Origin of the sequence: Veillonella parvula (assembly GCF_018366295.1) — a bacterium.
Classification (GTDB): domain Bacteria; phylum Bacillota; class Negativicutes; order Veillonellales; family Veillonellaceae; genus Veillonella; species Veillonella parvula_P.
Genome location: NZ_JAGZIJ010000010.1, coordinates 1 through 81,771 on the forward strand (window position 1 = coordinate 1; position 81,771 = coordinate 81,771).

The window sequence follows — 81,771 nt, forward strand, 5'->3', positions numbered from 1 at the left end:
AGTCATAACGCGGGAATCATCCATGATGCGCTTGCCCTTTTGGTCCAATTGGAATTGTGTGAAAGCATTCACTACGTCGCGAACTTCTTCGCTAGGCACGGAAAGGGCCACTTCTGTTTCAAGCACATTCAATGGTTCAGCCGGTTGTTCTGGCATCATCAATCGATCTTGAGCCGCATCCGCTTGACCTACCGCGCATACACAAGCAAGTGCCAATACAGGCATAAATGTTTTGAATTTCATACTTCCTCCTTATGATGAGCCGCCCCGGAAAGGGCGGCTTTCACAATCCTTACATGAGTGGTTAAAAACTCGAATATTCAGATTCGATTATTTTGTAAGACCTGCTTGTTGCATCAACAATGCGATTTGAGCTTTCATTTCTTCATTATCGCGTTGTACTTGATCGTATTTAGCAGTTAACTCTAGGTCATGTTGTTTCATACGTTCATTTTCAGCTTTTAAAGCAGTCACTTCATCCTGCAATACATATGCAGAGCTGATAGGGCCGGCTTTGTAACGTGCAGGAACCGCTTTCTTAGCGTCGGATGTACCAAATTTGTAGGATACGCCCGCATTAATCATGTTGTCATGACCGCCAAGAGATACGCCCATATGGAACATTGTAGATTCATTAGTATAGTGCGCCACGCCTACAGCTGCAGCTGTGCTGCCTTTATAGTGACCTACAGCAGCCAATACTTGAGTTGGTTCCAATGGATCATATTGTAAAGGTTTGAGGCCGGAAATAGCTGCACTAGTCGCACCTACATCAGCGATTTTACCATCCACACTACGCATAGCACTGCTCAATTGATTTACATTAACCGCATCAGTGCCATCTACACCAGGGCCAACATTAGTAATTCTATTACCACCGTTGTTAAGGCCGTCTTTAGTAAGGCTTACAGCATTACCTTGAGCAGGTGTAATTGTCACGCCGCCACCGTTCATAACAGTTGTATTACCAGCAGCATCTGTAGTAGTTACGGACTCAAGACCTTTCAAGTCTTTCGCCAACTTGATATTGTAACCATCACCAGCAGCGTTTTTCACAACACCGATATTGTTGTCTGCCAAACGGTTCACATCCGCACCGCCTTTAAGGTTCATAGTATCTCCCAATCCACGAACCACTTTACCGCTATCACCAGGTTGGTCACCTTGGAATACACGACCTGTTCTTGCTTTGTTATTGAAGTCGTCATTAACAGCTTTCAATTGATCTTCTGTTGCGGCACGACCAGGAACTGCTACAGGATTTTCAGGATCCCAAGTTTTGTTATCCAAACCTGTTACGAAGTTACCTTCTTTACCGTTGGAAGTTTGTTTCCCTACGACTACATCGCCAGCTTTCACAGTATTTGCCGTTACGGAACCGTCATTGCCGTCAATCTTAACTTGATTTCCGCCATTGCCAGCTGTAATTGTACCTGCAAAACCGTCGATGTTAACTTGTTTTGCTGGGTCTTGACCAAGAGTGATCTTATCGTTCAAGGCCATTTTGATAGCGCCGTTGTCCACGGAAGTTTTGATATTGCCATCACCTTTTACGTCGATTGTTTCGCCAAGAGGTTTCTTCACGGATTGACCATCTTCCGCTTTAAGACCAAAGCCTGTAGTTTTGATGTCTTCAATAGCTGTATGCAATTGACCACCGTTTACAGCGTCCTTGCTACCTTTAGCAACATTACCGTCAGCTACGTTCGTAACCTTCTTGCCTGCCGCATCAATGCCGTCTTTTGTTACCTTAGGACCGTTTTCGATAATCAAACCATCTTTATTAACAGTAACAGCTTTGTTGCCACCATCATTGATTTGCAAGCCGTCTTTCGTCAACTTAGTCGCTTCATTAGCGCCGTCTTTAATCGTAACGCCATTTGTATCCATCTTAGTGTCGCCTGTTGTTACAGTCTTAGCTGTTACAGTATCTACAGTGATGTCTTTTTTCAATTCTACCTTAACAGCACCGCCGTCTACGGATGTTTTGATATTCGTGTCATCACCTTTAACTTTAACAGTTTCACCAAGAGGTTTCTTCACGGATTGACCGTCTTCCGCTTCAAGACCGAAACCATTGGTTTTAAGGCTTTCAACAGCACTATGCAATTGACCGCCGTTAACAGCGTCTTTGCTATCTTTGGCAACCGTACCGTCTTGAACATTAGTAACCTTCTTGCCTGCTGCATCGATGCCGTCCTTCGTCATAGATGGACCATCGGTAATCTTCACGCCGTCTTTTGTAACAGCTGTCAACGGATTACCGGCTGCATCTTTAATAGTCATGCCTTCACCGTTCACAACGGTTTTACCGTTTGCACCGTTAGCTCCGTTGTTGAAAGTAATGGAGTTCAAGTCTTTAAGGTCTTTTGCCAAACGAACATTGAGAATATTATCTTTGCTGATAACACCAATATTGTTTTCAGTCAAATCATCTTCGTTTGTTAGGCCGCCCTTAATGTCCAATTGTTCATTAAGTTTTTTCTTGATAACATTACCGGAATCACCACCGTATGCCATACCATCATCTTTGGTTGCCACTTGATGTGTATTACCGTCTTCATCAGTGTATTTAATACGAGTGATTTCCTTACCGTTGAGGTCCGGATCACCTTTTTCAACAGAAATGTCAGCGCTACGGCCATCTTTACCGTTAAGACCGATGTGACCTACGCCGTCTTTACCGGAGATGGATACAGCTTCTTTGCCGTCCTTACCAGTAACAGCCACCTTGCCGTCTGTACCGTTCGCAGTGTCAGGACCTATAATGGACACACCGTCCTTACCGTCTTTGCCAACTTTCACGGATTCAGCTTTAAGGTTTTTATTCATCTTCACGTCAATAGTAGTATCACCGGTTTGTGCATCTTGCTTGATGAAAGTCTTGATGTTTTCGCCGCTGTAATCTCCGTCAGCTGCAGTACCTTCACCTTTAATAGTCACTTTGGAGCCAAGCTTGTTAGTTTTTTCGCCGCCTTGGTTAGCATCGAATTTCAAACCTTTATTAGTTAATGCGTCCGCACTATCTTTAATTTTGTCATTCAAGTAGTCCACATTAACCGCTTCGCTGCCATCATTGCCTGTAGCATATGCCACATTCGTTACATGAGTACCGCCTTGTTTATTGTTATATGCAGGACCTTCGTAAGTTACCTTGGATTTATCAGGATTACCAGTAGGGTCCAAATCATACTTAACAGCACGGTCATTCAATTTATCAAGTTTGGATTTAGAAGCAACATCTTTAATTGTAACAGTTTCTGTTTGATCCGGATGGTTCTTATCCTGTACAGTCAACGCTACATCGCCGTTCGCATCCACTGTGTAGTCTCCATTGGAGCCTGCCGCCTGATTTTTGATCAAACGATAATCAGTGGAGTTAGCACTTTGAGCATCCAACGCTTTTTTCAATTGATCTTCTGTTGCCGCACGACCGGATACAATCTTACTTGCATCCCAATCTTTATTATCAAGGCCTGTTACATAGTTGCCTGTTTCGCTGTCGCCAGCTGCGTTGTTAACAGTTTGACCACCCATAATAGCGTCGCCTGCTTTCACAGTCTTAGCAGCCGTTACGGAATCAAGATTTTTAAGGTCTTTCGCCAATTGAAGTTCCAATTTGTTAGTGCCATCAGCTTTTACGTTGATATTGCCGGCTGCGCTCTTGAACGCTGCAGATTCAGCTTCAGTTACGCCTTCACCTTGTACTTTCACCAAGGAATTCAATTTTTGTTTATTCACAGTACCAGAATTGTTACCAGTGAATTGTAAACCGTCCTCCATAGTCGCAACTTGATGCTCGCCGTTGCCGTCTTTGTAAACGATACGAGTAAGACCGTTTGTACCGTCTACACCTTTTTCACCTTTAACGCCTGTAGCAGAATCATCGTAACCAGGTTTTACGGACAAGTCGATACCATTTGTACCATTAACGCCGTTCGTTCCTGCAGGGCCTGTCAAGCCGATGTGGCCTACGCCGTCCTTTCCGGAAATAGAAACTGCTTCTTTACCGTTTTTGTCAGTAACAGCTACCTTGCCATCTGTACCGTTCGCTGTGTCAGGACCTGTAATAGATACGCCGTCCTTACCATTTTTGCCAACCTTCACAGATTCAGCCTTAAGGTTTTTATTCATCTTCACGTCGATAGTCGTATTGCCTGTCGCCGCATCCTGTTTGATGAAAGTTTTGAGGTTTTCACCACTGTAATCAGCGTCTGCTGCAGTGCCTTCACCTTGAATTGTAACAATAGATCCTAATTTGTTAGTTTTTACACCGCCTACATTGGCATCGAATTTTAGACCTGTGTTAATCAAATCATTCTTGGTATTCGTAATTTGATCGCCAAGGTCTTGTTTTACTTGATGTAATTGACCGCCGTTTACAGCATCTTTAGAGCCGGCCGCTACATTACCATCTTTCAAGTTAGTAATTTTTGTACCGTTAGGCCTTCCAATGTTACTGTGTCATGGCCTGTATTACCGTCATATTTTACGGAGCGGTCTTTTACCTTATCCAGTTCAGTTTTAGACGCAATATCCTTAATCGTTACAGTTTTAACATCACTGGATTTTTCGTCTTTTACCTTCAAGTCAACTTGATTGTTATCAACTTTGTAAGAGCCGTCTGCAGCGTTGTTCGGATTAGCAATTAAGCGATAATCTGTAGCACTTGCATTAGACGCTTTCAAAGCATCGCTAACCTTCTTAAGTTGGTCTTCTGTCGCTGCGCGTCCTTCTACATACGTAGGATCTGAAATGTCCCAAGCTCTATTATCTAAGCCTGTTACAAAATTACCAGTTTGGTTGCCACCTTTTTTATCCGCTACCGTATGATTACCTACAGTGGCAGTGCCTGCTTTCACAGTGTCGGATGCCGTTACGGATTGCAAGCCAGTCAAGTTTTTCGCCAATTGCAATTGTAATTTTGCATTGCCATCAGCGCCAACAGCCGCAGAAGTAACACCGATATTATTGCCTGTCGCAAGATCAGAAGCGCTTGTTACACCACCGTTGATGTCCACTTGTTTGTTAAGCTTAACATTGGATGTAGCACCCATGTCACCTTTGAATTTAAGGCCGTCGTTCAAGGTTGCCACTTCTTCGTTGGAGCCATCAGGTTTTTGGTACGTAATACGTGTTGTAGTCGTGCCAGGAGCGCCGTCTACACCAGGTTGACCGTCACGAGTAACGGAAATGTTAGTTGTTACACCATCTTTACCGTTGATGCCGATTTTACCGTCTTTGCCGTTTGCACCGGTTGCAGTAATTGTCTCTACATTAAGGTTTTTACCAAGTTTCACATCAATTGTGCTGTCGCCGTTAGCGTCTTGAGAGATTTCCGTAATGATATTGGAGTTATCCCCTTTAACTGCTACTTTAGAGCCCAATTTATTTGTTTTTTCACCGCCGTTATTAGCGTCGAATTTCAAACCTTTGTCGATAAGATCTTGTTTAGTTGTATCAATCTTATTGTTTAACTCATTCTTGGTATTCGTAATTTGATCGCCAAGATCCTGCTTAACTTGATGTAATTGACCACCGTTTACAGCATCTTTAGAACCTGCTGCTACATTACCGTCTTTCAAGTTGGTAATCTTTGTACCGTTAGCGCCTTCCAAAGTTACTGTATCTTTGTCAGTTTCACCATCATATTTCACGGAACGATCTTTTACTTTATCAAGTTCTGTTTTGGACGCAATATCCTTAATTGTCACAGTATTAACTGTACCGGATTTATCGTCCTTCACTTGTAAATCAACTTTATTGTTATCAACCTTATAAGAACCATCTGCCGCATTGTTCGGATTAGCAATTAAACGATAATCAGAAGCACTTGCGTTAGCCGCTTTCACAGCATCACTAACAATCTTAAGTTGATCTTCTGTTGCCGCACGGCCAGATACATAGGCAGGATCAGTTAATGTCCAATTTTTATTGTCCAAACCGGATACAAAGTTACCGTTCTGAGTAGCACTTTTGTTATCTGTTACAGATTGGTTACCCATAGTAGCAGTGCCAGCTTTTACAGTCTTAGTAGCTGTCACCGTATTAACATTGATGTCTTTACCTAATGCAACCTTAATTGTTGTATCGTCGCCACTTTGTGTAATTGTAGTGTTGATGTTAGTGCCATCACCAGCTACTGTTACCTTGGAGCCTAATTTATTTGTTTTTTCGCCGCCATTATCAGCATCGAATTTCAAACCTTTATTAATAAGCTCCGTTTTTGTATTATCAAGTTCTGTTTTGGATGCAATATCCTTGATAGTTACAGTTTTCTTATTCGCAGGGTTTTTAGCATCTTGTACAGTTAAGTCAACTTTATTGCCAGATACAGTGTATGCTTTATCAGCAGCACTGCTGTTTTCAGTCAATTGGTAATCTGGAGCGTCTACGTCAACTTTATATGTTTTATATGTACCGTCAGTACCTTCTGTAATCGTTGTATTTTTACCAGCAACAACTTTTACTGCTTTTTGCGCTTCATCACGGATAACGGATTTACCGCCGTCTGTAATATTGGACAAGTCTTTATTTGCCGCATTGTCAATCTTGTTCTTAGTAGCATCAGTCAACGCTACATCGATTGTTTGGTTGTTAACAGATGTTGTAACATAAGAACCATCGCCTTTTACAGTCAATGTTTGGTTGTCCAATAAAACGTCATTGTTACCGCTGTTGCCGGCTACTTTCAAGTTAACATTGCGCAATTGTGCCACGTTAACAGCATCAGTATCCGCAGTACCTGCAGCCACATTTGTGATTTGACGAGTTTTTGTACCGCCGTCACCTACGGACACCGCACCCATAGTGGAAGTCAACGCAGCGCCTGTCAATCCGCTATATCCGTTTGTACGGCTGTCTGCAGTTTTCACATTATAGCCTGCTTTGCCTGCTGCAACGGAAGCAATGGAGTTTGCACCCAATGCAACGCCGTCATCTACACTGGATTTAGCTTTATAACCGATTGCAGTGCTATTCGCATTCGCTGCAGTTGCATCAGCACCGACAGCTGTCGCAAAGTTACCTGCTGCGGAAGTACGTACGCCGGCTGCTGTCGCATTATTGCCTGTAGCACCTGTGTTATCGTAGTTCGCATCGGCAGATGTGCCTTTAGCACTGAAGAAATTCGTTTGCGCCGCTTCAACAGCTTCTTTTACCGTATGATACGTGCTGTTCTTGATATTGAAATCAGGCGCTTTATATGTAGAACCATTCGCTTCATAGCCCGTATAAGTAGGACCTGCGATGGATTTTGCCAAGTTACTGTTTACAAATTTTAATTGTTTTACATTTGTTGCGTCAGTATCGTTTTCACCGCCCGCCACATTGATGATACGGCGTTCAGAACCTACGTTACCTACCGCAACTACACCGTTTGCAATATTGTTATTTTGTTGGTTAGTGAAAGCAGAGAAACCATTAACCAAGGCACCTCTTACTTCCGTACCAGTACCCAATGCCAAGGAATTATTGGATTCTGCAACGGCATTTGTACCGATAGCCATGGAGTTAGTACCTGTAACAGTAGCACCAAGACCGATAGCTGTCGTATTAGTATTGTTTGCTTTCGCTTCTTTACCGATTGCAATGGCACCATCTTTAGAGGCATTCGCCGAACCACCAAGTGCAAGCGCATCAGCACCCAAGGATTTAGCATTACCACCTAATGCGATGGAGTTGGATAATTTTGCTTGGGAAGAACTACCCATAGCAATAGCATCGGCACCAGCAGCATTAGAACTACTACCCATAGCAAAACTGCTTACACCACTTGCATTTGCACTTTTACCCATTGCCACCGCATTTTGTGCGGATGATTGCGCAGTATTACCGATGGCAAAGGCATTCTCTGCACTAGCATTAGCACTATAACCCATAGCTACCGCATTGGCGCCACCAGTGCTGGATGAAGAACCGAATGCCATAGAATCAGCTGCAGCAGTAGATGTTCTCGCCTTTGTACCAAATGCAAGAGAACGAACACCTTCTGTTACGGTATTACCATTGGCATTATATTGTGCACTAGGAGTACCATGTTGTTGACCAGGTAATTTTATAGTTTCTGCTGCACCGATTGCAATGGATTGATCCGCTTTTGCTGTAGCAGAATAACCCATGGCGAAACTACCATTACCCTTTGCCCAAGATGCAGTACCTAATGCTGCTGAGAATTCACCTTCTGCAGCGGATTGACGCATCATAGCCAAGGAGTTAAATCCGCTCGCCTTTGTAGCTGTACCAAGAGCCATAGCAGATGGTGATAAAGCCTGAGCATAATGACCTAAAGCAAAAGAAATACCACCTGTGGCCTGAGCATAGTTACCAATAGCTAAACCGGAATAATAAGTTGGATTACCAGCTTCCTGAATATTTGTATTTTTACCGATAGCAATGCCAGCAAAACTATTTTCTGTATAGTTACCTCTATCTGTACCATTGTACAAATGACTGTTATCAAATGGTGTCAGGTTCCCAGGGTTTTGATAATTGTATAAATAACTACCTTCACTATAAACTACATTACCAGTAGCATAACCAGCGCCATTTACATCATTAATCGTCATAGCAGTATATGTAGCAGCATTAACTGTAGTAATATTACCACCCATTAATAATGCAGCCACCGCCATAATCGCACTCATGCGTGCCCAGGTTGTACCGTTTTGTACGGATTTCACCTTACCGCCACCTGTTTTTACAATTTCAGATACTACAACGTAGCATTTTTTTGTCTTACTCCAAATAACATTATAAATTCGATTCATGATTATCCTTTCTTACCGAAAACTCAGTAAAACACACCACTTGTGTTGCATAATATTGCAAAGATAATAAAAAGAAGAAGTATAAAGATTAATTATCATCTACACTTCTTACACCAAATATTAGTATTCCAAATTACGATCTGAATACTATAATTATTCATGATTCTTCATCATATACTCATCCACGGCAATACAATATCAAAAAATTTCTATCTTGTAAACAACTTTTTCATCTTTTCTTCATTTTTGTCATTTATTTATTTCTATTTTAATACTTTTTAATTTTAAGAAATAAAATCTTCATCTTTCCTATCAAAATTTACGATAAATCCACATATCGGAATATAACGATTATTGTAATTACGTAATCAATTTCATATTTTTAGACTTTTCAGTTTAGTACTTTCATAGATAAGATAATTTTATATACAGAAAAATTATCATCTACAGGTACACGAAAAAGCCGAGGCTCTAAAGCCTCGGCTTTCACAATATAAATCATATATATAAGTATTCTATTTTTTATTGACCCTTACACGTTCAATAGTCGGTTGTCCCTCATGGTTCTTGGCAATAGTATCCACACGGAATAACGCCATTTCAGGACTAAATTCAGATACGAGTCGATCATCGACAACAACACCGTTTTGAATAGCTCGGTACACAATTTGAGCAAATTCATAACGGGTCAACATACGGTCTCCTCCGAATGTACCATCAGGATAGCCTTCCACAAGACCCCGTCGAGATAAATCGCTAACCGCTACATATGCCCAGTGATTATTCGGCACATCAGGGAATAATGTGCTGCGGTCTGCTTTCATATTCGTTCCGGCCAATCCATTCAAAAGAGCCGTCAACTTTTGAATCTGTGCATTTTGTACCGCTACAGTTTTCTTAAGTTCCAAAACTTCCTTACCGATGGCCACACGAGAACGAGATACATTACTGTGAGCACCAACTTTCACAGACATACCGGCATTCACAACGGTTTCGCCATTACCGACAGTAGATCCTACACTAAATTGCAAGTCCTCATTCGGTCTGTAGAAAGCCCCCAATGCAGCGGCGTTGCCATCATGATAGTGGCCATAACCAGCAGCAAAGTCCCATTTTGCATCAGGATCGAAATCCAATGGATGCAAGGCGGCAAGTGCAGCCGCTCCGGCCACAGATTTGTTAACCTTTTTATCGAGACGAGCTACATTCCGTCCCATATTGGTTACGTCCTGCTTGATATTAGTAATGTCACCTTGAATATTGGTTACATTCTTTTTAATATTGGTCACATCACCTTGTATATTGTTAATATTTGTTGTGTTATTTGTAATCTGATTCGTTATATCGTCAGATAGACTTACCTTATAATCCTTAGTAGTTCCGTTCGTCGTAGTTGTCACATTAATATGCTTGCCTGCACTGACGGTAGTAGAGCCGTTCGCATTCACTTGATTTTGCAACTTTTTGAGCTGTGCCACATTCACCGCATCCGTATCCTTTGTGCCGGCTGCTACGGATGTAATCTGACGCGTAATATTGTTATTTGCATCACCGACAGATACGGCCGATTTAGTCGCCTTCCACGTAGAATCCGTATTCGTAGACTGTGCCTTTGTGCTCGGATCATACCCAACGGCTCCAGCCGCCACAGTAGCCTTCGATTCGCTGCCCAATGCAACACCACCCTCTACGGTTACATTCGTATTATGTCCGATAGCAACCGCATTATTAACAGATGTCGTAGTCTTGCTGTCTGTGGAACCGATGAGAACTGCATGGTTGGCATCTTTCACCTCACGATTATCCCCCATCACAAGACTGTTCTTAGAATTAGTCACCGTATTTTCAGACCCTATTACGGTCGTATTGGACACATTATCCGCCGTATTGTGAAAGCCCGTCAACATGGTATTCGTACTTTCTTTGCCTTGAGAGCCGGTCAATGTATTATTGACACCCATAAGTGCGGAGCGAAGTGTATAATCCGCCTTATTACCGCTACCAAATGCCATAGTAGATCCGCCACCGTTAGAATTTTTCACAGCGGAACGTAATTTCTCAGCTAATTCCTTAGCGGAATTACCACCATCAGTTGGTGTATCGCTTATAGATTTTACTGAATTTGTTATTTCATTGCCTGCACCAAATACGAGAGACCCATTGGAGTTAAAGGTTCGATTGGCAGTGCCTACGATACTATTTCCAACACCCGAATAATAGCTACCCGTTTTCGATTCAATACTATTCAATGTACCATTAATGGTGGCACCGAAATTCTTTGTAGAATTTGCAAACCGTCCACCATTATAATCACTGGAGATAATATTATATACGCCTGTACTTGTAGTGAAAGCTCCATTGCTAAAGCTATTGGCACCAATTGTTGTAGCATATACATTTAATGCATCTTTTCTTGTGGACGCACTATCTACCGTAGTATCACCAAGTTCCCCTTTATAATTATGAGATCCAATCATGGTGCTGCCAGTACGAGCAAATGTATTGTCACCGATAGCGACACTGCCTACCACCTTTGTAGGATCTTTAGGAATCCTCGCCGATGATAACCAAGTACCACTGTAGGTCGTCTGCCCCAACGCAAAACTAGCCTCTCCACCACCGGCCATATTTTCGACCTTTGCATTTTTACCGATAGCTATACTACCGCCTTGGCTAGCATAGTTATTAATACCTGCACCATTGCCGATAGCTACATCGCCCGTAGCCACACTAGCACCATTCGAGTAAGAAATACCGGCACCTTTGCCAATGGCTACGTTTTCCGTCTTTGGTGCATTGCTACCCGTACCGATGGCTACACCGTTACCGCTGCCCGGTGCCACATCCACCGCTCCGGCCACATATAGGCTCGATAACAACACACCATTAATCAACACAGATAATATAAGTTTACGCTTGCTCATTTTATCCTCTCCATTCCCTAATGAATTCCACGTGTAACTTATTCTTCATTATAGATTCATGAATATTGTGCCACTCTTTTTCTATTTTGTAAACAAAATAAATTTTTATGAATTAATGTATAAAAAAAGGAACTGTCTTTTCATATCAGATGACAATCATCTAATACGATAAAACAGTTCTCTATGTTGCTTTTATCTAAAAAATAAATATGGATTCTTATGCTACTTTTATCAAAATAATAAATATATATATCTCAATCTATCAATCAACATGCACCGTATGTTGGCGACGCACATTTTCCAGCATATTCGCACGAACCGATGCTTTTGTATCCGATCGATGGTTACCACCAAACCATGCCGTATCAACACCGGCTAGACGGAACATAATTTTTCCGTACGGACTGCCGTGCTTATGCTCCGGCTTGTTATAGCCCATGTCCACGGAAATCCTCGGCGTGAGCTGCAACTCCGTACCGATGCGCAAGCCATGCTTATCCTCACTATGCCGCAACTGCCAACGATAGGCTTCCATGTACACGCGCGCCCAACGAGCATTCTTAAAGCTAGTCCCATATTCCGCAGTATATCCGTTAGACACATTTTCCAAGCGTGACGCACCATCAAGGGAACGCTCGCTAGACACACCGCGATACCAGTTCATGCGAAACGCACCGATCCCCGACACGTACTCCAACCCGACACTCATGCGACCGTGATTGCCTCTGAACCGATGGTCATAAAACAGATTGCCACCGTAATAGTGTTCATCGTTTGCTGCGATTCGGCGATAGCCGATACCTATATTCGCCGTCGTTCCTGTATCCGCTGCATTCGCCAAACGCTCCTGTGTAAACCACACATGGCGAGATGTCTCATCATAATGACCTAGTGGTTGCAAGGTTTCCACGCCATACAAGGGCTTCCAATTTTTCTGAAAGCGCAATGATACGACGGTTCTCTGCATCCACGGTTTCGCCTTTGATCCGTGCATTGCAGAATGAAGACCCGTCATGACCACCGCCTGCAACGCAGAGTTGACTGCATCCGTATCGGAATAACGAGTCGTCTTTTTATCTGTGGAGTCCGGCATCTCCAATCCGCCCTGACCGATAACATGATCTGGAGTATGAGACGAATTAACATGGAATGTATCTAAATCGTCAGATAATACGGTCTTACTTTCACTATGAACTTGTTTTACCGTAGTCCCCTGTATAGGCTGCGCTGTTCTGTCCACCTGTTTTCCCAACACGGGCATAACGGACATACACAGGGCCACTACTAACACAACTATATATTTCATTACACACTCTTACGTACAAACACACTTTTCATTACGCACATAATTATTTATTTAATTATGTACTTAATACGTCATTACACACGATTACACTCGCCGATGACTCATGATTTTATCATGAACAAAACATGAAATTATTTCTATTTTATATAAATATATAGAGGCTTGTCAATGCATATAGAATGCAATGTATACATATAAAATGCTAGAATACAATTTATAGAATAAATAAATATTTAAATTTTATAAATATGTGTCAAAGGTTTCTTATTAACTATAAATACCTATAGAATATATTGTATATTTATTGAAATTATGTGAATATTCTATTTACAATATACCTTTTTGGTATTATAGTAGCCATGTAAGTCTTTTTATGAAAGTTTTGTGAAAGTTTGTTTGTACACAAAGGAGTGTATACGATGAGTAAGAAACGTTTTGTATTAGCAAGTGTTGTAATGGTAGCTTTATCCGCCTCAGTTTATGCGGCGCCGGTCAATATCGTTGATAACAACGGTAACATCGGCAAGGAAGGTCAAACTTTCACCGCAGGAACAAGCGGCAATATCACCCTCGGTGAGAATGCCGGTGCGGCGAACGGCAAGGGTAAGAATGTTAATGCGCAAGGTAATAACATAGCCTTAGGTGCAGCTGCTGGGGCCGGCTCATCAGGCGGCGGCAATATCAACCTTGGGGCGAAGTCCTTCCGAGGCAGTACTGGCGATTTTAACGTAACCGTCGGTTTCGCCGCAGGTAATGCAAGCCAGTTGACGAACTCCATTGTCATGGGGACTCAATCAGGGGAAAACTCCGCAGGTGATAAAAACGTGTGGATTGGTAATTTTCAAGGTGCTAACAGTAAGGCCAGCAATTCTGTAGCCATCGGCTCGAATTCAACAGTAAACGGTCAGTTCGACCTTGCCGTAGGGCATTATGTGAATGTAAAAGCCGCCAAAGGTTTGGCTGTAGGCTCTTATAATACACTATCAGAGAAAGCGACCGCATCCGGTGTATTCGGCCAGGGCGAATACGGTAAAACAGCCATTGATGCGGCCAATTCTTACAGTATAGGTAATTACAACCACATTTCTGGAGAAAACACCTTTGTTCTCGGCAATAATGTGACTACCTCTCTAAAAAATGGGGTTGTCCTTGGCAATGATTCCGCTGACGGCGATATAGTCGGTACAGCAAGTCATACCTTTGAAAATGGTACTACCGTCAATTATGCAGGTACCGCCCCTGTATCAACAGTATCCGTAGGGGCTAAGGGCAAGGAACGGACGATTACCAATCTCGCAGCAGGTCGCGTGAGTGCTACCTCTACAGATGCGGTCAACGGATCCCAACTCTACGGCGTTCATCAAATGATTGATACCCTTGGTAAAAGTACAAGTCAACAGCTTAATAATTCTATTAGCACTATTGAAAAATCTGTACAACATGTATCTCAAGAGGTACAACGTGTTGAATCTGAATCCAATAAAGGTGATGCTCGTGCCGCTGCATTAGCTGCATTACATCCATTACCATATGATCCGGATAATCGCGTTCAATACATGGCGGGCTACGGTCATTATAAAAATGCAAATGCAGTAGCTCTAGGTGTAAGCTATTATCACAAAGATAATCTTTTACTCACCACAGGGTTTACAATGAACAATCACGTTATGGCCAATATAGGTATCACCTATAGACCAGGAAAGTCTTTGTCTACTGCTATGTCCCCTGCCTCTTATAACGCACTAGAACAACGCGTACAAGCATTAGAAACTCAAAATAAAGATCTACAAGAAACAGTAAAACGCTTGGTAGACAAACTTGAAAAATAATAAGATCACTTTATGGTAGTCCTATGACTACTTTTACACAAACACACTAAAACCAAAACACAAAAAGCTGTACACACATAATCGATTTTTGAACCACCTTTGATGTTACATTCGTTTTGACATCAAAGCCATTTAGTCTAATCTATGTATGTACAGCTTTTATGATTATTTATATGGAGTTATTATAATAATGTATTTCATCTCAATTTGACGATATATATTTTTATCCCTATAATATAAGTAGATAGCCAGACGAGTGGTTCCGTTAGGCTCATCTCAGAACTATAAATAATTGATGAAATGGCCTTTCAGTTATCCAATTACTGGTAACGAAGGGCTATTTTCTTTTTCCAAAGCAAAAGAAAAGGCAGAGATTATATAACATGTCCTCCATTACTAGATGTTCAGTAATGGAGGACATATCAATAATTCCTGCCTTTTTTGTTTATCTACGGGCCACGCGCATGGCTGCCATCATGCCTGGAGACTTCCATACAGATTGGCCATTATCCGATACGAGTTTATTATTATCGTAAAACACGTCTGCATTGTAATAGTTGTCATCACTAGATGTCACTTTATAGCTAAGACCTGCTGTTGTGTACACCGTAAAGTTGAGTATATCCCCCACTCGCTTTACAGAGTCTTGATCTACATACCAGCTATTACCGAGATATGTCGTAGCATACACATCTTGACGAGCTTCTACATCGTTTGTGCTAATGCCAATTAATACAAGCAACGCCGCTAACATATATAAGAATTTACGCATTATAATTACCTCCCGTTTTATGGTAAGAATACTTATATATTATACCAAAAAACACCGATAATCGCATTATAATGGCAGCACTTTCTCAACCCTTGACTGAATCCGCTCGAGGCTCGGCGTGATTGCTTTCATCACAGGTTTTTCTATGAAAGCTAACCGCACATAGTCTACAATCATACCGATAACAAAAATAAGCACCACTACAAGAACTGCATACAGAGGTAATAGTATTGAATCATAGTACTGATACGTTGCCAATACATTGTCCCACATGTAATGAAGGAATAGCTTATTATCATGTAATAGGTATATGCCAAAGGTAGTAGATGCTACCACATTGATCCAAGGGTGATAAGTGATCTTTGCTTTCAAAAAAATAATAAATAAGCCAATGCCTAATAGCAATTGAAAAAAGCCATAATCATTTTGCGTAAAGTAGAAAATCTGTTTCATATACGCTGGATCCATCATGGCTAGTACATCGACAAGGATGTCCCCTAGAAAGGCCCCTACAAAGCCTATGGCGGTAAAAATAATACCTATTTTCTTTGTTATATGTGAGCCGTACAGCTTGATGTACGCCCCCAGCGAATAGAACACAACAAAGGAAAAGATATGTTTAAATCCAAAAGTGGTATGCGGTACATTAGGCCATAAATTCAGCGCCGTCGGTATTAAGAACCAGATTACCATGGAAACCACTAGGAGCATAACGTAGTATGTATGCTGTAGCCAATAAAGTACTCGATTAATAATAGGCGTTAGTAGATAGAGTACTAAAAAGTTCTGGGCGAACCAACTCATGGCACCAATGGGCAATAAAGCGAGCATCATATTCCTTGACGTCACCGTATCGAGTCCTAAACCCATAGCTACGCCCAGCATGGCAATGCTGTAAATCCAAATCTGCCCTACTAATTTGGCAAACTTGTGGAGCTTAAAACTACTAGAAACCATAAAATAGCCTGTTATCATAACAAAGGCAACTACACCAGCCTTGCCTCCAAGTCCAAATACTTGGAGAAACACCTTATTAAACGTTAAATCTGGCGTAAAGGGGAAACAACCATGCACGCTGAAATGGTGCATAATAATTAGTATCATCGAAATGATACGCAACAATTCAATATTGCTCGCTCTCATTCTCTATACCTCATATTCTTCCTCTCAAACTATATGAATACTACGCCAACTAGTAACTACCTAGATGACTTGTATACATCATAAAATACATGAAATATATGAGAATGTTGTGACAAATTTTACACATAAAAAAGGCAGCTAATTATACACCAGCTGCCTTTTTATTAAGCTATACTTATTACGATAATAATTAATGTACAAAAAATTAGCATTTTGTACATCAATCTACTATTTAGAAAAGTGATGTTCAAAAATCCTTCTTTCTGAACATTAATTACTAAAATTTGTTAGTTATTAATTCAATAAACATTCTCTTTGAACAAGTGAATCCCTATTTAGATTATACTCATACTAAATACATATTAGAAAAGTAATCTAATCAACTAATAGTTTTTGGCAATCGTATTTTCATTTTCCTACTACTTATAAGCTCCTCTATTATTAATTTCTTGATAACAGCACATTTCTTTATCGTATCAAAAACTGTAGCAAACATAATGCCTGTACATATACAACTTAAAATGAGAAAAAATAAGTCCATAAGAATAGAGTGTTCAAAATGACTCCAATAACCTATTCCTATTATTCCAACAAATAAAATACCATAAAATCCAATAGATTTGAACTTAGAAATACTCAAAAGCATAGTTAAAACAAAACCTACTATACTACAACCTAACAATACTATTATAGTAATTATTATAAATTGGCTATAAGCAAAAATAATACTTTCACTAGCACCTTCCTTCAAGACTTCTATTGCCAAATTTGATCCTATACTTACTATAAGAGCCAAAATAGCACCTAAAGAAATAGTTCCCCATATAAACATATATCGGCTCTCAAAATCACTTACTAATAATTCATGTATAATTCGTAACTCTGAATTAGATTTATTAATTAATTCTTCTTTTATATATAAGCGATACTGTGTATATAAATCGGTTATCATAGAATACCAAATAAATGTTAATAGTTTGATTATGCTATTCCTAATTCTACCATTTATATAATAATTATTTAACTTCATTAATTTATCCAATCATTTACAAGCTTCATAGCTTCTTCTTCACTAACATTATGGTGATTTGAGCTCTCATAATTTAAAGAAAAAGAAGCCAGTTTAATCTGATCTTCTAATGTAAATTTATCCAATAGTCGTTTATCAAACGCTTGAATTTTCTCATATATTGTATCTTTAGAAACATATGTTAAATACTTATCTGATGGAAAATCCCATTCCCTGTCACCATTACTACTCGTCCACCTACTTGCAATAGCACATATGAATTTAAGTATATTAATATCCTCTTTCAATATATTGTCTAAATAATTTTGTGCTTTGTCTTTATCAATACACTCCCATAAATAAAAAGCTATATGGAACCCATTTATATCAATAATTGATTCAGATTGAGTAATCTCATTAATTTTTGAAACATAAACTGACTCTATATCATTTAAATGCTGTAAAGTAATAAGTTGTTTCTCTATAGATTCCTCTTTTCCTGCGAACCTTCCATGAGATAATTCTATTCTTTTGATAAAAGAAGCCAATGTTCCTAGTTGTTCTTTATTTATATTTTCTAGTACACTTTTAATCAAATTATATCGTTCATTTTCATCATTGATTTTACTCATAATATCATAAACAAGGAATTCTGCTTTAGTATATGCTGATAACATAAGAAATTGACTATTTTGAGAGAATTTATATAATACATTTAAAATGACAGATGATAGTAAACCTAAACGCTCTTTAGGAATGGTACCAACTAATGACCTTAATTCATCTATAAAATATTCAATATTGCCAGTATCATTAATTTTACTAACTACAACATTCAAATCATTTAACTCTAATTCATTTATACACTTGTTAATAATATATCTTGAAATCGGAATCTCTTTCAAATCAAACATAAAATATGAATCAAATCGTTCTTCTTGTGCTACTCTCATCGTCTCCCTAATATTTGATGATGTATAGCTAACACTACGTTCATTAATATCATTTGCAAACACAGGAAATAATGTTGTGAGAAACTTTATCCCTATATCCGTATTTATACCTATTTTTTTAAGTTCCTCATATATTGATGTACGATAATCACTTTTATCCCTAGATAAAGCTGAAAAACTATGAGAATATGTACTACAAAGCAAATCTTTATTTCTACCAATCCACTGATATAATTGAGGTTCTAAAACCTCAATAGTAGTAAGAGCCACCATATCTTCAAAAGCAGTTTCTTCATATAATATTTTATATCTAAATTGAAATGTATTTATAACTCGATTTACATCTCTTAATGTTTCAATATAAGGTTCTATACAATTTGTAACCACTTCACTCCAATAAGATTGATCAATTTTTGGATTATCAGAAATAGCTTTAACTGCCTTCTCAAGCTTTATTAAAAATAGCTCGCGTAATCTTGGCTTCAGAAGTGCTGGTATTTCAAATGGAATCTGTACAATTTTTTCTAAATAGTCTGCACCATCAATATTATGTACGCTTTCTAAAGCTCTGCATACAACATCTCTATCCATGGATAAAATATATATTATATTAGGAAAATTACCAACTTGCTTAACTAGTTGAAAAATATCTCTAATCTGTGTATCGGTTAAACGATCAATATCATCTATAATCACAATAATTTTTTGATTACTTTTAACAAGTACTTTCTCTAGATTTGTCTTTGCTTTAGCTAGATTAGTATCTTCTAATATCTTGCCTCTAATATATTGATAAAAATATTTTAAAGGATACTTTAACATCATAATCCAATTCTGATTTATTACAACTGATGTATATGATAACAAATTTAAGACTCCAGAATACTGATCTATAGCTTTAACTATTTGTTTCATTTTTTCATTATTACTATTAAATTTTATCTTTTTTCTCAAGTCATCAAAGAATATACTGATAAGATTATCTTTATCGGTATAATTCCAAGGAGAAAAATTTACAATAATAGGCCTCTCATCATCACTTTCAGACAAATAATTTATTTCATTTACAACCATATTCAAAATAGATGTCTTACCAGTTCCCCATTTACCAAATACTCCTATAACTAATCCATCTTTTCCATCATATTTGTATATTGCTTCCCCTAACTGTTTGGAGAATGTTATTCTCCCAAGTAAATCCTGTTCTGAAGATTTAATTGGTTTATCTGAGTTATAGTTCATAATCTTTTTCCCCTATTTAATACTACAATTTCTACACCTTATAAATATACTAATCTATACTATTTACATTATCATAAAAAACAAAAATAAATTACTTATTTTATATCAAATGATCAATTTCTTTTAATAACCAAGTGTATAATAAAGATAAATACATCATTACATTACTATATATATCACGCTTAATACTCATATATTAAAAAGAATGAGTCCGATAAAATATCGAACTCATTCCTATCAAATAATAAATATTATACGAGAAGCTAGATACAAGATATAAATACCACTTGCTCTACACTTATTCTATTTTGTTTTACATTAAAATTGGTATGTAAGATCTACACGATAGTAGTTTGGAAGTTTATCGTTTCACCAATGCTTTTATTTATTTTACTATTAAAGCCATAGTGGCCTGTTACGTCTACATTATCTTGCAATGCATAATAATACGCTGTTGCCAACCAACCTCTGTAGCCACGGTACACGGTAACATAAGCAGGACCACCAACAAAGTTAAGATCATAGCAGCGGTTTATCGCATCAAATGAAACTTCCCATCTGGAGGACTCCATAGCAATATTGTCACCGAATAAGAAGTATTGAGCATTCACATCCCAAGAACCTCGTTTAGCGATAGCATAGTTACCATAGCCAAGGTCTGCCGACCATGCAGTGCTATTAGATACACTAGTAACTTTCACCCATTCGCCGCCAACCCAAACTTTATCAAAATTCAAATCCATGCTAAAACCATACATGTTTTTAGACATACCATCAAAATGTTTATTAACTCGTGTATAGAAACCACCAAGGTTTATATGTTCATTAGGTTAACCCTTTAAGCCAACATACACCATGGTAAAGTTATCATGTTTATCAATTGTATTTTGACCATAAATATCGGTAGCAAAACCGCCTTCAATACCATAACCATAAGCAACTTGGAATTGAAGCTTACGATTGCCTGCATTGAATTGAACACCGTCAAAACCATCGTCATAAATCAAACCATTGCCAATCATTTGGTTGAAATGACCAGCTTTCATGGAAACATATTGACCAAATTTATGATTTACATAAAGTTAACATCCGCATGACCCACAGAAGTGGAATCAACTAAGTAGACAAAAAACAAAGGCCTAAATTACTATATCGTTCTAGTGAATTTTTGCCTTGCTTAATAAACATCCAAGAGTCCTCATAAGAATCACAACAAGAGAACTCTGATTTACATAAAAATAATATAAAATCCTCAATATTATCTATATATTTTTCTGAAAAATTAAATGCATTTTCTTCTTTCTCCGTATCAGTAGCATTTTGAAGATTATATAGTACATGATCTAAATTACAGGACATATAATATACCTTATAGGGTATGCCATTATAAATACCACTTGTATTAGTACTCAGTGTATTTAGATTTTCTTTTTTCTGCGCATTTCTAAGACGAATTCCCTCTACATTTGAAGTTTTTATGCCTAAAAGTGAATAATATGGCTCTTCATATTCTTCATCTAGTTGAATGAGATTATCATCTATATAAGCACCATCCATATCAACAATATGAATAATCCGATCTATATCTGACTTTCTAAATTTATCATTTATAATCCACGATTTAATCTTATTGCCCAAATGTGCTTTTATTCTCGATTGATCAATATTTCTATCAGTAGTAATATCTCCATGTATTATTTTTGTTACAATACGCTCACTATCGAAGTATTTAACAAAATAACGCTCTAATGCAGAGGCATCTGAAGGGCCTTCTACGATTACTAATACTATTTTTTTTCTAGCCACCTATATCCACCAGCTTTCTTAAAAGCATATGAAATCTCAGCATTTTGTGTAGGTTTATAAACTTCTTCCGATTGCTCGCCTAATGTAATATCTCGATAGTAAAAATCTCTTAAATTATTAGATGCTTTTACATTTTTAGGGCGAATATAGCGATTATTAGGATTTGTCGTTGTAAAAGCAATGAATCCTTTATCCAGTGTTTCTAACGGACGCAAATTATGCGAAGTAAATATAAGTTGACCTTTACCTTTTTCAGCAATAATTCTCAATAATTCGCCAAGTAGATATTCAAAAATACCAGCATCCAATTCATCAACAGCAATAGTAACCGATGATCGATTATAAACAGCAATCAATAAACTTAAAATAGATATAATTTTACGTATGCCTTCTGATTCGTATTTTAAAGGTATACTCTTGTTATTCTTATTAGAAACTAGTATAAGGCGCTTACCACTTTCACCATTTTCTAATAATTCAGCCCCTAAATCAGATGCTGAAATTTGTAGACCTGGTATAATTTCTGATAAAACTAGATTCATCATATTAATAATGTTATGGATCACATCAACAATGGGCATTGGAAACGTAATAGATTGATCTAATGGTAGTGTGATAGTACCAATCCTTCTCATATCATCTTGCTTTACATTAATCTCTAATGGTAAGACATTAAGACTATGTAAACCACTATGAGCAGTCAAGACAACAAATAAATCATGGTTACCATATTGCACTAATAGACCTATAATCTCTGTAATACGATTATACTCAGTAATATTTCGAAGAAATTCTCGTCTAGAATTAAGCCGTTTCAAAAATAATGAAGAAAATAAAAAAGATCTAGATTCAGCTTGACAAATCCGTTTATCGACCAGAAAACCAGTCATATCCTCATAGTCTTTACCAAATAAGATTTCAAATTTACTTTTAGGTACGAACACTTGTGTCGTATTAGTGTTAGCAATTATATTCTTTCTAATTGATGTTATACTATTTTCTAATCTATACTGTAATACTTCTTTTTTTACAACAGGGATAGATTTTATAGAATCTAAATCATCTGTATTATTATCACTGGCAGGCTGAATTCTACCTAATTCTACATCGTAATAAACATATATATGATTATCATCAAATTGTATGGAAAATTCGAAGAATAGTTCTGCCACTTCACTATTTATGTTAATATAATCAACTAAATATTCTGATAATCTCTGACCCATCAATAACTGCTTTAATATATCAATTGCATTAATAAGAACTGTTTTTCCTGAACCATTTTGTCCATATAATCCTAAAAGACTTGCTGATGAAGGTTTCTTATCTAAATTAAGTTTAATATGGCCATATTCAACATTCTTTAGATTTTTAATGGTAATAGATTCTAAACGAACAATAGGAATATTCATAGTAAATTCTCCTTTTCTTGTCAATAGTGTATCATAAACTTGACAAACCAAAAAGAAAAATAATAAAACAGAATAAAAAATTTCGTTTCTATCATTCATATATAGAAAATTTATCCTATCCAGTTTTATTTACATTACTATTGTCAATATAATCTCTGCAAAAGTTATATGTAATTACTATTAAGTTATTAATATGATTATTAAATTCTTTCTCTTCTATATCTTCATCTACACTAATCTCATTATGTACCTTATTTAAGTATCTTAGTAATTCTTCAGCTGATTTATTATCTTGTAAACGTAATATCAAAGAATATCTACACTCAACAGCTATACTTCTATTAATTATTAACTTTTCTAACTCAATCTTTAATTTTGTTTTATCTCTTGAATTCTTTGTCTTATTAAGACTTTTTTGTAAAAAAACTTGCCGCCTACAACCATAATAATATCCAGAAATATCTGTTATATATTTAGAAATCAAATCCATTATTTCATTACTAAATAATTGTTGCTTATCTTTTTTATATTCCAATTCATGTAATCGTTGTATTTCATCAGTTTTACTAGTGCTTATAATAACTGCTATTATAGTTCCAACACCACCAATAATTCCACTAGATACATTACCTAATAAACCAATTAAATCAGATTCAACAGGTATTTTATATAGATCTCTGAAATAATATCCTAACCAAGATAATATAACTGCAAAGATTAATGATACAACTATTGTCAATAAGATATATAATATCTGTTTCCTATAATTACTCTTACATCGTAATAAGTCATTAGCCATATCTATACCGCTCTTTCGTTTGAATTAGTAACTTTTTTAAGTTATGATGAATTGTAAAATATATTGCGACAAATAAAAAGACTCATATTGGAGATCTCGTGTAAAATGTAAATAACCACAAATACATAACACGGAGGTCTCTAATATGAGCTATATACATCTTACCATAGAAAAACGAAGTCAAATAGAAGTTTTAAGAAAAGAAGGATACTCTGTTCGTAGAATCGCTAGTTTAATCGGTGTCCACCATTCTACTGTAGCCAGAGAATTAAATTGCGTTGAAGGCGAATATTCTGCGATTAAAGCACAGCAGTTAGCAATTAGTAAGTCTGCTAATAAAGGCAGACCAATAAAGTTAACACCTCAATTAGCGGCTTTAATTGAATCCAGGTTACAACAAACTTGGTCTCCAGAAGAAATAGTAGGTGCTGAATTAGTTGGAATTCTAAGCTTTAAGACAATATATTCTTGGATCCATCGTGGTTTTCTTGCTGTAACAGAAAAAGTACTTCGCAGGAAAGGCAAAAAGCCCGGTACACAAGAAGACCGTGGACGCTTCAATGTTAAAAGGACCATTAAGGACCGATCTCAAGAAGTTGAAAGCCGTGAAATTTTTGGTCATTGGGAACTAGATACAATGGTTTCTTCCAGAGGTCAAAGTAAAGGTTGTTTAGCTACATTTGTTGAACGTAAAACTCGATTCTATGTAGCAATAAAAATGGATGATCGAACTAAGGATTCTATGTTTTTAGCTATTAGTTCCCTATACAACATATTAACAAGTAAATTACTTAAAACCTTTACAGTTGACCGCGGTAAAAAATTTGCGTGCTTTGAACAGGTTGAAACCGAGTTTGGGATACCGATGTATTTTGCTGATGCCTATGCAGCATGGCAACGTGGATCTAATGAAAATAGTAATGGTTTACTTCGAGAATTTTTTCCTAAGAAAACCGATTTAGCTAAAGTAACACTAGATAAACTAACAGAAGCACTAATGTTGATTAATAATCGACCTAGGAAATGCCTTGGATTTAAAACACCATTTGACATGTTTAAACATGTGATTAGAAAATTGATTTAATTTTGTCGCATTACTTATTACAATTCAAGCATTATAATTTATTGGCTTTTACTAAATTAGCAATTTTATTTACCACATTAGTGGTTGAGTATCCGTCTTTAAAAGGTAGAATTTGTACTGAGTCTACAAATTCACGTCCAATTACTTCATCTACTTTATAGTCTCCACCCTTAACAAGTATGTTAGGTCGAATAGTTTCTAATAATTGGAATGGAGTATCTTCATCAAAAAGTACAACACCATCGACACAACCCAAAGCACTCAATAAATAAGCCCTATCTTCTCCCTCTACTAAAGGACGAGTTTCCCCTTTAAGGCGCCTTACGGAAGCATCAGAGTTTAGGCCTATAATAAGTCGATCACCTAGTTGAGCCGCTTCTTGCAAGTACGTAATATGCCCTCTATGAAGAATATCAAAGCATCCATTAGTAAAAACAACTGTATCTCCTTGATCTTGCCATTGTCGAACTAAAGTCTTCATTTCTTCCCAAGAATAGAGTGACTTTTCTATAGATTTTCCTTCTTGAAGAGACATCCACAAGTCAATTAATTCTTGTCGATGGATAGGATAAGTACCCACTTTAGATACTACGATACCAGCTGCTCCATTAGCTACATGAAGAGCGGTCCGCATAGAGAGATTAGCCGCGATAGAGCAAATCATTGTAGCCACAACTGTATCACCAGCACCAGATACATCAAAAACATCTTGTTGAGTAGCTGGATTATGCCAAATTCGGCCATCTCTAGCAATAACAGAAATTCCTTTTTCAGATCTAGTAGCAATAATATATTGAATATTATTAGTATCTAGAGCCTCTTTGGCTGCAGTCACTATATTATCATCATCATTTCTAATAGAGTAACCAACTCGTTCAGATAACTCCTTCACATTAGGAGTAATAAAGGTAGCCCCATCATACTTATTCCACTGAGCTCCCTTAGGATCAACAATAGTCGGTATCATATATTGATTAGCCAAGTTGAAAACTTGTCTTAAAAGAGTTTCTGTACAAACCCCTTTTCCATAATCAGAGATAACAATTCCATCTAATCCTTTTTGGCAGAGAATAGTCAGCCAACGAATGAGTTCCTCCTCTTCCTGTTGGTCAACATCTCGAACTGTCTCAAAGTCTAGCCGCATCATTTGTTGACGAGCACCTAAAATTCGCATTTTAGTTATAGTAGATCTTTCGCTAGAGATCACTACACCGCTCTTATCAATACCATTAGAATCTAATAAGTCTTGTAAAAGGTTTCCATGGGTATCTTGTCCTGCTACTCCACCGACATATACATGAACATCCAAATTGGCAAGATTCGCAGCAACATTTGCCGCTCCACCAAGGACTTCTTTCATCTGTTTTACTCGATTCACAGGGACTGGAGCTTCTGGAGATATACGACTTACGTCACCAAAAACATAACGATCTACCATTAGATCGCCAATGACAGCTATACGAAGATTAGGCAGACTATCATGTAAGAACTTATTAATAGTTTTCTTAATCATAATCTTCCTCAACAATTTCACAGATAATATGCCCTACCATTATATGCATTTCTTGAATTCGGGCCGTAGTCTTAGACGGAACAGCTATCACGGCATCACAAAGAGCACCAAGTTTACCGCCACCTTCACCAGTAAATGCAACTGTTTTTAGACCTTTCTGTCTTGCTAGTTCTGTAGCCTTAACCACGTTCTTAGAATTTCCTGATGTAGAAATGCCTATTAATACATCTCCAGCCTGTCCCAAACCAGCTACTTGACGAGAAAAGACATCATCATAAGAATAGTCATTAGCTACAGCTGTCAAAATAGACGTATCTGTTGTAAGAGCAATAGCAGGTAAAGACTCTCGTTCTTTTACAAAACGTCCTACCAATTCAGCTGCCAAATGTTGAGCATCAGCAGCTGATCCCCCATTACCACAGAAAAGAATTTTATGTCCTTTATCAAGAGCATTCTTACATATATCCGCAACTACTCGAATCTCTTCAATATAATTACGCATCTTCGTATGAGTATCTAAATGATCATCAAATCTTTGTGTAATAATATCCATAAGTAATGCCTCCTATTAATAAAATGAACTAATATTAATACTAAAAAGTATATTTATTCCCTAAACAATAAATTCTAAATAATCTCTTTACTTTTAAGCCACATATTTAACCGTCCCGCTAGCGATTTTACTAATGGATCCATTGGCCGTTCTACAAAGTAGATACGTATCTTATCAATAAGCACACAGGTTATAAAAACAAGTAATACTATCGCTATTAACCATAAAGGGAAAAACCATTGAGTATAAACATAAGAGTCATCTAGTAGGCTAAGGAATATCCAATTTTGCAAACGCCCTATATGGAGAAGATATACACTAAATACAGATGTAGAGAAAAATGTAATTATCTTACCATAAGGTAATTGTAAATCCTTAAAACCTAGAAATAGGCATAATGCTGTTAATAATCCAGGAAATCTATATGTTGGCCATACTAAAGTAAAAATATCTATATTTTTATTAAAAGTCTGATTTATATATGCTGAAGACCACATAGAAGTACCTACAAGGCCCATTAATAATACAGCATATAAAAGATACTTTGTATTGCCTGGAATAGAATAGATTCTAATATAAGCCCCAACTGCATATAGTACTATAAAAAATAGTATCAAATTATTTGAATCCATCCAAAAATAACGAGTTATTGTTGGAATAAGACTAAATATAAGTATACCAATACCTATAAATCCTCTATACTTATTTCTTGATATATTCTGTAATAACGGATTTAAGAAAGGTACTAATAGCATTAAAATCAGATAGGACGATATAAACCAATATTCATTATAGGTAATTGGCAATAGCATCATTATAACTCTTTTTATACTTACATCAATAATTCCTATTTTAAAGGCTATAAGACCACATATAATAGAATAAAAAAGTGTTTGTAGCCATAATTTAATAACACGACGACTATCAAACTCTTTCATGCATAACAGATATCCACCAATTATTACAAAGGCGCAATTTCCTATAGCACCACCGAGCCTTGCAAAAGCAAGAGTTAGCCAATTTCCTGTAATAGGCATAGAACTATTAATAGATATGACACCATGATCTGACATATGAAAAGCTATGATTAATAACATACAGACTATACGAAATAGTTCAATCCCCAAATTCTTATTCATATGCTTACCTTTCAATTAATACGTTTATAATAAAAATATATATTTACACAATATAGTTTATCTATAGCTGAAATTTTCTGAGTTAAATAATTTAGTTAATATTAGAGAGTCTAGATACAATTTAATTATCTGTCTTAAATACAGCAATTCCAGCAAAAGACAATAGAATCCAATACATATAAGTTAAATAAAATGATGTTGTAAATCCAATTAAGGTAAAACCTAATAAACTTATTAATATAGCTACAGAGAACATATCTAAATTGCTATCAGCATAAATTTTCCTAACTAATATAAACAAACAAACTAGCTCTGGCACCATAAACCATAGTAATCCTAATATACCTTGCTCGGCTAATAATGTTGTATATTGACTCGCTACAGGGAATATAGCCTTAATAATTCCTACTTTTTTTTGCATATAAGTCCAACGTTCTAACTCATTATTCATTGATTCAGGATTAACTAAATCTGTCTTATACATCCCACTTAATCCAGTTCCAACACCTAATATAGGATGAGTTTTAAAGATTTCAAACTCCATTCTAATATTTTCTTTTCTTGAAATATTACTGGAACGAGTCTCTTTAGAATTATTACTATCTAATTCTAAGTCTTTAATAAAACCACTAGAATTTTCTAAGTTTTTTTGAGATTCATCTAAATTTTTTTTATTGTGATATATATTATTAGTTAAATTGATATTATCAAACAACTTATTAATTGTACTAACTGATATAAAATTATTATTCATATAAGTACTAAAATTTACAACTTTACTAAAATTCTCTACCGGTGGTGTCATAAAGTTAGAAATAAATTGAATCGAACAGAACAATGCTACTATTGTGACACTTATTATATGTACAATATATTGACCATTAAATCTCCAAGTTTGGGATTTAATACTATTAATAAATAAAATAATAATTAAAATAAATAATTCTAAAGCAAAAGCTGTTGTAGCTGTTCTAGATTGTGTCAAAAACAATAATATAGTAGAGATAAACAAAATAAATATCCATAATCCCCTATTAATATTGTCTCTTGTTTGATATATTTTATACCAAATAAAAGGTAATAAAAATCCCAAAATCATTGCAAGAAATGATGGCTCAGGTGTAACAGATCTAAATTGATATTCCCAAATCAAAGGAGGCCACTGTCCATTCTGATCTTCGCCGATTAAATAAAAATGTGGATTTATAGATTTAACTATATCAGTTCCCCATGCAATCCCAGATAAATGAACGGCTTCAATACAACTGAATGATATTAAAATACCTAATAAAATACTAATCCCCTTTAGCAAATCTTGTTTTAATTCTCCTAATCGATTCCAATAACAATTAAAAATCATGTAGGATATACCAAAGGTCCAAATATAACGAATAATTGCTGCATATATTAATTTACTTACTATAAGTATAATACTAAATTGATATATTAAATCAGTTGGAATTTTTAGACGTTGAACTATATTCAATATAGAAGTTACTTCTGGCAATTGTTGATTTGCGAAAATTGGAATCTGATCATAATAAGGATATATCAATAATCCTACAATTGAAGAGGATAATAAAAATATAATATAAATAAGACTATAAAATATAAATACTTTTTCCTTGTAAAAAGGTACTTTATATTTCCATCTATTATATAAGACAATACTTACTATAATAATTAAAGGAAATATGGCTAATTCACTACTCATTATACCTGCTAAAAACCTTGGTCTAAACTCAGGATAAATACGATTGAAAGGCAGACATATTAATAAAATTACAAATAAGTATCGAATATATTTAAATAAGCTCTCATGTATCATTTATTATCCTCTCAATCTATCTAGATATTCATCTATGAAACTATATAAAATACTATAGCTCTATATCTATATAAAAATTTTTTCTAATACCCTCTCTACTATATCCATTACTTGCTGAGGTGAAATTTCCGTCAAACAACGACGATGTTTACAATAAATATACCTATCTGTTCCATAACAATACTTGCAACTCACCTCATGTTCTACAAAGTAACTACATGTTGAAAACGGCCCTATATATTTAGGGTTTGTAGGTCCAAATATAGATACAGTTGGTACAGATAAAGCTCCTGCAATATGTTGCATCCCCGTATCAATACCTATAGAACAGGTACAACGCTTAATAGCTGCCATACTCTGCTTAATACTACATTTACCTACTAAATTTACAACTTTTGATAATCCTAAAAACTCGTGTAGTTCCTCTAATAAAGGCTCCTCTTGACTTCCACCAATTAAAACAACTTGATAGTCTTTATTTACTAATAGCTTTATAAGCTCACGCATTCGAGTAATTCCCCAAGCTTTAGGAAAGACACGTCCCGTCCGTAACCAACGATTAGTAAGAGATGGGTCTGCATTACCAATACATAAACCAATAATAGGTCTTGATTGGTCTAAACCATCAAAATAATGACATATGGATTTATCACTATCAGTATCTACATATAACTGTGGTCTTAATTCATCATTAAACTCTAAACCTAACGTCTTCACATTAGCTTCCACAAAATGCATATCATAGTCATATTTATTAGTGCCCGAAGCTTGAAAACCTATATGTTCCTTTACTCCACATAATTTCATAAAAAGTTGTGATTTTTTTACTGGTGTAATGCCAGCACTAATACCTATATCAAAATTTTGTTTTCTTAAATTCATTATTGTTTTAAATGATGTATATATATTCTTATATACATCAAGAACAATAATCTTATCTATGGGAATATATGAAGATTCAATAATATCACGGCCTGATTTCATCTTACAAAGTACTGTTAGCTTTGCATCAGGATATAAATATCGCACCCCTTTTAATAATGCTAAAGCACATACTGTATCACCTAAACCATGCATAATTTCTACTAAAATATTTAATTGTTTAGTACTAGCCTTTACTGTATTCACAATAGAGCTCCTCTAAACGTTTAGCTTCCAATTGAATATTATAGCCCTCAGTATTTATACAATTATTTATACCAATACGAGGATTTACACCATCATGAAGATGATTTATATCATTATAAATACGCTTAGTTTCATTAATCCAAATGTCTATATCTTCATCAGTAATGCCTATATGTTTTACTAATGAAGAATCAATAATAGCTTCATCTGGTACAAAATTGCTCATCAATATTGGTAGTTTTGCTGCTTGAGATTCAATAGCTACTACCCCTAAACCTTCATACCAAGACGGAAAATAAAATACATCAAATAGACTATACAATCTATATATATCATTACGTAAGCCTAAATAAGTCACTCGCTCAAATAAGTCTAATGATTTCAATTGATCTAATACACTTTCTCGCAATGGTCCATCTCCAACAAGCACAAGATGTGCAGATGGCAATTGTTGAGCCACTTGATAGAAAAGTCGTATTAGATATGCATGATTTTTCTGATATACAAATCGCCCTATATGTCCAATGACAAACTTATCCGCCAATCCTAATTCACTTCGCAATGCTTGACGCGTCTCTTCTTTATATTGAAAACATTCTACATCAATTGCATTATTAATGATTTGTGAATCTTTATCAGAACCATATAGCCAACATGCTGCCACCTTACTACATGCAAAGTATCTATTAGCTACAAATACGGATAGAGGTCGTAAAGCCATTTTCATAATATTGCGCTTAGTTTCACTTTTAACAGTTGTATTATGACCATGTAAAATGCGAACCTTAGCACCTGCTAGCCATGCAGGCCCTAGTGAAAACACGCCCAATGTCGTCATATGGCAATGAACAATGTTATACTTATGTTCCTTTACTATATGATAAACACCTTGCATAAAACCAAATATATTTTTAGAGTACGATGGTACTTTATAAACTTTACCACCCATAGACTCAACTATATCTGTAATATCTACTATATTGTCATCATGTACAACAAAATCAAATTGTACCTTTGAACGATTTATATGTTTATAATAATTCATCACAACGGATTCAACTCCGCCACCAGCTACGATTCCAATGACTTGCAAAACCCGTATTGGTTCTGTGTTCATAATTTACCTCTTAACCTTACTAAGAGCACTTTCAATACCTTTCACAATAGATTCTATCCAATTCATCTCCATTTCTTTATGCGCCTTATTGAGCCAGTACCAACTGTTATACATTAATTGAGATAAAATTATCCCACCAAGTAACCCCAAAATACCAAGATCGAAAAGTTCCATAAATACAAGAGATAGCACAAGACCCATTACAGAAGATAGAATGAAGCTTTTTACATAGATAATACGATTAGTACAAGAGAAATAAGATGTATAACAGTTCCGATAGTAAATAACAAATTGCATAATACTTGCACCCCAAAGAACTGTATCAGAAATAACATAATTAGGCTTAATCATATTTAACAATGGTAGCCCAACAAGCCATAAGCCAAATATACCAACCCAGTAAATCACAATAAATAACGTCACCGAAAAAGAAAATAATTCTCTTAAACGAGGCTGATCCTTAGTGATATATGCATTTTGAAAGGCCGGTTGGTATGTATTATATAGTGTACTAGCAACAACAGCTACTGCAGTAGTCAGTTGAATAGTAATGGAATACATACCAGTTTGTGCCAAACTTAAATAGAATGATGAAATAATAATAGTTGCTTGAGTTGATATATAATTAGATATAGATACAATCCCATCTCGCCACGCATTATACCAAATAGTTCGGAATATATCTGCTGTAGATGTAGTAACAAGATTTGTAGCAGATCTCAATTTCTCGCCAATATGCTCATATTTATAAAAGTAACTATGCCCAAAGAGTTTAAATCCAAGACCATATATAAGGTAACCTATACTCGCCCCAATAATACCAAAGCCCAATAAAAGTAAAATAATCGTAAATACCATTTGCAATAAACGAGCATAAACAATACTTTTATTAGCCAATGTAATAGCACCTACACCTCGAAGAAATGAGATATAGTAGCTGTAATAAAGGTTTAAAAAAATTCCAAACCCATATGCTGCCCATGCGATATAGCCTTCCCAGCGAGAACTCGGACTAACTAAGCTACCTATATAATACATTCCTAAAGTGTACATTAAGACTAAAGCACTACCACCTAAGATAGCATAAATCGATTGACAAGCTTTAAGGACAGCTTTTAATAATGAAAAGTTAACTTCTTTTGATTCAGAAAAAGCAACATGTTTTGCTTTAAGTTCTTGAGCACCACTCCAACAATACGTGATATTACGAGCAAAGGTAATGGAAAAACCAAAATCAAATAGTAAGGCAATAGATCCTATACTAATAAATACATACCATAGTCCCACCATATCAGGTGTAAAGAAATAGATATAAAGTGGCAATAATAAGAGATTTACTGCCATCGTGAGAGCCATACTTCCATAAGACCATAGAATATCTCTTTTTTTGATGGAAATATTCATAATCTACCTCTATCTCTCAAAAATATGTAATATAGAATCTAATACAGCCGCTACTGAGATTCCTTGCATACATTTATTATTAGTACATGTATAGGATTGATCATAGCCTAAACACGGTGAACATTCTACAGTATGATGAATAATCTCACTATACGGACCAAATGGCTTAACAATAATGGGATCTGTACATCCAAAAAGTGTTAACGTAGCGGTTCCTTGTATAGCGGCTGCATGAATAAGGCCTGTATCTACACCGACAACAAGATCTGCTTCTCGTACCACTTGAAAACTCTCTTTAATAGAATGTTTTCCTATAAAACTAACAATACGTGAATCTAATTCATCGTGATAAGGTTCAATCATACCTTGTTCCATTGAACCACCGATAAGGATAACCTCATAACCTCGTTGAACAAGTTTATTCCCAAGTTCAACCCAATTCTTAGTTGGCCATGACTTAAGACTTAATGCATAAGGATCATATAATTTTTCATTCGCTACATGACCAGATCCTATACAAAAAACGATAGACGGATGGTTGATTACGATTGGTTTTGATGCAGGATTCTTATCAAGAAAATAAGATTCACGCTGCATAGCTATTCGTTCAAAGCCTAATTGTTCAAGAATATCATTTTCCAAATTATATATATAGTAACTCTCAGGACGAATAATCTCTTTATCATAAGTAGCCCCATTATAGGGATTATGAGCACCTATCGTGGTTTTACAACAAAAATTAATAATTTTGCTTGGCCATGACGACATGTATTTAGAGTTCAAATGCTCGAGCACAACACCATAATCATAACTATGATAACCTGCTTTCAACAAAAACATTAAAGAATGAAATGGTTCATTCTTGGTATAGTAGTAACAATGACGAATATCCCCTTGTAATTCCACCATCGTTTTATTCAAATTAATGCGTCTCTTTTCGCTGCATGTGAATATATCAATAACAGCTGTTGGATCTTGCGATTTAATACTCTGAATGAGCGGCATGGCAATAACAAAATCACCGATGCCATGCGCAATATAAATAAGATATGTATTCATATGACTTCCTATGAGGTACATGGTTATGGTAAAAGCTTAATTAATAAGCACCTTTAGACTTCACCACAGCCAATACTGTTTTTAATAAGTACACTATATCAATCCATACAGACCAATTATGCACATACCAAGAATCCATGAGAACTCGTTCTTCATAGGTGGTATCACTACGACCACTTACCTGCCAAACACCAGTAATTCCTGGTGGTACAAGGTAAAAGTCATTAATATAATCGCCGTATTTTACAATTTCATCTCGAACAATAGGTCGTGGACCTACGAGGCTCATGTCCCCAACAAGAACATTCCACAACTGTGGCAATTCATCAAGACTTGTTTTTCGAAGGAATTTACCGATTCTTGTGACGCGAGGATCATCTTTCAATTTAAAATCTCGTTCCCATTCTTCACGAGCAACTGGATTATCTTTCAAATATTGCTCCAAAGCCTCTTGCGCATTTGGTACCATAGATCGGAATTTGTAACAAAGGAATAATTTTCCACCCTGTCCAACACGTTTATGGCCAAATACGATAGGTCCTGGAGAATCCAAGTAAATCAATATAGCAATGATACCGAGAATTGGTAAAATCAAAATACCACCACATACGGTAGCTACAATGTCAAAAATACGTTTGAAAACACGGTTAGACTTGCGTGCTAGATTATTTTGTACACGCAATATGACGGCTTGTTCTTCCATCATGCCACGAGCACTGATATTACTAGTAGGTAAACCAAATAATTCAGGTACAAATGCTACTCGTTTTACCAATAATTGTAATTGATTAATCAAGGATACTAATCTTTTAGACTCAAGTCCGGGCGCACAAATCAGTACTGTTTGAACTCCTGTATCTTTAATAACGCTTTCTACATCTTTAAAGGCGCCAAGGCATGGGTATTCTTTAGCGATGGATGATGATTTAGGATTATCATCTACATAACCAATAATCTTATAGGTAGTAATCGGCATGCGATCTAAAGACCTCTTTACAAGTTCTGCAGTCTTCCCCGCTCCAACAAGAAGGATTGGAATTGTTAGATATTCTGTTTTTGAAAGTATTTTTCCTACGATAAAACGCTCGCTAAAGATAAATACGAGCATACATATATAAGCAAAAGCAACAAATAAACGAGACACATCATTAATTACATGGCCCGTGTACATGAGAACAATCGATACGACAACCCCTATGGTAATGCTACGAAATAAATTTTTCATCGTATCCCAATAAGGTGTTACCACAGAATAGGCATTATTAAGCAGCAAGATAGTTAAAAATACGATAGGCACAACACCATATACGTAAATTTCTTCTACCTTAAAATTTGAACTTACCGGTAAAATTGATAAGTTTAAACGCAAATAATAGGCTGCTAATGTCCCCAAAACAATAGCAATATAATCTGCTATAAGCACTATAAGCTTACTAATAAATAACTTTTTATTATTGTTATTACAGATAGAACTATTCATACTAATACCCCAAATTATAAAAAAAGATTGTTTTCTCAATATATTTTCAAGAAAACAACCTCTCTATCATACGAATACAATGTACCAATATTTACATATATTGTATCATATTTAAATATGTAAAACTATAAAAAAACATAGACTTCACCTATCTTTTATATAGTTCTTTGTTTTTTATGCCTATTTAAATTATACTCTATTGTCTATTAAATAGTAATTAATTACTTTCTAAAAAACTATATCATTCTCAATTATCTCGCAATTGAAGCATTATCCCCATAACAATCCAAAACATTCGAATACCAGATGAGTTACCCCAAGTATAATCAACAGATCCAAATAAAAATAAATAACTAATAAAACCAACAATGATTGATAAATCATAAGGATTTGCAGACATAATATAATTTTTTACTGATTTATAGATTGTAAAAATTGAGAATCCTAAGAAACCAATAAGCCCTAATATGCCAGATTCAGAAGCAATTTGTAGAATATTATTATGGGAATGACCTAAATTTTGAGTTTCTTTTTCCAATTTGTATTCTTCTTTATATTTCTTTCCCCACAAGCCAGGGCCCACCCCTATCACAGGATGATCCATAATCATTTGCTTATCTGCTTCCCATACATAGATACGGCCTAAATTTGAACCATCAGTAGTTATATTAAAAGTACTTTCTAAACGCTCCATATAAGATTGATTACTAGTAAATGCATATCCTATGCCTACAACAGTCACAAATAATACTAATATATAGCGAATATTAACAAAGCAATAGCGCAATGTAATCAGTACGCCGTTAATTCCATTAAATAACCAGGAACCTCGGCTTTGGTTTCCCCACATTCCCAATAACATACCAAACAAAGAAAATACAGCTGATATTCTTACATACGAAGGAAATCTTTTATCATAGGCAACAATTAAAGCTAATGGAAAAGCTAATGTTAACAACATAGCTAGTCCCATCATAGAGCCATGAATAACGCCACCTGCGCGACCTCCTGGACCTACATTATATCCTAGTAAATATTGTACAAAGGCAGATAAAGCATCAATGCCCATATATACAAAAAATACTGATAATATGGTGTATAATTTGCGAGAACTTTTAATACATAACAGGATTGGTACGATGATTAATACCTTCCAAACCCAAATATTAAAGAAATATTTGGTCGTCACTAGTATATCATCGCTTATAAATGCTGATGGCAATACACACAGCAACATCACTAAATAAGCCCATCCATATTGGCGTATCGATTGTGGTACAGAGATTTCATGTCGTCTATACCAACAAGTTATTAAGGTCATCAAAATAATGAGACCATACATCAAATTCCCAAAAGCCATAGATGACCGTGTCATACATATCATAATCGAAATGAGTATCGTTAGTACCATTTCCGCATTGTTAAGTATCCAAGATTTCATACTAACTCCCTTATCCCTTATTCATATTATTTAATAATCAAGCATTGTTACTGTTTACATATACTTATTTTATTAAATGTTTCATATGGTCTTGAATTTCTTGCTCATATTGATCGAGTAAATCATAGCGTTTACGATATTGACTACGTTTTTGTGACTTAATTTCCTCGATTGGTTTTCGGTATTCCTCCAATGGAATTTTGAAAAACCGTTCATCGCTGCATACTACACCACCAGATTCCTCCCATAATCGATCTAGCTCTGCAACTTTAGCACGATGACCGCGAACTAAGTGTGTATTAGCATAGAAACCTTCATCAGATACAGCATAGATAGATTCTACCTTACAAATGGCTGCTATATGACGCAATAGGAACATAATAAAGTTTTTTGGTCGATAACCAAACATATTCTTAGTAACTGTTTTAGCATTATCAAGACCATCTTTATAGCCTTGAACAGTGCCTATCCACATGGCAGGCTCCCCATTAAAGCCTTTCCCAAAACGGAAGTTAGCATGGTATACACCTTGTTTGCCCAATGTTAGTAACAATGTCAAAAAACCTTCTTTTCGTTGACCTGGTCCATAGTATAAGCGAGCTACCATATCAAGGTCTTCCGATTCCCATACTATGTAGCCACGATTCATACGGCTTACGTCATCATAAAAATTATCTGGATCTACAGAGTACATTTCACGAATAGCATCATCGGTAAATACAGCTTTTAAATAATCAAAATGATTAATAATAGCCTCTAATCGTTCCTGTGGTGTCGAATTTTTAAACAAAAAATATCTTGTCATTAACTCATATAAACCAACTTGACGGTCTAATAGTACTGAATCAGGTGTGTAGCTTGCAAAATAATTCTCTAAGTCCTCTATTTCTCGTTTATTGCGGATAGAGCGCATTGTATGAAGGAAAGTACGTCGTGTCTCCCTCCAACTACGTTTGCCATATATTTTTCGGCCTTTCCTCCATTGATTTTGTATATACTGTAACACCTTATCACCTCAAATTACAAACTATCTTATCTATGGAATCCACCATCTTGTCGATGGTAAAAGTAGACTTCACACGTGTATATCCATGTTCAATTATAGATTTTCGAACTCCATCATTCTCCATTAAGCCTTGAATAGCCTCTATAATAGATTCACTATTAACCGTATCTATGAGAATACCAGATTTTCCATTCTCAATAATCTCTGCTTGCGCCCCTGATGTACTTGTTATAACGGGCACCTTGCAATACATAGCTTCACATAATACGAGACCAAAAGCTTCCTGCACCTTAGAGGGTGCTACTAAACAATGAATAGATCGATACCATCGATTCATATCCTTTTGAAAGCCCATGTACTGCACATATTCTTCCATCTGATGCTGCTTGATATACTGATTCATTTGTTCGATATCAGCAGACTTACCGTCTCCACATATAACTAAACGAACCTCATCAATTTTATTATGAATCACTCTAACCGCATCTAAAAGATCAAAGATTCCTTTATTTTCAATGATTCGACCTGCATAACCAACGATAAATGGCTTATTTGGAATATTATCATCAGAAACATCAGAAAAACGACGTGTATTAACGCCATTGTAAACAAGATGGTATTTATCAATTATGTTTGGAATGACTTGTGCATCGTAAACCTTTTTAGACACACATATAAAAGCATCTACCTGTGATTGAATCCACTGATGGTACATATCTGTTTTAGCTTTTATTACATTATGCTTATAAAAAATGAGTTTAGCACCCGTTAAACGCTTTAAAGCCAAGCATAATAAAATATATTTTCCTGAGTGACATTGAATAACTGTGATTCCCTTCTCTTTTATATGTTTTACAATAGATAAAAGAGAAGTAAATCCTTTATAGGAATAAAGATTAGCTGTTAAAACCTCTGCTACTTGCTCAAATCTTTCTTGCAATTCATGATTTGAAACATCAATCAAAACAAAAGAAGGTATCTGCCGTCTATGTAGTTCATCGCACATATCATATACGTATTGCTCTCCGCCGCCCCAAACTTTGGCGCCTACTACGTTCAGTATCGACATAGATACCCTCCTTCAAATATATACTGTAGTTAACTATATATAGTTAATCATATATGAAATTATTTTTCATCTATTTTTTAGAAAACAATATCTTTTCATGATTAATGAACCACATAGTCAATAATGTCCAATCACGAGCATCATTCCCATGATTATTAATAGGACGAATTGGCTCAACCGGTTTATAGGATGGTATATTGCTTTCACCATAATCCATACGAACATCGCCCATCATATGAGGCGTAATCCATTGATACGGTGTAACTAATGTATCTGGCTGTTCATCAAACAAAGACGGTACGATGGAGTAATATTCAAAACCCTTTGGTGCAATAGCTTCAATAATGGTAGGCATGAGACTCATATGCGTGCCAATTGGCGCTGTAATCGTGTCTTTAGTGAAAGCAGGATGTTGCAACAATCCTACGGTACAGAATGTGTCGCGCAAGGTATAGTCTCGTTGAATTAAGGATGTATTATTCAAAAAGCCAAATAGATTAGAGTGGTCACCAGTGACAACGAATAAACTATCTGGAAAGGCCTTTTTCATAGCATTAATAAAGTTAAAAATAGCCTTATCACTATAGCGATAAGTAGCCAATTCCTTATTGCGTTTCTTATTGGATTTTAAATCATCTCCAAGGTTTGGCATGACCTGTTTAGGATCATAATCTAATAAGGAATCCTCCATTTTATAAGGACCATGATTGGATGTAGTATAAATAAAATGGAATGTAGGATGTTCTAAGGATTTGATTTCCTCTTCGATATGTTCTAAAAATACATGGTCATAAACGCCTACCCAAGTCTTAGGTGCATCGGGGCCGCAAAAAACAGAAGCGCTTTCCACTTGATCAAAGCCTTGCGCCTTACCAAAGTGATTAAAGTTGCCGTACGATGCATTGCCACCATACCAGTAAATCGTATCATAGCCTAAATTCTTCATTTGAGATGCCAAAGAAGTCGGCAATGGTTCATGCCAGAAGGCTTCCCGTTCATTGATTTCCATACCCGCATCATAAACACCGGATAACAGACTCACAATGGATGGGCGAGACACATTACCAGCAGGCAAGAAATTAGGTACTTGCGCCGTATGAGGATTATCTTTAAAATCCCATAAGCCAGGGCATATATTGAGATCCTTGTAAGGTTCATCAAGAGACCACTGAGGGATACTTTCACCAACAATAAAGAAAATATGCTGTGGTTTATCAATACGAGGACCTGATGCAACGCGCTTGAATGCATGAAGTGGTGTATTCAAATCCTGCCAAGAATCTTTATATTCCTTAGGAACAATACGGTGAATCGCGTCATCAATGTCCTCAGCAGATGCCGTATATTCATCACGAAGTGGATGTTTTAGCACTGTTTCTATGGCACATAGATCTGGCACCGTTGCACGAGCAAAGAATATATCCTCTTTTATCACTGTAGGAATCGTATCCCACTCAGGTTTATCATCATGAGATAATGTTCCACCATAGCGGAACCAATAAAATCCCAAAACAGAGATAGCCACAAGCCCTATATTCCAAACTATAGTAGGCCAAGTTCCTTCAATAGTTGGATATGGTATAGATGGCAATGATAAAAAGAAATTTCCTATGTACCAGGATATAAATGTAATAGGAATTAATCCTAAGATGACAAGCATTCCTCGATCTTGATTAAAGAATACATCAATTAAATTATGTTTTTCTGCATGATTTCCATAATGAACCATATAGTTGTACGTATCATGGAAATGCTTGTAGAAAATCATTTTTCCTGCAAAGGCTGCATATAATACGCAGGAATAAATGGTTAATCCTACCAATCGTACAGCATCTTCTATTTGATGATACCTATCAAATAATAATGCAGGGAGCGTCACCAATACTAAGGGTAGTAAGAATACATAAGCATCAAAATCCATGCCCCACCAGAAGCCGTAACGCAATGAACCCAATACAGATTTCCAGCGTCCCTTCCATGTGGGGTAAGGATTATACACAATCATGAATATGATTCGAAAGATGGTACTCAATATAGGGGCCCAAAGCATTAGTTTTATATTTTGTTGTAGGGATAGAAAAAATTGTTCACTCATTTATGCTTCCATATCTACATCAAGAACAATACTTCCCCATAGCAATTTACTATACTAAATCACTTATTATAATTGCCCATTAGATTTATTTAAATAATATAATTTCACATATTTCGTCATGGTGTACATCATATGGTAAATAGATAATAGAAAGCCTATTTTTCCATCTAATATGCCACCTTGCAAAATATATATCTTAAAAAATGCCCATGTTGGACGCAATAAAATATCCCCTAAAAAACTACAAGACTTCCCTTGTGCCTTGTATTTGTTAGCTGCTGCTGTCGTATACTTATTAAACTTCTCAAAGAATTGATGCCAGTTATCATACGTATAGTGATATAATTTTCCCTCTAATGTAGCTTGTGGATAGGGACTGATAAAAGCTTCATGAACAGCACCTTCTACAGTTGCTCCCTCTCGAGGCATCAATCGTAACACCTTATCAGGTCTTACCACACCATGAGTTGCCTGATTATGATGGAATAGATTATATCTATGTAACCAATAAGCCTTCGGTTCACCTTGGATAGCTCGTTGAATAGACTTTGCTAACTCTTGTGATACGCGCTCATCAGAGTCGACAAATAGAATCCATTCACTCTGGGCTTGTGAAATACCAAAGCGTCGTTGTTGTGACCAATCTCCATTTAAAGGATGCGGTATAACCTTTGCACCCAGTTCAGTAGCAAGTAATACGGTTTGATCTGTACTACCATCATCGATAACTAAAATTTCATCAGCAAATTGAATACTCTTAATACAATCTACAATATGTTGTTCTTCATTGCGGGCTAAGATAATAGCCGTAATTGTTGACATAAGTTGCCTCAATATTCATATAATTTCAATCCGGATATAAAATTAATTACTTATTCAATTATAAAGATTTCTTGATTCGTTCTAATCCAAACATCATATGACCATACAGTTTTGAGATAAATGGAGCATGGAGTGCACCGTATAATAACACTTGATATTTGGCACCAATGGAAGGTATATCAGAAGACCGTTCCTCTTGTTTTAAATACTCTAGCATATGCTCTATCTGTTTTTCTTGTAATTCTGGTTTTGCTAAGTTAAAACCAATTCCCCCAACAGCACTGCGAATGGCTCTATGACGACAGTATCGCACAAAGTCTGTCATACCTAGTTCCTCAGCTAATGGTTGACGATATAAATATGAACAAAATAACCCATATTTGCTCTTTGCACTCCAATTACTTGTAATCGAATTTTCATTATCACAATTATAAAAGTAAAGGGATTTTTGTAAATAGTATACAGATGAAAGATTTTTAAAGACCAACGGCATAATCATAAGGTCCTCAAAATCTGTATTTTCTTTTAATCGAATTTCTTTCCACGCATTTGCTTTAAAAAATTTATTACATAAATAATTTGGAATTTTATCCTCAATCAATGCTGTGTATGCACTTTTAATATCTATGAAATAACGTTCATCCATATGTCGTGGACTTATCTTGCCATTTTCTACAACAGCGATATCAAAAACAACTACATCTACTTGTTTCTCATTAATTGTTGATAAGCAATCTTCTATCATAGTCGGTGCTACGTAATCATCACCATCTACAAAGGCAATGTATTCCCCTTTTACGATAGCAAGTCCATCATTTCGCGTCTTACTAACACCCATATTACGCTCATGATGAATAACAGTAATTCTATCATCTTTTGCTGCATAGTCATCACAAATTTGTCCACTATTATCTGGTGAACTATCTTCAATCAATATGATTTGTAAATTACTATATGTTTGATTTTGTAAACTTTCGATACACTTACCAATATATTCTTCTGCTTTGTACACAGGAATAACTATAGATACTAAAGGTCTATATTGATTTTCCATAATTAACTCCCTCTTATTTATAAGCTTTTCCCGCTTTATATCCCTTTTTATATTTTGATTTTACTTGTAAATAATCTAATTTATCTTGTAATTGATTACACTTCAAAGCAAACCAATCTTTAAAGGTACCTTTACGAATAGTGCCTTCACAAAATACAGAACCATCAATAGACTCTAGCCGCAATTGTAATGGCTTAGTTGTTAACTCCCGTTCAATCAAAATCTGTAATACAGATTCATCGATATATTTATCATTGATAAGCCATCTATATGTATTTTTTTGTTCTGATTCTCTATATGTAAGCATATCTTTTCTAATGCCTTCAATATAAGACGTAATCATAGGGATTTTTTCGCCTGGATACACCACCCAATTATACATAAAATGATTATCTGCTAATATATGACAATAATCATACTTATCATTAGTAGCACTATACAATTCTATTTCAGATAACCCCAAACATTGTTTATCAATATATATATCAATCCACTCTAAGAATAATGGTTTATCAAAAATATAAGATATACCCTGCCCTATATGAATAATTTCATCTAGTTGCACATGTTTACCAGCACTAGTTTCAATACGAATAGAGCATAATTCATGAGACTTATGTACACTACCAAATAACTGAATTACCTGTATCTGAGTAATTTTTGTAAAAGAAATATGAACCTTACGTTCTGTATCATCTACTGATGGCATCCACATATAGTTATTTGCATCATATACATTAGATTTGACATCTACAGTGTTAAAACGTAAAAAGTCATTGAGATAGTTAGCATTCCCAGATGAAACTGTTATATCTGCATGTAAAGCTATATTATCGGTTCTTCTTTTCCAAAATACTTGATCACCATTAATAAGTCGAGAACCACGTTTATACCCTTCTTGACTCACATGAGACGCCATAGCCTTAAAAATAGGATTTTGTATTAATTTCTTTTCTCGACATGCTTGAGGAACCGAAATTCTTAGACGATGTATCCAAGATAAAGTTGGATTCCCTGTACTAAATTCATCAGTTGGTAATGCTTTTTTATTTATTACAGTAGATAATAGGTGATTATTATAGTAATCATCTATCGTTTCATAGCCTGTAGCATAAGCAAAGCCTTTTAAAAGTTGAGGTCTAAACTCAGTATATTTTATAATCCATTCCATTGCACTTTCAACTGTAAATGTACATAATCTATGGTCTACATGAGTATCATAATCCGTTGCTATAATTGTATCTGGTTTAAAATGTAAAATTGCATCAATCACAGATTCTACAATACCATTCCAAGAATATGGTTTGGGCTTAGACATTACTAAACTAGCAAAATCAGCTCCATATGTTTGATTATGATTAGCATGACTCGTAATAATTGCCGATTTATTATAAATGATTTCATGACCAATAAAATCGCCAAATCCTAAGAAAATAATATTCTCTTGAGGTAATCCAATTTCTTTAGCCATTTGATATGTCTCATTACATCGCACATCAAAAGTATATTCATAATCACCATTTGTAAGAAAAACTACATATACCTCTAGCCCTTCTTGTATCGCCCCATATATAGTGGCACCAGCCATATTAATCTCATCATCTTCGTGAGGAACAATAAACATAACTGAATGACCATGAAAGAATTTTTCATAAGAAAAACTAGATGTATTCATAAATAGAAAAACTCCCAATTACTAATTCTATATATTATTTACAATTACTGTATAACATCCCCATGTTTAATACGCCATGCCGCTAATTCTCGCATGTTTTTAATCATATCCCCATAGGATTGAGGCATGCTCGCACTTTGTTCTAGGACTTTTCCGTTTTTATCTAGGTATAATCTATGGTTAAAGACAAATTCCTCTTGTGTAAACAAACTAGGCACCATGGCTTCATAGGTTTGACCTGGACGGCCTACCAATTCCGCCAAGGTTGGAATGATTTGAATACTCATGCCGAACGCATTAGGAGCAAGCCAATCTTTATGAATACCTCGACCATAGAAGATAATCGGAATCGTAGATGCCACATTAGGCCCTACTTCACGAGCAAAGTTAAAGCGTTCACTATGATCACCAGTGATGACGAAGAGCGCAGACGGATCTGCTTTTTCTTCATTAGCAATAAAGTTCCCCATCACGTGGTCTGCGTACCAAATATGACCCATTTCATTCAATTGCTTTTCATCATCGGAAATAGAATCAGGTACATGACCTTTCACCTTGCTCGCATCAAAGCCTTCCTTGGCCACATTGATGCTATACGGCGGATGATTAGAGGTTGTCATAATCACATTGAGGATTTTTTCCCCTCTATGCTGATCCATGTAGGCAGAAATAGCTTTAAACAAGTCTTTATCGCCTACGCCCCAAGCATTGCCGTCTTCGCTTGGCATTTCAGAGGCATCGTGGAATTCATCGAAACCTTGAGATAAAACAAAGTTTTTAACATTTTGCCATGTGCTAAAGCCACCATACCAAAATACAGTCTTGTAGCCTAGCTTTTTCATAACAGGACCAATGCCTAAACCGTAAGGTTCTTTGAAACTTTCACCTTCATAGTTAGGATATAGCCCTGTATCAGGCATCCCTGTCAACAAACCATTGATGGCTGGCATCGTGCCTGTGCCTTGGGCAAGAGCTAGTTGCGTGCTCATCGCTTGAGGGCTGGCAGCGTATTTACGACCTTGCTCAACGAGGTACGCACCAGGCTCGTTATATTCAGCAAGGAACGGCCACAAGCCATAGGATTCTCCAAGAACGAGGTTTATAGACTGCGGTTGATCCGCTAATCGTTGTGTCGTAATGGTTCTCGTGAAAGAACCGTCAAAATTTGTACCGTTAAACTTACCACCAACGGAAGTGATTTTTTCGTTTAACTCTTGAGGTGTTAAGTTGATAACCTCCAGCTCAGCCGTCCGTTTCGCAATGCTTTTAACACGATAGAGCGCTTGTACATCATCGAGGATATTTTCGTTTAACAGATTTGAACTAAGACGGGCTGCACTTTCCCAGTTGATGGAATTTGTATAGCTGAAAGCGCCGCCGAATCTAAAGAATAGGCCGAGTACACCGATAGCGACAGTTAATCCAATGCCCGTCATCCATTGCGTTTTCTTCGTTTTAGGATACCAAGTAGTACAAAGTCGTTGATGATCTGCAGAATCACTATTTCTTAGATTATCCGCATCATCACCATTCCTTAGGTCAACAGCGTAGTCACTATATTTCTTCGTGTTCCACGCTAAAAAACGAACTAGGAACCAGCAAAGAGCTGCACTCAATACAACGGCCCCAATGATGTACATGAGGGCATTATATTCATTGATAGCGGTATTTACAATGGCACCGATATCATCGTTTTTACCATTGATAAGCATTGCGTTGTAGGAAGAGTTGAAAATTTTATAGAATGGAATGCGTCCCAAAAATAGGAAAGTCAACAATATAGTCGCAATGGAGTAGATAACCTGTTTAATGCGCAAGGACGGCCATTTTGGCACAAAGGTATGTACCAACGTCCCCCCTAAAAATCCCAATAAACACAAAGAACCGACGGTCTTGAGACTCAATCTAAAGCCTAGCCACAAGGATGTAAGAATATTCTCCATCGTCACGGAAGCCAGTTGTGATTGAAATACTGCAAGAAACACGATTCTAAATGCAGTCAACAAAACAGAGAAAAAAATAAATACCTTAATCTCTGTTCGTATGCCTTCAAATAATCGCTGCCATCGGTTCATCATTAACCCCTAACTGTTGAATCTTATAACCTAATTGGTATATCACATAATCCAACTATATTGTTACAAATGTAACAAAACTACATTACTATACTGCCTAAATGAGTAATAAAACATCATAAACTAGATATACTACATATATATTCTACGTAATATGTTATGTAATATTCTAGTAATTACATAACTATCAATTATTTCGGATATTTCTTACATTTAGGACCTTTACATCGTTTGCATTTACCGCATCCACGGTCGATAGTCTCAGCACCTGCTGATTTCTTTGCACTAGCACTCTCCATGACCATCTTTTCAGAGGCCTTACTATTCCATACGGAAACTATCGATTCTGCTTTTTTGCGGATTCATCCTTTTTGGATTTTTTATCCGTTTTCTTGTCTTTCTTCTTATCTTTTTTCTTGAAAGTATCAGCTAAGAAGACTGTTTTTAACTTATCGTTTAAGACTTTAAGCTTCTTTTCAGCCTTGTCTTTCTTTTTCTTTAACTTTTCTTCGTCTTTAGAACGTTTTTCTTCCTTAGACTTCTTGTGTTTTTTCTCTTTTTTATCTTCTTTAGACTTTTTATCTTTCTTAGATTTTTTATCGTCCTTAGATTTCTTATCTTCAGAACCGTTGATACGCGCCCATTCATCGTCAACGCATTTCAATTTCTTTTTAAGAAGCTTCTCCATCTTCTTATTTGTTTTATCGGACTCTAAACCGGCTTTACCAAATAATAAAGCATTCACCGCCGTGTATGGATCGATAGACGACATATCCTCATCATCCACGTTAGCTGCCTCTGATTTCTTATCTTTTGAAAGTTCATCAAGACCATCTACATCTAACGCTTCATCCTCATCTAAATGATGAATTGCTAAGCTTTCAACGCCTTCTAATGGTTTTACATCAAGGTGCTCAATCGCAGTATCTTCAAAATCCGCCATTTCCTTACCAGAGCTTTCACCAAAACCAGTAAAGAGACCGCCTATAGATTTTAATTCATTCAATTTAATATGATTCATGCCCACCGTAGAATCATGATGCACAGGAACATCAGATAATTGTACCTGTTCCATAGCATATGCATCATCATTATAACTAGCGCCCTTGCCAAGTTCAGATGTATTAGAAATGACGATATCTTCCTTATCGTCGCCTAACACATCACCAAATAGATCTTCTTCTAAAGATTCGTAAGAATGCAATAAGGCCATACGTTTTTGAACATCTTCAATTTGATTCCACAAATCAACGAGAGAAGATGTATAGTACACCCGTTCTTTTACCTCTAAATACGCTTGGTAAACGATAGATAATTCGGTCTCATTAAGGCCTTCCTCTGCACCAATTTCTTCAATCATTTGTTGAATCTGTTGATCTCGGTCATATCGTTTAATTAACGCTTTACGAATGCGTTCAATCAACATTGTATCGATGAGTTCCATATGCACCTCCTATATTCAATACACTCAGTCCTACCCGCTACATTAGCGTATACGAATCAATGTATAGAATCATAAAAATAAATTGATTTTATAATCTCTAATATATTATTATAGCAGAATTTATCTGCTTTTTCCTTAATAATATGTGTAAAAGTTCCTTAAAAATAGAATAAAACCTTAATTTAAATACGTTCCTAATAGTATGCATTTCATACTACTAAAACACTATTCAAACCGAGGTTATTTAATCAAATTTATATACATCATATTCATATATAAACTTACTATATTAAAATCTTATATTTATTTGTTACATCAATCTAATATGTATTGCATCCATCGGATTTTTAACTATTACATCAAAATATATCTAATTGTTACATAAATGTCTTTAAAGGTCTTAAATTATTTTATTATAAAAGTCTTAAATTACTGCACTAAAACAAGTTAACTGAATAGACGAGAATTCGTTCCTTTGTATCGCTTCCTTCAAAGAGGTCACTACAATCAATAGGTTCCTCTTGTTCCAAGCGCACATGGTTATTTAAAAAGTTCTCCACCTCTTCATTAACATAGTAGAAAAATAACTTAATCTCCCGAGGATTATGATATAGCGAATCAAAAATATTTCCTAATACCCGCTTAATCGTATGGAGTGCAAAGGGATTAAAGAAAAAGCATCGATCAGCCTGATCTGGCAATTCATACAGCGCTGCATCACCTAGTACAAAGCTTACACGATTACGAGTTGCCGGGCTTTCACCATTAATTAAAGCCTTTTCATAGAGCCGTTCATCGTATTCGATGCCTATAGAATGGCAGCCCGTTTGGTAAGCCATGAAAATACTCACTCGGCCCTTGCCACTACCATAATCGATGAGCGTATTTTTCTTGCGAATATGACCACTATTTGCTAAACGCTCCAACACGCAATAATCCGTCGGCTCGTACGGATGATGCTCCGTATCGGAACGACTATCATCGCGACCAGAGGTTTTAATTTGTAATACACTTTCCCACTCTTGCTCTGTTGCCATCTATATAATCCTATTATGAAGCCTAAATTATATGACCTAATACTGATATTAATCTTAATTTCTATACATACTATACCCTTATTAGGGTACTATTTACTAGTCCAGTAACACCTATAGTATATAACAAAAGCATCCACATCGGGTGCTTTTGTTATATGAAACACTTATTAATGTCGATATGGTATACTAGGAGTAATATTTCTATTATTCTCATGTGCAGAATTATATGTCATTAAAAAGGAGTATCTACTTACATGGACAGTGATCTGACCTTAGATTTTATCATTATCATCGTATTAATCATTGCAAATGGTTTATTCTCCATGACGGAGTTAGCCATTGTAAATGCGAAAAAACGTAAACTTGAAGAGTTAGCAGAATCAGGCAATGAACGCGCGAAAACAGCCTTTGAATTATCAGAGAACCCAAATGAAATGTTCTCTACCATTCAAATCGGCATCACCCTCGTAGGTATTTTAACTGGTTTGTATTCTGGTGCCACCTTCTCTAGTCCATTAGAAGAAATTTTAGTATCAAATATTCCAAGCATCGAACCATACGCAGCCTCTGTGAGCTCCTTCATTATCGTTGCTATCATTACCTATTTATCCCTCGTTATCGGCGAACTTGTGCCTAAACGCTTGGCCTTAAATAGCCCTGAAAGCATTGCCGTTGTAGTAGCAAAACCAATTTACTGGCTATCTGTAGCGTTAAAACCAATCGTTAGCTTCCTCGGCGTTTCCACAGAATTCCTCTTAAAAATGCTAGGCGTTACTGTAAAAGAAGAAGCCCCTGTTACAGAATCTGAAATTAATAAAATGCTTACTGAAGGCGTTGCCATGGGTGCTTACGAAGAGGAAGAACCTATCCTCGTAGAAAATATCTTCCATCTCGCAGATATGAACGCAGGTGACATCATGACGCCTCGTACACAGCTCAAATGGATTGATCTTAATGGCACGGAAGACGAGATCATGGAGGTCCTCAAGAATGCCAACCATTACCGCATTCCTGTAGGTACCGATTCCTTGGATGAATTAAAGGGTCTCGTTACCGTATCCGATGTATTAGTTCAAATTATGCAACGTCCTAGTGAAAGTTCCATTCACGATATCATCAAAGCTTGTTTGAAAGAACCTGTTCTCGTTCCTGAATCCATTTCACTCATGAAATTATTGAACGTTCTACGTACAGAAGGCGTTCACGAAGCAATTATCCTCGACGAATATGGTGGTTTCACTGGCCTTGTCACCTTGCATGACATCATGGAGGAAATCGTAGGCCTTATGCCTTCCGGTGAGGAAGAAATCAAGGAAGAAGAAAACAAGATCATCGAACGCGATGGAGCATGGCTCGTAGATGGCCTTCTCAACGTAGATGAATTTAAAGAATTCTTTCACATCGATCAAGAATTGCCAGGCGAAGAAGACGACTTGTACAAAACTATGGGCGGTCTTTTAAACGTCCTCTTCGGTCGTATTCCAAAGGAACTCGACAAGGCAAAATGGAACGGCTATACCTTTGAAGTCATCGATATGGATCATACTCGTATCGATAAAATCCTTGTAACCTATGAAGAACCTATTGTAGAACAAGAAGAAGAAAAATAAAGTTCAAAAATAAATAGACAAAATCTAAAGAAGTGAGTTCTCTTACTATGAACTGTACCCCAAAAATTGGACATATTTTTGGGTACAGCTCAATCAATAGAGGACTCACTTTTTTTGCTACATTTTTGTATTCATAAAATAAGTAATACATATACTGGCAAAATATAGATTACTTTTAAAAATTATCGTTAAAATATATCATCAATTATATAAATTAATTATATAATTCTTTTATTTTCTGCATAAAGGCTAGAACTTTCAATATAAATATAGTATTATTAAATTGTATAAAATATATAATTAGTTTTTTCTATAAAATATATAATTAGAAATTAGAGTTTTCTAATATACATATAGAGTCCTATGATTACTACCTATGTGTAGTTCTGTGTCATAGGGCTTATATGCGATAGTCAAAGGAGAGATTCTATGAATCAACGAATCATAGCAACCATAGGAGCCCTATTAATAGGGACCGCCATCATAAGTGGTTGTGGATCAGAAAAGCCCCCTGAAGATACAAGTCTCAAGGTGCGTACCATCACTATAGGTGAAGAGTCTGGAACTACTGATGCTGGCTATGCAGGCACCATTCATAATAAAACAGAAACAAACTTAGCCTTTCAAATTGGAGGGCGTGTCATCAACAAATTTGTAAATGTTGGTGATGTAGTGCAAGCAGGCCAAGTGATTGCTCAAGTCAATGGTTCAGATACATCAGCTCAGGTGCAAAATGCTGAAGGTGCTGTAAAAGCTGCTCAATCGGCCTACGAATTGGCAGAAACCAATGCTAAACGATACCGCGAGCTTTATGCACAACAAGCGATTAGTAAATTGCAATTAGACCAAGCTGAAAACCAATTGAATGCCACATCTGCTCAATTACAACAAGCACAAGCAAACCTTAATTTGAGTAGTAATCAAAATAGCTATACTAATTTAACGGCTCCTGATACAGGTATTATTACAGCTTTCAATATTGAAGCAGGACAAGTCGTAGCAGCCGGTCAAAGCGTTGGTACCTTAGCAGCTGGTCACAATCCAGAAGCAGTCATTGCCCTTCCTGAACAAGAGTTGAGTAAAATTCATGTAGGAAGCCCTGCTACTATTACCTTCTGGGCCTTACCAGATGTAACAGTACAAGGCGTTGTACGTGAAATTTCACCAGTTCCTGACCCTGTAGCGAGAACGTATACCGTAAAAATCACCTTGCAAAATGCGCCTAAAGAGGTACAACTAGGTATGACGGTCAATGCTAATCTATCTACCACAGATAGTACCAATATTTCTATTCCGTTAACGGCTCTTGTAAAAGACTCTAACGGCAATAATGCGGTCTATATCATCCGCGATAAGAAGGCTCATCTTGTGCCTATCAAGACTGGTGAGTTCGGTAAGAACTCCGTCATCGTCACATCTGGTTTAGCTAAAGGTGACATTGTCATCACCGCAGGTACCCAACAATTACAAGAAGGGACGGCGGTTAGTCAATGAAACAATTTAACTTAGCCGAATGGGCTCTTAAACACAAGTCCATTATCTACTACTTCATGGCTGTGCTCCTCACCTTCGGTATCTTCTCATTCACCCATATGGGACGCATGGAAGATCCTGATTTTACGATGCGAACTATGGTGGTCGGTGTTGCTTGGCCGGGGGCTTCTCCACAAGAAATGTCGGATCAGGTAACGGACAAACTCGAAGAAAAACTACGCGACCTTCCTGGTGTAGATTATACAAAATCTTTCACAGATGGCAGCAAATCCGTTATTTATATCAATTTAAGAGAGGATTTGCCATCCGATAAAATTCGTCCCGCTTGGGAAGAAGCGCGGAATATGATCAACGACGAATGGAAATCATTGCCTGCAGGCGTTCAAGGACCGACCATCAACGACAGGTTCGACGACGTATATGGCATTATCTATGCCATCAGCGGTGATGAGTATTCGTACGAAGAAAAACGACAACAAGCAGAAGACCTAAAACGTCAGCTTTTATCTGTGCCTAATGTTAAGAAAATCAGCCTCATTGGAGTTCAACAGCAAACCCTCAATGTAACCATAAACAAGGATAAACTCGCATCCTATAAAGTCAGTACACAACAGCTGTTAACAGCGCTTAAACAGCAAAGTATGATGGTTCCAGCTGGTGTGATTACAACAGATACAAACAATGTATATCTCCGCGTCAACGGCCTATTCGATAGTCCTCAAGCGGTGCGAGATATGCCGATCCGCATCAATAATCAAACGTTGCGCCTCGGTGACATGGCTGATGTAACCATGACCTACCAAGACCCTAGCGATCCACAGTTCTATTACAAAGGTAAGCCAGCCATTGGCATCGCTATCTCCATGGATGCAGGGGGCAATAATATCGAATTCGGCGAAGCCATCGACAAAAAACTCGGGGAATTACAGAAAACGATTCCTGCCGGCCTCGAACTCAATCAAGTATCGAATCAACCGCATATCGTTAAGGAATCCATCGGCGATTTCTCTCAATCCTTATTTGAAGCCATCGCCATCGTATTGCTCGTAAGCTTTGCATCTCTCGGCTTACGAACCGGTATCGTTGTAGCCCTCACCATTCCAGTCGTTGTGTCTACAACGTTCATCTTGATGTATGAAAGCGGCATCTATCTACATAAGGTTAGCTTAGGTGCCTTAATCCTAGCTTTAGGCCTCCTCGTAGACGATGCCATCATCGTTGTAGAAATGATGAGCGTTAAGCTCGAAGAAGGATGGGGTCACTTTAAATCGGCTACCTTTGCTTACGAATCGACAGCATTCCCTATGCTATCTGGTACACTCATTACTTGTGCAGGCTTCTTGCCGTTAGCACTAGCACAAGGCATGGTAGCAGAGTTTACAAAATCCCTATCCATCGTTGTATTTATGGCACTTATTCTATCTTGGTTTGCCTCTGTTCTCGTCAGCCCTGTATTGGGTTATAAAATCATCGAAAACAAGGCTCCCAAGCCGGAATCGGAATGGACTAAACGAGACCGTATCATGCACAAGCTCAATGTGACCTTCTATGATAAGTTTGAAAAACTATTACATTGGGCTCTAGGACATCACAAGATAGTCCTACTGGCCACATTAGGAGCTTTCGTTTTATCCTTGCTTTCACTACCATTGATCAAACAGGAATTTTTCCCATCATCAACGCGTAATGAAATCATTATATCCATGCAATTTCCTCAAAGCTCATCTATCGAATATACTGCTAACCAAGCAAAACTCATCGATGAACATTTGAAAGACGACGAGCGCATTGCAACCTTCACCTCCTACATTGGACAAGGTTCTCCACGTTTCGTCCTCACCTTAGAGCCAGAATTGCAACGGAACAACTTCTTGCAATATGTAATTGTTACAAAATCCTTAGAGGATCGCGATAAACTCTATGCTGAATTGACTCCGTATTTAAACGAGCAATTCCCATCGGCCCTTGTAAATACGCAATTCTTACAAATCGGTCCACCATCCAAATTTCCAGTCATGCTTCGCGTTACTGGCCCTGATCAAAAGGTGGTAAAAGAAATTGCAAATCAAGTAAAAGCTAAAATGCAAGACGATAAAGACTTACAAAATATCGCCTTTGACTGGCCAGATACAGAACCTGTAGCCAATATTCACATCGATCCAAACAAGGCACGTTTACTCGGCATCGATAGCTATGCTGTATCCTTGCACTTGCAAAGTCTATTGTCTGGTACTAAATCTGGTGAATACTATGAAGGGAACCAAACCATTCCTATTACCTTCCGTTTAGGTGACAATGAGCAACATAACTTAAGTGCTCTTTCATCCTTGCCAATTCAAACAGGAAATGGCTCCTATGTACCACTTAGCCAAATTGCAACCATTACCATGACACAAGAGGATGGTATTATCTGGCATCGCAATATGATGCCAACCATTAGTGTGCATGCCAATGTAAAAGCAGGTGTATTGGGTAATGCGAAAACGAAAGAGGTTTACAAATCCTTACAAGACATTCGCGATTCCTTGCCTACAGGCTATTCTATTGACCTAGACGGCGCCGCTGAAAAGAGTGAAACAGCCGTTCAAAAGCTATTAACACCAATGCCAATTATGCTCTTTGTAATCATGACAATCCTCATGTTCCAATTAAAGCGTATCGCCCTCATGATAATGGCTCTACTCACTGCTCCATTGGGACTAATCGGTGTTGTATTAGCACTCAATATTACGAGAACGCCATTAGGCTTTATGGCTATTCTAGGGATTATCGCCCTCTCGGGTATGATCATCCGTAACTCCATTATCTTGTTAGACCAAATCGAAATTCACAAGGCAGAAGGACAAGAACCTCGTGAAGCGATTATCAACTCCGCTACACTTCGTTTCCGCCCTATCATGCTTACCGCTATCGCAGCGATTTTAGGCATGATTCCTCTCATGGGATCTGTATTCTGGAGCCCATTGGCCATCGCCTTTAGTGGCGGCTTACTAGTGGCGACGGTTCTAACACTCATCGTATTACCAGTCATGTATGCAAGCTGGTATAAGGTAAAATAAAAAAGCAGTAATTATTTCTGCTTTTTTATTATCTATAAGATATATAGATAAACCACAATACAAAAAACCCCCTATAAAAGTTTCTAATACTTTTTATAGGGGGTTTTTTAATAAATATCATATAAAAAAACAGCAGGGCTTTCCCCTGCTGTTTTTTTAGTCACAATAATACATTACGACTTACTTATTTCCCTTAGGATTATATTAATAATTATATCTGACTTAGTCTATTATTTATTAAACTACAACGGCTGTACCATTGCATGTAATCATAAGCATGCCATTTTGTGCACCTACTGTGCTGTATTGGAAGGATACACCAATAATAGCATTAGCACCCAATTTAGAAGCTCGTTGAGACATTTCGTCGAGAGCTGCTTTGCGCGCATTCATCAAAGAATCTTCATAGCTGCCACTACGACCACCAACGATATCGCGAATGCCAGACATGAAATCTTTCACAAAGTTACGGCCTTCTACGACTTCACCAAATACAATACCTTTGTACTCTTGTACAGGTTTGTTTTCAATATGCATAGTTGTAGTAATAATCATAATTGTATCCTTTCTAATTGATTACAATATATTTTAATTTATTATAACAAGACTTTTAGATAAAAACAAATATAGCTTTCACATAAAACAATTACATATTGTATCTCCAAAAATTACATACTATATATCAAAAATTTACATATTATACATCAAAAATTTACATATTATACATCAAAAAAAGACCTGTTCACTACTTTCATAATGAACAGGTCTAATTTTATATTTTTATCTATCAAAATCGCGGTCTAAGTTAACTTCTTTCAACGGCACAACTTTAGTTTTGTTGATGTATTTGTAACCAAGGTAAACTGCGAAGAAGATTGGTAAGCCAATGTAGGCAACGGATACGCCGTACCAGTCGATGGTATCACCTGTGAAAGCGGAGTAGTTTTGACCACAGATGATAATGACGCAAAGAATGAACGCCAAAATTGGGCCAACTGGGAATAACCACGCTTTGTATGGCAATTCACTAAGATCTCTGCCTTGTGCGATGAAAGCACGGCGGAAACGATAGTGAGACACGGCGATACCAACCCATGCGATGAAACCACATAAACCAGAGATATTAACAATCCATGTATAAGCTGTACCTTCACCGATAAAGCTTGTTAGGAACGCAAATAAACCGATTGCTGTCGTTAAGATTAACGCAGGCACTGGAACGCCACGTTTATTTAACTTAGCAAAAATTTGAGGTGCTTGACCTTCCTTAGCGAGTGCGTACAACATACGCGTAGAAGAGTACAGACCAGAGTTACCAGCACTCAATACAGCTGTTAAGATGATAGCATTGATAAAGCTAGCAGCAAAGGCAAAACCAAAGCGGTCAAATACGAGTGTAAATGGAGAAATAGATACGTTCTCTACACTAGAGTTCAACAAATTTGGATCTGTGTACGGAATCAAGAAACCGATAACCGTGAAAGCACCGATATAGAATAATAGAATACGCCAGAAGATTGTATTAATCGCTTTTGGCACATTCTTTTCAGGGTCTTCCGCTTCACCAGCGGCTACACCGATCAGTTCAGTACCTTGGAAGGAGAATCCTGCCACCATAAAGATAGCAAGAATAGATTCCCAGCCACCTACAAATGGAGCTTCACCTACAGTCCAGTTTGCAAATCCTGGAGATGTGCCACCAATGCCAAAGATGAGCATAAAGCCACAGAATAGGAATACAAATACGGTAATCACCTTGATGCTAGAGAACACATATTCACTTTCACCAAAGGAACGAGTAGATAAATAGTTCAAGCCGAATAAAATGAGCAAGAACAGAGCAGACCATACGATGGCAGGTACATCAGGGAACCAATATTTCATGATGAGCGCCCCTGCTAATACTTCAGCAGCCAAAGTAATAGCCCAATTAAACCAGTAATTCCAACCTAAGGCAAAACCAAAGGCAGGATCTACATAGCGTTTTGCGTAAGTCCCGAAGGAACCTGGAATTGGCAAGTATGTAGCCATTTCCCCAAGAGATGTCATGAGAAAATACACCATGATACCAATGAGGCCATAAGCTACAAGAGCACCACCAGGGCCAGCTGTACTTACCACTTCACCACCAGCAACGAATAAACCTGTACCGATAGCACCACCTAAAGCAATCATATTCATATGACGCGCTTTTAAGGACCGTTTTAGGTGTTGATCTTTGTTAGACGTAAACTCTACGTTACTATTATGATTTTCAGACATGGGTCACCTCTTACAAATCTAGATTACGCACGTATTTCGCGTTATCTTCAATAAATTTACGACGAGGCTCTACCTTATCACCCATGAGGACTGTAAAGATTTTGTCAGCTTCGATAGAATCTTCTAAGCTAACTTGTAAAATCGTACGATTATCAGGGTTCATTGTAGTTTCCCATAATTGTTCAGGATTCATTTCACCTAAACCTTTATAACGTTGAATTGTAGTACCATCGCGACCTACTTCATCAAGTTTAGCAGTCAACTCTGCATCAGAGTATACATACCAGTGAGATTTACCCTTCTTGATTTGATACAAAGGTGGTTGAGCAATATAGATATGACCTTCCTCTACCAATGGTTTCATATAGCGGTAGAAGAATGTTAATAACAATGTACGGATGTGAGCGCCGTCAACGTCCGCATCTGTCATTATAATAATCTTGTTATAACGGGATTTTGTAATATCGAATTCATCGCCAATACCTGTACCAAAAGCGGTAATCATGGAGCGAATTTCGTTATTAGCCAAAATCTTATCTAGACGTGCTTTTTCCACGTTGAGGATTTTACCACGCAATGGCAAAATCGCTTGGTAACGACGATCGCGACCTTGTTTTGCAGAACCACCTGCAGAATCACCTTCCACAAGATAAATTTCAGTCATAGATGTATCTTTTTCGGAGCAGTCCGCCAATTTACCAGGAAGGCTAGATACTTCCAACGCATTTTTACGGCGTGTTAAGTCGCGGGCTTTACGAGCAGCCTCACGAGCACGGCTCGCCATCGTTGCTTTTTCGATGATTTTCTTCGCATCTTGAGGATGTTCTTCGAAGAATGTTTTAAGACCTTCTGTAACGATAACGTCTGTAATACCTTTAACTTCGCTATTGCCAAGTTTAGTTTTTGTTTGGCCCTCAAATTGAGGTTCCAACACTTTTACAGATACGACAGCTGTCAAACCTTCACGTACGTCTTCACCGGAAAGATTAGACTCACTTTCCTTGATCAAACCAGATTTACGGCCATAATCATTGAGGGTACGAGTCAAGGCAGCACGGAAACCAGATAGATGTGTACCACCGTCAATCGTATTGATGTTATTTACGAAGGACAACAAGTTTTCGCTATAGCTATCGTTATATTGCAATGCTACATCTACCACAACATCGTCTTTTGTATTTTCAATGTTGATAACAGTTGGATTAATTGCTTCTTTATTTTCGTTCAAGAAGGTAATGAAAGAAACCAAACCACCTTCATAGTGGAAGCTTTCAACACGAGGTTCCTCTAAGCGCAAATCGCTCAATGTAATGCGAAGGCCTTTGTTAAGGAATGCCAATTCTTGTAAACGCATTTTCAATGTATCAAAGCTAAATACGGTAGTTTCAAAGATTTCTGCATCTGGCTTGAAAATAACTGTAGTACCAGTGCCTTCGGCCTTGCCAATTTCGTGCAACTCGGAAGTTTTATGACCACGAGCAAAGGAAATCTCTTGAACAATACCATTTTGAGATACTTGAACCTTAGTCCATTCACTCAATGCATTAACTACGGAAATACCTACGCCGTGAAGACCACCAGATACCTTGTAGCCGCCACCACCGAATTTACCACCGGCATGCAATTTCGTTAATACTAGCTCTACCGCAGACATACCAGATTCATGCATCCCTGTTGGGATACCACGACCATCATCGACAACGGTAACACTGTTATCTGGATTGATGGATACTTCGATATGTGTAGCATAACCAGCAAGCGCTTCGTCCACAGAGTTATCTACAACTTCGTATACGAGGTGATGCAAACCACGAGCAGACGTACTACCAATATACATCCCTGGGCGTTTACGCACCGCGTCTAGACCCTCAAGAACCTGAATATTCTGAGCGCCATAATTTTGTTCAGGCATGAAACAAACTCCTCCTAACAATCTATCATACTGCACTTGATTGAAATAAAGTAACAAAACATGTACAGGATTAAACTTTATCTCTTTATTATACTATAAAACTCATCAATCCGTCTCATTAAAGTCTTAATACTGATACCAGATCCATACACACAGTCATCTGTGACCACATATGTCTTGATTTGCTCCTCTGGCACCATGGCGATATATTCTAGCGTTTCATAGTGATGAATAGGACTTTTATGGGACTTTCCGCCCTTTGCGTGCACCATAGTAATGATAGATTCGATAGGCACGGAAACGGTATCCCCAATATGAACGTACATAAGAATCCCCCTCTACTTTTCTAATGTCCCATTAAGGGCATCAATTTTGCGCTGCTCCTCTTCAGCAAGGAACTTAGACCGATATTTATTACACAAATTAATAACGTGCTGATCCGTCAATTCATCAGGTTTTTTGTGGGTAATGAGCATGGCCACCATAAACATATGACGGCGATTGATAGATCCTTTATAAATCTTATCAAGGTAAAAGTATATGGATTCTCGCATCGCTTCTGCAAAGTCTGAAAAACTACACTGTATAAATTGCTGACAGTCGCTGTATTTAAAGTACGGATATTTTCTAATCACAGACTTAATGTCCTTAATATGTTTTCGATGCAATTCATATTCACAGGTTGGACAGATTTCCTTTTTAGATTTCATATGCATGCCACATCGTTTACAACGATGGTATCCATGCTGCTCTAAATAGATTTCTCTCTTACGAGCCGTAATCTGTACTTTCCGGAAAGCAGCTTTTAATGCTTCGTTATCCGTTTGTTTCAACGATGTATCGATAGCGTCTACGTCTTCTTTTGAAAGCACGATATCTGCAAAGTTAATACGTTTTGTAATAATTTGTTCATCAGGAATCGTAAGAGACGTATTAGTTTCTACTTTCACATAGCTCTGACGTTTCATGATGAAGCGAATATCGATGATTACCTCTTGGCGGTAATACTTGTTGATAGCCTCGATGATACGACGTTTTTGCATCTGTAATTCCTGCATCCACATGGAATTATCTGCACTGATAACCATATTTGGAGGCTTGATGGACACAATTTTTGTATGATCCGCGATAACATCACCTACTACATCACGCCACTTGTGAACAAGGGTATTTAATTTATATTGTTCCAGTAAATTCAGTTCTGCTAAGGCCTTTGGTAAACAAAGATCAAGGCTGTCCATACTGAACCTGTCCCCCTTCACAAGAAATAAATTGAACGGATTTCAAATCTTTAAAATCGTGAATATCTGTAGTGGTAATAAATGTTTGAATTCGTTTATGAATAAACTGCAATAAATTCGTTCGTCTCGACTCATCAAGTTCGCTCAATACATCATCCAAGAGAAGAACTGGATATTCTCCTACCTCTGACTTGATAAATTCAAGCTCACTCAACTTTAAGGACAATACAGCGGTTCGTTGCTGACCTTGGGATCCAAATTTCTTTAAATCCATAGCATCGGAAAAAAATCGTAAATCATCGCGATGAGGGCCAACGCTAGTACTCAATCGATGACGATCCTGCGGCAACGCTGCTTTAATGCGTTCGTAAAAGCCTTCCTTTGTATATTCCAATGCACCATTGTCCATATACGGCTGTTCATAACCAATGGTTAAATTCTCAAGGCCACCTGTCAATTTACGATTCATCAAATCAATGAGCAAATTAATTTTTTTTAAGCTTTCTAATCGTTTCTTTACGATAAAGCTCGCCATATCTGCTAGCTGCAAATCCCATTCTTCAAGAGGAATATTATTCTTTCCTCTATATTCTTTTAGAACTGCATTTCGTTGCTGTAACAACCGATTATACTGCATCAATTGATGATAGTAAATAGCGCTGGTCTGAGATATTTCCATATCGAGAAAACGCCTACGTCCAGACGGAGTTCCCTTGATGAGCTGTAAGTCTTCAGGACAGAAGATAACTGTATTTAATGTACCAATCAGTTCTTTTTGAGATATTTTTGTGTCGTTTAATCGAATATCCTTAGGACCTTGACGGAATAATTTAATATTTACCTTTTGAGGCGTATCCTTTTTCTCGAACTTTACCACAATGCCAGCTTCTTCAGCATTGAACATGAGCATATCTGACGTATCATTCGTACGATGGCTTTTACCAATCGTACCAACATAAATCGATTCGAGGATATTCGTCTTACCAGCCCCATTAGTGCCATATAGAACAATAATCTCAGGATTAAACTGTATCTGTACATCCTTATAATTACGAAACTGAAATAACTGCAGTGAGTCAATTCTCACCGATTATGCCTCCTCTTGTGTAATCACGAGGTCTACATCGAGACCTTCACAAGAAATCACATCACCAACGCGGCATTTCTTGCGTTTTTCCGTTACAACCTGACCATTCAAGGTAAGGATGCCTTCATCGATGAAAGATTTTATTTGACCACCTGTTTCAATGATGCCTTCTAACTTCAACAACTGATCAATTTGAATGTACTCCGTATGAATGGGTACCTGCTGTTGCTCTTTCATAACGTTCTCCTAAAGTGATAAAGGTCAAGCATTTGTGCGAACTGGTGTTACTACGTATGTATAGTTCGGATTATTGTCTTGGCGAATGACAACAGGACCATTTTGTTTTAAGAACAAGTGAATATTATCGCCTGTGCTGTGACGCAAGATGTCAGAGATGTAGCGACCATTGAAGGAGATTGTGAAAGGTGTACCTTTAAATTCAACAGCTACGTCTTCTTTTGCCATACCGATTTCAGTATTTTGAGTAGACAATGTGACATTGCTTTCAGACCAATCATAACGAATTACATTATAGCTGATGTCTTTAGCCAACAAGGATACGCGATCAACAGCACCAGCAAATTCGCGGCGATCAATTACAGCGCTAGAATCGAATTGAGAAGGAATTACCTTTTCATATTCAGGGTATGTACCTTCGATTAAGCGAGAAATAATATAAATAGATTCAAAATTGAATACGATTTGTGTGCGATTCCAAATAATATTGATCATAGCTGGATTATCTGTTGGTAATAAACGAGATACTTCAGCTAACGTTTTTGTTGGAATGATAGCACGCATTGGAGTCGTTGCTGGTTCATCGATGGTAATTTTTTTAACAGCCATACGGTGTGTATCGGTAGCAACCATAGTCACTTCGTTTTCTTTGATTTCAAGAAGAGCACCGGTAAATACAGGTCGGTCTTCATCAGTAGCAGCTGCATAATTTGTTAAATCGATGAGTTCTTTCATAGCAAAGCTATCAATGTTTACATGATCTTGGTCGTGAATTTGTTCTACCAAGGAGAAATCATCTGGGTGTAATGTAACAAGGTTAAATTCGGAAGATCCAGATGTGATGGTCAAAGAATTTCCATCTTCTGGTTTGTAAAGTTCAATAGTATCGCCAGGTAATTTGCGAATTAATTCTTGGAAATAGCGGGAGCCTACCACTAAAGTACCAGGTTCTTTAATGTCTCCATCGATGGTTAAGCGAATGCCGAGTTCAAAGTCGTTACCTTGCAATTCTACTTGACCATTTTTTGTAGTCATGTAAATAGCGCCTGGTAAGTTGGAACTTGTTTTATTTTGAGATACCTTTTGCAATACGTTAATTGCTTTTTGGAGATTTGCTTTTGGGAATGTAATATGCATATGTTACTCCTTTATGATTTTTATATATTGTAAAAGCACTAATAATTACTTGCTTTGTTTGTAATATTGTATGTTTATTATCGTAGATGCTCTATAGATATTCTACTGTAGATCTATTTCTACTGGTTTTTTGATTGTTTGTTAGTTTTAGTAGTAGTAATAGTAGGGACCTGTTTATATGTGTAAAAGTGATTTGGCGCCACTAACTGTGTGAATTATGAGTTGTGTATAACTATGTTGATAGTTTGTACCTACTTATCCACATATTAACATCAAAGTATGAGTTTTAGGATATCCACAAAGTTATTCACCGTATATCCACAGAGTTATCCACAGCTTGTTAATTTTTGTTTAATTTCTGCAACCATTCGTTTAGTTTCTTCGTTTTTTTCAATTTCCTTCGTTATTTTATCGTACGCATGGAGAATTGTCGTATGGTCACGAGAAAAAGCTGCTGCGATTTGAGGATAGCTTTCATTGATCATATCGCGGCATAGATACATGGCGATTTGCCGTGGAAATGCGAATTGGGCTTTTCGTTTCTTGCCGAGTAGGTCTTGCTTTTTAATATTGAAATAAGAACTTACAAAATTCTGGATGCTTTCAATATTAACCATATTCACCTCTTCGGTATGAACGAGGCCCGCCAAGGCGTGTTTAGTATATTCAAGGTCGATAGATTCGAGACGTTGATCGATAGACGCTGTACCGATGAGCTTGGTGAAAGCACCTTGCAATACGCGGACGTTTTCGCTAAATTGCAGCGCTACATAGTTGATTGAATCATTATCGATACGAATAATGCGATTCTTTTTATATTCTCGTTCGAGTAGTGATCTGAAGATGGCGATGCGCGTTTCTAAATCTGGATTTTCCATTGTGGCAATGTAACCAGCTTGGAAACGAGAGCGAAGACGATCTTCGAATTGCTCCATATCGTTTGGCATCGTATCAGAGGTAAGAACGATTTGCTTGTTGTTATTTAATAATTCATTGAACGTATTAAATAGCTCAGTTTTCGTACTTTCACGGCTTTCAAGGAACTGAATATCGTCAATCATGAGCACATCGATATTGCGGAATGTGTTGCGGAACAATTTACCTTGGTTGCGCTGTAATGTTTCGACGAAAATATTCATAAAGTTTTCGCTCGTAATAGACATGACCTTCATATGTGGATGATTTTCCTTGATAGCATTACCGATGGCGTGCATCAAGTGTGTTTTGCCGAGGCCCGATGGACCATATATAAAGAGCGGATTATAGTCTCCACCAGGAAATTCAGCTACATTTTGTGCAGCCCCAAATGGTATACGGTTGGCATTACCTGTTACGTAGTTATCAAAACGGTACGCCGGATTGAGATTAGATAACGATAAATCCACAGGTACATTGTCAGACTGCAATGTTGGCGTTGTTTCTGTAGATTTCTTTGGTGTCGTTACCATTGGTTCGTCTGGAATCTCCACAGGCGCTGGTGCGCGGTCGATATAGACAGGATCTTGATAGACTGGAGTGTAAAATTCCTCTTGATGAGCCTTTTCCTCTACTATAGGTGGTAAAGGCAATGGTGGTGCCACAACTGGCGTATCGATGAGACTTTCATCAACAAAGGTAGTATCTACACTCTCTTGATTGAAATCGAATAACACCATATCTCGATGGGAACCGATAACCGTAGTAATCGCATCCTGCAAAGCCTTGCTAATTTGCGGCTGCTGGTCGATTAAGTTTTTTACAAATGTTTGCATGACCCCAATATGGATCGAATGACTTTCGAGAGACATGGGAATCAACGATGACGTGACGCGCAAATACAATGCGTCAGGTAAATGCTGCATATTCTTTTTCGCCTCTTGCAATATATGCTCCCATATATTATTTAAATCAAATGATTGCATGACGTGCCTCTTGTGAATAACTATTGCGATAAATGTGTATAACTTTAGGAATAATGTGCATAACCATTGTAAAAGCTGTGGAAAAAACTATTATTCCTGTGAATAACTTGTGTATAACCTGTGAATAAGTAAAAATAAAAGTCTATTTTATATAGATAATTACTGACTTTTCAGTTTTTATAAAATAAAAGAGAAAAAATGTGGATAACTTCGAAAGTTATCCATCAAAAACCTATAAAAATATATAATTTTTCCTAATTTCAAGTATGATTGTACCAAAAAATAAGTAATTTGTCATTCAATCTGTGGATAACTTTTATAAACTGTTTATAATGTATATTTTAATTTTCTCTTGGTATATCTATTACTTTTGGGATAGGAAGTGAAACTACTTTTATCGCTCCATCCTGACGCAAGTCGCTCAAAAAGTAGTTTCACTTCCCCTCCTCCAACCATATAATTTTATGATTTTTATACATATAACCAAAAAAGTAATAGATATACCTTCTATCAATCTACATTAGATCTGTTTATAAAACGTTATCAACACAACTTAAATGAAAATCGGGGAGAGAAGTCAGAGGAAATTAATAGTATCAATTGTCCCCCTTTCCTATCAAGAGGTTAAAAGGTAATATTTGTTAAATCTTAGATCCGTATTCTGAAAGACTTTTAGATTTCCTATAAAAACTGATACTACTTTTTATACTGGTGGTAGGTGTATTAGTAATCATTAGAGTGTGTTAGGAGCAGGAATAGATGTGGATTTTTGACCGACTTACGATGAGTATGGAGGGAGAAAACCACATCTATTCCTCCCCTCTCTTCAAATAGAGATAAAAACATAAATTTGCCAAAGTATAAAAAAATTTGAATTGTGAGTTCTTGTATGTTGATAAATTGATGTTACGTTTACATCATGTAGTGGTGTTGAGGATGACATTAGGGTTGTCTTAGGGAGGGAATATAGGGTCCTTTTGAGCGACTTTACGATGAGTATGGAGCGATGAAGGAGCCCTATATTCCTCCCCCTGGAAACGTAACATCAATTATTCCTATTTCCTCTCTCCTCAAGAGGTTAAAAGGTAAGATTTGTTAAATCTTAGATCTGTATTCTGAAAGACTTTTAGATTTCCTATAAAAACTGATACTACTTTTTATACTGGTGGTAGGTGTATGAGTAGTCATTAGAGTGTGTTAGGAGCAGGAATAGATATGGATTTTTGACCGACTTACGATGAGTATGGAGGGAGAAAACCACATCTATTCCTCCCCTCTCTTCAACTAGAAATTAAAATGTAAATTTGTCTAATATAAAAAAATTAAGGTTGTGAGTTCTTGTATGCTGATATTGATGTTACGTTTACATCGTGCAGTGGTGTTGAAGGTGAAATTAGGGTTGCCTTAGGAGGGAATATAGGGTCATTTTGAGCGACTTTACGATGAGTATGGAGCGATGAAGGAGCCCTATATTCCTCCCCCTGGAAACGTAACATCAATTACAGGATAAAATGTGTAGTAGAATTATTTTCAGAAATACAAGAACTCACAGCAGAACCCCTTTATTATATTGACAAATTTACGTTTTACCTCTATAATTACCCTGTTATGGTATAAGTAAAACAATACAGAATGACGAGGAGGTGTTTTACTAATGAAACGTACTTACCAACCAAATACTCTTTGGAGAAGACGTACCCATGGTTTCCGTGAACGCATGAAAACTATTGGTGGCCGTCTCGTTTTGAAAAGAAGACGTGCAAAAGGCAGAAAACGCTTATCTGCATAATATAATAGCTGTTAGGCAGGAGAAAAAACTTGGCGCTGCTGCCAAGTTTTTCTATTCTTAGGACTTAAGGACAATGCATATGGATTATTGCCTTGATAAAGCAAGACGACTGACGCACAACAATGAATATCGCCTTGTGTATAAGCACGGAAAATACGAAGTAGGCCGTATGTGTGTACTGTATCGTATGCCCGTGGCAAAGCAACCTACGCGCATTGGTTTTGTAACAGGTAAAAAGGTTGGTTGTGCAGTGGAGCGCAACCGAGCTAGACGCCTGATGAAAGAGGTATATCGCCTCAATCAGCACGCCATTCGCGAAGGGTATCATATCGTAATTGTTGGACGTGGCCCTCTGAAAAACGCTACCTACGAAAAAGCGGAAAAGGAGATTTTGTATCTCTTGCGAAAAAGCAAATTATTGATACAAAATGATAAATAGGACCACAAGTTAGAGGCTTTGGTCCTTTTTGTGTATATGGAGGTTTCCATGAAACGCTGTATAACCATGCTTTTACGACTTTTAATTAGGTTTTATCAGCTCGCCATATCTCCCTTAAAACCTGGATGTTGCCGTTATTATCCGACATGTTCCACATATACTCTGCAGGCCATCGAAAAATATGGTCCTTTGAAAGGTAGCTGGATGGGTTTAAAACGCATTCTTCGCTGTCATCCTTTCCACAAGGGTGGCTACGATCCAGTTCCCTAACCCACGTGGGATTAGGCTGGATGTGTTCTGTGAAAGTAACTTTCACCATCACCATCGAGCACAGTTTTGGAAATACCTGAGCATCTGTATGGATGAAATTTAGACCATACCATAACGATATATAGATGCGCAAAGGACGATTTCGGACTGTATGAAAAAGGAGAAACAATGGACTTTTTAAGTGGTATTTTCCAACCTATCGTTGATTTAATGAGCACATTGGTAACTTATGCATTCCAATTGACTCAAATGATAGGTTATCCAAGCTACGGTGTGGCTATTATCCTTTTAACAATCGTTATTAAAGCGATTTTGGCACCACTTACTGTTAAGCAAATCAAATCCATGAAGGCTATGCAAGAATTGCAGCCTCGCATGAAACAATTGCAAGATAAATACAAAAACGATCCTGCAAAACTGCAAGCGGAAATGGGTGCATTGTACAAAGAAATGGGCGTTAACCCATTGGCTGGTTGCTTGCCATTGTTGGTACAAATGCCATTCTTGATCGCGATTTACTGGGCTTTGAAAGATTACCCATACGATCCAAACTTTGTACAATTCTTGTGGTTGCCTAGCCTTGGCGATCCAGATCCAATGTATATTTTACCTATTTTGAGTGCATTATCCACATGGGTTATGTCTCGTCAAACTAGTAATGGTGCAACTGGTGCAGCTGCGCAACAACAAAAGATTATGACAATCTTTATGCCTTTATTCATTGGTTACATTTCTTTGAGCTTCCCATCTGGTCTCGTTATCTACTGGGTAGTTTCTAACGTATTCCAATTGATTCAACAGCATTTCATTTACAAAAATTTGAACGCTAAGTAGGAGGCAATTATGGAATTTATCGATGTATCTGCTAAAACCATTGAAGATGCCATTGCTAAAGGTGTAGCTCAATTAGCCGCTGAAGGCCAAGAATTAGTAGAAACTAAAGTCTTAGAACAACCTTCTAGTGGATTTTTAGGCATTGGTCGTAAACCAGCAGTTGTTCGCTTATTCTTCACTGCTTTGGCTCAATCTGCTACTGCAAAAGAAGTAGCTAACGCAGAAGAACAATCTGTAGCTATTGCTTCCGAACCAGTGGCAACAAGCGAAACAGAAGTACAAGATACAGCAGTTGAAACTTCTGAAAGTACTATAACGGAAAAACCTTCTAAAAAAGAACTTTCAAAAGAAGATCAACAAGAAATTGCTGAAAAAGGTAAACAATTCCTCGATGATATGTTTACACAAATGGGCCTCACTGTAGTTATCGAAAAGATGATGACTAAAGACAAGATTACATTCCAAGTACACGGCGAAGATTTAGGTATTTTGATTGGCAAACATGGTCAAACATTGGATGCTATTCAATACTTAACAAATCTCGTGGCTCACAAGGATGTATCTGGCCACTGCCATATCGTGGTAGATGTGGAAAACTATCGTTCTCGCCGAGAAGAAACATTGGTAAATCTCGCGAAACGCTTGGCTTCTAAGGTGAAACGCAACCGTCAAAAGGTTTCCTTAGAACCGATGAATGCTTTTGAACGTAAAATCATTCATACTGCCCTTCAAGGGGATAAAAACGTTGTTACCAACAGTGAAGGGGATGAACCATTCCGTCACGTTGTGATTTCGTACAAAAAATAAAATATAGTGGTGCAGCTTTCAAGTAACTGATATCCTCGGTTGCTTGAGGGCTGTTCCCTTTATTCTTTAGGTTATGGTGAAAGCTAACCTAAGTTAATCTTCGCTTGCAAAGATTAGTTTAGTTTAACTTTCACAGGCGAAGAACATATACAAAAACAAATACTAGATAATCGAAATACGGAGATATGTATGTATATAGATGATACAATAGCGGCCATTGCGACACCGCCCGGCATCGGTGGGGTTGGTATTATTCGGGTCAGCGGCAAGGATAGTTTTCCTATTGTAAATAGCCTGTTCAAGAGCACTGGCACCGTTCCTTTGATGGACCGCCAAAATAGAACGATTCAATATGGGACCATTGTGGATCCGATGACGAACAAGACCATCGATGAGGTTCTTGTACTATTAATGAAAGGGCCTCATTCCTACACGGCGGAAGATGTGGTAGAAATTCAGTGTCACGGCGGCATTGTACCGGTTCGACAAATTCTGAAACTCCTCGTCAATCACGATGTGCGCATGGCTGAAGCCGGTGAATTTACAAAGCGCGCCTTTATGAACGGACGTATCGATCTCACTCAAGCAGAGGCGATCATTGATATTATTGAAGCAAAAACGGAGGACTCCCTCTCCCTCGCTGTATCTCAGCTAGATGGGACTGTTTCATCCTTTGTGAAAGATGTGCGAGAACAGCTCATCGCCATGATTGCTCATTTAGAGGTAACCATCGACTATCCTGAGGAGGATATCGAGGATGTAACGAGCCAAGAGGTTCGCGATCAGTTGCAGCCTATTTTGAAAGCCATGGATGATCTCTTGTCCACAGCGAATACAGGTCGCCTCATTCGGGACGGTATTACGACGGTTATCGTAGGTCGTCCAAATGCAGGTAAATCGAGCCTCATGAACGCTCTCTTGCGCGAAAACCGCGCTATCGTAACGGATATTCCGGGGACGACGCGGGACAGCATTGAAGAATATATGACTGTAGAAGGCATTTCTTTACGCCTCATCGATACGGCAGGTATCCGCGATACACAAGATACGGTAGAAGCCCTTGGTGTGGAGCGTGCTCGTGATTATATCAACAAAGCAGACATCGTGCTCTGCGTTATTGACGGATCTACTCCGCTAAACTCTGAAGAAATCGAAATTTTGATCTCTGTGAGCGGTTTAAACACCATCGTACTCCTCAATAAGTCCGACGTGGCACAGGTCGTTACAGATGAAAATATTAAAGAACACGGCACCTTTACAGCCATAGAACGCATTAGTGCTAAAGAAGGGGAAGGCTCTGCAGTTCTCTCTAAATGGGTACAAGAACTCGTCTATGGCGGTCGCGTAAAACAAAACAACAGCGCCATGATTAGTAACGTGCGCCACATTAGCCTTATGGAACAAGCAAAGGGACAAGTCGAACAAGCTCTCTCCTCCATTGATATGGGCATGCCTGTAGACTTTGTAGCTACCGACCTGCGTAGCGCCTGGGAATTACTAGGCGACATCACAGGCGACACAATCCGAGAAAGCATGATAGATGAATTGTTTAGTCGTTTTTGCCTTGGTAAATGATTTAAACTTTCACAATAAGATAAGTAACAAATATAAGGAATTTAATTGATATGTACACAGTAGATAATTATGATGTCATCGTCATCGGTGGTGGTCATGCTGGTTGTGAGGCGGCTCTCGCTACTGCCCGCATGGGTCATCGCACGTTGATGGCGACCATCAGTTTAGATAATATTGCGCTTATGCCGTGCAACCCTGCCGTGGGTGGTCCTGGTAAAAGCCATCTTGTTTACGAAGTTGACGCATTAGGCGGTCAAATGGGTATTAATGCGGATGCTACGGCTATCCAAATGCGTATGCTCAATATGGGTAAGGGACCTGCCGTTCATTCTTTGCGCTGTCAATCCGACAAGATTAAATATCAACATTTGATGAAACAAACATTGGAGAATACAGATAATCTCAATGTTAAGCAAATCATGGTGACTGAGCTTAAGGTTGAGGATGGCAAGGTAACAGGCATCGTTACAGAGCTTGGTGAATTTTATGGCGCTAAGGCGATAATTCTTTGTACGGGTACCTATTTGAAAGGTAAAATCCTCATCGGCGATATCGATTATGTGGGCGGTCCAAATGGCCAACGCGTAGCGGAACATTTCTCTCAATCCTTGCTCGATAATGGTGTTGAATTGATGCGCTTTAAGACGGGTACACCAGCACGTGTAGATAAACGTACTTTAAACCTCGATAATATGGTAGTTCAAGAAGGCGATGCACATCATCACGCATTTTCTTTTATGGATGAATGGATTAACCGTAATGAAGATGTATGCTGGTTGACGTATACTAACAAGGAAACGCACGAAATCATTCATAGCAATATTCACCGCGCTCCTATGTATAGTGGCAAAATCGAAGGCGTAGGCCCTCGTTACTGCCCTTCCATCGAAGATAAAGTAGTGCGCTTTGCTGATAAAGAACGCCATCAATTATTCGTAGAACCAGAAGGTACGGGTACAAATGAAATGTATGTACAAGGTATGAGTACATCCCTTCCAATGGATGTACAATATGCGTTCTTGCGTACCATCCCAGGACTTGAGAATGTTGAAATTATGCGCCCTGCCTATGCTATCGAATACGATTGCTTGAATCCAACGCAATTAACACCAGCCCTTCAAGTGAAACATATTGAAGGCCTCTACTCTGCAGGTCAAGCCAATGGTACATCTGGCTATGAAGAAGCGGCTGCTCAAGGCCTCATGGCTGGTATCAACGCAGCATTGTGGCTTGAAGGTAAAGAACCGTTCATCCTTGCTCGCTCTGAAGCGTACATCGGTGTTCTCATCGATGATCTTGTAACAAAAGGTACAAATGAACCGTACCGTATGATGACAAGCCGCAGTGAATACCGATTATTGCTTCGTCAAGATAATGCAGACATGCGTCTTACGGAAAAAGGCCGTGAAATCGGTCTTGTAAAAGATGATCGTTGGGCTAAATTTACAGCTAAAAAAGCTGCTATCGAAGAAGCAATGGACATGTTACGAAATACACCTGTCAATCCATCCAAGGAAACACAAGCTTTGCTTGAAAGTCTAGGTACAGCACCTATTAGAACAGGTATTCACGCTTATGATTTAGTAAAACGTAACGAACTCTCTTATGCCGTCGTAGCCGATGTATTTGGTTTGAAACGCTATACACCTGATGTAGAGGAAGCTGTCGATATTTCCATTACCTACGAAGGTTACATCAAAAAGCAAATGGAGCAAGTCGATAAGGTTCGTAAACTAGAAGAAAAAATTCTTCCAAAAGAATGGGACTATACACAAATCAAGGGTATTTCCCTTGAAGCTCAACAAAAGCTCAACAAAATTCGCCCTCACTCCATCGGCCAAGCAAGCCGTATCTCTGGCGTATCACCTGCGGACGTATCTGTTCTGTTAATCCAACTCGAACAATACAACAGAAGTAAATAAAATAGCATGTAATAACATGCATTTTATATGAACTTTTTAGAAGATATTTCTTACAGATTTTAAAAGATATTTCCTACAGATTTTATTGTCCTATACATATTAGACAATTCATTAGGAGTACTTATGAAAGAAAAATACGATGTGCCTATAGCACCTCAGTCTGAATTTGTTTCGTACATGATGGAGCAAATGAGCCATTTTGGCTTGCCTTGTACGGAAGAGCAAGCCAAAGACTTTTACATGTATTATGCGCATATGATTGAAACAAATAAATATCTCAATTTAACGGGTATTACGGATATGAAAGAAGTCGTGGTTAAGCACATGATTGACTCCCTCTCCTGTTATGATTCTGAAATTATCAAATCTGGCATGACGATTATCGATGTTGGTACCGGTGCAGGCTTTCCGGGTATTCCATTGGCTATCTATGACCATAGCCTCAAGGTTACCCTGTTTGATTCTTTGAAAAAGCGGCTTACCTTTTTGGAATCAGTTATAGATGAACTAAAACTGACGAACTGTACTATCTTACATGGACGTGCGGAGGATTTGAGTCACCAAGATTACCGTGAAAGCTTCGATATTGCTACGAGCCGTGCCGTGGCACGCTTGCCGATTCTTTTAGAATGGACTGTGCCATATGTAAAAGAAGGTGGCTACGTCGTTGCTTTAAAAGGCGCTATCTACAAAGAAGAAGTGAAAGAATCTAATAAAGCCCTTAGCACACTAAAAGCTACTATCGAAGAAGTAAGAACCGTTACTTTGCCAACCTTAGACGATAAACGTGCCATTCTGTACATCAAGAAAACAGGTAAAACACCGAAACAATATCCACGAAAACCAAAAGAAATCAAAGACAAACCGTTAGTATAGCAGCTAATGATTTAGGCGTAGAAACTAATATAAATAAACTCTATGCTATATTGCTACATAAAGAAAAAGAGGATGCAAATCTTAGATCAGCATCCTCTTTTTTTTTCTTAGTAACGAATTAGTTTGGATTCCCTCCCCTACCCTATATCTATTAAATGATATCGTTTACAACAAAATTATATATTTTGTTCACTATATGAGGCGGAGATAAAGATACATATAACACCTTTCCCTAAGAACGACTTAGTTCACTATGGAGGTCGTGGGAAAGGTGTTATATGTTAATCTTAGAATGACTTTATACGTGGTCAATAATATATAATGTTGTATCGATATCATTTAAAGGCATAATATGTACGCCTGCTGCTATTTTCTTGATTTGTTCAAGTGTTTCGATTGCGATTTCTGTACCCGCTTCTTTACCACCTTTTTCCATGCGGTCCAAGATTTCTTGAGTAAGATTGATTCCAGGCACTTTTTCATGGAGGTATGTAGCCATTTTAAAGCTTTTAAGTGGAATCAAACCTAGCATGATAGGTACATCGAATTCAGACATCTTATCAATGTAGCGTTTTGCCTGTTCTAAATCGTAAATTGGTTGTGTTTGTACAAAGTGAGCGCCATTTTGAATTTTAGCAGCTAATTTTTGGCGTTCAATCTCTAAATCTGGAGCACCAGGATTACCAGTGGCACCGATGTAGAAGTTTGTAGGTGCGTCTAGGTCATTACCTGCAAGGTCTTTGCCTGCATTTAATGTCTTAGCGATGTTGAGTAGTCCCATACAGTCGACTTCAAATACGGATTGTGCAAATGGATGGTCCCCATTATCTGGTTTATCACCAGTGAGTGTTAAAATATTATGCACGCCCAAAGCTGCTGCACCGAGTAATTCAGATTGCAATCCGATAATATTACGGTCGCGGCATGTAAGGTGGAAAATAGTTTCAATTTCTTTGTTATGTTGTAATAAATAAGAAAGAGAAATTGGGCTCATGCGCATTTTGGACATAGGGCTATCAGCGATGTTGATAGCATCCACCTTCCCTTTCAAACGGGCTGCTTGTTCGAAGGTCTTTTCTGCAGAACTGCTTTTAGGAGGATCCAATTCAACAGTAATGGTGAACTGCCCTTGTTGATGTTTTTCTCTTAATGTCATCATGTACCTCGTTACTATACATTATTTTTCTAGTGTTTCAAAGAAATCGTTAGCATGGTTAACAGCAGCGATGCCGTCCTTAGCGTAGATATCTGCGCCTGCTTGGTCTGCGTAGTCTTGAGATACTACGGCGCCACCAACCATGACCTTAGTTTTAAGGCCTGCTGCACGGATAGCAGCGATAGTATTGTCGATTTGTGGCATGGTTGTCGTCATCAAGGAACAGATGCCAACGAGGGCAGCTTTGTTATCTTTAATGGCTTGTACGATAACTTCTGGGTCAACGTCCTTACCAAGGTCGACGATTTTGTAACCATTGTTTTCGAGCAATGCTGCTACGATGTTTTTACCTAAATCGTGAATGTCGCCTTTAACTGTAGCTACGACAACGGTACCTTTATCTAAGCTTTCACTAGCAGGAATAATTTCTTTAATGGTGTTGAAAGCAGCCTGCATTGTTTCAGCAGCAAGCATTACTTGTGGTAAGAATAACTTACCAGAACCAAACTTATCCCCCACTACGTTCATCGCTTCAGATAAGCCTTTCTTCGTAAGATCTAATGGATCGATACCATCTGCTAAGGCTTTTTTTACAAGCTCAATGATAGCTTCTTTTTCGCCTTGTTCTACACATGCGCGAATATTGGCTAAAGGATCATTACTATCGAAGGACTTTTTATCTGGCCCTTTAGGAGCAGAGTTACCAGGAGCGGTAGTTTCGTCTTCATAGCCGTATTCTTTAATAAATTCAGCAGAGCCTGGATCCCAGCCTAGTAAGGTAGTACTGGATACAAATGCTTTTTTTGCTGGATAATTGAGTGGATTCATAATTGGTGTTGTTAAGCCACATGCAAGGGCCATTGTTAGAAATTGGCCGTTCAAATAGGGACGCTGAGGCATACCGAAGGAAATATTGGACAAGCCCATTACTGTTGGGAAGCCAAATTTTTCTTTATATAATTGTAACGTACGCAATGTTTGGCGTGCACTATCTTCCCCACTAGCAAGTGTTAATACCAATGGATCGAGTAATAAGTCATGTGGTTGAAGACCATAACCATAAGCGCGATTTACGATGCTTTCAGCTAAAGCAACGCGATCTTCTGCTTTTTCAGGTAAGTCACCACTACAGATTGGCAAGCAAAGCAATGCTGCACCATACCGTTTAGCCAAAGGCATTACGTGCGTAATAGACTCCTCCTCCCCATTTACAGAGTTGATGAGGGCACGACCTGGATAGTTTTTAAGAGCTATTTCCATAGCTACTGGGTCTAATGTGTCAATGGATAATGGTGTTTCTACGAGCATGGATAACTCGAAAATGGCACGTTCCATTAAGGGTGATTGATCCATGCCAGCTACGCCCATGTTTACATCGAGGATATCTGCGCCAGCTTCTACTTGATCCAACGCATCACGTTTAACACGGATGAAAGAGCCATCGCGCAATTCTTGAGCAAGGACTTTACGACCAGTTGGGTTAATACGTTCGCCAATGATAAGTGGTTTTGTATGATGGCCTAATTCTAAAAGTTTAGTACGGCTTGTAATAATTGTTTTAGGTGCAATGTGGGCGCGTTCTTTTGGCGTATGAGCTTTCACAGCATCAGAAATAGATTGAATATGAGCTGGTGTTGTACCACAGCAGCCACCAACATAACTAGCCCCTGCATCAACGATAGCAAGCATTAATGGACCCATTTCTTCTGCTGTGAGTGGGAATACAGTTTGTTTATTAATCAGTTGAGGCATACCAGCATTTGGCTGACAGCTTATTGGTAAATTTGTAACGCTTGCAATTTCTTCGATAAGTGGTGTGATTTGCTCAGGTCCAAGGGAACAGTTGATACCAATGATATCTGCACCCATAGCTTCTACGATAGTAGTTGCTACTGCTGGTGGTGTACCTGTAATAGTACGACCGTCTTCACTAAAAGAAAATTGACAGATGATTTGTACATCATCTTTTGTCTTCCCTGCTGCTTCACGAGCATCTAAAGAGGCTAATAAAGCGGCACGCATTTCTTGTACGTCGATGATAGTTTCAATGATAATAAAATCAACGCCACCTTCGATTAATGCTTCGGCTTGTTCACGATATGTATCATAGATAGAGTCAAAGCTCATATTGCCTAATGGTTGCAAAAAACGGCCTGTAGGACCCATAGAACCTGCTACACGAGCAGTTGGTTTATTCTCTGCAATGGCTTCTTTTGCTACCTTCACAGCTGCAATATTGATTTCTCTTACGCGATCCTGCAAGTCATAATCTTCTAATTTAAGACCACAAGCACCGAATGTATTGGTAGTGATTACATCACTGCCATGTTGTAAGTATTGAGCATGAATATCCTTTACTACTTCTGGTCTTTCAATATTAAATAGCTCTGGACAATAGCCTTCTTCTAAGCCTGCCGCTTGAAGCATTGTGCCCATAGCACCGTCAAATATATACATAAACATCTTCCTTTAACATCCTAAATTACAATGTTTCACGTGAAACACTATTGTATTGGTTGCCCCTTCATGGCAATACCAGAAATGTCGGCAGTAGTTTTACTACCTTCCTCTTCTCCCCCATCTTGGGTGGTGACTGTTGCCTTCTCTGGTAATTTTCGAGATGCACAATTTTGTTGTGAACAAGATGTACAGCCTCGTTTAGTTTTAATATCTTCGTTTGCTGGCATTAAACCGATGATAGCCGTTACAGACTTACGTGGGAATAATAAATAGTTCTCTGTTACTTGTAAGCCAATCATCTCTGTTTTGATGATTTTAGCTAATTGTGGTTGAATTTCTAGTGGCCAGTTGCCATAACCAGGGCTAAAACGCCAAGTTGGCTTATAGCCTTGTTTTTTAGCAATTGTATTGATTACTTCGTTTACCTGATCAGCTACCTGTTCTACAGCAGTTGTGGCTGCTGCATCAAGTAATAAGCCTACCGTATAGTTACCTTGTTTAAATAACTGCTCACTACGAATTTCTACATCTTCTCCAACTGTTACACCTAATACGTATACTTTAGTAGATTTTTCTAGATGTTTTTCAATGATAGACCCTTCAATTTTAAGCGGTGGATTGCTTAAAATTGTTTTTGTTTCTGCATCGTAATCATATTCTTGATATACACCCCTAGGTGTAGCCAATAATTGGATTTCCTTACATGCTTCGTCAACATAGTTTTGTGGGAAATCCTCAGCATGACGAAGTCCTGCGTATCGTTTTACTTCTGCTTTGTCGATGGCAGGAAGCATTCCGTTATAGATGGGCATAGAAACGCCTCCTCTTCAAAATAAAAAGCTCTGCGTGTCCGTAGAGCGTGTGCTTACTGTTATTAATTGTATAGTAAATCTTATAAAGTGATTTTTCTAGACTCTTAAGATTATCAATCTAATTACTATCTAACTAATAGTATATAGATATGAATAATACCTGTCAAAGTATATAGGGCCTGTATTCTCATATAATTTAGTAGTATATAGGTATAGTTTAAAGTTATATCAAAATGGTTTTTTGAGCGTAAAAGTTATTGATGATGAAGACTTTATGTGTTTAATGTTAACCTTAATGTTTCACGTGAAACAATTTGTTAAACATAATCTAATAGTTTGTTATGAATATATAAGTATATTAATATTAGTTCATTACATTTCGTATATTATTGTTATATATAATGTTACCGATCAAAAGTTGATTACTTTATACTTTTCGCTGATGGTGTTGTTCTATAAATAAAAAAATGATATAAAATAATTTTGTATATATTTGTCTATTGGTATAGATTTATATTAAGGCAATAATTTTTTACTGTAAAATTTTTTATTAATTCTATAACTTAATTTTTGCGTTAGATTTTAATCTTTAAATGTTTCACGTGAAACATTTAATTGTAAAATTTATAGAACATTTGATGTAATTTTTTTTATTTTGTGTTGTACTTATATAGTAAAGGAATAAATTGCTATATTTCACGTGAAACAATAAAATAAATGTTATAACCATATTAATGAAGTTATTTATCTATAAATTTATGGGCATAGTATAAATGTAAGCAGGAAAAAATGTAGTAGATAAGTAAAATAATGTAGTAGATAAGTAAAATAATGTAGTAGATAAGTAAAATAATGTAGTAGATAGATAAATTAATGAGAATTTGATTTATAAATACCGTAATTAGCATTGTTTTATGTTATAATGGAAAAGAAATATTTTGAACGAAGATGTGAGGTGAATTAAGTGGGCAAAGTTATAGCTATTACTAATCAAAAAGGCGGTGTTGGTAAAACTACAACATCAGTAAATTTGAGTGCTTGTTTAGCTGATGCAGGTAAGAAAGTGTTACTGGTTGATTTGGATCCACAAGGTAATGCTAGTTCTGGGTTAGGTATTGAAAAGGATGATTTAGAGCTCTGTGTGCATGATGTTCTAATTGATGGAGAACCAATTGCTGATATTGTACAACCTACAATGCTTGAAAATCTATTTGTGGCGCCTGCAACAATTCAACTAGCTGGTGCTGAAGTAGAACTAGTTTCCGTTGTTTCACGTGAAACAATGTTGAAAAAAGCATTAGCGCCAGTACGAGATACATATGATTTTATCGTCATTGACTGTCCACCATCTCTCGGGTTATTAACATTAAATGCCTTGACTGCTGCTGATAGTGTATTGATTCCAATTCAAAGTGAATTTTACGCATTGGAAGGGGTTAGTCAATTAGTTAAAACAATAACAATTGTACAACAAACATCAAATAAGGATCTTGAAATTGAAGGCGTACTATTAACTATGTTTGATGGCCGCACAAATTTATCTATTCAAGTAGCCGATGAAGTAAAAAAATTCTTTGGCAATAAAGTATATAAAACAATTATTCCTCGTAATGTACGCTTAAGTGAGGCGCCTAGTTATGGGGAGCCAATCATTGTATATGATCCAAAATCCAAAGGTGCTGATGTATATACGAAATTAGCTAAAGAAGTAATTAAAGCATCTAAAACTAAATAAGCACTAAGAGATGAATAAGTACTAAAGCTCAATAAACACAAAAGCGAAGTAAGTACCTAAAGGTAATAAGTGTCTGGTAATATGTAGGTATCTAATGCTAAGTATATTAGTTTTTTGTGGTTTGCGTGATTTACATATTTTAAATTTGTAAATATTTGTAAGGCCGAGAGAGGTTAGTTGTATGCCAAGAGAAATTAAAAGCAAGAAAAGCAAAGCGTCCGGATTGGGGAAGGGCCTTGAGAATTTGATGAAGGTTGACTCTGTAGAGTCTGTATTGCCTGATAAGGAGATACATGAACTGCCGATTTCTGAGTTAGTTCCAAATGTAGATCAACCACGTAAAAGTTTTGATGAAGATAGTCTAGCTACATTGGCTGAATCAATCAAGAATCTTGGTATTTTCCAACCGATTGTAGTTCGTAAACAAAAGAATAAATATCAAATTGTAGCTGGTGAGCGCCGTTATCGTGCTGCTATGATTGCTGGATTGAAAACAGTACCAGTTATTGTTAAAAAATATAATACCGAAGAAATGACAGAGGTTGCTCTTGTAGAAAACTTACAACGTGAAGGATTAGATCCCATTGAAGAAGCATTGGCTTATCAAGGATTGATGGATACTTATAAGCAAACGCAAGAAATGATTTCCGCTCGTCTTGGCCGTAGTCGTTCATATATTGCTAATATGGTTCGTCTTTTAAAATTATGTGATTCTGTACAAAAGGATCTTATCGAAGGTGATTTGACGGTTGGTCAAGCTCGTCCATTATTAGCGTTAAGAAGTGCAGCTCAACAAATGGAAGCAGCTGAACGTATTAAAGAGGGCGAGCTAAGCGCTAGACAAGCAGAGGCCCTTGTTAAGTCTATGCAAAATAAATCGTCTAAAGCAAAGACTGGTAAACCTCAAAATACGGCAGAGGTTCGTGCTCTAATGGACCGTTTAAAACTAAGCTTAGGGTCTCCTGTGAACATTAAATTCCGTGCAGGCAAAAAGGTACAAGGTAAAATTGAAATTGCTTTCTCCTCTGAAGCTGAATTAGAAAGACTTATTGCATATATGGATGGGCAAGATCAAACAGAAGATGCGGAAGCAATAGAGTTTAGAGTATAATTGGCTAGCAAAAGCAAAAGCAAAAGCAAAAGCAAAAGCAAAAGCAAAAGCAAAAGCAA

At 37.2% G+C, this 81,771-nt stretch carries 59 protein-coding genes and 1 pseudogene; 15 read left to right on the forward strand and 45 right to left on the reverse strand.

Translation table 11 applies throughout. The features are described 5' to 3' along the window. The 5 genes and pseudogenes from KHY58_RS08515 to KHY58_RS08535 all read right to left on the reverse strand — a co-directional run. Positions 1–243 (reverse strand): annotated as a pseudogene (locus KHY58_RS08515) (hypothetical protein); the annotation flags it as partial. Positions 244–330: 87 nt separating this feature from the next. Then, positions 331–4,422, reverse strand: a complete 4,092-nt coding sequence (locus KHY58_RS08520; protein ID WP_278473033.1) for a YadA-like family protein — start codon at positions 4,420–4,422, stop codon at positions 331–333. Beyond that, complete coding sequence (locus tag KHY58_RS08525; RefSeq protein ID WP_278473035.1) at positions 4,419–8,768, reverse strand: ESPR-type extended signal peptide-containing protein; 4,350 nt, start codon at positions 8,766–8,768, stop codon at positions 4,419–4,421. Before KHY58_RS08525 ends, KHY58_RS08520 begins: the two co-directional genes overlap by 4 nt. 515 nt (positions 8,769–9,283) lie before the next feature. Then, positions 9,284–11,692, reverse strand: a complete 2,409-nt coding sequence (locus KHY58_RS08530; protein ID WP_278473037.1) for an S-layer homology domain-containing protein — start codon at positions 11,690–11,692, stop codon at positions 9,284–9,286. A 262-nt stretch (positions 11,693–11,954) separates the two neighbouring features. Continuing rightward, on the reverse strand, positions 11,955–12,998 hold the full coding sequence (locus KHY58_RS08535; protein ID WP_341458547.1) for an inverse autotransporter beta domain-containing protein: 1,044 nt from the start codon (positions 12,996–12,998) through the stop codon (positions 11,955–11,957). Positions 12,999–13,417: 419 nt separating this feature from the next. Here KHY58_RS08535 and KHY58_RS08540 point away from each other — a divergent pair, with 419 nt between their 5' ends. Beyond that, positions 13,418–14,827 carry a YadA-like family protein gene (locus KHY58_RS08540; RefSeq protein WP_278473039.1) on the forward strand — a complete coding sequence of 470 codons (1,410 nt, stop codon included), beginning with the start codon at positions 13,418–13,420 and terminating at the stop codon, positions 14,825–14,827. Positions 14,828–15,272: 445 nt separating this feature from the next. On the opposite strand, the gene KHY58_RS08545 is transcribed toward KHY58_RS08540, so the two are convergent. The 9 genes from KHY58_RS08545 to KHY58_RS08585 form a co-directional block, all read right to left on the reverse strand. Then, positions 15,273–15,599, reverse strand: a complete 327-nt coding sequence (locus KHY58_RS08545) for a hypothetical protein (protein ID WP_004692910.1) — start codon at positions 15,597–15,599, stop codon at positions 15,273–15,275. A gap of 66 nt (positions 15,600–15,665) precedes the next feature. Further along, entirely contained in the window at positions 15,666–16,742 is a 1,077-nt protein-coding gene (locus KHY58_RS08550) for an acyltransferase (RefSeq protein WP_278473042.1), read from the reverse strand. A gap of 379 nt (positions 16,743–17,121) precedes the next feature. Then, the gene (locus KHY58_RS08555) at positions 17,122–17,772 is read right to left on the reverse strand and encodes a hypothetical protein (RefSeq protein ID WP_155085691.1); all 651 of its coding nucleotides are present in this window, start codon (positions 17,770–17,772) and stop codon (positions 17,122–17,124) included. After that, on the reverse strand, positions 17,772–19,946 hold the full coding sequence (locus KHY58_RS08560) for a KAP family P-loop NTPase fold protein (RefSeq protein ID WP_155085693.1): 2,175 nt from the start codon (positions 19,944–19,946) through the stop codon (positions 17,772–17,774). The genes KHY58_RS08555 and KHY58_RS08560 overlap by 1 nt, the downstream gene beginning before the upstream one ends. 338 nt (positions 19,947–20,284) lie before the next feature. Next, positions 20,285–20,716 (reverse strand): hypothetical protein, encoded by a 432-nt coding sequence (locus KHY58_RS08565; protein WP_278473048.1) that lies wholly within the window; start codon positions 20,714–20,716, stop codon positions 20,285–20,287. Between the two features lie 60 nt (positions 20,717–20,776). After that, positions 20,777–20,992, reverse strand: coding sequence for a hypothetical protein (locus KHY58_RS08570; protein ID WP_155085696.1), 216 nt, complete (start codon positions 20,990–20,992; stop codon positions 20,777–20,779). Between the two features lie 70 nt (positions 20,993–21,062). After that, positions 21,063–21,752: a hypothetical protein gene (locus KHY58_RS08575; RefSeq protein WP_194167043.1), complete on the reverse strand. Its 690-nt coding sequence runs from the start codon at positions 21,750–21,752 to the stop codon at positions 21,063–21,065. Beyond that, positions 21,734–23,164, reverse strand: coding sequence for an AAA family ATPase (locus tag KHY58_RS08580; RefSeq protein ID WP_155085698.1), 1,431 nt, complete (start codon positions 23,162–23,164; stop codon positions 21,734–21,736). Before KHY58_RS08580 ends, KHY58_RS08575 begins: the two co-directional genes overlap by 19 nt. A gap of 115 nt (positions 23,165–23,279) precedes the next feature. Next, on the reverse strand, positions 23,280–23,963 hold the full coding sequence (locus KHY58_RS08585; protein WP_155085700.1) for a hypothetical protein: 684 nt from the start codon (positions 23,961–23,963) through the stop codon (positions 23,280–23,282). Between the two features lie 145 nt (positions 23,964–24,108). Here KHY58_RS08585 and KHY58_RS08590 point away from each other — a divergent pair, with 145 nt between their 5' ends. Next, on the forward strand, positions 24,109–25,047 hold the full coding sequence (locus KHY58_RS08590) for an IS30 family transposase (RefSeq protein ID WP_278473052.1): 939 nt from the start codon (positions 24,109–24,111) through the stop codon (positions 25,045–25,047). 31 nt (positions 25,048–25,078) lie between these two features. On the opposite strand, the gene rfaE1 is transcribed toward KHY58_RS08590, so the two are convergent. The 19 genes from rfaE1 to KHY58_RS08685 form a co-directional block, all read right to left on the reverse strand. After that, positions 25,079–26,560 (reverse strand): D-glycero-beta-D-manno-heptose-7-phosphate kinase, encoded by a 1,482-nt coding sequence (gene rfaE1 / locus KHY58_RS08595; RefSeq protein ID WP_278473054.1) that lies wholly within the window; start codon positions 26,558–26,560, stop codon positions 25,079–25,081. Then, positions 26,553–27,113: a D-sedoheptulose 7-phosphate isomerase gene (gene gmhA / locus KHY58_RS08600; protein ID WP_123138272.1), complete on the reverse strand. Its 561-nt coding sequence runs from the start codon at positions 27,111–27,113 to the stop codon at positions 26,553–26,555. The genes rfaE1 and gmhA overlap by 8 nt, the downstream gene beginning before the upstream one ends. Positions 27,114–27,187: 74 nt before the next feature. Beyond that, a complete protein-coding gene (locus KHY58_RS08605; RefSeq protein WP_278473056.1) occupies positions 27,188–28,252 on the reverse strand; it encodes an acyltransferase in 1,065 nt (354 codons plus the stop codon). 121 nt (positions 28,253–28,373) lie between these two features. Beyond that, a complete protein-coding gene (locus KHY58_RS08610) occupies positions 28,374–29,966 on the reverse strand; it encodes an O-antigen ligase family protein (protein ID WP_278473058.1) in 1,593 nt (530 codons plus the stop codon). Between the two features lie 180 nt (positions 29,967–30,146). After that, complete coding sequence (locus KHY58_RS08615) at positions 30,147–31,208, reverse strand: glycosyltransferase family 9 protein (protein WP_278473059.1); 1,062 nt, start codon at positions 31,206–31,208, stop codon at positions 30,147–30,149. Further along, positions 31,189–32,325: a glycosyltransferase gene (locus KHY58_RS08620; RefSeq protein WP_278473060.1), complete on the reverse strand. Its 1,137-nt coding sequence runs from the start codon at positions 32,323–32,325 to the stop codon at positions 31,189–31,191. Before KHY58_RS08620 ends, KHY58_RS08615 begins: the two co-directional genes overlap by 20 nt. Positions 32,326–32,328: 3 nt before the next feature. Further along, complete coding sequence (gene wzx, locus KHY58_RS08625) at positions 32,329–33,729, reverse strand: O-unit flippase-like protein (protein ID WP_278473062.1); 1,401 nt, start codon at positions 33,727–33,729, stop codon at positions 32,329–32,331. A gap of 9 nt (positions 33,730–33,738) precedes the next feature. Further along, complete coding sequence (locus KHY58_RS08630; protein ID WP_278473064.1) at positions 33,739–34,788, reverse strand: glycosyltransferase family 9 protein; 1,050 nt, start codon at positions 34,786–34,788, stop codon at positions 33,739–33,741. 40 nt (positions 34,789–34,828) lie between these two features. Further along, entirely contained in the window at positions 34,829–36,268 is a 1,440-nt protein-coding gene (gene wbaP, locus KHY58_RS08635; protein WP_278473066.1) for an undecaprenyl-phosphate galactose phosphotransferase WbaP, read from the reverse strand. Positions 36,269–36,515: 247 nt separating this feature from the next. After that, on the reverse strand, positions 36,516–37,709 hold the full coding sequence (locus tag KHY58_RS08640; RefSeq protein ID WP_278473069.1) for an O-antigen ligase family protein: 1,194 nt from the start codon (positions 37,707–37,709) through the stop codon (positions 36,516–36,518). A 64-nt stretch (positions 37,710–37,773) separates the two neighbouring features. Continuing rightward, positions 37,774–38,715: a VirK/YbjX family protein gene (locus KHY58_RS08645; RefSeq protein WP_038149562.1), complete on the reverse strand. Its 942-nt coding sequence runs from the start codon at positions 38,713–38,715 to the stop codon at positions 37,774–37,776. A gap of 4 nt (positions 38,716–38,719) precedes the next feature. Further along, on the reverse strand, positions 38,720–39,784 hold the full coding sequence (locus KHY58_RS08650; RefSeq protein ID WP_004692926.1) for a glycosyltransferase family 4 protein: 1,065 nt from the start codon (positions 39,782–39,784) through the stop codon (positions 38,720–38,722). Between the two features lie 70 nt (positions 39,785–39,854). Further along, entirely contained in the window at positions 39,855–41,879 is a 2,025-nt protein-coding gene (locus KHY58_RS08655; RefSeq protein WP_058948358.1) for an LTA synthase family protein, read from the reverse strand. 66 nt (positions 41,880–41,945) lie between these two features. Then, a complete protein-coding gene (locus tag KHY58_RS08660) occupies positions 41,946–42,701 on the reverse strand; it encodes a glycosyltransferase family 2 protein (RefSeq protein ID WP_004692928.1) in 756 nt (251 codons plus the stop codon). A 58-nt stretch (positions 42,702–42,759) separates the two neighbouring features. Then, positions 42,760–43,755: a glycosyltransferase family 2 protein gene (locus KHY58_RS08665; protein ID WP_004692929.1), complete on the reverse strand. Its 996-nt coding sequence runs from the start codon at positions 43,753–43,755 to the stop codon at positions 42,760–42,762. A 13-nt stretch (positions 43,756–43,768) separates the two neighbouring features. Continuing rightward, the gene (locus KHY58_RS08670) at positions 43,769–45,430 is read right to left on the reverse strand and encodes a PIG-L family deacetylase (protein WP_278473073.1); all 1,662 of its coding nucleotides are present in this window, start codon (positions 45,428–45,430) and stop codon (positions 43,769–43,771) included. Between the two features lie 44 nt (positions 45,431–45,474). Beyond that, positions 45,475–47,508 carry an LTA synthase family protein gene (locus KHY58_RS08675; RefSeq protein ID WP_278473075.1) on the reverse strand — a complete coding sequence of 678 codons (2,034 nt, stop codon included), beginning with the start codon at positions 47,506–47,508 and terminating at the stop codon, positions 45,475–45,477. Positions 47,509–47,842: 334 nt separating this feature from the next. Further along, entirely contained in the window at positions 47,843–48,949 is a 1,107-nt protein-coding gene (locus tag KHY58_RS08680; protein ID WP_278473077.1) for a transcriptional regulator, read from the reverse strand. Between the two features lie 437 nt (positions 48,950–49,386). Continuing rightward, on the reverse strand, positions 49,387–49,986 hold the full coding sequence (locus KHY58_RS08685) for a class I SAM-dependent methyltransferase (protein ID WP_118091643.1): 600 nt from the start codon (positions 49,984–49,986) through the stop codon (positions 49,387–49,389). A 254-nt stretch (positions 49,987–50,240) separates the two neighbouring features. On the opposite strand from KHY58_RS08685, the gene KHY58_RS08690 reads away from it, so the two are divergent. From KHY58_RS08690 to KHY58_RS08700, 3 genes are all read left to right on the forward strand, one after another. Continuing rightward, positions 50,241–51,596 (forward strand): hemolysin family protein, encoded by a 1,356-nt coding sequence (locus tag KHY58_RS08690; RefSeq protein WP_004692934.1) that lies wholly within the window; start codon positions 50,241–50,243, stop codon positions 51,594–51,596. 429 nt (positions 51,597–52,025) lie between these two features. Next, entirely contained in the window at positions 52,026–53,090 is a 1,065-nt protein-coding gene (locus KHY58_RS08695) for an efflux RND transporter periplasmic adaptor subunit (protein ID WP_156697390.1), read from the forward strand. Continuing rightward, positions 53,087–56,149, forward strand: a complete 3,063-nt coding sequence (locus KHY58_RS08700; RefSeq protein ID WP_278473080.1) for an efflux RND transporter permease subunit — start codon at positions 53,087–53,089, stop codon at positions 56,147–56,149. The genes KHY58_RS08695 and KHY58_RS08700 overlap by 4 nt, the downstream gene beginning before the upstream one ends. A gap of 237 nt (positions 56,150–56,386) precedes the next feature. Here the strand turns inward: KHY58_RS08700 and KHY58_RS08705 are convergent, their stop codons facing one another. The 9 genes from KHY58_RS08705 to dnaA all read right to left on the reverse strand — a co-directional run bounded on the left by KHY58_RS08705 (position 56,387) and on the right by dnaA (position 65,926). Beyond that, on the reverse strand, positions 56,387–56,704 hold the full coding sequence (locus KHY58_RS08705; RefSeq protein ID WP_004692937.1) for a YbjQ family protein: 318 nt from the start codon (positions 56,702–56,704) through the stop codon (positions 56,387–56,389). Positions 56,705–56,929: 225 nt separating this feature from the next. After that, entirely contained in the window at positions 56,930–58,411 is a 1,482-nt protein-coding gene (locus KHY58_RS08710) for an amino acid permease (RefSeq protein WP_004698078.1), read from the reverse strand. 10 nt (positions 58,412–58,421) lie between these two features. Continuing rightward, positions 58,422–60,323: a DNA topoisomerase (ATP-hydrolyzing) subunit B gene (gene gyrB / locus KHY58_RS08715; RefSeq protein ID WP_004698069.1), complete on the reverse strand. Its 1,902-nt coding sequence runs from the start codon at positions 60,321–60,323 to the stop codon at positions 58,422–58,424. Between the two features lie 77 nt (positions 60,324–60,400). Continuing rightward, a complete protein-coding gene (locus KHY58_RS08720) occupies positions 60,401–60,649 on the reverse strand; it encodes a DUF370 domain-containing protein (protein WP_105086251.1) in 249 nt (82 codons plus the stop codon). Between the two features lie 12 nt (positions 60,650–60,661). Next, the gene (locus KHY58_RS08725) at positions 60,662–61,564 is read right to left on the reverse strand and encodes a DUF721 domain-containing protein (protein ID WP_278473087.1); all 903 of its coding nucleotides are present in this window, start codon (positions 61,562–61,564) and stop codon (positions 60,662–60,664) included. Further along, positions 61,551–62,651 carry a DNA replication/repair protein RecF gene (recF, locus tag KHY58_RS08730; RefSeq protein ID WP_156697386.1) on the reverse strand — a complete coding sequence of 367 codons (1,101 nt, stop codon included), beginning with the start codon at positions 62,649–62,651 and terminating at the stop codon, positions 61,551–61,553. Before recF ends, KHY58_RS08725 begins: the two co-directional genes overlap by 14 nt. A 3-nt stretch (positions 62,652–62,654) precedes the next feature. Continuing rightward, the gene (locus KHY58_RS08735; RefSeq protein ID WP_004692943.1) at positions 62,655–62,888 is read right to left on the reverse strand and encodes an RNA-binding S4 domain-containing protein; all 234 of its coding nucleotides are present in this window, start codon (positions 62,886–62,888) and stop codon (positions 62,655–62,657) included. Positions 62,889–62,912: 24 nt separating this feature from the next. After that, positions 62,913–64,025, reverse strand: a complete 1,113-nt coding sequence (gene dnaN, locus KHY58_RS08740; RefSeq protein WP_004698016.1) for a DNA polymerase III subunit beta — start codon at positions 64,023–64,025, stop codon at positions 62,913–62,915. A gap of 326 nt (positions 64,026–64,351) precedes the next feature. Beyond that, positions 64,352–65,926, reverse strand: a complete 1,575-nt coding sequence (gene dnaA / locus KHY58_RS08745; RefSeq protein ID WP_278473090.1) for a chromosomal replication initiator protein DnaA — start codon at positions 65,924–65,926, stop codon at positions 64,352–64,354. Between the two features lie 1,654 nt (positions 65,927–67,580). Between dnaA and rpmH the strand changes: the two genes are divergently transcribed. The 8 genes from rpmH to rsmG all read left to right on the forward strand — a co-directional run bounded on the left by rpmH (position 67,581) and on the right by rsmG (position 74,438). Continuing rightward, positions 67,581–67,715 carry a 50S ribosomal protein L34 gene (gene rpmH, locus KHY58_RS08750; protein WP_278473092.1) on the forward strand — a complete coding sequence of 45 codons (135 nt, stop codon included), beginning with the start codon at positions 67,581–67,583 and terminating at the stop codon, positions 67,713–67,715. A 79-nt stretch (positions 67,716–67,794) separates the two neighbouring features. Further along, on the forward strand, positions 67,795–68,154 hold the full coding sequence (gene rnpA / locus KHY58_RS08755; protein WP_004692947.1) for a ribonuclease P protein component: 360 nt from the start codon (positions 67,795–67,797) through the stop codon (positions 68,152–68,154). A 48-nt stretch (positions 68,155–68,202) separates the two neighbouring features. Beyond that, positions 68,203–68,424: a membrane protein insertion efficiency factor YidD gene (gene yidD / locus KHY58_RS08760; RefSeq protein ID WP_012865047.1), complete on the forward strand. Its 222-nt coding sequence runs from the start codon at positions 68,203–68,205 to the stop codon at positions 68,422–68,424. A 168-nt stretch (positions 68,425–68,592) separates the two neighbouring features. Next, positions 68,593–69,258 (forward strand): YidC/Oxa1 family membrane protein insertase, encoded by a 666-nt coding sequence (locus tag KHY58_RS08765; RefSeq protein ID WP_004692948.1) that lies wholly within the window; start codon positions 68,593–68,595, stop codon positions 69,256–69,258. 9 nt (positions 69,259–69,267) lie between these two features. Next, complete coding sequence (jag, locus tag KHY58_RS08770) at positions 69,268–70,065, forward strand: RNA-binding cell elongation regulator Jag/EloR (protein ID WP_278473094.1); 798 nt, start codon at positions 69,268–69,270, stop codon at positions 70,063–70,065. A 189-nt stretch (positions 70,066–70,254) separates the two neighbouring features. Beyond that, the gene (gene mnmE, locus KHY58_RS08775; protein ID WP_278473095.1) at positions 70,255–71,640 is read left to right on the forward strand and encodes a tRNA uridine-5-carboxymethylaminomethyl(34) synthesis GTPase MnmE; all 1,386 of its coding nucleotides are present in this window, start codon (positions 70,255–70,257) and stop codon (positions 71,638–71,640) included. Positions 71,641–71,690: 50 nt separating this feature from the next. After that, the gene (mnmG, locus tag KHY58_RS08780) at positions 71,691–73,562 is read left to right on the forward strand and encodes a tRNA uridine-5-carboxymethylaminomethyl(34) synthesis enzyme MnmG (protein ID WP_278473096.1); all 1,872 of its coding nucleotides are present in this window, start codon (positions 71,691–71,693) and stop codon (positions 73,560–73,562) included. Positions 73,563–73,685: 123 nt separating this feature from the next. Beyond that, positions 73,686–74,438, forward strand: coding sequence for a 16S rRNA (guanine(527)-N(7))-methyltransferase RsmG (gene rsmG / locus KHY58_RS08785; RefSeq protein ID WP_278473098.1), 753 nt, complete (start codon positions 73,686–73,688; stop codon positions 74,436–74,438). Between the two features lie 298 nt (positions 74,439–74,736). On the opposite strand, the gene KHY58_RS08790 is transcribed toward rsmG, so the two are convergent. Genes KHY58_RS08790 through KHY58_RS08800 form a run of 3 tightly spaced genes read right to left on the reverse strand, consistent with a single transcriptional unit; the run spans position 74,737 to position 78,866 of the window. Next, positions 74,737–75,594: a methylenetetrahydrofolate reductase gene (locus KHY58_RS08790; protein WP_105087301.1), complete on the reverse strand. Its 858-nt coding sequence runs from the start codon at positions 75,592–75,594 to the stop codon at positions 74,737–74,739. A gap of 21 nt (positions 75,595–75,615) precedes the next feature. Beyond that, entirely contained in the window at positions 75,616–78,051 is a 2,436-nt protein-coding gene (locus tag KHY58_RS08795; RefSeq protein ID WP_278473099.1) for a homocysteine S-methyltransferase family protein, read from the reverse strand. Positions 78,052–78,098: 47 nt separating this feature from the next. Continuing rightward, positions 78,099–78,866 (reverse strand): methionine synthase, encoded by a 768-nt coding sequence (locus KHY58_RS08800; RefSeq protein WP_227037191.1) that lies wholly within the window; start codon positions 78,864–78,866, stop codon positions 78,099–78,101. A gap of 964 nt (positions 78,867–79,830) precedes the next feature. On the opposite strand from KHY58_RS08800, the gene KHY58_RS08805 reads away from it, so the two are divergent. Together KHY58_RS08805 and KHY58_RS08810 are read left to right on the forward strand one after the other, a co-directional pair. Next, positions 79,831–80,601, forward strand: coding sequence for a ParA family protein (locus tag KHY58_RS08805; protein WP_227037192.1), 771 nt, complete (start codon positions 79,831–79,833; stop codon positions 80,599–80,601). Positions 80,602–80,782: 181 nt separating this feature from the next. Then, positions 80,783–81,712, forward strand: a complete 930-nt coding sequence (locus KHY58_RS08810; protein ID WP_278473101.1) for a ParB/RepB/Spo0J family partition protein — start codon at positions 80,783–80,785, stop codon at positions 81,710–81,712. Positions 81,713–81,771 lie beyond the last annotated feature (59 nt).

Coding starts and splice junctions, on each gene's coding strand:
- KHY58_RS08525 (WP_278473035.1), bottom strand. CDS start 8,768: ATGAATCGAATTTATAATGTTATTTGGAGTAAGACAAAAAAATGCTAC.
- KHY58_RS08530 (WP_278473037.1), bottom strand. CDS start 11,692: ATGAGCAAGCGTAAACTTATATTATCTGTGTTGATTAATGGTGTGTTG.
- KHY58_RS08535 (WP_341458547.1), bottom strand. CDS start 12,998: ATGAAATATATAGTTGTGTTAGTAGTGGCCCTGTGTATGTCCGTTATG.
- KHY58_RS08540 (WP_278473039.1), top strand. CDS start 13,418: ATGAGTAAGAAACGTTTTGTATTAGCAAGTGTTGTAATGGTAGCTTTA.
- KHY58_RS08545 (WP_004692910.1), bottom strand. CDS start 15,599: ATGCGTAAATTCTTATATATGTTAGCGGCGTTGCTTGTATTAATTGGC.
- KHY58_RS08550 (WP_278473042.1), bottom strand. CDS start 16,742: ATGAGAGCGAGCAATATTGAATTGTTGCGTATCATTTCGATGATACTA.
- KHY58_RS08555 (WP_155085691.1), bottom strand. CDS start 17,772: ATGAAGTTAAATAATTATTATATAAATGGTAGAATTAGGAATAGCATA.
- KHY58_RS08560 (WP_155085693.1), bottom strand. CDS start 19,946: ATGAACTATAACTCAGATAAACCAATTAAATCTTCAGAACAGGATTTA.
- KHY58_RS08565 (WP_278473048.1), bottom strand. CDS start 20,716: ATGTCTAAAAACATGTATGGTTTTAGCATGGATTTGAATTTTGATAAA.
- KHY58_RS08570 (WP_155085696.1), bottom strand. CDS start 20,992: ATGAAAGCTGGTCATTTCAACCAAATGATTGGCAATGGTTTGATTTAT.
- KHY58_RS08580 (WP_155085698.1), bottom strand. CDS start 23,164: ATGAATATTCCTATTGTTCGTTTAGAATCTATTACCATTAAAAATCTA.
- KHY58_RS08585 (WP_155085700.1), bottom strand. CDS start 23,963: ATGGCTAATGACTTATTACGATGTAAGAGTAATTATAGGAAACAGATA.
- KHY58_RS08590 (WP_278473052.1), top strand. CDS start 24,109: ATGAGCTATATACATCTTACCATAGAAAAACGAAGTCAAATAGAAGTT.
- rfaE1 (WP_278473054.1), bottom strand. CDS start 26,560: ATGATTAAGAAAACTATTAATAAGTTCTTACATGATAGTCTGCCTAAT.
- gmhA (WP_123138272.1), bottom strand. CDS start 27,113: ATGGATATTATTACACAAAGATTTGATGATCATTTAGATACTCATACG.
- KHY58_RS08605 (WP_278473056.1), bottom strand. CDS start 28,252: ATGAATAAGAATTTGGGGATTGAACTATTTCGTATAGTCTGTATGTTA.
- KHY58_RS08610 (WP_278473058.1), bottom strand. CDS start 29,966: ATGAGTAGTGAATTAGCCATATTTCCTTTAATTATTATAGTAAGTATT.
- KHY58_RS08620 (WP_278473060.1), bottom strand. CDS start 32,325: ATGAACACAGAACCAATACGGGTTTTGCAAGTCATTGGAATCGTAGCT.
- wzx (WP_278473062.1), bottom strand. CDS start 33,729: ATGAATATTTCCATCAAAAAAAGAGATATTCTATGGTCTTATGGAAGT.
- KHY58_RS08630 (WP_278473064.1), bottom strand. CDS start 34,788: ATGAATACATATCTTATTTATATTGCGCATGGCATCGGTGATTTTGTT.
- wbaP (WP_278473066.1), bottom strand. CDS start 36,268: ATGAATAGTTCTATCTGTAATAACAATAATAAAAAGTTATTTATTAGT.
- KHY58_RS08640 (WP_278473069.1), bottom strand. CDS start 37,709: ATGAAATCTTGGATACTTAACAATGCGGAAATGGTACTAACGATACTC.
- KHY58_RS08650 (WP_004692926.1), bottom strand. CDS start 39,784: ATGTCGATACTGAACGTAGTAGGCGCCAAAGTTTGGGGCGGCGGAGAG.
- KHY58_RS08655 (WP_058948358.1), bottom strand. CDS start 41,879: ATGAGTGAACAATTTTTTCTATCCCTACAACAAAATATAAAACTAATG.
- KHY58_RS08660 (WP_004692928.1), bottom strand. CDS start 42,701: ATGTCAACAATTACGGCTATTATCTTAGCCCGCAATGAAGAACAACAT.
- KHY58_RS08665 (WP_004692929.1), bottom strand. CDS start 43,755: ATGGAAAATCAATATAGACCTTTAGTATCTATAGTTATTCCTGTGTAC.
- KHY58_RS08670 (WP_278473073.1), bottom strand. CDS start 45,430: ATGAATACATCTAGTTTTTCTTATGAAAAATTCTTTCATGGTCATTCA.
- KHY58_RS08675 (WP_278473075.1), bottom strand. CDS start 47,508: ATGATGAACCGATGGCAGCGATTATTTGAAGGCATACGAACAGAGATT.
- KHY58_RS08680 (WP_278473077.1), bottom strand. CDS start 48,949: ATGGAACTCATCGATACAATGTTGATTGAACGCATTCGTAAAGCGTTA.
- KHY58_RS08685 (WP_118091643.1), bottom strand. CDS start 49,986: ATGGCAACAGAGCAAGAGTGGGAAAGTGTATTACAAATTAAAACCTCT.
- KHY58_RS08690 (WP_004692934.1), top strand. CDS start 50,241: ATGGACAGTGATCTGACCTTAGATTTTATCATTATCATCGTATTAATC.
- KHY58_RS08695 (WP_156697390.1), top strand. CDS start 52,026: ATGAATCAACGAATCATAGCAACCATAGGAGCCCTATTAATAGGGACC.
- KHY58_RS08700 (WP_278473080.1), top strand. CDS start 53,087: ATGAAACAATTTAACTTAGCCGAATGGGCTCTTAAACACAAGTCCATT.
- KHY58_RS08705 (WP_004692937.1), bottom strand. CDS start 56,704: ATGATTATTACTACAACTATGCATATTGAAAACAAACCTGTACAAGAG.
- KHY58_RS08710 (WP_004698078.1), bottom strand. CDS start 58,411: ATGTCTGAAAATCATAATAGTAACGTAGAGTTTACGTCTAACAAAGAT.
- gyrB (WP_004698069.1), bottom strand. CDS start 60,323: ATGCCTGAACAAAATTATGGCGCTCAGAATATTCAGGTTCTTGAGGGT.
- KHY58_RS08720 (WP_105086251.1), bottom strand. CDS start 60,649: ATGTACGTTCATATTGGGGATACCGTTTCCGTGCCTATCGAATCTATC.
- KHY58_RS08725 (WP_278473087.1), bottom strand. CDS start 61,564: ATGGACAGCCTTGATCTTTGTTTACCAAAGGCCTTAGCAGAACTGAAT.
- KHY58_RS08735 (WP_004692943.1), bottom strand. CDS start 62,888: ATGAAAGAGCAACAGCAGGTACCCATTCATACGGAGTACATTCAAATT.
- dnaN (WP_004698016.1), bottom strand. CDS start 64,025: ATGCATATTACATTCCCAAAAGCAAATCTCCAAAAAGCAATTAACGTA.
- dnaA (WP_278473090.1), bottom strand. CDS start 65,926: ATGCAATCATTTGATTTAAATAATATATGGGAGCATATATTGCAAGAG.
- rpmH (WP_278473092.1), top strand. CDS start 67,581: ATGAAACGTACTTACCAACCAAATACTCTTTGGAGAAGACGTACCCAT.
- rnpA (WP_004692947.1), top strand. CDS start 67,795: ATGGATTATTGCCTTGATAAAGCAAGACGACTGACGCACAACAATGAA.
- yidD (WP_012865047.1), top strand. CDS start 68,203: ATGAAACGCTGTATAACCATGCTTTTACGACTTTTAATTAGGTTTTAT.
- KHY58_RS08765 (WP_004692948.1), top strand. CDS start 68,593: ATGGACTTTTTAAGTGGTATTTTCCAACCTATCGTTGATTTAATGAGC.
- jag (WP_278473094.1), top strand. CDS start 69,268: ATGGAATTTATCGATGTATCTGCTAAAACCATTGAAGATGCCATTGCT.
- mnmE (WP_278473095.1), top strand. CDS start 70,255: ATGTATATAGATGATACAATAGCGGCCATTGCGACACCGCCCGGCATC.
- mnmG (WP_278473096.1), top strand. CDS start 71,691: ATGTACACAGTAGATAATTATGATGTCATCGTCATCGGTGGTGGTCAT.
- rsmG (WP_278473098.1), top strand. CDS start 73,686: ATGAAAGAAAAATACGATGTGCCTATAGCACCTCAGTCTGAATTTGTT.
- KHY58_RS08790 (WP_105087301.1), bottom strand. CDS start 75,594: ATGACATTAAGAGAAAAACATCAACAAGGGCAGTTCACCATTACTGTT.
- KHY58_RS08795 (WP_278473099.1), bottom strand. CDS start 78,051: ATGTATATATTTGACGGTGCTATGGGCACAATGCTTCAAGCGGCAGGC.
- KHY58_RS08800 (WP_227037191.1), bottom strand. CDS start 78,866: ATGCCCATCTATAACGGAATGCTTCCTGCCATCGACAAAGCAGAAGTA.
- KHY58_RS08810 (WP_278473101.1), top strand. CDS start 80,783: ATGCCAAGAGAAATTAAAAGCAAGAAAAGCAAAGCGTCCGGATTGGGG.